Below are 97689 nucleotides of genomic sequence, written 5' to 3' on the forward strand. Positions count from 1 at the left end.
TATTTGCCCAGCGATGAAGAAGACTAAGAGAGTAAAACCCTCTGTCGAACATTGTGAGACTGTAGTCTGGTGTTGTTTCAATCAACTGTTCCGCCAATATCATCTCATTGGTTTTGTAACTCGCGAAAGCACTGGCGACCAGCATGTGACTGGTCAACTCCATCTGGCAAACCATACGCACCTGAGGAAAGCTACCTTCACCATTCTGATTTGATGCAGATTGAAACGCATCACGGTTTTCCTTGGTGTCTGGCGTTCGCCATACCACACCATCGACAGCGAGGAGTTTTAATCCACACCAAGTCGGATGGTCAGCTGTTTTATTCCATAAGCTCTGGCTTTGATGGAATACTTCTTTCATTGCATCAGCCCCGAGCCGTTGTCTCGCTTGAACGATAGCGCTAGGGGCAACCAGACTTCGTTTCCCGGGCAACATTAATTGTGCTTTGGAGACAATTGACCACAAAGGCTCTTGTCGGTAAAGCGACATAGCAACGACCGCCCAAACGGCCATGTCGAGAGGGATACGACGTTTACGAATAGTGGCCACACCGGAAGCTTCTAAGCATTGGTTGATGAAATCAGGACAAAGAATGTCACTGAGTTTTCCAAGTTGTTCAGTATTGGGGGCGTAACGCTTGGCGAGTGTTAGGGCTGTAGTTAATTGCAAAATAAAAGGCTCAAAGTTTTAGGAACTTAGAGCCTTTATAAGCCATCTGTAGGATCGTTCAACCGATCATTTATCTCTTAACTGATCGGCATTACCCTGTGCGGCTTTATTTTTTATTATCTCTATCAAGATATTAGTGATGGTGTATAAATTGTGTAAGTATCCCTCTGATATTGTTGATTAACTCACCACATTACCGTTATTCTTTGTCGACTTGCCTGTATTAAGGATTGTGATATGCGCTTAGCCCATCACGGCTTGCTTATTGTTACGCTTGCGCTCAGCGGCTGTGCGCCGCAAACGCAACATATTTCAGAAACACTCTCAGTGGCTTTATTTGGGGTCAGTGATGAACGCGCTACCGTGGATTACGCCCAAACGCTGCCTTATGCGTCTTTATTTGCTAGCTTAGATAACGCGCCTCATGCTCTGTTAGTGTTAGCTTGGGATGAGCCAGGACAACATAACGCGCTGGCTTTAAAATGGATTTCGGCTCAGCAAGAGCTCATTGTTACTGAAGCGGGACGCATTACCAAAACGGTTAATTTGGTGGTCGGCAACCTTCAACATCTCTATGCCAGCGAACCCGACCCGCTAAGTCAAAATCTGTTGCTCGATAGCACACCGAAAACTTGGCGTTATCAATTAAGTTGGCAAAATACTCAGCGTCATCAGCAACCCGCGGTTTCGACATTTATTATTCATCCGCAACAAGAAAAAGCCTTGCCTAATGGCACTCAGTCTCTGATTTGGGTCGAGGAACAAGTTTCATTACCACTAACCAAGCAACGCTATACCAATCACTATTGGCTAAATCCAACGAGCGGCAAAGTGATTGCCAGTGAACAGCGTTTGGGACCAAACGGGTCTCAACTGGCCTTATCCATTGCTAAACCTTTTGCAGGAGAATAAACCATGCGCTTTGCGTTATTGTTCATGCCATTCTGGCTTCTGGTTAGTCAATCTAGCTTGGCAAACACAACGGTTTCTCATCCTATTTCAGGCTCTCGTAGCAATGATTCAACCTTTAGCGCACAAGTGGCAATTTCAACCGCTCCACCGATGCTTAATTTGGTTGCCGAAGGCCCAGTACGTTTAGAGGCGATGATGATGGAGGCGCTGCACGCCCAGCAACCCATCTTAAGTACCTTACGGGTCGATTGGCAGCGCGCCGCTTTGTTTATGCTCACCACGCCTTTTACCCAACAAACGCAAGTATTAAAACAACTGGCCCTGCAACAAGACAATATCTCTGCGGATCAAGCCCGAGCTTGGGAGCAGTTACGTAACCAATTGCGACGCAGTGAATTTGCTCAGCGTGAGTTTATCCCTCTTGATCCGGATGTGATTCGTGTTGTTGATCGGCACAACCCATTATTGCAAGGACAGTTTGCCCTTCATTTACCACTGCTCAGCGACCAAACGAGTGTCTCAGTATGGGGAGCGGTTAACGAGCCTACCCGTTTTGAATGGCAAGCCAATTTCAGTGCCAAAGATTATGCCCAGCAGGCACAGTGGATAAACCCGAGATTAAGTACCGTGGTGGTGATTCAGCCAAACGGCGATGTGCAATCTCACCCGGTTGGCTATTGGCAATCGCAGTCTCTGCCCATTCAGCCTGGTGCAATTATCTACGTTCCCTTTACACGCAGCCTGCTCGCTTCTCTGTCACGCTCAGAGTTAGATCAAACCAATCAGCAAGTGGTTGAATTGCTTCGCCACCTTTTGCCTACTGAGTAACCATGATGATGTTAACTAACGGTTTATTTAAATATTTAAGCTACACTGGTGTCTTATTGTTGACCCTCCCCGCCACCGCGCATCAGTACACTCAATCGAACTTTGGTGGCACTGGATTAATGCAAATGCCCAGCGCGCGCATGCAGCCAGAAGGGGAATTTAGCGTTGGTTTTAACCATAACGATGTCTATGATTTCTATACCGTTACTGTCCAGCTCTTTCCATGGTTAGAAACCACTGCTCGTTACGCTCAAGCGCACGATCTGTTGTATAGCGAAGACCCCTCTTTTAGCGGCAATACCAAATACACCGACAAATCGTTTGATATGAAGGTACGTTTGTTAGAAGAGAGCTACTGGCTGCCTCAAGTTTCCGTTGGTTTTCAAGATTTTGCAGGTACAGGACTGTTTGATGGTGAATATCTTGCGGCCAGTAAACGCTGGGGACCACTTGATGTTACCCTCGGTATTGGCTGGGGATATGTCGGTAACCGAGCCAATCTACGCGGTGATAAGTCGTTATCGGCTGACTGTGGACGAGATACCAGCTTTAAAACCGGTGGCGGCGATTTTAATATCGATCGTATGTTTAGCGGTTGTATGGCACTGTTTGGCGGCATTGAATATCAAACGCCTTATCAGCCATTGACCTTAAAAATTGAATACGATGGCAATGATTATCGCAGTGATTTTCCGGTCGAAAGGGGTAAAAACTCAATGACCCAATCAACGCCATGGAATGTTGGGCTTAATTATGCGATGACCGATTGGGCCAGCCTTCGTCTCAGTTATGAGCGCGGTAATACGCTTAATCTAGGGGTTAGGCTGCACAGCAATTTCTCTTACATTAAACCATTGTGGCTTGATGAACCCAAACCCGCTTATCAACCCAATGAACCTCGCACTCAGCTCAGCAATGAAGAGTGGCAAGCCTTGACCGAGGAAGTGGCTCAAGTCGCGGGTTATCAATCGGTTCGGCTCTACCAAAGTGATGACGCGGTGACAGTGACGGGCGAACAAAAGCGCTATCGAGATCGTCAAGAAGCTCATGAACGAGTCGCGCGCGTTGTGCTTAATAGCGGCATTGATACCGATGAACTGCGGATCATTGAAACGCGTAATCAACAGCCATTAACCGAAGTCGTTATTAACCGTGAGCAAGCTCATCAGGTTCTGAACCAAGCCTATATTGGTAGTCATATTGGTGATGCCAGCACAATCCAAGAGCCGTCGCCGATTGTCGGTGAACAACATACGCATCAAGATAAAGCGTGGGACTTTGGGCTCGCACCAGTATTGCAACAATCGTTTGGCGGATCTGAAAGTTTTTATCTGTATGCGATTGGCGTACGCGCCGATGCCAGTTGGCGCTTAGATGATCACTGGCTACTGTCTGGTAGTTTGTATGGCAACATTTACGATAACTACGACAAATTTAACTATACCGTACCGCCAGATGGTACCGATTTAAAACGAGTTCGCACCCTCAGCCGAGAGTATTTAGAAGACACGATTCGAGTTAACCATGCTCAGTTAACTTACTTTGATCACTTAGGCCACGGTGTGTATAACCAGTTCTATGGCGGTTACTTAGAGAGTATGTTTGCCGGTGTCGGAACCGAATGGCTCTATCGGCCACTCAATGATAACTGGGCATTTGGGGTTGATATTAACTACGTCGCGCAACGTGAAGCGGGATCCGCTTTTGGTATTTACCGTGATGAAGTCCAGTACGATAAAACCCTTAATCGCAATTATCGAGTACAAACCGGCACCGCCACTGGCCATGCCACGCTGTATTGGCAGCCGCAATTTTGGTCATTACTGGATAACAGCTTATTAAAAGTCAGCGCTGGACGTTATTTGGCAGAAGATATTGGCGTCACTGTCGAGTTTTCTAAGCAATTTGCCAGTGGCGTGATTGTTGGCGCTTTTGCAGCGAAAACCGACCTCTCTGCTGATGAATTTGGTGAAGGTGGTTTTACTAAAGGCTTTTATATTTCAGTCCCACTAGAGATGATGACGGCGAAACATAATACCAACCGCGCGGCGATCAGTTGGATGCCGATTCAACGTGATGGTGGGCAAATGCTCGGTCGTCAACATAGTTTATTTGGTATGACGGACGCAAGAAGCCCATGGTATGAAAAACCGGTGAGTCGATAGAAGGTTCTAGGTTCTAGGTTCTAGGTTCTAGGGTTTGCTTTTCCTAGGACCTGCTTTTCCTAGGACCTAGAGCCTATGCCCTAGGACCTAGGCCCTAAGCTCTTTTCATGGCCCGATTTTTGCTTTATTTTCGTCAATGAGATTCAGCAACGTCAATTGGCGACATTCAGGGACTTCATACTATGCAAAAACAAATTATAACCAGCGCTATCGCCCTTACCCTATTCGGCTGTGGCGGCGGAGAGAGCGGCAACTCTGGCAACCCAACGCCACCGGTAAAAAACTATACGATTGATTTTTTGGGTACTGATTTTCAAGCTACTACGGGTGACTGCCAAATTTTTGGATACGGCCCTGAAAAAGAAAATGGAGAGCGCGATAAAATTATCGCCTTTCCTGTTGAACCCACAAAAGACTACAGTGTGATTATTCACAATCATGACGGAAGCGTACGGAAGATATTTGAAAATACAAATTTATCATCAAATAAGTTGAGTTTTGCCCAAAATGAAATTCCTAACGATGGTTACGTAAGCTTTGCTAAATTTAATACTAACGGTATTAGTCATGTCACAACTTTTGCAAAAGTCCTACTGCCTGATTCATTTTTTGTATATACCGATCAAGCTAAAAGACCAAGCGATCCATGCTTAGGTTCCAGCAATGCTAATCCAGTAAAACGTGAAGTCGCTGGATTTATCACACCAAAATCAGCTGGTATAAAGCATCAATATTCGGGATTTAATACGGTATATCAAGATCTAAACGCAGATTTAGCGGAAAATTATTTACAAGATAAGTCTGGTGAGGACGAAATAGAGTTTGTAAGCCAGCAGCTCCCCTTACTCGCTATCACTTATGAAACAACTGAATCAGGTAACCAACTTCTTCCACCAAGAAGCTTTAAATTTATCGATTTTAATCAAAGAGGTACCAAAGGCAACTCAATACGACTCGATAATCAAGAAAATCTCATAATCGACTATAATAATGATGCAACATTGACTAGTGATTTAGTTATTAAAAATGCCTTATTATTTGTCAACGGCAAGCAGCAATTAGCACGTGCTAATTATGCTTATTTATGGCAGCCACTAATCAAAGATGGCATTGTTATAAATGATAAATTTAGTTATGCAGAGAGAATTGGTGATGACAATTACTATCTCTATTTAGAGGGGAAACAAGATCTCCCTAACGCTTTCACCTACTGGGGGGTAACACACGTTGTTCAAGGCACAGTCAATAAGGGGGCCAGCCTTGATGCAGATAAAGTGTTCGACCGGATACCAGAAGCAAATCGGCCTACACTCAATAAGTGTACTACTGACCCTCAGCGCCAATGCTTAACCATTAATACTGGGAGTTTATCAGCAGCAGCGGGCGCTCAGCGAGCATCATTAAGCGCAACACTTACTATAGACTCAACCAGATCCCTAAGGCAGGTATTTTATACACCCATTCAGTCAACACTACCGATATTGAAGTTTAATAATACGGATATTGATGAGGGTTTAGAGCAAAAAGCTGCAAGCGTCTCCTTTATGGTTAGTGAATCACCTGAAGTAAAAGAAGCCTTTTTATATCAACATCAGAACTTAGCAAAACCAAGTCTGTCAGATCTCTCGGTTGATTTTATCCCACTCCTCAAAAACATCGCTGCCCAGCAAGATCAACAAGACTTGCTTAAACGCCAACCTTATACCTGGGTATGGTTAGAAGAATAAAAGAAATAGAGATCTAGAATCTAGAATCTAGAATCTAGGATCTAGGATCTAGGGCCTATGAACCTAGGTCCTAGATTCCTAAACCTTCCCCACCTCCCCCTTTCCTGCTACTATTTTGTGAGACTTTTTAGCATAAGGTAGAACAGGTTATGATCATCGTCACTGGCGGTGCTGGCATGATTGGCAGCAATATTATCAAGGCCCTGAATGAACGCGGCATTAGCGATATTTTAGTGGTAGACCATTTAAAAAATGGCCGTAAGTTCAAAAATTTAGTCGACTTAAACATTGCCGACTATATGGATCGTGATGATTTTCTGACCCAGATTATGGCCGGGGATGATTTTGGCCCAATTGATGCCGTATTTCATGAAGGCGCGTGCTCTGCGACGACCGAGTGGGATGGCAAATATGTGATGCTCAATAACTACGAATATTCTAAAGAGCTACTGCATTACTGCCTCGACCGTGAAATCCCATTCCTTTATGCTTCCTCGGCGGCAACCTATGGCGATACCGATACCTTTATTGAAGAGCCACACTATGAAGGTGCATTAAACGTTTACGGTTATTCCAAGCAGCAATTTGATAACTATGTCCGCCGCCTATGGCAAGACGCTGCCGAGCATAAAGAAAAGCTCTCGCAAATTACTGGCTTTCGGTACTTTAACGTCTATGGCCCACGTGAGCAGCACAAAGGTTCAATGGCCTCGGTCGCTTTCCACTTAAATAATCAAATGAACGCTGGGGAAAATCCAAAGCTGTTTGCGGGTAGCGAACACTTTAAACGCGATTTTGTTTATGTTGGCGATGTCGCAGCGGTCAACTTATGGTTTATGGACAGTGGCGTATCGGGCATTTTTAACTGCGGTACTGGTAATGCAGAATCGTTTAATGAAGTCGCCAACGCCGTCATTAAGCATCACGGTAAAGGGCAAGTAGAAACGATCCCCTTCCCTGAGCATCTAAAAGGTGCTTACCAAGAATATACGCAAGCGGATTTAACCAAATTACGCGCCGCAGGTTGTGATGTGACATTCAAAACCGTTGCTGAAGGTGTCGCTGAATACATGGCGATCATCAATCATTAATTTGTTGAGAGAGGATGATACTGTGAAAATAGCCGTTGCAGGAACAGGCTACGTGGGCTTATCAAACGCCATGTTGCTCGCTCAACACAATCAGGTGGTTGCCGTTGATATCATTGAAGAAAAAGTTGCGATGCTTAACCAAAAGCAATCGCCGATTGTTGACCACGACATTGAGGATTTTCTGCGTAACAAAAATCTTAATTTTGTTGCCACTCTTGATAAAATCCAAGCTTATCAAGACGCGGATTTTGTGATTATTGCCACGCCAACAGATTATGATCCAACGACCAACTACTTCAATACCGCCTCTGTTGAAGCGGTGATTCGTGATGTGATGGCGATAAATCCTAATGCGGTGATGGTCATTAAATCTACCGTTCCGGTTGGTTATACAGAGCAAGCTAAACAGCAGTTCCAGTGTGAGAACATTCTCTTTTCGCCTGAATTTTTGCGTGAAGGAAAAGCCTTATACGATAATTTGTATCCCTCTCGCATTATTGTCGGTGAGCAGAGTGAGCGGGCGCAGGTGTTTGCCAATCTATTATTGGCAGGAGCGATCAAAGATCAGGTTCCTGTACTGTTGACCAATTCCACTGAAGCCGAAGCGGTAAAATTGTTCTCCAATACCTATCTGGCGATGCGTGTGGCTTATTTTAATGAGCTCGATACTTATGCTGAAGTGCATGGCTTAGATAGCCGACAAATTATTGAAGGGGTTGGATTGGATCCGCGAATTGGTAACCACTACAACAACCCTTCATTTGGCTATGGCGGCTATTGTCTACCCAAAGATACCAAACAGCTCTTAGCCAATTATCAAGCGGTGCCGAATAATATTATTGGCGCGATTGTCGATGCCAACCGTACTCGCAAAGACTTTATTGCTGATTCAATACTAAAACGTAATCCCAAGGTGGTTGGTATCTATCGGCTGATCATGAAAACAGGATCGGATAATTTCCGCGCTTCAAGTATTCAAGGGATCATGAAACGCTTAAAAGCCAAAGGAATTGAAGTGATTGTCTATGAGCCGGCACTCAAAGAGAGTCACTTCTTCCATTCACAAGTGATCAACGATTTAAATGCGTTTAAGCAAGCGGCTGATGTGATTGTCTCTAACCGTATGACCGATGATCTCAAAGATTGTGCTAGCAAAGTGTATACCCGTGATCTGTTCGGCAGTGATTAGTCTCTAGTGCTATTTAGCCTTTACTCCTACTCTTGCATAGTCGTGGTGCAACAATTGCGCCGCGACCATCACGGCGCCTTTTATATCGTAACCTTATAGAGAGCACTGCCTATCACTTTGTCAGATTGTTTCTATTACGCTCTGTAGGAAGCTGCTATACTTCGCTGATAATTCAAACAATATTTTCGCTTTTATATTGGGTAGTTTATGTCTTTACCACGCAATGACTTTGATCAATACGCCTATAATCCAAGGTTTCAATGGCGTTTTTTTCACCCTCGTTACTGGGGAACGTGGCTAGCGATTCTCATCGCTTGTCTGATCAGTTTTCTACCTACCAGCTTTAAACGCACCATCGCCCATGGACTTGCTCGTTTAGCCGTTAATGTGAAAAGTAAAGCCAATAACCGCGCCAGAGTGAATTTGGCGATGTGCTTTCCAGATAAAACTGAGTCTGAACGAGAAGCTATTCTGAGCAAAATGTACGTCACTTCAACGATGTTTTTGATGAGTTTTCCTTCAATTACATTAAGAAGTAAACAATGGCTCGAAAAGCAAACGACGGTCAGAGGGTTTGAACATCTCGATCAGGTACTCAAGCGTGGAGACAACGTTATTCTTTTATTACCACATACTTGGTCGATTGATATTCCTGCGATTTTTTTAGCCTCTCAAGGTTTACCGATAACGGCTATTATCAAACAACAACAAAACCTACTTTCTGACTGGTTGATGCATAGACAACGTGTACAGTATGGTGGACGTATCAATCAACGAGAGGCGGGTATAAAGCGCTTTATTCATGCTATTCGTAAAGATGGTTATTTAGGCTATTACTTACCCGATGAAGATTTAGGTCGTGAGCACAGTGTGTTTGTTGATTTTTTTGCAACCCAAAAAGCGACTATGGCAGGATTAGGACGTTTAACCACGTTGAGTAAAGCAAAAGTTGTCCCTCTGTTCACGATGTTTAACACTGACACAGGGGGTTATGAACTGGATTTTTATCCCCCCTTACCCTTTCCAACTGGCGATGAACAACAAGATGCGCGAATGATGAATGAGTGTATTGAAGCGTATGTCACCGAGCGTCCAGAGCAATATATGTGGATTTTACGTTTGTTAAAAACCCGCCCTAACTCAGAGGTGAATCCTTATAATGCAAATCAATAAATACACATCTTTTGCTATGATAGACAATGGCTATCCTGCATCACAGATATGCAGCAACAAAAATCACTCATATACTATCGTTGAAAGTGAAAAAAGCATAACTTACATAAGTGAACGCCGATGATAAAGCCATATAATACGCGCTATAATAATCTAATTTCTCTAGTCCTATGCAGCTTCCCAGTATTTTGTTTAGCGCTGGGTAAAGGCTACAATTACCCAGCTATTTTGCTTCTGATTACTTCACTGCTAACGTTCTCTTATTGGGTAAAAAAAGCCACCTTTACTCGTCCTGTTATCATTATTAGTATTACATTTATTGCTTACTTTTCTTCTTATCTTCTATCTTGGTTTGTTTATGGTGGAAAGCCATCAGATTTAGATCAGGCGAGTCGATTTATTCTTGTTCTACCCATTTTATTTATGCTAATTCACTTTCGAATTCGATCTCAATGGTTTTTTTATTCATTATGTATCGGGGCGATAATCGCTGGAATTATCTCTATCATTCATGTTTACCATATGGACTTCTCACGGGCATTTACTGGGCAAAATAGTCATTGGTGGCTGAGAGGTTATATGCCGATTCAATCTGGCAATATGGCAATGACGTTAGGTTTTCTTGCCCTAGCAATCAGTTTTTATGCTTTAAAAACACGTCAATTCACTTTGCTCATCGTCAGTTTACTAGGTAGTTTTGGTGGGGTGCTGGCGAGTTTTCTATCAGGAAGTAGAGGAGCATGGATTGCGGTACCTTTTGTCTTACTTTATTTACTCTGGGCTAATAAGTCATTGTTGAGTAAAAAGATAATTGTGATCATCTCAGTAATCACTATTGGCATTGCCTTAACTATTTCATCGATTGACCGCGTACAAGACCGTGTCGCTACGGCAGTGCATGAGATTCAACAGTATGAGCAAGATAATCGATACTCGTCATTAGGCATACGATTCGAGCTGTGGAAAAACGCCCTACTGACGTTTAAAACTTCTCCGCTCATTGGCGTTGGTGAAGTAGAACGTTACACGCTACAAAAAATACATGGCGATCAGGGTCTTATTGACTACAAGGTTGCTCACAACTTTTTTTCTCATGCACATAACCAATATTTAGAAGATCTTTCAATTCGTGGTTTAGTGGGCTTGATAGCTTTATTAGCCCTATTTTTGATACCATTAAAATTAAGTACTTCTCGTTACGTCAACCCGCGAAATCCTAAGCATCAATTAGTTTCCCAATTGGTGACTGTGCATATTCTGTTATTTATTTTTTATCAGCTGACTCAAGCAATGTTTAGCCACAACTCTGGAACCATTTTTTTCTCGGTCATGACGGTAGCACTGTTAAGTTTAGTTTACACTATAGAACCATTAGAAAATGAGCAAAATTAAAGCGATGTCTCATCGTACATTTAATAACAGAAACAACATGAAAATTCTAATCATTGGCCCATCTTGGGTGGGCGATATGGTGATGTCGCAATGTTTATATATCACCCTTAAACAGCAGTATCCGAATGCTTTGATTGATGTTATGGCTCCCGCGTGGTGTAAACCGATTTTAGAACGTATGCCTGAAGTCCATCGCGCATTAGAACTGCCTTTTGGCCATGGCGAATTTAATTTTTTTGCTCGTCGAGCTCTTGGGCTATCCCTACGTGGTCAATATGATCACGCCTACGTTCTACCTAATTCGGCTAAATCAGCTCTGATCGCTTGGTTTGCGCGTATCCCTGTACGTACAGGCTGGAAGGGAGAGATGCGCTATGCTCTTTTAAACGATCTTCGGAGCAATAAGAAGCAGTTCCAATATATGACCGAGCGTTACGTCGCACTGGCTTACGATAAATCAACCATGACTGGCTCTGATGCTTTAGGGGGCTTAGATAAGCTACCAAAGCCTAAATTGACCATTACACCAGAGCAACAGCAAACTACCGCTAGAAAGTTTTCTTTATCGCAAGGTGATACCGTTGGCCTTTGCCCTGGCGCCGAATTTGGCCCCGCCAAACAGTGGCCAACCGCTCATTACGCCCAAGTTGCCACCTATTTGCTGCAGCAAGGTAAGCAGGTATGGTTATTTGGTTCAGCAAAAGACAGCGTGACGACTCAAGCGATTATTGAACAGGTTCCGGAAATACTTAGAGCCAACTTGGTTGATTTAGCTGGAAAGACCAGCTTAATTGAAGCCGTTGACTTACTCTCTTGCTGCCAAACCGTGATTAGTAACGACTCGGGGTTAATGCACGTGGCTGGGGCTGCCGGCTGTCAGGTTATCGGTGTTTATGGCTCAACCTCCCCGCATTACACGCCTCCTTTAGCGAAGAAAAGTGCTATTGTCCATACAGACATAGAGTGTCGTCCTTGCTTTAAACGTGAATGCCCTTATGGCCATTTAAAGTGCCTAACTGAGTTAGCACCACAACAAGTGATTATGGCCTTGCAGACCTTTGAGTCGTCAAGTGTGGAGCTATAACGTGTTGATTCGCTGGCTATACAGTACACTGCTATTACTCGCAGCGCCTTTTATACTTCGTTCATTGTATAAAAGTAAGCCAGGTAAACCACCTTTTGGTTCTCGTTGGCCAGAACATTTTGGGCGAACCCCAAAACTCAATAGCTCAGAAAGTCCGATTTGGATTCATGCTGTATCCGTCGGTGAATCAATAGCCGCCACACCAATTATCCATGCGATTAAACAACATAATCCACAGCAATCGATCATTGTTACCACAACTACCAGTACCGGTGCGCAACAAATTGCCAAATTAGGCAATCTGGTTGAACATCGCTATATGCCGTTGGATTTTTCCTATTGTGTGCGTCGATTTTTAAACGTGGTCCAACCAAGTCAGCTGCTGATCATCGAAACGGAATTATGGCCGAATACCCTACGCTGTGTTGCTCAACACTCGATTCCGATCACCGTAATTAATGCTCGTCTTTCTGAACGATCTTGTCAGCGATATCAACGATTTCAAGTGGTTTTTGATCAACTAGCGTCTCATATTACTAAGCTGTTATGCCAGTATCCAAGTGACGCTGAACGCTTTTTACGATTAGGCGTTGCAAAAGAAAAAGTCATGGTCACGGGTTCAATAAAGTTTGATCTAAATATCAATCATGAGGTAATCCAAGCCGGTCAGCAGCTTCGTCAACAGTTGGGTCCACATCGCCCAATATGGATCGCCGCAAGTACCCACAAAGGTGAAGATGAACTTTGCTTGGTCGCTCATCGGCAAGTATTGACTATTTACCCAGACGCTTTGCTGATCCTTGTACCACGCCACCCAGAACGTTTTGATACGGTCGCACAACTTTGTAGAGCTGAAGGTTTTACTTTAAGTCGACGAACAGAGCCAACAACCGTAAAGACTCAGATTTATCTTGGAGATACCATGGGTGAGATGCTGACCTTGATTGGTAGTGCGGATATTTGCTTTATGGCTGGGAGCTTATTGGGTAATAAAGTCGGAGGGCACAACCCGCTAGAACCAGCAGCGTTAGCAAAGCCGATACTTAACGGTCCCAGTTATTATAATTTCAGTGAGGTGACAGAGGCTTTATTAACGGCGAATGCGCTACGCCTTTGCGCTTCCCCTCAAGAGATCGCTCACACCCTGATTGAGCTATTCAATCACCCTGATGCGGCACAGGCGCAGGGGCAAAAAGCCGCGCAAGTAGTCGCGGCCAATCGTGGCGCGCTAGAAAAAACCGTAGCGGTTATTTTCTCTACAAATTAAGAGACATATCCCGCTAATAGTGATTGCCATTGCTGCGTTTGCCAGTGAATACCATATCGCAGCTGCTCTTTGTGAAAAGAGCGCAGCAAACGCTGTAAATTCGCTTCTTTCCAATGTTCACCGGGTTGCTGATAGCATTTATCAAAATCGATAATCCATACCTTGTCTTGATCATCGATTAAAATATTGTGAATGTTAAGATCGGTATGATTGACTTGGGCGCGATGTAACTTGGCAATCTGTTGACCTATTAAAAAATAATGTCGCTCATCGAGCGGGTTTTCCTGCAAAATCGCCACCAGATCACGGGCATTGGTGATTTTTTCACTCAATAAATCGGCTTGATAAACCAGTCCGCGCTTAACCGCTCGCGCAGCTATCGGACGAGGTACATTCACTCCTTGTTGACGTAAATGTACCAACAGATGAAATTCAGCATAGCTGCGCGTTTTATGCCATCCTTGAAACCAATATTGATCGCTAACTACCTTGCCAAATAATCCACCACGACGGTAATGACGCAACGCCGCCTCTATATGCTGCATAGCAACAAACCACGTCGTTCCCCGTCCCTTAGCACTGCCAATGATTTTTTGTTCAGCTTGCCAATAGTCGGTATCAAAAAGATGGTGAAGAGGCTCACTGACCCATTGGTCGTCATACCAAATCATTTGCTGCTTGAGCGAGCATTGTTTAATCATTACGACTGATCCTTAACGCCTGTTATAGATAATGAACATAAAGTAATACACTCCAGATAAGCCCTGCGAGTAATAATGTCACCATTACCGCCGCAGAGCCGATATCTTTCGCACGTCCACTCAACTCATGACGCTCAGAACCGACCCTATCCACCACAGCTTCTATCGCTGAGTTAAGTAATTCGACGATCAATACCAGCACGACGCTGGAGAACATGACTAATCGTTCCAACACAGGCAAATCGAGCAAGCACAGAATCGCTCCAGCAATCACCAACAGTAGCAACTCTTGACGAATAGCCGCTTCATGTTGAAAAGCTGCTTTTAACCCTTGCCATGAATAACCGGTCGCGTTGATGACGCGGCGTAATCCTGTCGCGCCAGGTTTTCCGCTAAAGGGAGGTTGCATAATGAATATCTCTCATTTTATGGTGGATTCAAAAAGGCTTATTTTACATTTATCGGCAGACTCTGCATAATTTAGGCTCATTAATGAGTGAGCTTTTTCCATGCCCCTGTTTTCTTCACCACCTCAGTCTGTCTGTTTTTTACGCCTTTCGGCGATAGGTGATGTCTGTCATGCCGTTGCCGCCGTTCAAGCTCTGCAAAAACACTGGCCAGACACCAAAGTGACTTGGATCATTGACAAAGTTGAAGCCCAGTTATTGCAAGGCTTAAACAATGTCGAGCTGATCATCTTCGATAAAAAAGCGGGCTTCGCCGGCATGAAAGCGGTTTGGCGACAGTTAAAAGGTCGACGATTTGATGCCCTTATCCATATGCAGCTTGCGCTGCGAGCCAGCTTACTGACGTTAGGGATTCACGCTCAATACAAAGTCGGCTTTCATCGCCAACGAGCGAAAGAAGGTCAGTGGTTATTTACGAACCGTAAAATCGCTGATCATCAATCTACTCACGTCTTAGACAGTTTTTTAGCCTTTGTTGAGTATCTCGGTGTACCTCGCACAGCCCCAACGTGGTCAATGCCGATTGGCGAGCCAGAACGAGCTTTTGCTCGTCAACAATTACACGATAAGCCAAGTGTGGTGATTTGTCCTGCTGCCAGTAAAGATGAACGAAATTGGTTAACCGAGCGTTATGCCCAATTTGCCGATTATGTCACCACTCAAGGTTATCAAGTGGTGCTATGCGGTTCGCCTGCACCACGAGAAGTTCAATTAGCAGCAACAATCTCAGAATTAATGACTCAGCCGGTCATCAATTTGGTAGGCAAAACCAGCTTAAAACAATTAACTGCTGTACTGGGTGAAGCTAAGTTAGTACTTGCTCCTGATTCAGGGCCGGCTCATATTGCAACAACCCAAGGCACGCCTGTGTTAGGCTTGTATGCGCACAGTAACCCCAAACGCACAGGTCCTTATTTTAATATTGGGGATGTCGTCAGCGTCTATGAGGATAACGTGACCAAGCAACAGGCAAAACCTCTCAGTGAGCTGGCTTGGAGCACGCGGGCCAAAGGCACGGATTTGATGCAACAGATCACTGTATCCGTAGTGATTGAAAGATTTGAACATATGATGAAAGGTGTAGTACTTAATGACTAAATCCACTCCGACGTTGGCTGTCGCCTTAATCGTCAAAAATGAAGCAAAACATTTACAAGCTTGCCTCGAGACAGTCGCTGATTGGGTTGATGAGATTGTTATTCTTGATTCTGGTAGTAATGACGCAACAGAATCGATTGCTCGTCGCTTTACTGACAAGTTCTTTGTGAACAAAGACTGGCAAGGCTTCGGATCTCAGCGCCGTTTAGCCCAATCCTATATAACTGCAGATTATGTACTATGGCTAGATGCCGATGAGCGAGTCACTCCAGAATTGAAAGCGAGTATTTTACAAGCCGTAAAACATGATAAACCCAACACTGTGTATCAGATCGATCGCTTAACTACGGCCTTTGGTAAACAAATTCATTATTCTGGCTGGTCACCTGATTGGGTTACTCGCCTTTATCGGACTTGTGAAACACAATATAACACGGCTTTAGTGCACGAAAGCGTTGAAATTCCCTCTCATCTAACACTCAAGTCTCTATCTGGTTATTTACAGCACTACACTTTTGAGTATCTACCACAATACACAGCAAAAACTCAGCATTATATGAAAGCGTGGGTTGATCAACGAGAAGGTAAAAAATCCGCAACCTTAACTGATGCAGTATTACATGGCTTTTTCCGTTTTTTTAAAATGTATATTCTAAAACGTGGTTTTTTAGATGGGCGGCATGGACTATTACTGGCGATTTTAAGTGCTAACACCACATTTACTCGTTATGCAGACCTTTGGTTGCGTGATTATGTCCGCCAGCAAAAAAGAGAGCGCTCATGAAAATTTGTCATGTTAATCTCGCCTCTGGTTATCATGGTGGTGAGAATCAAACACTACTACTGATTCAACAGCAGATTAAGTTAGGTTACCAACTTACCGTTGTTGCTAACCCCAAAAGTCTTTTTTACTCACGAGTAAAAGAACTACCTTGTCGATTAATTGCTTGTAAACACTTTTTAACTCAGCACGGAAAAGCTATTACACAAGATTCAGATTTAATTCATGTACACGAAGGACGAGCGATTTATTGGGCTTGGTTACAATATCAGTTGTATAAAATACCCTATATCATCACTCGTCGAATTGATAATCCTCTCAGTGAACGATGGTTTGCAGCTCAAGCTTACTGCTCGGCTAGCGCATTAGTCGGGTTAAGTCAGGAAATTTGTCGACAAATTTTATTACGCTACCCGCTGAAAAAGGTGGTCACCATCCCAAGCTCACCAGTTCGTTATCCCATTAATCAGCAACAAGTCTCTCGGATTCGTGAACAATTTTCTCATCCATTCTTAGTTATTCATGCGGCGAATATGCTTCATCACAAAGGTTTTGATGTTACGCTTGCAGCCGCTCGCCTATTAATGGACTCAGAATCGGACATTCATTTCGCTTTGTTGGGAGATGGAAAAGAGCGTCCAGCATTAGAACAGCAAGCCAAAGGTTTAACAAATGTTCATTTCATGGGTAAGCAGAACAATATGGGTGATTGGTTTGCTGCTGCTGATATGCTTATCCATCCCTCTTACAGTGAAGGGTTAGGCTCTGTGATTTTAGAGGCAATGGGTAGTGGGTTACCTGTCGTGGGTAGTCGAGCCGGAGGGATCCCAGACATTATTGAAGACCGTGTTTCTGGCTTATTAATTACCCCCGGAGATGCCCAAGAATTAGCGCAGGCTATTTTGCAAGTTCGTCATGATCCAAATCTTGTTGACATATTAACCATCGGACGAGAGAAAAAGTTACGCGATTTTCAGATTGAACAAACTGCACAGCGTTATCACACGCTCTACTCAGAAATAATGAAAAGCAATGCTTGCTGTTCATAAAAACTGAAAGTTAACGAAAATAAAGCGGACACCATAAAGGTAAGATATACATGAGAATTTTAATTTTTAGCTCTTACAAAGATGCATGGAATAGCGTTCGTCCAGAAGCTGAAATGTTCATTGAAATGGTTAAATTAGGCCATCAACTTACGATAATGACTCAAGGCAATGCACCGTATGTAGCCCGTTTTCGTGACAGCGGTATCAAGGTGATTGATGCTTATCCCAGTAAAAAAATCTGCTGGAAGACCATCAAAAGGCTGCGTACAGAGTTACACGCTCATCACTATGATATTGTCTATGCCATGAATTCAAAAACCATTCCCAATGCTGCCTTTGCTTGTATCGGCTTTAAACAGACCAAATTGGTGACGTATCGAGGAACGGTCGGTGGATTATATCGTCATGACCCCAGTGCCTATTTAACCCATTTACACCCCAGAGTTGATGGTATCAGCTGTGTGGCACAAGCCGTTACTGATGACGTAAAAAAACGAGTGTGGAAGCATCAAGACTGCGTGGTCACAATTTACAAAGGGCATGATATTGCTTGGTATCAAGCTCAGCCTGCTTCATTGAAAGAATTAGGATTACCTAACGATGCATTTTGCATCATTTGTATTGCCAATGCTCGGCCGAGTAAGGGTGTCCATATCTTGCTTGAAAGTGCAAAACAACTGGCTGATTTAGTGAATCTGCATATACTGCTTGTAGGACGTGATATGCAAACTGAACAACATTTAGCCTTAGCTGAGCAAAGTGGGATGTCTGAACGTATTCATTTTCTCGGCTACCGAAGCGATGTTCCCGAGCTGTTAGCTTCTAGCTCTGTACAAATTCAACCTTCGATTAGTGGTGAAGGGCTACCTAAAACTATTATTGAAGCTATGGCGATGGGTATTCCTTCCATTGTAACCACAACGGGCGGCGGTAAAGAATTATTGGTTGATGGTGAAAGTGGTTTTATTGTTCCAGTACAAAAACCAACCGCCATTGCAGATAAAGTTCGCGTTCTCTATCAAGCACCACAACAACGTCTACAAATGGGGATGCGCGCACAACAACGCATGATTAATGATTTCTCTTGCCAAGCCAGCGCTAAACAACATCTGGCTTTTTTTCATTCATTATTAGGCAGATAACTCCGCTTTCACAGATGAGAACACGACCGTGAGCCAAAAACGTATTTCTCGGGTTATTTATCCCGGCACTTTCGATCCTATCACCAATGGACACCTTGATATTGTTGAGCGTGCAGCCAGCATGTTCGATGAGGTGATCATTGCTGTCGCGGCAAGTCCAAGTAAAAATACCATGTTCACCCTTGATGAAAGAGTAACCTTTACTCAAGCAGTGACTCAGCACTTACCGAACGTAACCAGCAAAGGCTTTAGCGGCTTGATGGTCGATTTTGCTCGCGCAGAGCAAGCTAACGTTTTGATCCGCGGTCTACGAACCACAGTAGATTTTGAATACGAATTTGGCCTGACCAATATGTATCGTCGTTTAATGCCGGGATTAGAGAGCGTCTTTTTAACGCCATCTGAACAATACGCTTTTATTTCATCGACTATCGTCCGTGAAGTTGCGATTCATGGCGGCAATGTGGATGGCTTTGTCCCTACCGTCGTCGCACAGGCACTAAGTGCCAAAAAAGTCATTTAGATTACTCTGTGGGTTAAGCCGAGATTAACCCACAGAGTTCTTTCGTCGATTATGGTGTCATCGGTAATACTTGAGAACGCAAAAAGTATTCTTGTAATCGGTGATATTCTAATCCCCATTGGCGATCAAAGGTTTGCTCATCACTGGCTTGCGGTTCAGTCAGTAATGACTCATCACCTTGCCAAGGATGGAAGATAAACGGTGGATGGTTACTCACAGCACCATAGGCATTAATACTCATACCACTATTGAAACCGATATTACTTACCTCCCCTATAGTAAGTAAGTTTTCTCCACCTAAAGAAACATAAGCTTGATCAGACAAACTAAAATGATACAAGGTTGGAAAAATATCTCGATGGGAACCGATACGCTCTGGCTGATAGTTAAATTCGGTGTGCGCCAAAATCGATGGTGGCACATAAAGATAAAAGGGAACCGCGTGAGTTAACCCTGCTTCCCCAGGCCGAGCAATATCCGTATAGCGTACGCGATGATCGCCAGTAACCGCCAAGATCACCTGCTCACTTAATGGGGATTGTTTTATATGACTAATAAATTTACCGACTGCATCACTAGCATACTGAAACGTTTTTAATAACTCTTGAGCGTCTCGATTACCTTTATAGCCCAGCATCTCTTGCAAACGAGGAGTAAGGGCGGTTGGTTTAGGTTGATAATACGCTGGAACCCGATACGGTGAGTGATTGGTGACTGTCATCACGTAAATAAGAGTTGGCCGCTCAGCCTTATCTAATAACTGCTGAGTAAATTTAAACGTAAACTCATCGGGTACACCCCAAGTCCCTGCGTATTGGGCAGCAAGGGGGAAAGCACCAACAATGTCATTTTCATCATAGACGCGATCAAAACCTTGAGTGGGTAAATAGTTCGCTAAGTTGCGCCACATACCGTTACCACCATAGACAAAAACCACATCATAGCCAGCCCGCTGATATGGCAATACCGCCGAGCTTGGAAGGGGAATTTTTTGCCAATTAGAATGACTGATCGTCGCCAATGGGCTATGCACTAGCATCATTACGATACTGTCTATTGTAGCGGAAGTGCCCGCCAAAAAACGCTCGAACAGAAAATCGTGTCGATAATGCTCCCGAAAACGACCTAATAAATCGTTTGTGGTTGGATCATCTTCAATTAAAACGCTCAACCCCATACTTTCCATCATCGCGATAACCACATGAGGCGGATGATCAGCGAGATAATCATTGTGAGGGGTTTTATAATTCGCGTCAGGCTGCCCCAACAACTTTTGCATTTGCTGCTGCAATACTTGCTGAGATATCGGTTCTAAGTGAGCACGTGATGTATAATCACTGCGCGCCCAATCAAGCGCCATAAAGGCATTAGGGGTGATCATATTTAATGGCTGATAAGCCGAGACACTAGCATGATAACGTTTCAGAGGTAAACTGCCCGTCGAGCCCCTTGCCAGTAAAAACACACCGACCATCATGAAGACGACGGATAAGCTAGTAATACTCCAATGCCAGTGCTGTTGCGAGGACCATAAGTTAAGACGTGTCAGGTAACGGGCAAAGTAGTAACCAATCCCAGCCATAACTAACGCTAAACTCACCCCGTATATAACCGGATAATCAACCCATAAGTTAGTCAGTACCGCGACTGAGTCATCATCCATCAAGCCAAAAATAAATAAATCAATATGGCTACCATAGGTTAAGTAGTAGTAATAATTACCAACTCCACCAATGATATACAATAAAACAATTACTGCATGGTAGTAAGTCGATAAGCTTAACCAGCGTAAATAGGCTTGGGAAAATGCCGCGCATACAAGGCCAACTAACAGTAATGGGGCATAAGCAATAGCGGTGACTTTTGCATCAAATCGAGCGCCGACCATAAAAGCACGTTGAATATCATTCACTATATCATTAACAGGCAAACCAGGCTCAATATGCAAATAAAGAGCGTAGCGAGAAGCAAACAACAGTAAAAATGAAAAAACAAAGTAGCCAATGAATAACTGGCATATATGTCGAAAATGGCGCTGATAATACATATTAAGAAGGTGCTTAAGAAAACAGGAGGCTAATGTTACGCCAAGTGATTTTCATGTCCATCATTAGATAATAAAAATATTAGTCAATCTTGGCAGTGGTTACAGAACATGCTGTTACGCTGAGCAATTTTCTGTTCAAGAATCGGTTCCGCGCAAATAGGACAAGGTTTACCGCCTTTGCCATACACTTGCAGCTCTTGGGCAAAATAGCCTGGCTTGCCATCGGCTTGCGAGAAATCTTTCAACGTAGTGCCACCTTGCGCAATGGCCGTCGCCAGTACGGCTTTTATCTCACTGACCAAACATTGCCACTCGGTGTCCGATAAACTTTGCGCCGGTCTTAAAGGGTGAATTTTGGCTTTAAACAGCGATTCATTAGCGTAGATATTGCCCACCCCAACCACGTTTTTATTATCCATAATAAACGCTTTTATCGCTAAGCGTTTATTGTTCGCACGTTTAGCAATCGTCTCGGCATTAAACGCATCGGTCAGTGGCTCTGGCCCCATATGACTGAGTACCGAGTGATGTTCTCCTGGCGCGACATACAACCAAGCACCAAAACGGCGCGGATCGTGATAACGCAGTAACGTGCCATTCACAAGTACCAGATCAACATGATCGTGCTTCCCTGGTGGAAAATTCGCATCTAACACCCTCAAGGCTCCCGACATACCGAGATGAATAATCGCATTGCCCGCTTCGGTTTCGATGAATAGATATTTGGCGCGTCGTGAAATGGCCGTTATCTGCTGGCCTTCCAGCCGAGTTAATTCATGGGGGATCGGCCAGCGTAGTTTTTCACAGCGCCAAGTGATCGCGGCGATGGTTTGACCAATTAAATGCGGCGAAATACCTAAGCGACTGACTTCGACTTCGGGTAACTCAGGCATCATAGCTCCAAGATGGTTGACGAATTAAGATCTTAACGACTGGATGAAGGGAAAAGATAATCGGCTTCCACTGAGATAGCAATCCACTTATCTTGCCAGTTTTTAAATAACCAAAACTGCGGTGATTGATAATAAGTGATCCGCTGTGGCTCTTCCTGATCGCGATACCAGACTTCAATGGTTTGCGGCCCGATCAAACTTGGCTGTAATGAACGTACGGTTTGTTCATCAACCTCGGTACCGACTAAAGCTTGCCAGCGCTGGGCTAATTGCAGCGCAGAAACCTCACCAGTCGGAGTCAACTGCCATTGATCTTGCTCTAACGTCAGCTCAAACGATCGTGTATACACCGCCTGTAATGGTGCATTGGGATTAAGTAAACTAGGGTAAGCATGCGCTGCGCTCTTATCTGAGGTCAGATAAGATTTGAGTAATGGCGGTAAGTTCAACACCCCAATAAACAGCAATACTAAGATGATCAGAATATTGTTCCATCGCCGACGACGATGAGGAGCAATGCGCATGCAGCAGTCCTTAGCTAATAGATAAGATTCGCTAAGAATAGCAAAGTAGCTAGCTAGGTTCTAGGTTCTAGGTTCTAGGTTCTAGGTTCTAGGTTCTAGGGCCGATTTTTCCACATAAAGAAAAACCCAACCAAATTGGCTGGGTTTTCGCTACTTGTACAACAGAGTGCGCAATCAATTACTTGATTTTGCCTTCTTTGTAAACAACGTGCTGGCGAACTACTGGATCAAACTTTTTGATCTCAAATTTGCCTGGCATGTTGCGTTTGTTCTTGTCAGTTGTGTAGAAGTGACCAGTACCTGCAGAAGATATTAGTCGAATTTTCTCACGAATGCCTTTAGCCATTGCTCAATTCCTCTTAAACGTTTTCGCCACGTGCACGGATATCAACAAGAACAGCATCGATGCCTTTCTTATCAATGATACGCATGCCTTTAGCAGTTAGACGTAGTTTAACAAAACGTTTTTCGCTCTCTACCCAGAAACGATGAGTTTGTAGGTTCGGCAGAAAACGACGCTTAGTAGCATTTCGTGCGTGTGAACGGTTGTTACCCGTTATTGGACGCTTACCAGTTACTTGGCATACTCGGGACATGAATGTCTTCTCCAAATCGTTTCAGCTCGATATCAACCTTGGTGGCCGAACCTCGTTCTCGATGTATTAAGAAGTTTGAGGTTAAAAACCGTTATGGAAAATCCATACAAGGCTATCAAAGGTCGCGTATTATACTAACTTGACATGCATTGCTCAAGACCCGAACAGATCCTTTTTACGGATTTGGTGATCTTTTTTAAGCAGAGCTGAGTTTAGGTTGATAATTTAGTGCGCGAATCATACCAGAATAATCTTAAGTCACAACATAAAATATCCGTCAAATCCATCCTCGTTCCGCAAAAGAAACCACTTCACCATCACCAATCACAAAGTGGTCAAGGACACGAATGTCGACTAACTGCAAAGCATCGACTAAACGCTGAGTAATTCGGCGATCAGCCTGACTGGGTTCTGCAATGCCAGAAGGATGATTATGCGCCAAAATTAATGCCGCCGCATTGAGTTGTAACGCTCGCTTAACGACTTCCCGAGGATAGACACTGGCCGCATCGATCGTCCCTTCAAACAAGACTTCACCTTGAATAACACGATGTTGATTATCGAGAAAGAGAATATAAAAGGCTTCACGATGACGATCGCGTAGCACGCTGGTTAAATATAACTTGGTTTGTTGAGGGCTGGTTAACGCGTCACCACGCTTTAAAGTTTCAGCCAAGTAACGCTGAGTCATTTCTAAGACAGCTTGTAATTGAACAAATTTTGCTTCTCCCAGTCCTTTATGTGCACAAAACTGCTCTTTACTGGCAGAAAACAAAGCGCGCAATGAACCAGATTGACGCAATAAACAATCCGCCAGTTCTAAGACATTCATCCCTGGTGTGCCGGTGCGTAAAAAAATCGCTAGCAGTTCAGCATCGGATAACGCTTGCGGCCCTCTGGCAAGTAGCTTCTCTCGTGGCATTGATTCTACAGGGAGATCTTTGAGACCCATGACTACGCTCCAAGTCTACTAAATAGAGAATAACGACGCGGTGCCCCCTTACCAACAAAGCAACCCGTTTTTTCAAACTGGGTTAATATCAGCACACGGGGCTCTCTTTTATAAGCGAAGAATGACTCAGGCCCAAATGGGCCTGAGTGAAGATGGGAATAAGATCAATCTCGGTGGTAACTCATTTGTTGATTAAAGCTTAAAGTGACTGACGAGATTCCCCATTTGTTGTCCAGAAGCCGCCAAGCGTGAGCTGATCGATTCTGAGTGCTGCAAGTTATCACTCAACTGGTTAACGATGTGCTGAATCGCGACCAAGTTCTGATTAATGTCTTCGGCTACCGCACTTTGCTGCTCTGCCGCCGATGCGGTTTGGATCCCCATATCTTGAATTAAACCGACGGCTTGTGAAATCCCAGCCAAACTTTGTTTGATATGCATCGATTCTTCAGCGGTTTTTTCGCCCCGCTTTTGGCTAGTATTCATGCTTTCAACCGCTTTGCTTACCCCTTGGTGAAGAGACTGAAGCATCTCACTGATCTCTTGCGTACTATTTTGTGTCCGACTCGCCAAAGAACGGACCTCATCAGCGACAACAGCAAAACCTCGTCCTTGTTCTCCAGCTCGCGCCGCTTCGATAGCCGCATTCAATGCTAGTAGGTTTGTCTGCCCCGCGATTTCACCAATCACATTTAACACTTGAGTGATTTTATCGGTACGCTGACTCAGATCTTGAATCGCGTCTGAGGTGAGGTTAACCTCACGCACCAATTCGCTGATCCCTTCAATTGCACTATTCACTTCATGCTGGGCATCTCGGATTTGACCATTAGCAGATTCAATCGCTTGTGAAGTCGCATTGGTATTATTCGCCACTTCCCGTGCCGTAGCGCTCATTTCGGTTACCGCTGTCACGACTTTATCCGTTTCAAGACAGTGGCTGTTCATTTTCTGATTAGATTGCGTGGTTTGTATATCTAACTCTCCGGCAGCCAATTGCACTTCTTGCGCCGACTCTCGCAACTGTTTGATCATCGGATGAAGTTTATCCATAAAGGCATTAAACGCTTTGGCAACCTCACCGATTTCATCTTGGCTTTCTACCTTCAGTCGAGCGGTTAAATCCCCTTCACCTGCGGCCACATCTTGCAGTGAAGCAACCACGTGCTGTAATGGCGCAACTCCTTTAGCCACCAACACACTGACCACCATACTGGTGATCAATAGCCCAACCAACGATAAACCAATCGTTGACCACATTTGCTCTTTCGCTTGGTCTTGACGTAATACTTGAAATTGGGCGACTTGCGCATCGATATCATCAATATAAATTCCGGTTCCCAATACCCAATCCCATTTAGGTAAATATTCGGCATAACCCAATTTAGGTGCTTGCGCGTTAATCGTCGGTTTATGCCAAGAAAAGTACAAAAAGCCATCACCGGATTTCGCCGCGCGGATAAGTCCAGCAATCACTGGCACGCCATTTTCATCTTGCAAGCCATAGAGATTCTTTCCTTCCAGAGAAGGATTGATGGCATGCAAGGTATTCACACCTTGTGAATCATAGGCAAAAAAGTAACCGTCACTTTCAAAACGCATCGCTTTGAGTAAGGTTTTGGCTGCGGCTTGATTCTCACCATTACGATCACTCTCATATAATGATTGAACCGCGGTCACGCCCATCATTAAATACGCTTGTAGCTCAGCTTTACGAGTCTCGACCAATTGCTCGCGATATTGGGTTAATTCTTCTTCGAGTGCACGCGCATTACTCCAATAATTCACCATGGTCATTAACCCGGTGATCAGCACCAATGGAATCAGCGTCAGTAATAGCAATTTGGTTCTGCTCTTTAACGAGATCATTCTGTCATCCTAATTAACTTTTTGTTGTTTTTATGATGCATAAAAAATCGCAATATATCTGTGAGTCCCCGTGAAATTTGACGATATTTAGGCCAACCAGTTGGTTTTTTGCTCTGCGTAAAGTGAGAAAATCCTCATAACTATTGATAAGCCATATAATGCAGAGAGAAAATGCAGCTAACACAGCAGCCACATATTTCGGGAGTTGTGCTAACATAACTCGCAGAATTTTCGAGGAATCCAGATGCAAACATTAGCAGGAAAACATATTCTGCTTGGCATTAGTGGCGGCATTGCGGCCTATAAATGTGCAGAATTAACGCGCCGATTGCGTGAACGAGGCGCGGAAGTTCGCGTGGTGATGACCCATGCGGCAAAAGAATTTATTACCCCTTTAACCATGCAAGCTGTCTCGGGGCATCCTGTTGCCGATAGCTTACTTGACCCTGCAGCCGAAGCCTCAATGGGGCATATCGAGTTAGCTAAATGGGCAGATTTGGTATTGTTAGCACCGGCAACGGCGGATCTTATCGCTCGCTTAGCCGCGGGAATGGGCAATGATTTATTAACCACCGTCGTACTCGCAACGGATGCTCCTGTGGTGATTTCACCCGCGATGAATCAGCAGATGTACCGTAATCAAGCAACACAAGATAATATCGCGACCCTTGTACGACGCGGCGTTTCGGTATGGGGGCCTGCCGCCGGAGAACAAGCCTGTGGCGATGTCGGGCCGGGACGTATGCTTGAACCACTTGAATTGGTTGAGCGCTGCGACGCTTTTTTTGCGCCTAAACCTTTGCTTGGGAAAAAACTGTTGCTTACAGCAGGACCGACTCGCGAAGCGTTAGATCCCGTTCGCTATATTACTAATCACAGTTCAGGCAAAATGGGCTTTGCCATTGCCGACGCTGCGGCTACTCTAGGCGCTGAAGTGACGTTAATCAGTGGGCCGGTCACCTTAACAACGCCCGCCAAAGTGAAACGGATTAATGTCCAGAGTGCACTAGAGATGCACACAGCGGTGATGGCCCATGCTCAACAGCATGATATCTTTATTGGATGCGCTGCGGTCGCGGATTATCGACCTGATGTCGTCGCTGAACAAAAAATCAAAAAAACCGAACAGAGCGATACGTTGTGTATCACCATGGTCAAGAACCCGGATATCGTTGCTTCGGTAGCGGCATTAATCGAACGCCGTCCTTTCACGGTAGGATTTGCCGCAGAAACACAGGATGTGGAAAAGTACGCTCTCGGAAAACTGACCAAGAAAAAGCTGGATATGATTTGCGCCAATGATGTTTCTATCTCTGGCCAAGGTTTTGATAGCAATGACAATGCACTCATGGTGTATTGGTCTAATGGTCAACACGCTTTGCCACTGAGCAGCAAACGTGAGTTAGCCCAAGCGTTAATGTTGTTCATTCATCGCCATCTATAGTCGATACACCTGAGTACTCGGTTTGCCAGCAAGTGCATCATCGCATAGCCATTCGTTAGCGAGGAATCCACTCAGTGAACTCGGCAAATCTTGCTGTTTATTGCGTCGCTATTAATGGTCATCAAAGGAAGTCGGGTTATGGCTGGTAACAAAAAAATCAATCGCCGTGAAGAAATACTCCAAGCACTGGCACAAATGCTGGAATCCCATGAAGGAGCTTCTCGCATCACAACGGCTAAACTCGCCAAACAAGTCGGTGTATCAGAAGCGGCTTTATATCGTCATTTTCCCAGTAAAGCGCGAATGTTTGAGGGCTTGATTGAATTTATTGAAGAATCACTCATGTCACGTATCAATCGTATTTTGGATGAAGAAAAAGATACGTTAAATCGCATTCGTCTCGTTGTGCAGCTGATTTTGGCTTTTTCTGAACGCAACCCCGGCCTGACGCGAATTTTATCGGGCCATGCGTTGATGTTTGAAAATGAACGGCTGCGGGAGCGAATTAATCAGTTGTATGAACGAATCGAAACGTCTTTGCGGCAGATTTTACGCGAGCGAAAACTGCGTGAAGGTAAATCGTTTCCGGTCGATGAGAGTATTTTAGCGGCGCAATTGCTCGGCCAAGTCGAAGGCAGTTTAAACCGTTTTGTTCGTTCTGATTTTAAATACCTGCCCACTGCTAATTTCGATGCGTATTGGGCATTACTGAGTGCACAGATTAAGTAGTAATCACCATGACAAATCCCAAAAAATACGGCAAACCAGAATTTTCAGTGGCATTACTGCACCCTAAATATTGGGGTGTATGGCTGGGCTTTGGTTTTCTCGCACTGATGGTTAATCTCCTTCCTTATTCATGGCTATTAAATATTGGTCGTGGCCTAGGTCGGTTTGCTATGCGCTTTGGCAAAAAACGGGTAAAGATTGCCGAGCGTAATCTTGAGCTGGCTTTTCCAGAGATGACCGCCACCGAGCGCCAGCAGTTTGTCGTTGAGAACTTTAAAAATACCGGCGCAGCACTGATTGAAACGGGTATCACTTGGTTTTGGCCAACGTGGCGTTTTAAAACCTTATTGGTCGAGAAAGATCTCTCCGCGCTGCGAACACATCACCAAAACAGCCGCGGTGTATTATTATGCTGCGTGCATGCGTTAAATTTAGAAATAACCGCACGAGGCTTCGCGGTATTAGGTTTACCCGGTTATGGCGCATATCGACCACATAACAATCCAGCCTATGATTTTATTCAATACCGAGGTAGAACACGTAATGGCAACCAGTTAATTGATCGTAAAGATCTTAAAGCCATGATCCGTGTTTTACGTCAAGGTGGTCGTCTCTTCTATCTACCCGATCATGATTATGGTCGTAAAAAGTCGGTATTTGTGCCGTTCTTTGCGGTGCAAGATGCCTGTACCACGACAGGTACCAGCATTTTAGCTTACACCAGCCACAGTGCGATTGTCATGGGGTCTGGTTTTCGTAACATGCAAGGTCGTTATGAACTGATGGCCGATCTGTCTGTTGAAGTAGACTATCCACAAAAGGATGAAACGGCCGCAGCCGCTTATACGAATAAGTACGTGGAGCAAGTGATCTTACGTGCTCCAGAACAATGGATGTGGTTACATAAACGCTTTAAAACTTTACCGGATCCTGAACTAAGGGACAGTCGCTACGCCTGAACGATTTACTAGCGCTATTCATTTTCCGGCACGACTTACTGCGACCAAAAGCGCTTTATCAGCGTATGATCTGAATCATAGGTATTAAAAAGGGAAGTCCGTTACACTGGCTTCCCTTTTTCATTTCTTGCTCTTGCCATGATGTATAACGACCAATTTGTGATGTTACTGGCGGTGTTTGAACGCGCAGCCTTACTGCTGATGGTGCTGTTTTGGTTAACACGCTTGCACCTGATTCAAACCATAGTACAAAAGACCGAACGCCGCCCTGCTGAAACCACCTTGCTGGCAGCGCTGTTTATCGGTTTTGCCCTATTTAGCACTTATACTGGAGTCAATGTGGGTGGCTCTTTGGTCAACGTACGGATCATTGCCATTGTCGCGGGTGGTATTTTGTTTGGCCCTTGGGTTGGGGTCAGTGCAGGAGTCGTTTCTGGGCTGCACCGCTACTTAATTGATATTGATGGCCCCACTTCGCAAGCCTGCTTGATTGCCAGTATCGTCGCGGGTTTGTTATCGGCGTTGATCCATTATCGAGCCGACAAAACCCACTATGCCCGCTACGGTATTTTGGTCGGTATGGTGTGCGAAGCGCTGACCATGGGACTCATTTTACTGCTTGCTGAGGATAATCAGCTAGCCTACAGCATTGTCAGCCACATCAGTTTTCCGATGATTACCGGCACCCTATGCATCGGCTTAATTATTCAGTTGGTACAACACCTTGATGATGAAAAAGAGCGCCTAGCTGCCCAGCAAGCCAAACAAGCGTTGCATATTGCCACGCAAACTTTGCCTTATTTTCGCCAAGGTGGCCGAGCGGCTTTAACGAAAGGCTGCCAAGTGATTTTGCAAAACACACAAGCCGATGCGGTAGCGATCACCGATACGCAAGATGTGCTGGCTTATGTGGGGATAGGTGAAGAAGAGTACTTTGATGCTCATCATCAAATCAGTGAACTGACCCAACAAGCGGTCAAACTCGGCCAACAAATCATTAGTAATAACTTAAATCTGCATAACTTTCGCTCCTTGTTGATCATCCCTTTGTGGGAGAATCAACAAGTCGCTGGCACCTTAAAGATTTTTTATCGCCAACCGAACCGTATTCGCCGTCCACTTAAAGAGATGGCGATTGGTTTATCACAGTTGATCTCCACGCAATTAGAAGTCTCGCGGGTGGAACAATTGAAAGAAATGGCCAGCCAAGCCGAATTTTCTGCTCTACAAAGCAAGATCAATCCCCATTTTCTGTTTAATGCGTTAAATGCGATATCCAGCTTGATTCGTCTGCGCCCCGATGAGGCGCGCAGCTTAATTGGTAATTTGGCCGACTTCTTACGCTATAATCTCCAGCGCACGCAAATTCTGATTCCGCTGGATGATGCGTTAAAACAAGTGCGCGACTATGTGGCGATTGAACAAGCTCGCTTTGGGCGTAAGCTGCAGGTGCATTTTGATGTTGAGCCGGTGGCGATTTCGATTGCACCACTGTTGATCCAACCTTTGGTGGAAAACGCCATTCAACATGGCTTTCAGCCCTCTGCTCATACTTGTCAAGTCACGATCAAAGTACGCAAAACCGCGCAAGGTGCGCAAATTACTATCACAGATACAGGGGTTGGCATTGCCCCAGAGTTGATTGATAAGCTCTATCAAGGTGACATAGACAGTCAGCACATTGGCTTGATGAACGTTCATCAGCGATTGCATTTATTGTACGGTCAAGGGCTGCACATTGAACGGTTAAACCCTGGAACACAAATTCGCTTTGATATTCTCACTAAGGGGAAAGCATGTTACGCGCAATAGTGGTTGAGGATGAATATTTGGCTCAAGAGGAGCTACGTTATTTAATTGAAAAACATAGTGATATCGATATTATCGCCAGTTTTGACGATGGTTTATCAGCCCTGAAATATCTACAAAACCATCCGGTAGGGGTGCTGTTTTTAGATATTAATATGCCCGCGATGGATGGCATGTTATTAGCTCGTAGTCTGCCAGCGGCCATTCGCCCCCCTTATATTATTTTCACCACCGCTTACAAAGAGCACGCCGCAGAAGCCTTTGAGCTCGACGCGTTTGATTATTTGTTAAAACCGCTCAATGAGCAGCGGGTGCAAAACGTACTCGATAAATTACAACAGGCACAGTCGATCAATCAGCCGCCGCCAAGCAGTGCGCCGCTGCATCTTATGCGTGAGAACCGGATTCGGATTACCGAGCCTGAACAGGTCATTTACGCCATGGCGAAAGAGAAAATTACTCTGGTGTACTGTGAAGATGGTGAGTTTTATGTGCCGTATCCGATCAGTGAGCTTTGTGACCAGTTGCCGGCGCAGCACTTTTTTCGCTGCCATCGCTCTTATTGTGTCAATCTCACTCGCGTGCAGGAGATCATCCCTTGGGTTAACAGTACTTACCTTCTGCACTTACAAGGGACGCAAACCGAGATCCCGGTCAGCCGGAGTAACTTAAAAGCCTTCCGCGAGCGAATGCAATTGTAATTCATGCCAAATAATTGCATTTGATGCGCGAGTAATGCAGCTCATTTTATCTTGTTTTAACCCTATTGCAGCTAGGGGATTTAGGCTCGTATCTTAACGGTAGTTCTTACCCATTTTGTTATGGAGTACCGTTTATGTTAGGCATGATATCCCCACGATTACGGACCTTAATTGGTACCATTATTGCGCAATTTGCCCTTGGCTCTGTGTATACCTGGAGCTTATTTAATGCCCCGCTGGCGGAAAAATTATCCGCTCCCGTCAACCAGATTGCCTTCTCTTTTGGGCTATTAACCTTGGCGCTTGCCTTGGCCTCTTCCGTGTCCGGATTACTGCAAAAGCGTTTTGGCGTACGCCGGGTGACGATTGCAGCAGGGATAGTCTTAAGTTTAGGTTTACTTTGGGCAGGGCAAGTGACCCAAGTGTGGTTGCTGTATGTCAGTGCGGGGTTAATCCTTGGCTTTGCCGATGGCACTGGTTACTTAATGACCTTATCCAACTGCGTGCGGTTTTTTCCGGAACGTAAAGGCCTCGCTTCGGCTTGTGCGATTGGCGCTTATGGCCTCGGCAGCTTAGGGTTTAAGTACATCAATTTATATTTCCTTGAACACAGTGGCGTGAGCATGACCTTCACCATGTGGGCTCTGATCGCGGGCAGTTTGGTGGTATTGGGTGGATTACTGATGTATGACGCGCCATTGCAAGCGCCAAGCTCATCAAGCAGCAGTAGCAGTAGCAGCCAAGATTACTCGCTACAGCAAAGTACCAAAACACCTCAGTTTTGGTTATTGGCAACAGTGTTTTTTACCATTTGTATGAGCGGATTATACGTGATTGGCGTTGCCAAAGATGTTGGCGAGCTGCAAGTACATCTCTCCACCGCGGCGGCCGCTTCTTCAGTGGCGATCCTCGCGATGGCGAACCTTGCCGGACGGTTAGTATTAGGCATTTTGTCTGATAAAATGGAGCGCCGCAAAGTGGTTGGAATGGCGTTACTGATCTGTACCTTAGGCGTGAGCACCTTACTGTTTGTCCCTCTCAACGAAATGCGCTTTTTTATGGCGATTTCTTGTGTTGCCTTTAGCTTTGGCGGCGCGATTACCGTATTTCCAACCTTGGTCAGCGATTATTTTGGGCTAAATTCTCTGACTCAAAACTATGGGGTGATTTACTTAGGCTTTGGGTTGGGGAGCTTTTTCGGTTCGATAGTCGCATCGTTATTTGGCGGCTTCCAAGCGGCGTTCAGTGTCATGCTCATACTGCTTGGCGTGTCATTGTGCATCGCCCTTTGGCTACGTGCGCCAAAAGAGAAAGCATCCGCCGCGCTGACTTGGCAGCCATCGCTTCATTCAAGCAGTCGTTAATCACGCCGCACTTAGACTGATTAGCGTTGCCGCCAACACCACGGCATCTTTCAATAAGCAAAGATCAACAGCAATAAGCAACGGCTCGGTTATCAACCCTGAGCCGTTGTTTTCTCTAACAGGCTTTATCTAACAGACTTCCTGTTACGGAGTCGTTAAGCGACAACACCATATTGAGCTCGGTAAGCCTCTACTGCGGCTAACTGCACCGGATCGCCGCCTTGCTCTTTTAGATAAGTCACCAGATCGCCCAAGCTAACGATAGAAATAATCTGGCAATCAAAATCGCGCTCAACTTCTTGAATCGCCGATAATTCGCCTTGGCCTTTTTCTTGGCGGTCAATCGCCACCAAGACACCGGCCAGCTGTGCGCCATTGGCTTGAATGATTTCCATTGACTCGCGAATCGCGGTGCCTGCGGTGATCACATCGTCCACCAGCATAATGCGCCCTTTTAATGCGCTACCCACTAAGTTACCGCCCTCACCGTGATCTTTGGCTTCTTTACGGTTAAAGCAATACGGCGTATCAATATCATGGTGATCCGCTAGAGCCACCGCGGTGGTGGTCGCAATTGGAATGCCTTTATAAGCGGGGCCAAATAGCACATCAAATGTAATCCCAGCATCCACCAAGGCGGCGGCATAAAAACGGCCTAAACGGGCCAGATCTCGACCGGTATTAAACAGCCCAGCGTTAAAAAAGTAAGGGCTTTTACGACCGGACTTCAAAGTAAACTCACCAAATTTCAATACTTCCTTTTCTAAGGCAAACTCAATAAATTCACGCTGGTAGGCTTTCATGAATACTCTCTCGATGTTGGTTTTGGGTTCAAAGTTCTGGGTCCTAGGTTCTAGGTTCTAGGTGCTAGGACCTGCTCTTCCTAGGACCTTCTTTTCCTAGTTCTAAAAACAGATAAAAAAATAGCCCCCTCAACGGGAGCTACTGACTCAATCATTCCGCTAACGCGGCTTTCTGGGCGGCGACAATATCAACAATGCCTTTTTGCGCCGAGGCAAGTAACGCCAGCAACTGATCATGGCTGAACGGTTCGCCTTCTGCGGTGCCTTGGATCTCGATCATCTTGCCTTCTTCGGTCATCACCACATTCATATCGGTATCGGCGGCAGAATCTTCCACATACTCTAAATCGCACAGGATGTTTTCACCTAAGATACCCACTGATACCGCGGCAACATGGCTTTTCATCGGATTCGCTTTCAGTTTGCCTTTAGCGACTAAATGCGCGAAAGCATCAGCCATGGCCACACTGGCGCCACTGATCGCTGCCGTGCGTGTCCCGCCATCCGCTTGAATCACATCACAATCAACAGTGATCATGATTTCGCCCATGGCTTTTAAATCAACTACTGCACGTAAACTGCGCGCAATTAGGCGCTGAATTTCCATCGTACGGCCACCTTGCTTACCATTGGCCGCTTCGCGACGGGTGCGCGAATGGGTGGCTCGTGGCAACATACCGTACTCAGCCGTCACCCAGCCTTTACCTTGACCTTTCAGCCAACGCGGTACGGTTTCTTCCACGGTTGCGTTACACAACACTTTGGTATTACCAAATTCAACGAGTACCGAACCTTCAGCGTAAGCCGTATAGTTACGAGTGATTTTAATTGGGCGAACTTGATCTGCAGCGCGGTCATTTGGACGCATGGATGAATGCCTTTTGTGAAGGGAACAACAAGATTGGGGCGAGATTATACTGGAAGTGGCGGTAAAATCCTAGGTGCTAGGCCCATCCCCTTCCTACTTGACGCCGCAGCAGTGCTGGTTACATTCGTTCGTGCTGATCTAACCTAGGATCTCGTCAGTCTTTGCCGTATTATTGAATTATTGCGCTAAAAGCAGATCGACTAACAAAGGATACCGTAATGATTTACAGCATGACCGCTTACGCACGTAAAGAAGTCAAAGGCGACTGGGGCACGGCAGTATGGGAAATTCGCTCCGTTAACCAACGTTATTTAGAAACCTACTTTCGCCTTCCTGAGCAGTTTCGTGGTTTAGAGCCGGTGCTGCGTGAGCGTTTTCGTCAACGTCTTGCCCGCGGTAAAGTCGAATGCCATTTGCGTTATGAAGCCAATCCAGCGGCCAAAAGTGAGCTGAATATTAATGAAGCACTGGCTAATCAAGTGATCAAAGCCGCTAATCAAATCATACATATGACCGGTGAGCTCAGCCGCATCAATCCGTTCCAAATTATGCAATGGCCTGGTGTGATGGAAACCCCTGAGCAAGATATGGACAGCATTAATAAAGCGTTATTGGCCGGTTTTGATGACGCGATTGTGGAATTTATTGATGCTCGTGGTCGTGAAGGCGACAACATGAAAGCGTTAATCGAACAACGTTTGACAGCGATTAGCGAAGAAGTGGTCAAGGTGCGCGCGCGGATGCCAGAAATTTTGCAATGGCAACGTGAACGCCTATTGAACAAGTTTGAAGAAGCAAAAATTGAACTTGATGCCACCCGTGTCGAGCAGGAACTGATACTACTGGCGCAAAAATCGGACGTGGCAGAAGAGCTGGACCGTTTAGATTCTCACATCAAAGAAGCGCGCAATGTCCTCAAAAAAGGCGGCGCTTGTGGCCGTAAGCTTGATTTCATGATGCAAGAGTTTAACCGCGAGTCCAACACACTGGCTTCAAAATCGATCTCGACCGATATCACGGCTTCAGGGGTAGAGCTGAAAGTGCTGATTGAACAAATGCGTGAGCAGATCCAAAACATCGAATAAGGGTTTTTGAGTCTCTTTGAGCTTACTTAATCTTACCAAGCCCCTGTAAATAGGGGCTTTTTTCATCGGCTTTCAAAACCTTTCAGGTGTTTTTAACCAAGTAGTGGGCAACGTTTAATCCCCCTCATTCTGATCAAACAGCGCACTAACCACAAGCTTTTTGGCCGGCATGCATGCGAGCCTTCTTATCTAGCGGACAATCTGCGCACATTTGGGTGCAAGGCAGTTTGTGGCGCAGACAACACACGATACGCGCGCTTTGCTGCTCCTTAAGTCTTAATTTACGCCAAAAGGGGTTGATTGTCGGCTGATCATTTACCCTTAATGATAACTCTGGACGAGAGAATATCTCGTTTATCCGTTGATCACGCCAGCTATCAGGGAGTGACAGCTCCCCCAGATACCAATGCACAATATAAGCTTGATGACTAAAATGAAGCTTTGCAGCCACAGGGCTAAGGCAAGTTAAACGCTCGACGATCGGGATGAGCAGTCGTTCGAGTAGCTGCTCCCAACTGGCAAGCTGACTGACGGAAGCAAGATAATTCGTCTCTGGACTAAGCAATAAATAAAAAGTTTCTACTCGACCACTTTCGTGCGCTTCAAAGTACCAATTATCCCAACTGGATGCCGCAGCAATGGCACGCTGAAGCTCACTACCGGGCGGACAACAAAACAGCCACAATAATAAAGGTGGCAGTTGCAGACCAAAAAACCACTGACTCCACATTGAATGTAATGCCCTTGCATCGACTTCTCGCGTTGCCTCTCCAACAACGCTCCCTTTTACTCGATAGCTAAAAGCAAACTGTTCCAGCCATGGTCTGTAATGTGTCGCACTGAGCACCGAGTTTAAACAATGGGCATTTGGAGGTAACTGCTGCAAATTATCGATGGCTTTGAAATGCTGAGCATAAAATGCCGCTTTTTGGCTGAGCAAATGGTTGAGCTGGTTAGCTAGGGTGATTATTCCCATGATGGTAGTCCCCCATTGGCTTCATTATGTTCATCACTTCGGTGATAACTTTTCGCCATTCGCACCCGAGGGATAATCATTGGGCACAGCGCTTCAGGGTCGGTAATGATGCTGGCATTAATGCCAAATACTTGTTCAAGCAAAGCTTCAGTGAGCAAGGTTTGAGGAGAACCATGTGCAATTAGCTTTCCATCACGCATTAATAGTAAATGTTCGCCGTAACGCAAAGCCTGATTAATATCGTGTAATACCAGCACCAAGGTTCGCCCCTGCGCCACCAGCGCTTGACAAAAGTCGAGTACCGCCAGTTGGGCACGAATATCGAGAAATGAGGTTGGCTCATCCAGTAACAGTACCTCCGTTTGCTGCGCCAGAACCATTGCCAACCAAACTCGCTGTTGCTGACCACCAGAAAGTTCAGCGACTGGCCTTTGTGCCAGATGGGTCAGCCCCGTTGCATTCAGCGCTTGGTTAACTGCTTTTTCATCTTGTTCTGACCATTGACGCCATAAGCTCTGATGAGGATAACGGCCGCGACTAACCAGCTCTTGTACATCAATACCTTCCGGCAGTTCAGGCTTTTGGATCAGCAGCGCTAACTCTCTGGCTCTCGCCTTGTTACTCAAGGTTACCAATGGGGTTTCACCAAGCATAACGTGACCATGAGTAGGCGGCAGCACGAGACTTAAGCATTTAAGCAAGGTGGATTTACCGCAACCGTTAGGCCCCAAAATTACACTTAACTTGCCCTTCGGGATCGTCAGATCCATGGCATTAATGATGGTTCTCTGCCCATACTTTAGAGCAAGATCATGCCCACTAAGCGCAATATCATCATCCGTGTATAAGCTCATCATCGCTCTCCTGTTCGGTTTTTTATCAATGGTGCTTGTGCCCATAATTCACGAGTCAAAAGCAGTGCTAGATAGAGACCACCAATCAGGGCGGTCAATACTCCAACGGGCAACCTTTGGTTACTGGGCAATAGTAAGGTCAAAGTATCAGCGCCAAGTAGCAAGAGGGCACCAATCAACGCTGAACGTAACAGGGCCAGTTGACGATGACCAAAACGAGCCAAATGTGGGGCGACCAAAGCAACAAAGGCGACAGGGCCTGCGCAAAGTACAGCCCCTAAAGCGAGCAAGGTGGCAAGCAGTAATGCCACTGTCTGCGTTTGGCGTACAGGGTTACCCAAAGCTTGCGCTAACTCTCGACCCAAAGACAAGATCGCCAAACGACGAGAGAGCAATAGAAGACTTGGAAGTACCAGTAATAACACGCTGCTGATTAACAACACGTCATACCAAGTACGGTGTGCCAAACTACCCGAAAGATACCCCAACATTTGCTGAGCCTGCTCTCTTTGTACTAGTGTCAGCGCAAACTGCACCAAGGCTATAGCAAAAGCATTAATAGCAATCCCCATCAATATCAAATTGCGTGAAAACTGCCATTGACGTCCAAGTCCAGCAAAAAATAAGAACAGCACAACAACGACACCTAAAAGAGCGCCGAATAATAGCGGTAATGCGGGTAGCCATAATAGCCACAGAACGGCACCAGCACTGGCCCCAGCGTTAATACCGAGAATGTCTGGGCTGCCTAAAGGGTTACGAGTCAGACTCTGAAACACCGCACCAGAAAGCCCCAAAGCCATTCCGGCGCCGACAGCACATAGCGCTCTTGGTAATCGTGATTGCCAAAGTAACCAATGCTCATAATCTGACGCCCTACCGAATAAAGCCTTAACAAGGCTCATGGGTGCCAGCCCTTGGTGTCCTAACAGTAAACTCAGCAAAAGTGCAGTAATCAGTAGAATAATGGCGAATAAAGTCCCCTTAATCGTACGGGATGTTGGCGCTCGTAAGGTGATCAATCTCCATTGCCAAATGGGGAAACGAGTGGGATTCATAAGGTCTCCTTCACATGTTGCCCTCGAGCGATAACATAGAGAAAAGGAGCGCCTAGTATGGCCACCATGATCCCAGTCAGCAGCTCAGTGGGAGGCATCAAGACCCGAGCCAAGAGATCGGCAAGCAACACCATAATCCCTCCGATTAACGCCGAAGCCGGTAATAATAGTCTCAAGTTCAGTGTTAAATAACGTCTAGCGAGATGGGCACTGGCCAAACCGACAAAAGCCAATGGCCCGACAATCGCGGTCGTAGCGGCGCACAATAAAGTGGCAGACAACCAAGCCAGCAAGTTTTGCCAACGTTGAGATGAACCTAACGCTTTAGCGGTATGATTATCCAATAGCATGAGATTCAGCGCCGGAGCCAATAGCCACAACAAGACACTGGCGGACACCACGTAAGGCCAGAACAGATGAACATCTTGCCAAGTCAGTCCAGACAAAGAGCCGGCCATCCAATATCGAAAGCCCTCAAATAGCTGCGGATTCAGTAATACTCGAGCTTGGACATAAGCCCCAAGAACCGCGCTAATGGCAGCACCAGCTAAAATCAGCCGAATTGGAGAAGACTGAGCCAAAGATTGTTGAGCACGAGATAATAAATAAATGAGGCTACTCGCCAGTAGTGCTCCGGGTAAAGCTTGCCATAACAGACTTAAGCCAGCGGTCGCTGGTAAAAGACTCAACGTGACTAGAGAGGCACTCGCACCAGCATTAACCCCGAGTAGACCGGGATCGGCTAGAGGATTACGACACAGAACCTGAATAACACAACCCGCCATCGCTAAAGCCATACCGGCCAACATACCGCATAGTAGTCTAGGTAATCTTGCTTGTAGCACCAAAGAGAGATGGTCAGCAGCCGTCGGTTGCCAAAGTTTGTCTAACATCGACAATGGCAGTATTCGAGCCCCGAAAAGTAAGTTCGCTAAAATGAGCACTATCAACGTCGATAACAAGCCAACAAACATCATTATGTTACGCTTAAATCGGTGATGAGTTCTTGTGCTTGTATTGGCCCAGCCGATCTCTGGTTCCATCATCCTGACCTCCCCTTTCTATCCCACCTCAGGTCTTGTGCCGTGGTGGTGGTTTGTGAGGGCAGTGCTTTTTGTAGAGACAGTACTTTTTGTGAAGATAGTGCCTGTTGCAACTTAGGCACCAGCTTAGGAATCGTCCATTCCAGACTGAGTAATGAGCCGTATGAGCTCGCCATGATCAAAGTAGGATCAGTGATCGCCAAATATTGACCACGCTGCATCGCAGGTAAACGGTGGATAATCGGCATAGCCTCCACGTCTTCTCTCGCTTTTTCTGAGCTGTACCAACTGAGCAACAGCTCAGCATCATCGAGCATATCTGCACTCTCTAGACCAATATGAGCGGTAAAATGACCACGACTGGCATTGAGATTGGCAATATTTGGCGGTAAAACAAAGCCTAACTCTAAAAATAAATCGACTCTGGGATCGCCAGAGACATAAACCGAAAGATTCCCTACTCGACTCGCGGCATTGATATAGGCGAGACTGACCCCTTTAAATTCAGGATGGAGAGAAGCCACTTGTTCGAGATAAGCCTGCTTTTTTCTCAGCAATTCCTTGCCCTTTGCCTCTTTACCGAGAGCCTTAGCGATAAGTTCCACCTGCTGTTGTACCGGTGTTAACCACGGTTCACCTGGATAGCCGATAACTGGAGCTAACGCGCTCAGTTGCAAAAAACTTTCACGAGTAATCCCTGATTGTGGAGCTAAGATGAGATCGGGTTTAAGCGCAAGTAACCGCTCCACATCCAATTCTGGATAGCTACTAATCATGCTCGGTAACGGCAGGTTTTGTGCCTCAATCGCTTCACGAAACCAAGGGAGATAACCTTGCTCATCTCCACCCCAATAGTGTGGTTCAATCGCGATAGGCACAACACCAAGCGATAAAACCCAGTCTTCAGCCCCAGCGCCAAGCGTTACTACACGTTTGGGGGGAGCCTTAATACAACTTGTCCCGTGCGCGGTAGTAATACAAACTGGAAATCCGTCTTGCTGAGTGGTCTCAAATTCTGGTTGCTGAAAATCATAACAGCCGATTAAACCAATGATTAGAAACACGACCCACGGAAATCGCTGCCTTGCTTCATAGAACATAAATGTTGTTCGCTCCGCACTGCGGAGCGCTCCTAATAATGGATAGTTTCCCCATGTCACTGCGTTCAAAAACGATAATCTAAAGTGACACTAAAGTTACGTGGCGCGCCATACTGAAACTGGTTATAAAAACCGAGTTGGCTGTAATAACTTTTGTCTAACGCATTATCCAAATTGGCCTGTAAAGTCAGCTGCTTGTTCAGACTGTATTTCGCCATCAACCGCACTAAAGCGTAACTGTCCTGTTCTACCTCAACTTTAGTTTTATCCGGCTTGGAAACTTGACTATAAATTCGGCTCTGCCAATTAACTCCCGCCCCCAGTTGGAGACCGTTAATCCAATCGTTGAGCGCATAGGTAGTAAAGAGTTTAAGTTGCTGCTTAGGGTTATTGGTATTGACCTTGTTACCTTCAGGATCTTTCGTTTCAAACTGGGTATAACCTAGATAAATATCCCAGTTGGCGTTAATGGAACCATTAACTTCAAACTCAAAACCACGAGTCTTAGTACCATCCACACCTCGATAAATAGCAATAGTACTGTTAGGCAGAGTTTCACCAGTGGACTCACCGACATTATCCTGACGAATCTCAAATGCCGAGAGTGATAAGTCCAGCGACTCATTAAATAAACTTGCTTTTACTCCCGCCTCGTAGTTAATACCTTTGACCGGGTCAAGATAGCGACCATCACTTTTCACCTTACTTTGCGGAGTAAAGACATCCGTGTAGTTAGCATAAAGGGAGTATTCGTCGGTCAACGCATAGGTCAGACCCAAGTAACCGGTAAATTCACCATTCACTTTGTAGTTATGTTTAGCGCCAAAGTTATCCTGATCCGTCTCCCAGTTATCTAAACGGCCACCGAGCACCATCGACAAATCATCGGTTAACTCAAGTTGAGAAGCGATGTAAATGGCCTGCTGCTTAGTTGTTCCCCAAGAACCATAAAGCACATTATCGCTCCATTGAGGCCGTGGATAATCATAGTTCGGTTGCTGAAAGTCGCCCAAAGGTGGTTGAGAGCCTATTGCCCCGTAATAGGGATTAGCAAAGTCCTGTTTCTGTTGATTAGCACCAGCGACGAGCTGGTGGCTGCGCCCGAAAGCTTCAAAGCGTCCATTCAGTTTTAAATCAAAAGTATGTTGAGTACGATTACCATCGATAAAAGCCAGAGAGCCAGGGACCATCCCCTCATTGCTAATCGGGTCAGGGTTCCCTGTTGGCCAGAGCACATCAAACTCTAAGCGGTTATCGCCATAGATATAACTCCCTTTAAGACTCCAATCTGGATTGAAATGATGCTCTAGCGTTACAAAGCTATTCAGGGCTTCTGTTTTGGCTGACGCCCAACTTGGAGCGGTGGAGACATGCCGATCGTAATCCGTACGATTGCCGTCGCTATCAAACAACGGTAAACCACCAGACATCGTTCCTTTAGGCTTAGTATGCTGAAAATCACTCCCTAAAGTGAGCAGCGTATTATCACTCAAATCAGCTTCAAAAATGCCATAAAGCGTTTGTTTTTGTTGTTCATATCGATCCTGCCAGTTCTCTCTATCTTGATAAACGACTATCATCCGGCCACGCAGAGTCGCATCCTGATTAAGGCCTCCGGAAAGGTCGACCACCCCACGTCGCATATCCCAAGATCCGCTGCTCAAACTGACTCGCCCTTGAAAATCTGCCGTAGGGCGCTTTCGTACCAAATTGATAGCAGCCGAAGGGCTGCCAGCACCTAACATTAATCCCGTAGCGCCACGAACCACTTCGATACGCTCATAAAGAGCAGTATCCATTAGATTATCGCCATAGTTAAAGCGAGTATCGTAGGTCGTTACTACACCGTCATAGAGGATACTGTTGACCGGGATCCCACGGGCACTGACCGAATATCTATCATTATCAGAGGGACGAGCGTTGATCCCAACAACACTGGTCATCACATCAATAACCGAGTTGAGTTGCTGATCTTCGATGGCTTTTTCAGTAACCGTAGTGACCGATTGTGGCGTTTCAAGAAACGAGAGCTGCATTCCAGTAGCGGTATTCATGTCGCTGACTTTATAACTCACCTGGTTACCTTTCTCTCCAACGACGGTCAGCACTTCGGTCTCTTTCTCCAGCGCTTCACTATTCGCGCTAGCCAGTACTGGATTACCCAGTAACATGGCACAAAATAGAGCGATAGGGGTCGGTCTAACAAGATTAATCGGGGGGGTACTTATGTCCATTTTTTGGTTAATTCCTCGAGGGTTTACAAGGCTGAAGTGGCATAACGTCACGCAGGGAAAAACAATAATATCTTCTCCACAAGTGATTCTTTCTCATAGCAGCAACAACAAATTAACACAAACAATAATGCGAATACAAACAATTATCAATCAAACATATGAGAGGTATAACTGGTCTGATTAGAAGATGGACGATAAAGAAGGGGGAAGTGTCACCGAGTAATGATGATATTTTGATGGTAATACTCAGCGATAAAGCACCTTAAATGATAGTAATTACCTGTTTTTATAAACTATTTTCCCACACAGTTTGGATTACAAAGAAGAGAAAAGCCGTTGAGCATCCGAACTTAAGTACTCCAGCGATAGCAATTATTGGCCCAATCTGTCGCCAAGGCTTCGTGAGTACAACATCACCATAACCTAGAGTACTGATTGAGGTACCAACAAAGTATAATCCCTCTGTGACCGAAGACACTAATCCAGCCCAACGCAAAAATATCCCCCACCCGATAACCTCAAGTAAATGGGCAAAAAATAGGATCATAAAACAGCACAGGATAATTATCTTTCCTGCGTAGCTCGGGCTAAAGTGCTCAATAAACCAAGGATGAGCTCGTAGAAAATCTCCAGCGACATCAAATATTAACCATGCATGCACATAGAAGAGACTAAAGACCAGCAAAACGGCTAATAAATATATTTTAGCGATAGAAAAGGCTTAAAACTTTTAATATTGCTCATGTTATTTCTTTACCTATTGTCAAAAATTAATGCGTAAAGCCCTGAATGCTAGAAAGCGATATATTTCAGTAGTAGTTATATTGCCATCTCAATTATCTAAGCGGATGAATAATCTGACTTAAGAAAAAACAGAGATAATCCAATAACAATGGCTATCGTCTTAGAGGCTGCATTTTTAACTTCAGAGCAAGCTCTCGCGCGAAGTCAGTTTACCCATAATAAAAGCTAAGTTAACTGAGCTAATAAGTGTCGCCACATGAGCATCCCCTTGCGCTTGTCGGGCATCAAGTAATGCCGTATCTGCGACTGTGATTGCATCAATCGTACCGATATCATTACGATAAGCGGCAATGGCGGCTTCGTAAGTAATTGACGCAGCTGCAACCAGCTCGGTTGCTGCATGATAGGCTTCATGTGCCGTGCGTAAAGCGTTATGTGCAGCAATAATTTCTGCTACGGCAGCATTTTGTACCCGCTGAAACTCATCCTCAGCAGCCTCAGATCGAGACTTAGCCTCTGTAACCCGCGCACTTCTTAAACCGCCATCATAAATAGGTACGGTTATTCCCAAGAGAACACTGTTCCCAGATCCCTGCTGACTGATTGAGGGAAGACCAGAAATATCGAAATTTCCAGATCCCCAGCTAGCACTTGCACCCAAATAAACCTTGGGTAAGTAACCCGCCTGAGCCGCATCAACACCAGCTTTACTCGCCTGTAAAGCGGCGTAACTTGCTGCAACATCAGGACGTTGTGATAAGGCTTGCTGTATTAGCCTATCCATAGGAGTATTAATGGGTTTAGGAAGGGGGTTTTGCGTTATATTAGCAGCATCAACGTTCAATTCGCTATTAACACCGACAATGGAAAGCAGATGATAATAAGCCGTACGCTCATCACCAATAGCCTGAATACGACGAAATTTAGCCTGAGCGACGGCCTGCCGTGCTTGAGCGACATCCATGGTCGTAGCGAGCCCTTGATCCGCTCTTGCTGCAACCGCCGCTTGAATATCTTGAGCGTTGTGTAAGGCCTCCTCAGCAAAACTTCGCCGTTGAATGGCTGCACCATAACCGTAATAAGCTTGAGAGACATCGAAAATCAATTTTTGATGTGTGCCATTGAATAAAATATTTGCTGCTACCGCAACCTGCTGACCTTCCATTGTAAGCGCTTTTCGCTGTCCAAAATCAAACAGAAGCCATTGAAGTGACAGTATTTGTGCGCTGCCTTGTTCTGTATTATCGATATGACGCTGGCCGAAAATTTCCGGTAATGGAACGGTGACTGTCTGAGATCCTCCCACAACACTTGCTGCAATGAAAGGTAAGTAAGTACTTTCGACCATGCCAACCGCAATTGCCGCTTGTCTCGCGCGTTGCCAAGCCGCTCGTGTTTCTGGATTCGTTCGTTGTGCCAAATCAATCAATTCAGGGAGCCCATAGCGTTGTTCAGAATCAATAAACTCATTTTGCCTAAATTGCGCACGAGCAGGGTTTTCGGGAATACTGAAGTCTGGAATAACATGAGTTGGAGTGGGCTGACTATCATCGGAACCAGCCAGACTCCATAATGCGGTTTTATCCTCATCACGTGGTACCCATGGCTGATCCGGAGCTGGAGACACCCTGTGATCCACATTAGATACGCAGCCAGAGACTATCAAAACCATCATTAATACGATGAATGAAGAACAAACACGACATCGCAAATAATATCGACCGTTATTTATCATGCTGCCTCCATAACGTGATCCAGTGAATCAATAAATGATGCGGAAAGATCAGAACGCTCTTTCAATTCCATATTATAAGAACCGGGCTCTCCGGACTTATCTTGAAATCGTAGTGCAAGATCATCAAGTAAATCAGCAAGTGGTCCAAGGTCCGTTTCATCGCTCAACCAAATGGCTCTATTGAGCGATTCTATTTCATCCATCGCTTTTTTAAGAGCCGCTTCACGTTTTGGTGGCGGACGTAACCATTTTGGCTCAAACGGCAATAGACACAACGCTTCATCACATTTTCCGACTAACGATTCTACGGCAGCAGTATGCCCCAAAGCCTGTATGCGTTGATGGGAAGGTAACCTAGCCATCCGAGCCAACTCCGATAGAGCACGAGAAAATAATGTACGGACCTCGCCCTCTAAAGGCGCGGGCCAAAGACGAGAAAAAATCAGATAAACCACAACATTACCGAGCAATATACCAAAAATTCGACCTTGCGCGGTTTCCAAACTCAGATTCGGACCAAAACCCTGCAATACGGTGAGAAGAAAGGCGAGCGCTACCTGAACACCAGCATAAGAACTACGCTCTGGCCCAGTTGAAATCCAAGCGCTAATTAAGCAGCCTAAAAATATCAATACCATTAACGAAGCAATATCATCGATATAAGGTATCACCCAAAAGATAGAGGCAATGCCAAGTGATGCTCCTATCAAACACCCAACAATGCGCAGCGCCAACTTGTGTAAAGTCTCTCCTGTCGTTCCTAATGCTGCTACATAGCAAGTAATCATCGCCGTATGAATGCCTTGCCAATCGATAGCGGTATAGATAAGAAAACAAATCATCGCAGCTAAGGTCGTTTTGAACGCAAAACGAGTGTAGGCAGGATTAGTGAAAGCGTCTGGGGCAACAAATGCGGGCTTGCTTGTCGACACGATTTCAGGCTCACTCGCTCCCGCAAGTAAACGGAGCGCATCCCAGGCCTGCTTCTCTGCTTCTCCCATTTCAGTGTCAAGATCTTGAGTACGAGCAATTGAACATTGGGGAGCCTTCCCCTGAGCAAGTGAATCATCAATATCACGAATAGCATCCACTAGAGCGATCCGGCGATCAGCATCCATAGAGGCGGGTAAGGCGGAAACAGCAAGCATGAGTTTAAAACCTGCACGAATATCGGTAGCTATCTGTTGCGCGGCAGAAAGATTAACTAAACGAAGTGCTTTTACCGTAAGCGCTTGCGGCTCAAAGGCACTATTTCCTTCGCGTAGATATTGAAGTAACGCGGCTGAGTCACCGGTTTCTAATGCCTTAATAGTCACGGCCAATCGAGAGCGCAATTTATCCCGTAATAGCTGTACTGGTGAAAATCCGAGTAGAAAATTAAAGCCGATCATTAATATCATCGGCATAGCAGCCATTAACCAAGCTTCACGCAGTGCAAAGCTCGCCGCTTCGCCAAACGGTGCCTTAACGATCAAAGTAAGTAAAAAAGCAATGATCAACGCCGCTACGCTACCTTGCTCCCCTAGCTGTGTTGCCGCGCCAAGATAAACCAGCAAAACAGAAGTGACGACAATAGCCGCCATGATATGCATCGTCGAACCATTCGTTAGGTTGATAAGCCAAACCAAAAATGCAATAAGTCCGGGCAATAAGATGAGAAAGCCAAAACCCGTGACAATATTGACTACCGCATCAGGCTTCATTAGAAAGATGACTAGGTAGCAGCTGATCGCAGCTTCAGGGATCTGAAACATCATACCGACCGCGGTTACCAAAGCGCATAACAGTGCAATTCGCCAAGCTAAACCCGCTCGCCCTGGCGCTGACTGTAAATCCTCCAGAGATTGAGACCATAAATACGACATCAACTCGCGAGTATTACTCTTTTGAACGGTCATCACAATTTTCGCTATGCTTGACTACCGCAACCGCTGAAGCCCCTACACGCATCAAAGATGCTGGAGGATTATCGATAATGATTCGTACAGGAAAGCGTTGAACAATCCGTACCCAATTTAATGATTTGGGTACGTAAGGAACATTGCGAGGTAAATTGATCAGCTCTTCAGATATCACTCCCCAACCGATACTATCAACCCGACCGTAAACGGGAATAGAACGATCTGCCAGTATATAAACCTGTGCACAATTGCCCACAGCAATATGAGCCAGCTCTGTTTCGGGAAAAGTCGCCAAAGCGTACCATTTACGAGTATCAATGAGCGTAAACAGAGACTGCCCGGGAGCAACAATCTCTCCCGTTGAAACCGTGAGACCGACGACAAGACCTTCATGTGGGGCACGTACTTGAGTTGCCGCTAATTCATGCTCAGCAATCGCTAACGCTGCTTGCCGAGCACCAACCAATGCCTCTGACTCATCAAGACTGGTGATCAAGGCTTGAGCCGCAGCCTCTTGATGTATGGCTTGTTCGAGCGTGGTTTGAGCATCATCTCTAGCCGTTCTCGCGTCATCCACTTGCTGCACGGTAACGTACCCCTTAGCCACTAATGGTAATAGCCGGGCAAGTGCGCTCTCTGCAAGAGAGAGATTGGTACGAGCACGATGAACCTGTTCTGAAGCGATAGCAGCATTGGATGACTCAGCCGTAATTGTTCTACGCTGAGCATCACGCAATGCTTTAGCAAGCTGTAATTCTGATCTGGCTTTATTGACTATTATTTCATAGGGTTTGGGATCAATTTCAAATAACAACTGTCCCTCGTCGACACGCTGATTATCGGTTACAGCAATAGTGATTACTCGTCCTGCAACGATAGAAGCAACGTTAACAACATTTGCACTCAGTACCGCATCCTCAGAAAGAGCTTTATCTGCGCTGTGTTGAAAGTAATACCATCCCGATACAAGTGCGCCAAGTACAACCGCTATCGCCAAGGCAGTACCCACAACACTATATCGACGTGTATAAGCAGAGTTAGACATCACTAAACTCCAAAAACAGTGATCGCTAGCGTCAAAGTAATCATACTCGCAAGCGCGATATAAACGATCGTTCGTAACGGGATGCCTTCATCAACACCAAGTCGGATTAAGACAATACGTATTAATACCGTGCTAATTATCCCAATCATGGCGCATATAAGCCAAGACGGAAAATAAGCGCCATAAAAGGGTAACAAAGGGCTCACCGATATGCCCCTTATTGATGAGATAAGAGCGTTTGCGTTCCATCCCATGTTCCACCAGAGAACTGACTGAGAGGAACGACCATTGGACTTGATTGTTTGCGTAATGCTCCTAGGTCAAAAGTGACGTAATTTAAGCTTTCATATAAACGAACACTTAATCGCAGCCGTTTAAGATCAGATAACGAAGTCCAAGTCGAATATTCTGATGTGTACATACGGTGGCCAACCACTCCAGGAGCTACCTTATCTTGAAGAGCCTCGGTCATACGACTATCAATAGTGATACCTCGAGGTCGGTCGAAATTATTCATAATATGCGCCAAGGTCGTGACGGCTTCATCGGGTGTTTTCGCTTTTTCAGTAAACTGAGCATAATAAACCGCACGAACAAAGCGGCCTACCGATGTATTTGATGCTGGCAATCCTGCCGTTGCGATCCCTGAATCCGGTTGTTTAAACGTTACCCCGCCGAGTTTTATCTCTGATTGGTCGATATTACTTAAAAACGTGTAATTATTAAGATTAGTTAAGTGCCAAGTAAACTCAGGACCATTGGTCATAACACCTAAAGGATTTTCATAGATATGCTGTTTACCATTCGAAAACTCAATAACGATAGAGTGACCATTAGCATCGTGTAGAGTGTAGTGGAAAGGGGTTTTCAATAATCCCATGGGTAATAGAGCGGTGACCAATACAGGCTGTTTCTCTAACGCGGTCTTGACGTCATTCACCGTTTTAAATTGTGATAATGCCCAACTTCCTAAATCGATCGCAGATAACATTTTTTGAGTTTTGTCTGACATATCTTCTGGGCCTTCAGTACTTGCAAAAGCTAAGACACTGAAACTCAACCCTTGATCATTAATGCCCTCGACTACTTTAAGATCTTTAGTAATAGGATCTGGCATGGCAATCGATAAAAAAGCGTGTTTTGCTTCATAATTTAAAGAGGCATGCTTATCGGCATGGGAAGAAAATCTCGAGCCTTGGGGAAAGAAAGCGACCTTATAATCTAGCTGGACCGGTAATTCCATGGTCCTACCCGCATAAGGCGCACCGTTGGCATCAGTATACAAAAGTGACGTACAAGCTTGGCTAATTGCTGGAAGCATAAACGTTGCCGCAAGTACTGTTGAAATGAGTGTTCGTTTGAGTGTAGATGATGCGTGCATGACAGCTCCTTGAAATAATTCTGTACCAAGTCACATGAATCCCCATTTAATAGGAGGTGTATCGACAAAGTATTCGTAAAAAAAATATAGTTCAATCAATGGCTTTGTCAATGAATTCACCTCTCTCATTAGTTCATCTCAAAAAATAGAGTTTTTCCGCACCATCAATGTTGTAAATTCATTGCTAATCATCAGTTTTTACTGACAACTAAATAACGATAAAAAATAAATACATTTAAAAAGGAGATGGATTGTTTTAAAAATGTATTTAAAAATCGTGATCCTCGTGCTTGAAAAAAAATGCCACCCGAATTAAACGAGTAGCATTCTTATATTTACAAAGTCAGTTGGCTTTCTTTGCAACCAATATTCAGTAAATTAATCCACGGACTCGCCAAACGAGGTAATCACTTTTAAGCACTTGTCTTTACTTAAATAGCGTTGGGCACTTGTTTGTACTGACTGAATATCAGCGGCGGCAATATGATCATAAATTTGCTGCACGCGCTGATAATACTCTGGTTGAGTTCGGCCCATTGCCGTAGCCTCTAACCAAAATCCATTGCTATTACTGACATGAGCGATGGATTGTAATAAAGGCTGCTTAGCTCTCGCCAATAAATCAGCGTCTATTCGCTGCCCTGAACCCAGTTGCTCGATGAGCGTGTCAACTTTACCTTCAATAGACAATACATGCTGTCTATCAACCAGCGCAAATAAGCCGATATAACCTAACTCTGACGGTTCTTTCGCACTAGAATGGAAAGTATAAGGTGAATAACTCATCCCCGCTTGTACTCGTAGCTCTTCAGTGATCAGCAGTTGCAAAACGCGATCTAATAACAAGATTTTCGCCGCTTGCTCAACGGAGTAACTATCAAGATTAGGCCAAATCCAAGCCAGAGCTGTTGAATCAACCGCTCCTTGATGGCTCAACTGGCGGCTCGCTGGTAACTCAGGCAGGCGAGCTACGACTGGACGCTTGGTGATTGGCAACGGATGACGCTCTATCGCACCCAATGTTTCGGCTACCGCTTGAATCGCCTGAGATTCATCAATATCGCCGACAATCGTGACCTCAAGTAAGCCACGATCGACGGCCGATGCGAGCACGAGGGCGATTTCAGAAAAATCTCGCTTCAATAGCTCTTGATCGCGGCCAAGGGCGTAGTTTATGTCCTCTGGATGTAATAGCTCAGCGAATCGCTGCCAAAATAACGTTTCAGCGTTGGTATGGCGGCTAAATGCATGCTCTCGCACTTGTTGCCGAAACTGGTGTAACGCTTCAGGTCTAAACCCTGGCGCAATCAAAAAAGCGGTATGTAACCCTAGCTGCGCTCTTAATCGCTCGGTTCGCACAGAGACGGCATCATTAAACCCTTGCTCCGATAGTTTCCATCCCACAGCTAAACCTTGCCCTGCTAATATTTGTCCCAGCTCAGCATAACTATGCTCAGCTAATCCTCCAAGAACAAAGCTACGTTGAAATAACGTGGTTAGCCCTTCGCTTTTAGGCAGGGCTACATCACCAAAACCGACTTTGAGCTGCACTATCGCTTGTCCCAATTCAAATTGAGTGGGTCTCAAACTAAGTCGTACGCCATTAGCAAAAACCAGTTGGCGGATTCCTGCCTGTTCATCACGCTTATCGGCAATGAATTTTCCCGGCTTACCGAAATTTGCATAAGCAAACGGAGTCAATTTTTGCTCTTGATGAGCGCTAATCGGCTGCTGCTGGCTTTGCTGATAGACGCTCAGAAGCTGCTTTGCCACCTGTTCTTCTGGTTGAGAGTGAGTCAGATAAATCCATGGTTCCCCTTGCCAACGCTGCTTCAGGGCTTCATGCAGTGCTGATGCAGTCAAACTAGGCTTCAATCGTTGAAACAACGCCCATTCCTGCTTGGGATCTAAAAAATATAAGCCGCGAGCGTTAAAATCGACCAATTGCTCAGCTAAACCAAAGCTATTCACACTTAGTGGTTGAGCTAGATCATGCTGTATATCTTGTTCGATCAAGTCTAATGCTCGATTAACTTCTTGTTCAGTAAAACCACCCACCAAAGCTTGACGCATGGTCTGCTCTAGCAGGGTAAGGCTTTCTCGCCATTGTTGAGGTGCTGAATTGAGTGATAATTGAAAACGTAAGCCATGTTTAAACTCTTCAAATAAGGCCACATTGACTCGACGCCCCATATCCTCCTCTGGCAGATGGGCGGTTAAGCGGCGATACAACAGATGACGAATTAGCCAGTCGTTAAGCATTCTATGCCGTCTTGCGATACCATCAACAAGTACATCTTGAGGCTGTAACATACCCAAAGTCACCGTCGTCGGTAAACGTGGGTCAAAAAAGCTATCCGCTCTAAGCTCTTGCTGGACTGTCAAGGTTGGCAGTGGATCATCACTAACTAAAACCGCCTGTGGATGTGGTTGCCAGTTGGCAAAACGTTGCTGAATCTGACGCTCTGTGGCGGCAATATCAATATCACCGATAACAATTATGGTCGTGCGCTCTGGTGTATAAAAGCGCTGATAGAGATCACGTAATTGTGCTACTGTCGCTTGAATAACTACGCTTTCCAAGCCGATTGGCAGACGACTCGCCAATGGGCTGTCTGGGTACAAAAATGCTTGCTGATATTGATAATCATCTAGCTCCATCGATTGTTTTTCGCGTATTTCCGCCATTACGATCGGCTTTTCTTGTGCTAGAGCTTCGGGTGTTAAAGTCAGTTGATCACCAATCTCACGCATTAACATCAGCCCAGTTGTAAGCTTATCTTGAGTGCCTTCCGTGATATTAAATTGATACACCGTTTGATGATACTCAGTAATTGCATTGGTATCCGAACCAAAACTAAGACCAAGCTTTTCTAGCTGAGCAATCATATCCCCTTGTGGAACGGATCGAGAGCCCTTAAACGCCATATGCTCTAATAGATGCATCAATCCCTGCTGCTGTTCAGACTCCACCAGCGAGCCACCGGCAATTTGCATGCGCATGATGATGGCTTTTTCTGGGTATGGATTAACCATCAACTGATAAGTTAAGCCATTAGCTAAACGACCTTGGTGGATTCGTGGATCAGGGGTTAATTCATTGGCAACCGAGTGTAGAGACATGATGATGTAGCAAGCGCCAAAGAATGGCATTAACCGAGTAAAGAGAGACAAGAGACAACCTCGAATAACATCAGTAAAAAAGAATCGTTATTATTCATGTTTTATCTCGCTTTAGAATGGTTACATACAAAAGCATACAAAAACATCAAGCAACTCAACGAGTAAACCGCTGAGGTTTATTCAACAAAGTTGGCATTTTTGCTCTTAAAATCGGATAGTTTCGCCAAATATCGCTACACTTTTATCTGTTTGTGCACCAAGGTGTCATGCCGCTAGTTGATTGGAGTGATAAAATGAATAAACCGCTTTGGCTACTGCTAGGTGTAAGCCTAATCGCTTGGCCTACTTTTGCCGCCCAGTATGTATTTAAAAATGTGCAAGTATTTGATGGACGACAAGCAACACTCAGCGCAGCAAAAAATGTCTATGTGCAAGATAACCTGATCAGCAAAATCGAAGATTACCAAGCTCTTAACATCACTGACTCCAATACTATAGTGATTGATGGGCAAGGCAAAACCTTAATGCCGGGATTGATTGATGCTCATACTCATTTAATGCTCGCCGCCCTGCCTCAACAAACCTTAATGCTTGCTGATCAAGGTTTTATTAATATTGTTGCCGCTAAAACCGCTGCCGATATGCTGCAACGGGGTTATACCAGTGTGCGCGATTTGGGTGGGCCAGTATTCGGCTTAAAAATGGCGATCGATAAGCAGATCACCACCGGACCTCGTATTTGGCCAGCCGGGGCTTTCATCTCTCAAACTGGCGGCCACGGTGATTTTCGTCTACCCAATGAGTTAATAACCCCTGATAGTAAAAAACAGACCATCTCTGTTAGGACAGGCACTTCAGCGATTGCTGATAGTCCGGACGAAGTTCGCCAGCATGTACGAGAGCAGTTAGCCCTCGGGGCATCGCAGATTAAACTCATGGCAGGTGGTGGCGTCTCATCATTTTATGACCCGCTTGATGTGACTCAATACAGCCTGGCAGAAATTCGCGCCGCGACGGAAGCGGCAGAAAATTGGGGCACCTATGTGACGGTGCACGCTTATACTCCTCGCTCGATTAATCAAGCGATTGATGGTGGGGTTAAATCGATTGAACACGGTCAATTGATTGATGAAAAAACCGCAAAACGAATGGCCAAAGAAGGCATTTGGTGGAGCTTACAACCGTTTACTTCTGAGCGAAAATCCAGCTTTGCCGAAGGCTCGCCGCAACGTCTGAAACAAAAAATGGTCGAACAAGGCACAGACAGGGCCTATCGTTTAGCGAAAAAACATCAAGTAAAAGTCGCATGGGGAACCGACATTTTGTTCAGTGCGGAAAAACTCAAAGGGCAAACGCAACTGTTGAGTATTATGACTCGCTGGTACACCCCTGCTGAAGTACTGAAAATGGCTACCTACGACAATGCGCAGCTACTGATGCTCTCAGGAGAGCGTGCGCCTTATCAAGGTAAGTTAGGGGTTATTGAGGCCGGAGCTTTGGCCGATCTGCTGATCGTCAATGGCAATCCGCTACAAGATTTAACCATTTTAGAAGCAACGGATAACCTACAACTGATCATGAAAGACGGTCGCATTTATAAAAATACGCTCTAATCAATACGTCTGCTGAGGGGATCTTATCCCCTCAATTTTCACTACACCTTAAGTATAAAAACAAAGTAATATCAGCCTCATTCTGCCCTATTGGGCTTTGTTGATGGTTACTTTAAATGGAACGTATTATCGAAAAACTGCTGTACTCTGCTCGCTGGATCATGGCACCTATTTATCTCGGTTTGAGTTTTATCCTCCTCGCCTTAGGGATTAAATTTTTTCAAGAAGTGATTCACCTACTCCCAAATATCTTTGCTATTCAAGAAGCTGACCTGATTCTAATCGCGTTATCATTGATTGATATCACCTTAGTTGGCGGGCTGATTGTGATGGTGATGTTTTCTGGCTATGAGAATTTTGTTTCTAAAATCGACGTTGAGGAACATAACGATAAATTGGGCTGGTTGGGTAAACTCGATGCCGGTTCACTGAAAAATAAAGTTGCTGCTTCGATTGTCGCGATCTCTTCAATTCATTTGCTGAAAGTGTTTATGAATACCGAAAATATCGCCAATGAGAAAATACAATGGTATTTGATGCTTCACATTACCTTTGTCATCTCTGCTTTTATGATGGGTTATTTAGATAAAATCACCAAAAAATAATCCGCCGCTAGAGCCAAACATAAAAAAGCCCTGAACCTATCGGATCAGGGCAAAATCATTCACCAATAGGGGGAAGGTGAACTAACTTAAGTCAACATCTTTGCAGCCAAACCAAAGCGTTGCAAAAAAACCAACCACATAAGAAATGAGTAGACCGCAGATAAATACCAACATCCCTGGGAAAATACCCTGCGCTGATGTCATTAACGGAATCGCGACAATACCCGATGGCCCAAATACCGTATTCAGTCCGACAGGTAAGCCAAGATAAGAGACTAAACCAATAAAGAAACCACCAGCCGCACCGCCAATACATGCCGTGACAAACGGTTTCACTCTGGGTAGGGTGACGCCATAAATCAGCGGCTCACCAATGCCTAAAATACCCGGAATGATCGCGCCCTTCACTTGAGTACGCAGCACGGCATCTTTTTGGGCTTTAAAGTACAATGCTAGCGACGCGCCAACTTGGCCGCCTCCAGCCATCGCCAAAATAGGAAACAGCGAGTTAAAACCCTGCACATCCATCAAAGCAAAGTAGACCGGAACAAACCCTTGATGAATGCCAAATACTACCGAAATCAAAAATAAACCGGAGAGCAACGCAGCCCCTAGTGGATTATCATTCAGGTTGAGAAATAACCATGACATGCCTTTAAATAACTCACCACCAATCGGCATTATCACCAAAAAAGTCACCGCCCCCATGATCAATAACGTGACGCAAGAGGTTAAGATCATATCTAAATCATCAGGCATGTATTGGCGAACTTTTCTTTCGACCTGAGCACCCAAAATCGCCGCTAACAGTACGCCGATAATATTGCCTCGAGGGTCAATCGCAAAACCGAAAAATTCACTCATGCCAGAATAAACGCCCGTTGTCGCATCTGGGTTATAACCCAGCACAAACAAGGAAGCTAAAATAGCGCCATTGACCCCAGAACCGCCAAATGCCTGCTGCGCGTTATACCCAATTAAGATGCTCAGAAAGGCGAATAATCCCTTGCCAAACACCTTCATATAGGCGATCAGATCCAGCGTAAATTGACTTGGCGATTGACCAAGGACTAGCATCTGCTCTAATAAAGTGGCAAAACCAAGTAATAAACCAGCGGCAATAAAGCCCGGAATTAATGGCGTAAAAATGGTCGCAAACTTACTGAGGAAACGCTGCACGGCACTGGTTTGTTTACTCTTCATCTGCTGTTTTTGCGCCGCAGCAATTGTCGATAAATCCGGCGTATCTGACGTTGATGTAGCGGTAAGCCCAAGATTGGCGATCATCTCATTCATCATTTCAGCCGCAGTTTGCGCTTTACCAGGACCGAGAATAATCTGCAGTTGTTGATCGCTTTCTACCACCCCCATAACCCCAGCAATGGCTTTAATCCCAGCTTGATCGGCGAGGAGGTTATCATTCAATGTTAAGCGTAAGCGGGTCATACAGTTACCACACTTACTAATGTTATCACTGCCGCCGACCGCGCGAAGCAGTTGAGCTATCATGCTCGATGTTATTTTAGCCATTTACCTTACCTCAACACGATTGGATTATTGATCGTTCAGTGCCGCACGAATAAAGCCATGATGCTTTGCCAACCGCTCCGCGGCTTGCTGTGCATTGAGATCGGCAAGAATCATCAAAATCGCCGTTTTACAATGTCGCTGACAGGCCGCGAGCGCTTGTTCCGCTTGATCTGTACTGCAGCCCGTTGCTTCACGAACAATGTGCGTTTGACGCTGAATAAGCTTGGCATTGGTGGCTTCAACATCGACCATTAAATTGCCAAAGACCTTACCGCTGCGAATCATCGCTCCTGTGGTTAACATATTGAGAATCAGCTTCTGCGCCGTGCCTGCCTTCATTCTTGAAGAGCCAGTGACAATTTCAGGGCCAACCACGGGCGTAATAGCAATATCCGCGGCTTGTTCCATTAAACAATTAGGGTTGCAGGCCAGAGAGATCACCATCGCACCAACGGATTTAGCGTAAGCCATGCCGCCCAGTACATACGGCGTTCGGCCACTAGCGGCGATGCCCACTAAAACATCTTGTTTACCAAAGTGAAAACGCTGCAGATCTTGCTCACCAAGTTCTACATTATCTTCTGCATTTTCCACCGCTTTTAAAATCGCTTGATGACCACCAGCAATCAGGCCAATCACCAAGTCGGGTGAGGTACCATAAGTGGGAGGACATTCGCTAGCATCCAGAATGCCCAATCGACCAGAGGTTCCCGCTCCCATGTAGAACAAACGCCCCCCAGATTGCAGGGCAAAAGTAATCACATCGACCGCTTGCGCCACTTGAGGCAAGGTTTTTTCAACCGCTAAAGCGACTTTCTTATCCTCCTGATTGATGATTTGTAACATCTCAAACGTGGATAAGGTATCAATCGCCGCACTCGCTGGATTACGACTCTCCGTTACCCATTGGGTTAAATCTATTTTCATGCACAAGCCTATATGTCTAATAACAACTGGTGGCGATTCTATAGAATAAAAAATTCCAATCGAGTGATAAGGATCACAGCTATGGTTATTCATTGACCAGCTAAAGCATGGAATAATCGCTAAAAATAAAGCCAGACAAACCCAAAGATACGCCAAGTCACTGAATACTATTCACCGTCAAAGCAGATTTAATTCCCAGAAAGGAATAAAAAATTCCAAAAACTGCACCATAAATCGTCTTTTAAATTGCAGATTCGTGGTAAAACCGCTTTTAGCATATGGAGAAATCATCATGTCTATAGTTAATCGAATGATCAGTCGACGTACTCAGCTCTCAGCAAATGAGTTAAAAATTGCCGACTGGATCCTTGCTCATCCTCAGCAAGCGGCCTTAATGACCAGTTTACAATTGGCCGATCAAGTGAGTGCCAGCCAATCCAGTATCATTAAGTTTGCTCAAAAAATGGGCTTTAAAGGTTACAGTGCTTTTAAGCTATTGCTGGTAGAAGAACTCAGCCGCAAACAAGCGCTCGAATCAACGCCTGTACAGCACAATATTTTTATTAATGATCCACTGGCGGTGATTGCACAAAAGTTAGTCCAAGCAAAAACGGATGCCATGTTTCATACCACTAACGCGCTCTGTTTTGAACAATTTCACCATGCGGTGAATTGGATTAATCAAGCGCATCGAGTGCAAATCGTCGGCATTGGCGGGTCGGCACTGACCGGGAAGGATTTAGCTTTCAAGCTATTGAAATTAGGCATTACCGCACTCGCTGAGCAAGACAGTCACGTACAAATTGCTACCGCGCGAACGCTCACGCCTCAAGATGTCCAAATCGCGATTTCTTTTTCTGGGGATAGAAAAGAAGTCTTTATTGCCGCCGAAGCGGCCAAGCAACAAGGGGCCAAAGTGATTGCTCTGACCGCACCAAAGAAAAGTAAACTGCGTCAGCTGGCGGATATCGCTTTAGATACCATCGCCGATGAAACGCAACATCGCAGCTCGTCTATCGCTTCTCGTACTGCGCAAAATGTCTTAACCGATTTACTGTTTATCAGTTTGGTTCAGCGGCGAGAAGATTCAGCGCGACAATTGATAGAGACCATTTCGTCGGACATTCGGCAAATTTTATAAGCCGAAGACTCAATCAGCGGCGGATGGGTGACCAGAGAGTAACTGGGCGATAAAGGCCAGCTCTTCTCGACCTTGCTCATCACTCAATGTTTCAAGCCAAATACTGGCGCTGTAATGTTCGGCTTTGAGTAGTAGCTGACAACCTTCAAAATCTATTAGCCAAGTATGCAAATCGGCATCAAGCTGCTTATCGATAAGCGAAGCGGATAACCACTGCAGAAAATGCTCGCCAAGAGCGGGGAAACTATCCATATCCCATTCTGGCGTGCTCAGGATAAGTCGCCCCTGATCGGCGAGATAATCTTGTAAAGCGAACTCAGCCATGACCGGTTAAATGCTCCTGAATGACATCCAAAAATGGATCGGCGTATTTCTCTAATTTGCGTTGACCAACACCGTTAACAGCCAACATCTCACCATACGAGGTCGGTAAAATATCCGCCATATCAATTAGAGTCGCATCACTAAAGACCACATACGGTGGTAAGCCTTCTTCATCGGCCAGCGATTTACGCAGTTTGCGTAATTTCGCAAACAGTTTTTTGTCGTAGTTTTTATTCGACAATTTATCCGATTTCACCGCCCGCGCTGCGGTATCTAAACGTGGCACGGCTAATTCAACCGCTTTGTCGCCACGCAGAATCGGCCGGGCCTCTTCAGTCAACTGCAAGGTGGAATTGCGAGTAATATTTTGCTGTAGCAAGCCCTTATGAATCAACTGACGGAAAATGCTCACCCAGTAATCATGGCTGTGATCGCGCCCTAAACCATAGGTAGAGAGTTTATCGTGACCATTTTCACGAATCCGGATATTTTGCATCCCACGCAGCACTTCCACCACGTAACCAATTCCAAAACTCTGCTGAACACGATAAACACAAGACAGCGCTTTGCGCACTTGCTCCGTGGCATCAAAACGTTTCGGTGGGTCAAGGCAGACATCACAGTTACCGCAAGGCGTGTCACGGTATTCGCCAAAGTAGTTGAGCAATACTTGTCGGCGGCAGGTTTGCGCCTCAGCAAAATGACTCATCGCCGTCAGTTTATGGCTTTCGACCTGCTTTTGAGGCCCCTCTTCCTTTTCATCTAGCATGCGGCGCAGCCAAACGATATCGGCAGGGTCGTAAAGCATGATCGCTTCAGCAGGCAAACCATCTCGTCCCGCACGTCCGGTTTCTTGATAGTAAGATTCAATATTGCGTGGAATATCAAAATGGACCACAAAACGCACATTGGACTTATTTATCCCCATCCCAAAGGCAACGGTAGCGACAACAATTTGCACGTCATCACGCTGAAACGCCTCTTGAACATAAGCACGCTCATCAACCTCCATCCCAGCATGATAACTGGCCGCTCGAATGCCGTTATTGCACAACTTTTCCGTCAGCATTTCGACTTTTTTACGACTGCCACAATAGATGATCCCACATTGGCCGCGTTGCGTTTCTAAATAACGGATCACTTGCGATACGGGTTTGTGCTTTTCGACTAGGGTGTAACGAATATTGGGTCGATCAAAGCTGCCCAAATAAGTGTGCGGGTTAGCCAATTGCAGGCGATGTAAAATATCAATGCGTGTCGCATCATCCGCCGTTGCCGTTAAGGCCATAAAGGGAACGTGAGGAAATATCTGTTTAAGCTGACCAAGTGAGGCGTACTCTCGGCGAAAATCATGCCCCCACTGAGAAATACAGTGCGCCTCATCCACGGCGATCATCGCTAATGGTAGCTGTTGTAAACGTTCGATAAAATCGGTCATTAACACTCGCTCTGGCGAGACATAGAGCAATTTTATCTGTCCACGATTAATTCGGTTGTAAATCGCAATCAGCGTCTCACGTGAGAGACTAGAGTTGACACACTCCGCGGCAACACCATTAGCTTTGAGCTGATCAACCTGATCTTTCATCAAAGAGATCAGCGGTGAAATCACCACCGTGAGCCCAGGCAAAACTAATGCGGGGATCTGGTAGCAAAGCGATTTACCGCCCCCTGTGGGCATAATCACCAAACTGTCTTGTCCAGCAATCGCCGCCTCTATCACCTCTTGCTGTCCAACCCGAAACGTCTGATAGCCAAACACCTCACGTAACACGTGCTGTGGCGATAAGTTAAGTTCCGGTTGTTCAACGAGTACAGTGGCGGTCATGCAAGCTCTCAATCATGAGTGGGGATGCTGATACTTCAAGCATCAGAACAGTCGGTTATTGTAGTGCCGTTTGCCGGTGAATAAAACCGCAAAGTAGTCGATGAATTCGATTTACAGGTTATACTCTCAGCGGTTAACCTTTAGTTACGTTTTTACGTATTAGTTAACACGCCCTGACCAGCATTTCTCCTCTTTATCCCTTGCGACTGCAGAGAATTCGACATCATGACATTAGAACAACAACAAGAAGCTAAAAAAGGCATTTTTTTAGCGATCAGTGCTTACACCATGTGGGGCGTAGCACCGATTTATTTTAAATTACTGGGCCACGTTTCTCCGCTAGAAATTCTCAGTCATCGGATTATTTGGTCTTTCTTCTTACTAGCAGGCTTACTTCACTTCAGTCACCAGTGGCGTCATGTAGTGGATATTTTCCAATCCAAAATCAAGCTCGGTTATTTATTAATCACCGCCCTCCTGATTGGTGGTAATTGGTTGATTTTTATTTGGGCGATTAATGCTAACCATATGCTCGATGCGAGCCTAGGCTATTATATTAACCCGATCCTGAATGTCTTTCTTGGCATGCTATTTTTAGGTGAGCGACTACGCAAATTACAATGGTTTGCCGTGCTACTGGCGATGATTGGCGTTGCCATTCAGTTGGTGGTATTTGGATCGCTGCCAGTGGTAGCGCTAGTGCTCGCCACTACATTTGGTTTATACGGTTTGCTGCGCAAAAAAGTCGGCGTGGGGGCGCAAAGTGGCCTATTTATCGAAACCTTATTTTTACTGCCTGTCGCCGCGTTATATCTGTTTATGCTGGCCGATACGCCAACCAGCCACCTATCGAACAATGACTGGTCATTGAATCTACTGCTGATCAGCGCAGGAATCATCACCACTTTACCTTTGCTCTGTTTCACTGGTGCGGCAACGCGCCTTAAGTTATCGACGCTCGGTTTCTTCCAATATATCGGCCCCAGCTTGATGTTCTTACTCGCCGTTTTGGTATACGGCGAAGCATTCAGCGCCGATAAAGCGATCACTTTCGTCTTTATTTGGGGCGCATTAATCGCCTTTAGTTATGATGGTTTAACTTATAAACGCTATACCACACGTATTGTTACCGAGTAAAATAATCATCTAAATTGAGCCAATAACCATGAATGAAATCAGCTTATTAATCACCTTAGCCAGTGTCCATTTCATTGCTTTGATGAGTCCGGGACCAGATATGGCGCTGGTGATTCAAAACGCCACTCGCTATGGTCGCCACACTGGGCTTTATATTGCCCTCGGGCTCTCCTGCGGCATCTTGCTTCACTCGTTATTAAGCTTAACGGGAGTCAGCTATCTTGTTCATCAACAGCCCTTGCTGTTTGCACTTGTCCAAGTCGCTGGTGGCAGTTACTTACTCTATCTGGGCAGCAATGCATTACGCCATACCATGCAACACTGGAAAGCAGACAGTGGGGTTATCTCCCAGCGCACAGAATTGCTACTGAATAATAAGCGACAAGCGTTTTCTCGTGGCTTAATTACCAATCTGTTTAATCCTAAGGCCTTGGTTTTTTTCATCAGTTTGATGTCAACGTTAGTGCCAGCCAGTATGTCACTACAAGGTAAAGGGATGGCGTTACTGATTCTATGGGCTATCTCACTGCTGTGGTTTGCCGCACTAGCGTGGATGCTGTCAACCGAGCGCTTGCAGCGTAAATTGCAACGAGCAAGCCGCTATATTGATTTATTGTGTGGGATTATTTTCAGCCTAATTGGCTTAATGATTCTCTCTCAAGCACTGATCGGCTTGTTTTATCAATCCTAATCGATCTTCGAGCTCAGCGAGCAAAGAGGAAGATTGGCTTGCCCTTTTGTAAGCGATCTCGCACAAATAAGTAAGCCAACATCGTTTTATCTCTAGAGTAACGCTACTAAAAAAACCATAACTAGCTGAATTTAAAAACTTTAAAACAAAATCTATAGCATGGGATTTATTGTGCATTTATTTTTAGTCTCTTGTTGAAGCCGCTTAAAAGCGTAATATGAGTGGTGTCGGAAGGATGCTGACACGGAACAGAAATTACTACGGACAGTAAACGTCAGGATGACGAGTGATGGTTAAGGATTAATCATCAGCAAGGACTGCACAGGGACATTGAAAGGATGCACTCGTTACTAGGATGGTAACGACAACGGAATGACAATGGACTCCTCTGGATGAGGCAAGGATTGAACATCAGGATGATGTCAAGGACACTGCTCAGGGAACAAGTAAGCGAACTAACAGGATGGTTAGTCGATCAGGATGATAAAGGACACCGCTAGGAAGGCGATGGACGGATTACGCTAAAGGATATGGCATACTATCAAGGAATTGATGCAGGGAGCACCGATTGAGTAGCTGGATTGCTGCAAGTAAGACCCTAACCCCGCAGGCTTTGCCCGCGGGGTTTTCTTTTATCGGTAATTAGCGTTACCCACTTGTTTGGTAACGCTGAAAAACGTTAGGCTTTTTCTAGTCGAGCATAAGCGGTGACCAGCCATTTAATGCCTTCACCATTAAACGCAACTTGCACTCTGCTCTGTGGGCCACTGCCTTCAAAGTTGATGATCGTACCTTCACCGAATTTCGGATGCCGCACTCGCGCCCCTAAACTAAAGCCCGTTTCATTAAAATTCTCTTTCACCGCGCTAGTGCTAAACCGGCCACTGCTAGTGGGTCTGCTGACTTGCGCTTTCATACGCACTTCATCTAAACACTGCTCAGGTAGTTCGCGAATAAAACGTGATGGCTTGTGGTACTTATCTTGGCCATACAAACGGCGAATTTCTGCATGGGTGATGTATAACTTTTGCATCGCTCGCGTCATGCCGACATAACACAGACGGCGCTCTTCTTCTAAACGCCCCGCTTCTTCAGCGGACATTTTGCTCGGGAACATACCTTCTTCGACGCCAACCATAAACACCAAAGGAAATTCGAGTCCTTTCGCGCTATGTAATGTCATCAATTGCACCGCATCATCAAACTCATCCGCTTGCCCTTCTCCAGCTTCCAGTGCCGCATGGGTTAAAAATGCGGTTAGCATGCTCATCTCATCGGCTTCTTCCGGTTTTTCAAACTGACGTGTGGCGGTGACCAATTCCTCCAAGTTTTCGATTCGCGCCTTAGATTTTTCGCCTTTCTCTTGTTCATACATGGCGTATAAACCTGACGTTTTGATCACGTGGTCCGTTTGTACGTAAAGAGGCATCTCAGCGCTATCATCTTCCAAGGCATTAATCAGCTCAACAAAGCGGCTCAAAGCTCCCGCAGCGCGCCCGGTTAGCACTTGCTCATTCAATAACGCGATACTGGCATCCCACAAAGTACAGCCGCGATCACGGGCGGCAAAACGAATGGTTTCCAGCGTTTTATCACCCAGACCTCGCACCGGAGTATTGATCACTCGTTCAAAAGCCGAATCATCATGACGATTCGCGATTAAACGTAAATAGCTCAGCGAATCTTTGATCTCTTGGCGTTCAAAAAAGCGCATCCCGCCATAGATACGATAAGGTAGACCAGCTTGAATTAACGCTTCTTCCAATACCCGTGACTGAGCGTTATTGCGATAAAGCATCGCACAATCATTGAGTAAACCGCCGTTATCTCGCCACTCTTTAATTTTGGTCACCGTAAAGCGGGCTTCATCCAAATCGTTATAAGCAGAGTACACCGAGATCCGTTCGCCTTCATTGCCATCGGTCCATAACTCTTTACCCATCCGCTCAGTGTTATTGGCAATTAAGGCATTCGAGGCTTGTAAAATGGTTTTGGTAGAACGGTAGTTTTGCTCAAGACGAATGGTGTTAACACTCGGAAATTCCAAGGTGAATTTTTCAATATTGGCGATATTCGCTCCGCGCCAGCCATAAATCGATTGATCGTCATCACCCACAATCATCACATGACATTCAGGTCCGGCTAACATGCGTAGCCAAGCGTACTGAATATTATTGGTATCTTGAAATTCGTCGACCAGAATATGTTTGAAACGCGCTTGATAGTGTTCGCGAATATGCTGTTTATCACGCAAAAGCTCGTGAGTACGCAATAAAATTTCGGCAAAATCGACCAGCCCCGCTCGGTCGCACGCTTCTTGATAAGCGCTGTACAACTGCAGATAGGTTTGCGTCACCGGATCGCGGTAGACATCAATATGTCGCGGACGTAATCCTTCGTCTTTTTTGCCATTGATCCACCAACAAACCTGTTTAGCGGGCCACTGTTTCTCATCAAGATTTTGCGCTTTGATTAAACGGCGTAATAAACGCAGTTGATCTTCAGAATCTAAGATTTGAAAATCTTCCGGCAAATTGGCATCTAAATAGTGAGCACGTAAAATACGATGACAAATGCCGTGGAAGGTACCATTCCACATACCCGATGCGCTGCCTTGCATTAGCTCTTCAATGCGTCCACGCATTTCTGCAGCGGCTTTATTGGTAAACGTCACCGACATGACCGAAAACGGCGACGCTTGTTCAACCGAGATTAGCCAAGCAATACGATGCACTAGTACCCGTGTTTTACCACTGCCCGCTCCTGCCAACACCAATAGATTTTCTAAAGGGGCGGCAACGGCTTCGCGCTGTTTATCGTTGAGACCATCGAGCAAAAGAGAGGGATCCATCATGGCTAATCTACTGTTTATTTATACATAATTTGTACGATTATACTCTTAAACGATGGGATAACCAAATGACGTCATAAGTCTCCGTTTCATCGTGATCGTCGAGTGATGGCATAGAAAAGGGCTGCATGTGCAGCCCTTCTAAGTGATGTTCACTTGACGTGTATTTAAGCGGGTATCCCAGCATGGCGCAGCATGGCGTCAATTTGTGGTTCACGACCACGAAAACGCTTGAATAGCTCCATAGGCTCTTCACTGCCGCCCATTTCAAGAATGTTTTCTAGGAAGCTTTGTCCGGTTTGAGTATTAAAAATGCCCTCTTCTTCAAAGCGTGAGAACGCATCGGCAGACAACACCTCAGCCCATAAATAGCTGTAGTAACCGGCGCTATAACCACCAGCAAAAATATGGCTAAAGCTGTGAGAGAAACGGTTCCACTCTAAGCTTGGTAATACTGAGATCTTTTTCTTCACCTCAGCTAAGGTTTCTAGCACTTTTGGCCCTACTTCTGGGTCGTAGGTGGTATGAAGCGTAAAGTCGAACAGACCGAATTCCAATTGACGCAGAATAAACATCGCCGATTGGAAGTTCTTCGCAGCGAGCATTTTATCCAGCATGGCTTTTGGCAGCGGTTCACCGGTTTGGTAATGACCTGAAATAAAGGTCAATGCCTCTTCTTCCCAGCACCAGTTTTCTAAAAATTGACTCGGTAACTCAACCGCATCCCAAGGCACACCATTGATACCAGACACTGAACCCACTTCAACTTGAGTCAGCATATGATGAATACCGTGACCAAATTCGTGGAATAAAGTCACCACTTCGTCATGAGTAAATAAGGCTGGTTTATCGCCGACTGGACGGTTGAAATTACAGGTTAAATAAGCCACTGGCGTTTGCAATTCACCATTTTGCGTCACACGACGGCCACGGCAATCGTCCATCCAAGCGCCGCCCCGTTTATGCTCACGAGCGTATAGATCAAGATAGAAGCTACCACGTAAGGTATGGTTGGAATCAAAAATATCAAAGAAACGTACCGAAGGATGCCAAGTATCCACCCCTGCACGCTCTTTAACCGACATACCGAACACACGGTGAAGCACTTCAAATAAGCCTTTGACTACCGTTGTTTCAGGGAAATAAGGACGCAATTCTTCATCGGAAATGTTAAACAAGTGCTGTTTTTGCTTCTCACTGTAGTAAGCCACATCCCATAATTGCAGCTCAGACACGCCATATTCTTGCTCAGCAAATTGGCGTAAGGCTTCTACTTCACGCTCGCCTTGAGGCTTGGCTTTAGCCGCCAAATCATTCAGGAAGCCCAACACTTGATCTGGGGTTTCCGCCATTTTGGTCGCTAATGATTTTTCACTGTAGGAGTTAAACCCTAACATCCGAGCAATTTCATGGCGTAGCTTGAGTTTCTCAGCGATGATTTCGCTGTTGTCCCATTGACCAGCGTTAGGGCCGCGATCCGATGCTCGCGTCACGTACGCTTCGTACAACTCTTGACGCAGAGCTTGGTTATCACAATAGGTCATCACAGGTAGATAAGAAGGCATCTCTAGAGTCAATAAATACCCTTCTAACCCTTTCGCTTCTGCGGCCGCTTTCGCTGCAGCAAGGGCCGATTCTGGCATACCCGCTAACTGCTCAACATCGGAGATCTGTTTACTCCAGCCCATGGTGGCGTCAAGGACATTATTGGAAAACTTTGAACCTAACTCGGACATGCGCTTACTGATCTCACCATAGCGTTTCTGCTCCGCGGCAGGTAAGCCAATCCCTGAAAGCTCAAAATCACGCAGGCCATCGTCGATGGTTTTTTGCTGAGCTCGAGTTAAGGTTGCAAACTCTGGACTGGCTTTAATGGCTTTATAGGCGTCAAACAGCCCTTTGTGTTGTCCAACCCAAGTGCTGTACTCAGACAGCAGAGGCAGACAGCTTTCATAAGCGTCACGTAGCTCATCACTATTAACAACGGAATTCATGTGACTAACAGGCGACCATACTCGGCTTAAGCGATCATCGACTTCTTCAATCGGCGCAATCACACTCGCCCATGAAGGTTGAGTGTTACCCTCAAGAACTTGGTTAATTTTAGTGCGGCAAGCTTCAATCACCTGTTCAACCGCAGGTTTTACATGCTCAGGTTTAATGGCAGAAAACGGCGGTAAGTCCGTGAACGTGAGAAGAGGGTTTGACATATAACATTCCTTTTGAGTTAAGACGTGTCGCTCTCCTTCCTATTTGGATTAGCAAAGTAAGAAGGTTCTTGTTATGAGAAAGTAAATCGGGGTGGTGAAGCGAAATTTCAATAGCGACTTAAGTATTATGACTTAAAATCACCACAAGATTGACGATCTTAAGCTAACTTTCACCCCACTGTCCCAAACGACTTGGAGTTACAAGTAAGCGGCCAGTGAATCAATCCCCCATGAGCATAGACAAACGATATGACTGAGGTGAATGAACGTCGCCAACACCGCAGCAGCTTTAAGTACGAAGGAGATATCATCAACTCACCTCGCTCAGACTGACGTATCACCAATCTGCACCTGAAACGCTTTTGAGTATATAATCAGGCGATATTATTTGATTCACTAGCCACACTCGCTCAGGGTGTTTTGAGAGCTCATTTTGCTAAGTTATCGTCACAGTTTTCATGCTGGCAACCACGCTGATGTATTAAAGCATATCGTACAAAGTCTTATTCTCAATGCGTTACAGCAAAAAGAGACGCCATTTGTTTATCACGATACTCATTCTGGCGTTGGGCGCTACGATTTAACCCACGAGTGGTCAGAAAAAACCGGAGAATACAAACAAGGGATTGGCCGATTATGGCAGCAGACAGACACTCCCGCGGCAATAGACAGTTATCTGGATGCGGTTAAAGCACTCAACCAAGGAGAGGAGCTACGCTATTACCCAGGTTCACCACGCATCGCTCGCGCTCACCTTCGTGCCCAAGACCGCATGGTACTCAGCGAACTGCATCCCAGTGATTACCCATTACTGGAGCAAGAATTTGCTCGTGATCGCCAAGTGGCGATTTACAAACAAGACGGCTTTGCACGCTTAAAAGCCAGCTTACCGCCAAAAGAACGCCGCGGTTTGGTGCTGATTGATCCGCCTTATGAGCTGGCCAAAGAGTATCGCGATGTAGTGCAAGCCATCGCGCAAAGCCATAAACGTTGGTCAACGGGCATTTATGCGATTTGGTATCCCGTGGTTAACCGCTGCGATATTGAGGATATGTTAGATGGGCTAGCTAACCTTGGCATTCGTAAAATATTACAAATTGAGCTTGGCGTAGCACCCGATACCAACCAACGCGGTATGACCGCGTCAGGGATGATTGTAATTAACCCGCCGTGGAAACTGGAGAGTGAAATGCAAACCATTCTGCCGTTTCTCAAGCAAGCCATCGCTCCGGCAACGGGTCATTTTAAAGTCGAATGGGTTGTTCCAGAATAAACTGACCCAATCTACTTAATAAAGCACTGAAAAGAATAACGGAGAAAGGAATGACAACACATTTTGATTATATCTGTATTGGCGGCGGCAGCGGTGGCATCGCCTCGGCGAACCGTGCGGCAATGTATGGCGCAAAAGTCGCGTTGATTGAAGCAAAAGATCTCGGTGGCACTTGTGTGAATGTCGGTTGTGTGCCGAAAAAAGTCATGTGGCATGGCGCTCAAATTGCCGAAGCAATGCAGCTTTACGCGAAAGACTACGGCTTTGATGTCAAGGTTAATGGTCTAGATTGGTCAAAACTGATTGAAAGCCGCCAAGCCTATATTGGTCGTATTCATCAATCTTACGATCGCGTGCTCGGTAATAACAAAGTGCATGTTATTCGTGGTTTTGCCCGTTTTATTGATGCCAAAACCATCGAAGTCGAAGGTCAGCAATATACTGCCGATCATATTTTGATTGCCGTGGGTGGCCGACCAACCATTCCAAACATTCCTGGCGCAGAATACGGTATTGATTCCAACGGTTTCTTTGAGTTAACCGAGCAACCGAAACGCGTAGCCGTGGTCGGCGCTGGTTATATTGCGGTTGAGATAGCTGGGGTACTGCATGCCCTTGGCACAGAGACCCACTTGTTTGTACGCAAAGAATCGCCACTGCGCAGCTTTGATCCGATGATCATCGATACTTTAACCGAAGTAATGAAAACGGAAGGGCCAACGCTGCACACCCATAGCGTGCCAAAACAAGTAATTAAAGAGGCCGATGGCAGCCTGACACTGCATCTTGAAAATGGCCAAAGCTGCAATGTCGATACCCTTATCTGGGCGATTGGCCGTCATCCCGCGACTGATGCGATTAATCTTGCTGCCACTGGCGTAGCGACTAATGAGCAAGGCTACATTAAAGTCGATCAATACCAAAATACCAATGTTGAAGGCATTTACTGTGTCGGCGATATTATGGAAGGTGGTATTGAGTTGACCCCCGTGGCCGTCAAAGCGGGTCGTCAGTTGTCTGAGCGTTTGTTCAACAACAAACCTGAAGCGAAAATGGATTATGACTTAGTGCCTACCGTGGTCTTTAGTCACCCACCGATTGGCACCATTGGCTTAACCGAACCTGATGCGATCGCTAAGTATGGCGCCGATCAGGTCAAAGTCTATACATCGAGCTTTACTGCTATGTATACCGCAGTCACCTCTCATCGCCAGCCATGCAAAATGAAATTAGTCTGCGCGGGCCCAGAAGAAACCGTGGTCGGTTTACATGGTATTGGCTTTACGGTGGATGAAATGATTCAAGGTTTTGCGGTTGCAATGAAGATGGGCGCGACCAAAGCTGACTTTGATTCGGTAGTGGCTATTCACCCAACGGGCAGTGAAGAATTTGTTACCATGCGGTAACGTCTTCCCCTAATAAAACTGCGAGCTCACGTTTTGGCTCGCAGTTTTTGTTTATACGCTTATCTTAACGTAATCACTCTTGTTGAATCGGCGCTTCTAAACCATAAGACTCAAATATCCGGGTGATTTCCCCAGAACGGCGCATTTCAGTCAATGCCGCCTCTAATTGATTAATGTATTGGTAGTTTGCTGAGCGTTTAGGCACACTGAAAAAGCGTCCATTGAGCGAAACATCCGTATAACTGATTTTTCTCAGTTCGGGATCACTTTCAAATACGTCAAGTCCATGCTGCTCCGAAGTGATAGCCAAATCAAATCGTCCCGCCTTGAGCATATTAATAATTTGATCGCCACTAGTGACAAAAATGGTCCGTAGCCGATCGGTATTTTGATTAAATTGCAAACTATAAAAACTGCCATTTAATGCACCAACCACATACCCTTTACTGACGATTTCATCAAAATCTTTAGCATCGATATCAGAGTTTTTACGGGTAAAGTAAAAGACCTCTCTTTGACCATAACCCATGAGTAGTGGATGTAAATAGACCTCACGCTCCTCATCCATGGAGTGTAAGGGGATTAAGTCAACACCGCCTTGTGGTGCAACACCAATGGTTCTCGCCCAAGGCACTTGCGTCCACTGAACTTGATGGCCTAATTTACCAATGACTTGAGTGATCACATCCCCACCCGGTCCTTTACACTGACCATTTTCAAAATAAAGATAGGGGATTCGGTCTCGACAATGGCCTTGCCACGTCACATTAGCCCACAGTGGTGCAGAAAAAAACAAACTTAACCAGCTGATAATTAATAATTTAATACCTTTACCCATGCTAACGCCTCCAGTTAGTAATAGCGCATGCCCCATAACAGAGCGGCTACCAATGAGCAAAGTATAGACAGTGATTACGGCTATTGCTGAATGGAATGACGCCGATAAGGGCACTCTTCATTAAGTCACTGCAATATGATGTATTTCTTTATGTAACTAAGTTGGTTAAACTAATTCAAATTCATAATAATAAAAACCAAACTTCGTGCCCGACCCAGCCTCCATTACTCAGTGCTTTTATGATTACCTCGATCTATCAGAATCGGATCAAAATCAGTGGCTTGAATCATTACAACGGCAGAATTCCGCTCTCTATCAACAATTAGTGACTTTGTTGGCTTCAAAAACAACGTCGACCTTTTCTTTGAGCCAACTATTAACTGATCATGCCCAGACTTGGTCTAGCTCAAGACAAGACTATTCCAATTTGCGCATCGATAAATATCAGTTAACCGAGGAGATTGGTCGAGGTGGCGTGGGCGTTGTCTATGCCGCCCATCGAGCGGATGATTCTTTCGAACAACAGTTGGCGATTAAATTTATTCAACCGACCATGAACCAAGTATTGGGTTCTCGAATGTTATTTAACGAGGCGCAGTTACTGGCTAAACTGAATCATCCTGCTATCGCTAAGGTATTTGATGGCGGCATTTATAATGATCAGGTTTATATGGTGATGGAGCGCATTGATGGCCTAGCGTTCAACGCTCACCTCCAACATTATCAGCTTAACCTGCACCAGCGATTACAATTATTTAGTCAGTTATGTCGTGCCATTGAGCATGCGCATGATCATCATATCCTGCATGCCGATCTTAAACCCGAAAATATTCTCGTCACCGAACAGCATCAATTAAAACTAATTGATTTTAACCTCACGCAAAAATTGCGTGAGGGCCATGGTGATAAACCACAATTTGAATTTAAAGCTTACAGTGCCGACTATGCCAGCCCTGAACAAAAACGGGGCGATTATTTAACTCAACAAAGTGACGTGTATTCATTAGGCAAAGTGCTGGCGAGCATAATTCCTGTGGGGTCACTGACTGCAACTTTAACCCTGATCATAAACCAAGCGACAGCAGAGCATACTACCGAAAGATATCAAACTGTTGGCGAGCTGCGACAAGACATTGATGCGCTGCTTGCACATCGTCCGATTAAACAACAGTCTGAGCAACCGTGGCACGTACTAAGTTGCTTTATTCGACGTCGCCCCATGCTTAGTGCACTCAGTTTACTTCTCGTTTGCTTGGTGATGATGTTCACTTATACGCTGATCGAAAAAAACCGACAATTACAGCAAGAACAACAAATCACAGAAAAGATATTGTTGCAATTAACCACCCTGATGCATCACGCACAGTACGCACAGGGAGAGTCACTCACTCTCGAAGGAATGCTAGATATGACTCGGCGATCACTACTGTCTAGCCAAGAGATACCACAACACATTAAACAAAAACTACTGGCAGCCTTAGTGGCTCCGAACGTACCTAAACAAAAACTCATACTCAATTGCTCTGATAACCAATGTCAATGATCATCACTATCCTCTGCTCGCGGCTTAAATTTACTCAATTTTTGATGGGCTTATTGTGCTTGGTAAGCCTATCTTGCTTAGCTAGTGGTACTCAAAATGGTACAGCTACGGTTCAAGATGTCGCAGAGGTTATTTTTCATCCTCAAGGTCAGCGATTAATCAATACCATGATTCAAAAACGCGACTGGCATGGCAGAGTCTGTTTGCATGATCTGGATCGTCAATTTCACCCAGACTACCAACCTCCCATTGGCCGTATTATCTTTTCGATTGACAACGATGGCGTCACTGAATACCCCTCGCCCGGCGACTATTTTCAAAATTGTCATCTCGATATCAAGGGGGCTATTACCTCGCAATCAACCGAGCCTTTGCAACCTTTTGTTGATCGCCAAGGGCTACTTGGCTGTGCCCTTACCGGTTGCACTAACAATGATTTAAGTGGCTTTTATGTCGAAGATCACGACGATGAAGGAGACTGGAAATATCGTACCATTGCTCTGAGTTTTCACCCTGAGAGCCAGTTATTGATCGAAAAAGTACAAGGCTTAGGCCCAAATCAGCATATTAGTCATCATAATTTAGGGCAAACTTTAGCCTTCACTTACCCACAACAGAAAGGTGACCGAATCAACCTATCGGGTATTTGGCGACAAACCTTCTATCAACAAAATGGTATCGAATATCGTTGTCTGCTTATCTCACCGAATGCGATTAAGCTCGGCCCACAGCATCAACCAAACTGCCCAGCGCAGATCAACGACTATCGCGAAGATATCTCCGCTCAGTTTCCTGCCATGTGGTGGCGTAATAATCCAGAGCCTTATGTCCAGCTTGCCCAGCTCAACACCAGCGTCACTTGGTATGATGCGGAACAAGGTAGACAGATTGTCAGTTGGGAGTATCTGCCTGCTGGAGAGCGCTGGGATCAAGGAATTTTGTATCGCTTACAACAGCAAAAAATTCGAGCCCAAGATGGCAGTGAAACCTTACAACTACTTCACGCCAGCGAGTTCACCAAACAACACCATGAGATAAAAACTAAATGAATCACTTTACCCAGATCTTACACCAGTGGCAGCAAGGGGATAAAGAGGCCGAAGCGCAGTTATATCAGTTGGCCTATCAACAACTTCGCCGTTTAGCCGAACAAGAACGGCGTAAAAACATCGCTAAATATGGTCAAGATAATCCGGTATTAAGTGAGGAGTTATACAATACCACCGTACTGGTTCATGAAGCCTACATCAAATTAGCGCAAGCCGATTTACAACAGATTCGCCATCAACGTGAATTTTTACTGCTCGCCGCTAAAGTCATGGGGCAAATATTGATTGATCATGCCAGAACAGTGCAAGCTCAGAAGCGCCAGGCGACAGTATCGCTCCCTACCCCAACAGAAGCGAATGTTGAACAGCTGATTTTGCTCGATCAAACCTTAGATAGCTTTACGGTTCGCTACCCAAGGCAATCTAACGCGTTAAAGTTAAAATATTTTCTTGGCTTAAAAATCAACGAAATAAGTCAACTGTTGGAGTGCAGCACCAGCTTAATCGAAAAAGATCTTAAATTTGCTCAATCGTGGTTACAACTGCGGATGCATCAATAATGAGATACCTAGTTGGATTGATTGGCCTTGGTTGTTTAACTCTTATCTACTGGCAATGGTCAAGTCAACCATCCGCTGCCGAATCTACCACACTTGTCAGTCAAAAAATTGAACCATCAACAATGGCCGTAACGCTGGGTTTATCACCGCGCTCACGCCAAGAAGAGATGATTGAACTTCAACTAAGCCATGAGCTCAACATGGTGATTAATCTGGATCCTAAGCAACCAGTCTTGGAGGCAACGCCATCAGAGAGCGTTACGCAGCCAGTTAACGATGAGAATCTGACGATTGAAGAATTTCATTCACTAACAGATCGCCAGAGAAGAGATATTACCAAGACGGCCCCAGACACGACCAAAAATCGTCCTCCTCATATTAACCAAACCTACTATGAGCAGCTTCAGCAACAGATCGCTGGTTGGGTATTACCACACGGCAGCGCGATCCATTATTCCGTTGCTATTGAACCTTTATTTATTGATCCAGATGGCGATTTACTTAGCTATCGGGTTGAACTTAATAGTCGCGCACTACAAGTACGTAGTTTAACACCCTTAACCCTGACAGGTATCGCTGACAGTCAAGAAAGCGAGCTAAGGCTCAGTATCTCAGCTAATGATAATCAACATGGATTAGAGTCTGAAAATTGGGTGACGGCACATTTTTCGTTGCCTGCAATCAAACCACAGCCACCGCTAAGCGATATGTTAATCGATCAACCCTTATATCGAATTAATACCACTAGAACCCTTGGCAGCCAGCGTTACCCATTTCATGTTTTACAGTGTGAGTTATTCGAACTCAAAGAAGGTAACGTCTGGTACGCGGCAGCTAACCATCGACGACGCTGCCCGCAGCTAGATGAGATGAGAATCGTGGCCACCTATCAGCAGCAAGATGAACAAATTCACTTACACTTTCCAGCCGGAAAAACCGCCAGTTGGCAGCTGCGTCATCATTATCCCTCTCATTTTTATTCCGATTTGATGATTTATCACATTACCAGTAACGAAAATGGCCAAGAGATGGCGTTCAGTTTATTTGATCAACGAGTTGGCGCAGAATCACGCTTGAACGTAGATACCGGTGAATATCAGTATCAAAGCTTAAATTTCGATTATCTGATGCTCAATGCCCAGCAAGAGTTTTATCCCATCGGCCTATTTAACTATATTTTTGACGTACGCCACATCCAACCAAATTACTACCAACCTGCAGATTCAGATCTGAATGTTTTCCATCCAACTCATAGTCTGTTTTGTCGAGATATCGAGCCTTATTGGGCCTATTCGAGCTTAATTGGTTCTAGCCACTATCAAATCCCCTTAATTAGTGAAAGTGGTGATCGCGCTGGCAACTATCCTCCTTTATGTGGTGAATATGCACGAACCAAAACCCGTATCGCCGTCTATTTAGACCATGAGTTTTTAGCTCAAGATGTGCCGGTTGCGGGTGAAATTTATACCTATTTACTTTATCCGCGTCCTGAATACGCGCACTTATTGGAGAAATTTGCGATTAATCTGATTTACCATTCACCTAAGTAAGTCACCTAAAATCGCCATAATGCCTGTAGACCAAGGCTAAATGTCACGGTATCCGCCTCAGGAACTAAAGCGTTGGCGGATCGTGGTTGATATTCACTGCAATAGCCTTGTTCCATGGTCAGACAATGATTCAACTCAACTCGCTTATTTTGGGAAGCAAAGCGCTTTTCATAGCTAAACAGCATAAAGCCACCCACATTCAGTCCCGGCATAATTTGATAACTCAGTGAGCCCTCAAGCCCAGTGCGAAAACCAAAGCTATCAAAACTCAGATCGGCAAACTGTGAATTGGTGGTTCGATTCCATAGAGGTAGGCCGAACATTAGCTTACCTTTCCACTGCCACCCTTCAGCACCACTGAGATAACCAGAGTCATAGCCAAGCCCAGCATCAAGATAAACTTGAGTCATGGTTTCCTTCCAAGTACCCAGATTTTGTAAATGGCCTTGTCCTAAATAAGTGTTGGCGGCATAACGGGTGTAAGTCTGATAAGTAAATGAAGGTCCAGCCACTATCCGCCAATGATCTTGCCATTTATAGTGCAGTTGTACATGGGTTGCCGTTTTAAAATATTCGGTCTGATTATCTTGCAAGCGCTGGCCTTGCCACTGCCACTGCTCTTGTGCATTGCGAGGAGAAAATGTACCCAAAGCATCAATTGAAAAATCCCAATTCGTATTGATGCGATATAAACCACCGCTATTGAGCACCGGATTAAGCATAGTGACTGAAGATTGAGTCGCGCTATGTTGCTCTTGGTAATGAACATTCTCAACCCCCAATGTGAAATATGAATAACCATATTCTGCTGTATTAGCGGCCAAACAAGAAAATGAGCAAAATACACAGCTAGCGATGGTGAGAGATTGTCTCATGTTCCACTCCTTATGATGAGAGGCGCAGATACTACCCATTTGGCGCTAAATGCCAACGCTCGACAAACAAAAAAAATAAAATAAATTTTACGGATTTTCCGCTGATTTCCGTTCCTTGATATTGATATCAAAAGCCAGTAAAACCACGCCTATTACTAGGGTCTGTTTATCTTTCGAGCTGATTTTTGCAGCAGTTTGTGGCTTCTTTATACAAGACTGCGGCTTTAAATAGCAAAAGGATAAACCTTAACTATAGGCTTAATAGTTAAGGTGTTCGGTGCAATAAATTTGCAAGGAAATTCAACATAATGAACAAAATTAGTTTACTAACTCTGTCAGTAGCAATCGCATTGAGCGGCTGTGGTTCCGATAGCGCGGATAATAGCGAGCAGCCACCCATTGCAGCGGGGGTGTTAATCACCGCCCTTGATGGTCACTTTTATCAAGCGGTGATCTTTGACGATGCGAATAAAAACGGTAAATTCGATAATAATGAGCATGTATTGGGCTTAACTAACCAAAGTGGTCAATTGGAATTACCGGCTGACTATCAACTCAAAGGTCACTTAGCAGTACAAACCTTGACCCCTGGTGGAGCGGTGCAGCGCCGTTTGGCGAGCCAAAATGCCGCTTATGCCGGTAAATACACCATTGATATGGACCATCCCGCTCAAGCCATGGCTCATGAAGTGGTATTGCGCGCCCCTACCCTTGAGGCACAGCAGCAGGTGATTTCGCCAATCACCGATTTGATTGTGCTAGCAATGGAAAACGATCCGACCAGCGACCTCACTCAAGCGAAACAAACCGTTGCTAACACTTTAGGGCTGGATAACCAAGCTGAACTATTAAGCGATTTTACCAAAACAAATCCTAAACTACATAAAAAAGCCCAGATCCTCACTGACTCGAAAGCCGCTAACCCAGAAAGTTATGGCCAAAATGCGGCGCAGTTTGCCGAACAAGCAGCAGAACTCGTCGGTAACATGGGCGACACAGAGATCAAGGATGTCAATCAACGTCCAGTGATTATCAATGATAATAAGAATGAGAATACCGAGAGTGGTTTCATCCCTAGCGTAGTCACCAACCATAAACTGCAGGTGAGCAAAGAGGTTAAGGGTAAACTTGAGGCCGATTTTGCCAAGCTAAATCTCAAACAAGGCGACACCTTTGCTGACCAAGCGTTTTCTATCGCGGACTTATTTAGCGATAAAGACCAACCTACTGTTGAGATTACATTAGAGCATAATTTAGAGGCTTCAGGACTGAGCGCAAAAATTGACCATCAGCAATTGGTTGTCAGCTCAAATGGCTCTGAGCTCAAGGCGCAAGATAATCTTTATTTGATCTTAGTCGCCACCGATAAAGACAACGGAGGCTTCAAACATGGTGAAGTACGGGTACAACTAAACTTAAAAGTGACCGCGCTTAATCAAGCCCCCGTTATTAACCAGGCTGAAAAAGAGAGATTACAGCAACAGATCGATGCTTGGTATCTCCAACAAGGGGAAGCGTTTGATCAATCGATTAATATCAGCGCGCTATTTAACGATACCTATGGCCAAGTCGTTAGCTATTGGGGCGGTGAGGTACAAGTTGCAGGATTAACCATCGCTGATGTTGATAGCCCAATGATCACACTCAGTGGCACCCCAAGCCAAGCTTCTCCAGCTGGAAAAACCTTTACCGTTAAGGTCAAAGATGACCAAGGGGCAGAAAGCTCGACAACCTTTATTCTACCAGAGGTAAAAGAAGGGATTGCCCCGCCATCACTCAAGCATCCTTTAGAAGCCACCACTTGGTATCGTCTTGAACACGGACGTGGTACGGCAACAACTAAACTACCGTATGATAGGATTTGGTGCGATACGCTGCATTTTGAAAACGGCAAAATATCGGGTAACTACCGCACTATGGACAACTTAACCCAGTGTGGCAATCTCGACAATCGTTCTTGGTATAACGGCACCTATCAAGTTCAAGGCGAGAAATTGATAGCCTCTTTCGGTCAAGAAAAAGCCACACTAACGATTACAGACGCTGATGATATCGCCCCAGGCGCAAAAACTTTAACTTGGTCATCTGAAGAAGGAACCGAGCGTTACACATTGTTTCATCGTAAGTCAGACGCTGAAGCGCGAATTCAAATAAAATCGAATGACGGCCCAGAAAAGCGCTTTTTTCCTATGATGTTACCGACACAACAAAAAGGCGTAGAAGCGTTAGGTAGGGTCTCTTTATCGTTACGGAAAAATACCAATCCTGACGATAGAAATGCGATGGATGCGAACTTAATTTTAGAGTTCCCAGACCAAAATTTCACTTGCCAGAATGCAGAAGAGTTTTATAAGTACTTTATCATTCACGGACCACAGCTAGTCACTGAAACCACCGATTATAATACAGGCGAAATTTATAAGTCTTACGGTGTTTATTCGGGTAACGAATGGGGTACCTCACTTGAGTGCTATCGAAATACAGAAAATCACATTGTGCACGCAGCGATTGATTTCGACCTACCGGAATTAAGCAAAGGCGGCATTTATAGCTTTATCGGTAAGGTAAAAGACCATCAAGGGCAATATATTGAAGCCATTAAGTTCAATGTCACCTGGACAGGGACAGGCGATAACGAGTAATTATTAGCCTCGAAAAATATCAAGCCCCGCGATACGGGGCTTTTTCACTGACTCACCGACTCACCGACTTTACACACAATACATTCAGCTTCGAATTACCTTGCAGTTGAGTCACTTTACCGCTGGCAAATAAACCTTTACGGCCTTCTCCCCAATAGGGAATGTACAATGGCCACTGATCTCGCTCGGCAATTTGACTGGTTAATAGCTGCTGCCACTCTTGCTGATTCACCAAACGCATCGTTTGTTGCTGACAGAGCGTTCTTGCTTCGTCATAACTGAGTCGATTCCATGGCTGGTTGTGCTCCATATAAAACGACTTATTTGTCGCAAAGCTATAGGGAACGACATAAGTCGTGCCATTAATCGTCGCTTGATGACGGATCTCAACATCTTCAGAAACACTTACAGGCCGAGCAGAGCGTAGCGGTTGAATTGCCGCTACACCACTTTCTGCCACTTTTCGTTCCGCCTGTTTTGCCGGACTGTCCGTGGTTGGAGTAGTTACCGTTGAGGAAGGCGGTGCTGATGGGCGAATTTCTCGAATAAACGCATCACGATAAGCGGCAAGGTTATTAACCAGCATCAACTCACTGCGTGCTTGGGTAAAACTATCGTAGGGGCCGATCAAACAGCGTGTGGCTCGCCCTTCTGGCTTCATCCATACATGGGTTGAAATCTGTTGATAGATAAGCTTCGCTTGTTCAAGCGATAAGGGTTTATCAAGTAGACCACATTGAATCCAGAACTGAGATTGACTTGAACGTGGCTGACTATTGCCCCATAACCCATCACCGATCGGGCAATGACTGGCCAGAACCGGTAACTGTTCGCTAGAGGCTTGCGTCGCTTCGCAAAGTACCTCTTGCGCAAATAATGGGCCGTTGAAGAATAAAGCTCCGCCCAATAGTAGGTAAACGAGCCCTCGTGGTGCAGTGTTGATTGTGCTGATTCTCATATCTATCGTTATCCCAACTTTAGTGACAACCGTGATTTGATTCGCTACTAACTCAATGACCTAAAAACCACTGCGAAAATCACGCCAACCTCTATGTCTAGAAAAAGAGAGTCGTCTTCAATGACGACTCTCAGTGTAAGTGGCATATCGATATAAAATCAATCAGCTAGACCTTAACCTTTATAAATTTTAGGATTAAAGACATCACGCAGCCAATCTCCTAGTAAGTTAATCACCAAAACTAAGCTGATCAAAATGATGCCGGGGAATACGGTTATCCACCACGCGCCAGAGAAAATATACTTAAATCCGGTACTAATTAACGCTCCTAAAGACGGTTGATCAACGGGCAATCCTAGACCAAGAAACGACAACGCTGCTTCAGACATGATCGCATTGGCAATTTGAACTGTTGAAATGACTAAGATTGGTGATAAACAGTTAGGCAAAATATGGCGAAACATAATCCGTAACGACTTGAACCCCATCACGCGCGCCGCTTCAACGTACTCTTTTTGCTTTTCAGCTAACACGGATGCGCGAATGGTTCGAGCATACTGAGGCCATTCCGCAATACCGATGATCACCACCAGCATGATCACCGCATATTGGCTATAAAACTCGCCGCCAAAACTGGCTTTAAAAATCGCCGAAACAATGATGGCTACCATCATGGTCGAAAAAGAGAGTTGAATGTCGGCAAAACGCATTAAAAAACTGTCGATACGCCCACCAAAATAGCCCGCAGAAAGGCCAATAATGATCCCCAAGATAAGCTGTAACCCAACGGCGAGAAAGCCTATCGTCAGCGATAAGCGCGAGCCATACAAAATGGTTGAGAGAATATCTCGTCCTTGCCCATCGGTACCCAATACAAATTGCCCATCACCGCCCTCAATCCACATAGGAGGCAGCTCAGAATCCATAATGTCGATACTGGCGAGATCGTAAGGATTACTCGGCGCGATCACAGGCGCTAACAAGGCTAACAGTAAAAAAACACTAAATAGCGCAAAGCTGACCATCGCCACTTTATCGCGTAAAAAATAATACAAAAAATCCGACTGTTTAAAACGCTGCCAAGCGGAGGGCATGGTTGTTATTGCCGTCATGATTAGGCTCCTTTTCCGGTGAGATTCACCGTCGGATTAATTAATCCATACAGTAAGTCAACGATCGTATTGGTGACGACAAAAATTAACCCAACAAAAATTACGTAGGCCGTGATCAGCGGTGTATCGACACGATTAATCGCTTCCAAAAAGAGCAATCCAGTCCCCGGCCACTGAAAGACCGTTTCGGTCAAAATGGTATAAGCCACCATAGTACCAATTTGCACGCCGCCTACCGTCAACACCGGTAATAGGGTGTTTTTTAAAGCATGTTGAAAATAGATTTTATTCATCGCTAAGCCTTTGGCTTTAGCGAACTTAATGTATTCAGAGTTTAAAACTTCTAACATCTCTGCTCGGACTAAACGAATAAACAGAGGTAGCATAATCGAAGACAAAGCGACACTTGGTAACACTAAATGACTTAACCCATTGAGGTTAAATAATCCCGACTGCCAGCCGAAAACGTTGGTGGTTTGACCGCGGCCATAAGAAGGCAGCCAACCCAGTTCAATCGAAAACACATACATCAACATAATGGCGGTCAAAAAGACTGGGATCGAAATACCAATGCTGCTGCCTGCCATAATAAGTTTCGAAAACAGCCGTTTAGGGTGGATAGCCGAATAGACGCCTAATGGAATCGATAAGGTAATGATGATCACGGTCGCGGCAAAAACTAGCTCAAGAGTCGCAACCAGTTTATCTAAAATCACCTCAGCCGCTGGACGTTTAAAAAAGTAGGAAGTCCCTAAATCACCTTTGATCGCCGCGCCCAAGAAACGACTATATTTGACTAAAAATGGGTCATTAAGCCCCAACTCATCACGCATCGCTTGACGCTGTGCTTCTGACACCGATTGCCCAACCAGTTCACGCAACGGATCGCCTAAATTATCTTGAATGGCAAACGCCACCAAGCTAATCACAAACATGACGATCAGTGCCTGATATAGACGTTTGATCAAAAAAGAAAACATTCCCTGCCCCTTACACTATCCATAACTCTTGTCGGGTTGATGACCACATCAACCACAATAAAACGACCGCTTTAAAGAAGAAAAAAGGTTGCCGTCTGAGAGGGCAACCTTTCCTCAACTTCAAACATTTCAGAAAGGTTATCTAAACGCTACTTGTTAACCACCAAATCGCCAAAGTAAGGGAAGTCCATACCATTGATGATCGGCGCTAACTCTAGGTTTTTCTTCGCCGCCCAAGAAGGATCTTGCCAATGCAATGGTACGAATGCCGCTTCGTTGTATAAGATCTCTTCTACCTTTTTCAACATCTCACTGCGTTTGGCTAAATCAGTCTCAACGTTAGACGCATTGACCAAAGCATCCACTTCTGGATTAGAGTAGTGACCACAGTTGTATTGCCCTTTACCCGTTTGCTCATTACGCGTCATGGTCAAAAACTCGGTAAAGTTAGCTGAATCTTCTGTATCTGGGTGCCAACCAATCAGCAACATATCCGCCGCACATTTATCAAATTCTGGCCAATATTGCGCTTTAGGCATGGTTTTCAAATCAACTTTAATATTGATACGAGCAAGCATTGCAGAAGCGGCTTGAGCAATTTTATCGTCATTAACATAGCGGTTATTCGGCGAAATCATCGACAAATTAAAGCCTTGTTCATAACCAGCGTCTTTCATCAATTGTCTGGCTTTTTCAAGATCAAAACGCGGTTTGAGATTCTCGTTATAACCGGCATAACCGACTGGGCTTTGCTGACCTGCAGCTGTCGCGGCACCACGCATAACACGATCGACAATCCCTTGATTATTAATCGCATAGACAATCGCTTGACGAACACGTACATCACGTAGGGCTTCATGACTATTTTGGTTTAATTGAAAGGTGATCACGCGTGTACCCGGCATGGTGTACAGCTCAACATCACGCGCATTACGAATGCGCTGGTAATCATTAGGCGAGACAGGTGCAATCATATCAACACCACCAGATAATAATGCCGCCACACGGGTTGCATCTTCTTTGATTGGCACGAGAGTCAGTTTCTCAACGTTACCTTTGCTGGCTGTATCCCAGTAATCCGCAAAGCGAGCAAACTCCATACGAATACCCTGCTCACGGTGAGTAATAATGAAAGGGCCGGTGCCCGAAGCATTTAAAGAAGCAAAGGAAGATCCGTGTTTGACAATTTCCGCTTTATCTTTGCCATCAGCGGTCTTACCAGAGTAGAACTGGCTGTCCATCGGGAAAATATAGGTCGCAACGTTTTCGATCAGGGGATAAACACCATTAGTTTTGATATCCACCGTGTAATCATCCACTTTGTTGATCGATGCTAGCGGTTCAAAAATACCTTTAAAATCGGCGGACTCTTTCAAGCGATTGAACGTCCATATCACATCATCGGCAGTGAAAGGATTACCAGAGTGAAACTTGACGCCTTCGCGTAAATGAAAGCGCATGGTTTCATCATCCAAACGCTGCCAAGATTTCGCTAAACGAGCTTCAAATTGCATGTCTTGAGTGAAACGAATCAGCGGGTCAAATACCATGTGCGATAACTGAAGTGTACCGCCAGAGAGCTGCTCATGAGGATCCATCGACACGGGGTCTGAATCGTAAGCGATTTTGATTTGTGCAGCGTTGAGCGAAAAACTCAGTCCAGCAGCAATTAAGGCTAGGGCTAGCTTGCTTTTAATGATTTTCATTGCATAACTCCTTATGCGGGAATCGATATCCCTATGGGTTGTTTTGGTTATTGGGTACAACGTCGATGACCTATCGTCAACCTTTAACGCTCATCGCGCATTAAGCCGAGACTCGTTGTTCTCTTAAGCCTGTGAATTCCGGCATTAACGAGATCAATTGTTGACTGTATTCATGTTGTGGATGGGTAAACAATTGCTCTGTTGGGGCAACTTCCAATAAGGTCCCCATCTTCATCACCCCGACTCGGTCACACATTTGGCGAATAACCGGCAAATCATGACTGATGAATAACATGGTTAAATTGAGCTCTTGCTGTAAGTCTTTTAATAAATTCAAGATTTGTGCTTGCACAGAAACATCCAAGGCAGAAGTCGGTTCATCACAAATCAATAGACGAGGACGAGTCGCGAGAGCTCGAGCAATCGAAATACGTTGACGCTGACCACCAGAAAACTCATGAGGATACTTAACGCCAGCCATTCGGCCCAAGCCAACATACTCTAAAAGATCGTGCACGATTTGCCGCGTTTGCGATTCATTGTCGGTCAAATGGTGGAAGCGAATTGGTTCAGCAATAATGTCCATCACCTTCATGCGAGGATTCATTGACGTATACGGATTTTGAAACACCATTTGCATTTGACGGCGGATAGGACGACGCTGTTTTTCCGATTTGAAAGCGGTAAGATCGATTCCCTCAAACGTCACTCGACCTTCATTAGGTTGATATAAGCCCGCGATCACTCGCGCGATGGTTGATTTACCCGATCCCGACTCACCGACCAGTCCAAACGTTTCCCCTTCATGGACTTGGAAACTGACATTGTTCGATGCTTGAACATATTCACGACGACTGGCAAACAATGAGTCTTTGGTTACAAAGCGCAAGTTAACCTGCTCAACATTCAATAGTGGGCCAGTATAGGCACGCTGATCTTGGCTTTGTCCTAACCAATGGGTTTTGATATCCAGTGGCGCCAGTTCACTGGCTTGCTCGATGTAGCTAACCAGCGGAAATCGGTCTAATTTGATGTCCGAACGCGGGACGGCAGAGATCAAACTACGTGTGTAAGGATGATCAGGGTCGCCAAGCACTTTCGCCGTCGGGCCAAATTCGACGAGATCACCGCGATACATAACCGCAACACGGTCGGTAACATTCGAAACAACGCCCATATCGTGGGTCACCAGCATACAGCCAACATTATTTTTCTTACACAAATCACGAATCAAACTCAAGATCTGATCTTGAATAGACACGTCTAGCGCAGTGGTTGGCTCATCGGCAATGATCAGGTCCGGCTCTCCGGCCAAGGCGATAGCGATAACCACTCTTTGACGCATACCACCTGAAAATTGATGAGGATACTGCTTAAGACGATTTTCAGGCTGCGGAATACCTACTTGATTCATCAACGCTAATGCGCGTTGGTAAGCCTGTTCATTACTCACCTTCATATTGGCATGAATGGTTTCCGTTAACTGCTGTTCAACGGTGAATAATGGATTTAAAGACGTCATCGGATCTTGAAAAATAAAGCCGATTTTTGAACCACGCACTTGGCGCATTTTTTCTATTGATAGGCCAGAAATTTTCTCGCCATTTAAAAACACCTCACCACCAGCAACGGTGCCAGGAGGACTCAATAGATCAATAATTGCATTACCGACGGTCGATTTGCCAGCCCCCGATTCACCGACGACACCGACAATTTCACCGCGCTGAATATCCAGTGTGAGTGATTTTACCGCAACATGAACCCCATGACGTGAGGGATATTCTATGCGTAAGTTATTAACTTCTAAAAGTGACATGCAAACCAGACCTCAACCGCTATGGCGTAATTATCCGTGTCTGAGACTGACTGATTCAGACCATAAAATGGCTGATTATTCAGTCAGTACCAATCAATCCTTTTGACCAGTCCATTGTTCTGGTTATTTACAAGTTGAACAATTTGGCAAAATTTTCACATAAAAGCAACAAGCAAACTCGAAAAGATAAATTTATCGCTGAGTTATCGAAAAGCTCAACTCAGCGCTGACTCACCACTTATCTCTACCATGATCACAAAAAGCCCCAGTCTTTCGACTAGGGCTTCTTATAGTGGTCGGTGAAGAGGGATTCGAACCCCCGACCCTCTGGTCCCAAACCAGATGCGCTACCAAGCTGCGCTATTCACCGAAACAATTTTTTGCTTTAAGAACAACTACCGAGGGTCGCCCTTTAGTCCGCTGCTCATAAAATCGGGATACGCTACCAAGTTGCGCTGCTCACCGATATCTTTTTATACTGCTTAAATAATGGGGTGACTAACGAGGCTCGAACTCGCGACAACCGGAATCACAATCCGGGGCTCTACCAACTGAGCTATAGCCACCATCAATCTTTGTAATAGCTAATTAATTATAGCTATTTGTCAGTTAAGCTAATTGCTTAACTTATTGAAAATGGTCGGTGAAGAGGGATTCGAACCCCCGACCCTCTGGTCCCAAACCAGATGCGCTACCAAGCTGCGCTATTCACCGAAACAATTTTTACTTTAAGAATAACTACCGAGGGTCGCCCTCTGGTCCACTATTCCTAAACTCGGGATGCGCTACTAAACTGCGCTGCTCACCGATATAATTTTTTATCTCGAAAAATCAAGAATGGAAGCCATTGCTACCAAAATAATGGGGTGACTAACGAGGCTCGAACTCGCGACAACCGGAATCACAATCCGGGGCTCTACCAACTGAGCTATAGCCACCACTGATGTTGCCAATACACACCCTAATCAACCAACCGGATGGCGCGCCCGAAAGGATTCGAACCTTCGACCTTTGGCTCCGGAGGCCAACGCTCTATCCAGCTGAGCTACGGGCGCATGCCCTATCGGCGGAGTGGAATAATACGGATATCCCCTGAGGGCGTCTAGTACTTTTTCAACTTTTTTTCTTGTTTGGCGTCTTTTTCAACAAACCTTGCCGATAAAAGCCAATTTTACCGCTAACTCTTGCCTCTAAAGCGCGTTATCAGTGATAGACAATACGCCATCACCCAAAATAATCCGTTAATGGCTAAAGTCGATATTGGCTATTTTTTAGTAAACATGGCTTTTAAATTAGCGATATGTGCTTGGCCTTTATTCATTCGCTCTTCTTGAGAAAGCACTTTTTTCTTCGTTTCCCATTCAACATCGTCGTAAGGTAATTCATCCAAAAAGCGACTTTGGGTCGGTTTAATCAGTTCACCAAACTGACGGCGTTCTTTACAAACGGTAAACGTTAATTCTCGCTGCGCTCGTGTAATGCCAACGTACATCAAACGACGCTCCTCTTCGACATTCTCTTCATCAATACTGGTTTGATGGGGCAAAATGCCTTCTTCAGCGCCTATCAGATAAACGTAAGGAAACTCCAATCCTTTCGAGGCATGCAACGTCATTAGCTGAACAGCATCACTATCGTCATCTTGCTCGCCACGCTCCATTATGTCACGTAGGGTCAAGCGTTGAACCACTTCTTTAAGCGTTTTCTCTTCTTGATCATAATTGTCACCCTCTAAATCAGCAACAATCCACGCATAAAGCTCGGAAACATTTTTCATACGCATTTCCGCCGCTTTCGCGCTTGAAGATGTCTCATACAACCAATCTTCGTAGTGAATATCACGCACCAGCGAGCGTAAGGCTTCGACAGTATTGCCACGTTCCGCATTATCGGTGATTTCAACTAACCACTGCGTAAAACGTCGTACATTATCCAGGCCTCGCCCCGCTAAATGTTGTTCCAATCCCAGTTCAAAACTCGCCGCAAACAGACTTTTACCTCGCATGTTGGCGTAACTACCTAGTTTTTCTAAGGTCGCAGGCCCTATTTCTCGCTTAGGAGTATTCACGATCCGTAAAAAGGCATTATCGTCATCCGGATTCACCAAAACTCGCAAATAAGCCATGATGTCTTTAATTTCTGCCCGAGCAAAAAATGACGTTCCCCCAGATAACTTATAAGGCACTCGGTTCTGCATCAGTGACTTTTCAATCAGACGCGACTGATGATTACCCCGATATAAAATCGCGTAATCACGGTATTCGGTACGATTAAGAAATTTATGGGCGATCAGCTCTGCAGTGACTCGCTCAGCTTCATGATCTTCATTATTAGCAATAATGACTTTGAGTTTTTCTCCATCAGGAATATCGGAAAACAGTACTTTTTCATACACATGAGGATTGTTAGCTATCAAAATGTTCGCGGCACGTAAAATTCGACTGGTTGAACGATAGTTCTGCTCTAATTTAATCAATTTTAAATGACTAAAATCTTGACCTAGCTGGACCAAATTTTGTGGTCGAGCGCCTCGCCAAGAGTAGATCGATTGATCATCATCACCCACGACAGTTAAACGCCCACGCTCACCGACCAATAGTTTAACTAATTCATACTGACTGGTGTTGGTGTCTTGATATTCATCAACGAGTAAATATCGGATACGACTTTGCCAGCGCGTTCTCACCTCTTGATGATCACGCAAGAGCCGAACGGGTAGTGAGATCAAATCGTCGAAGTCTAAGGCGTTATACGCTTGCATCTGCTTCTGATAACACTCATAACAAAAAGCAAAAAGTTGTTGCTGCTCACCCTTTGCGATGGCTTTGGCTTGTTGCGGCGATACCATGTCATTCTTCCAATTAGAAATGGTACTTAATAGCTGACGCAACAAATCTTTATCGCCCTCTAGCTGAGATTCCGTAAGCTCTTTCAATAATGCTAATTGATCTTGATCGTCGAATAATGAGAAACCGGGTTTTAACCCTAACGCTTTGTACTCTCTTCGAATAATAGTTAAACCAAGGGTATGAAACGTTGATACGATGAGACCACGCGACTCCGCTTTACCTAATGTTTGACCAACGCGATCTTTCATTTCTCGAGCGGCTTTATTAGTAAAGGTCACCGCTGCAATATTACGTGCCTTATATCCACACTGCTGAACTAAATAGGCAATTTTATTGGTAATCACGCGGGTTTTTCCCGACCCAGCTCCCGCGAGGACGAGACAAGGACCCGATACATACTTTACCGCTTCATCTTGTCGTGAGTTCAGCTTCATCTTCTTCTCTGTGTGGATTATTCAAGACGCTAATCATAATGCCGCTGATGGCTCAATACTATGTTGAACTCAAAAAACCGTCGCAAAGTAAAATTTTTTCTCATTTACTGCACAACTGTATTGCAAACATGGTTAGGTTGTAGGCTATAATGTGACCTCAGTTCATCAGATATGATGGCAAGCTTATTATTCAGTCAGAAGAAAAATATGAATGCCAAACCATAACAACTGATTGCAAATAAAATGAATTGAGCAAAAAATAGCTATTGGACTCTCTCTTTACTGGTAATCATCGGTACAACCACCTACGTTTTATAAACGTTGCTACCGGTTTATTTAGCTATTGAGCATGAGGTGTATCCAGCGCACTTAGTCCCAAACTCAAGAAAACCTAACCCCTATCATCGATTGTGATAGGGAAACATTTCAACCATGTGGCACATTTCAAGTCGTTATCGAGCCGATTGAGATACCGTCATTCAACATTAACTTGGAGTTCTCACCAGAATGAAAAAGTGGACATTATTTATGTTACTTATCGTGGTGCTGCTATTTGGTAGCGTGATAGGTTTCAATCTGTTTAAACAGCAAAAAATCGCTGAATTTATGGCCAACCGACCTGAAGCAGAATTTCCGGTAACGGTCACTGAGGTCAATGCCGTTGATTGGGTACCCGTGATTGAAGCCATTGGTTTTATTGAGCCGAATCAAGGCGTCACTCTAACGACAGAAACCAGTGGCGTGATTGATCGCATCTTGTTTGAATCAGGCGCTCAAGTAGAAGAAGATCAACCATTGGTAATGCTTGACTCTGCCGTCGAACAAGCCAATTTAAAGAGCTCAAAAGCTCGACTCCCTGCCGCAAAAGCCAAATATGAGCGCTATAAAGGTTTGTTCAGTAAAGGGTCAATATCTAAAGAAGCTCTTGATGACGCAGAAGCCAGTTACTACTCGCTCGCTGCCGATATCGAAAGCTTAAAAGCCGCTATCGCTCGCCGCGAAATTAAGGCCCCTTTTGCTGGCGTGGTAGGTATTCGTAATGTCAATCTCGGTCAATATTTACAACCCGGCACTGACATCGTACGCCTAGAAGACACCACCGTCATGCGTCTACGTTTTACCGTGCCACAAACTGATATTTCCCGCATTTTCATCGGACAAAATGTTGATATTTTTGTCGACGCTTATCCTGACGATTCGTTTAAAGGCTCGATCACGGCGATTGAACCTGCCGTTAGCGTGCAAAGTGGTTTGATTCAAGTTCAAGCGGATATCCCTAATAGCGATGGTAAATTACGCAGTGGTATGTTTGCTCGCTCGCACATCATCTTACCAACACTAGAGAATCAGGTGACTCTGCCTCAAACCGCCATCACCTTTACACTCTATGGCGATAGTGTATTTGTGTTGACTAAAGATAAAGGTGAACAGCGTGTCGAACAAAGAGTCATCAAAGTTGGTGAACGTACTCGTGACATTGCTCATATCCTCGAAGGCATAAATCCTGGGGATGTCGTCGTCACTACAGGGCAAGTTCGTTTAAGCAATGGCGTGAAAGTACGTATCGTAGAAAGCGATGCGACGACTCCACCAGCCAAAACACCGATGCTGTAACCGGAGGAATTATGCGCTTTACTGATGTTTTTATTAAACGTCCAGTTTTAGCGGTATCGATCAGCTTTTTGATTGCATTGCTTGGTTTGCAAGCGATGTTCAAAATGCAAGTGAGCGAATACCCTGAAATGACCAATACGGTGATTACGGTCTCTACCAGTTATTACGGTGCCAGTGCCGACTTGATTCAAGGCTTTATCACTCAGCCATTAGAACAAGCGGTGGCTCAAGCCGATAATATTGACTATATGACGTCTCAATCGGTGTTAGGTAGCTCCAAAATCACCGTTTACATGAAACTCAATACTGACCCTAACGCAGCATTGGCAGATATTTTAGCCAAAACCAACTCGGTTCGCTCTCAGCTGCCAAAAGAGGCCGAAGATCCATCGGTCAGTATGTCGACAGGTTCAACAACCGCCGTGTTGTATCTGGGTTTCACTAGTAATGAACTTGATTCCAGTCAGATCACCGATTATTTACAACGGGTGATTAACCCTCAACTGTACGCAATTAATGGTATTTCCAGTATCGATCTGTACGGGGGTATGAAATATGCCCTACGTGTGTGGTTAGATCCGGCAAAAATGGCGGCGTTTAATCTAACCGCGAAAGATGTTATGGGCGTATTGAGCGCAAATAACTATCAATCGGCGACCGGTCAAATCACCGGTGAGTTTGTGCTGTTTAATGGTAGCGCTGACACTCAAGTCTCTAGTGTTGAAGAGCTCAAAAACCTTGTCGTAAGGACCGATGCTAGCAACATTATTCGTCTGGCTGACATTGCCAAAGTCAGTTTAGCGAAGAGTCATGACAGCTACCGTGCGAGTGCTAATGGGCAAGAAGCGGTTGTGGCAGCAATTAACGCCGCCCCAAGCGCTAACCCTATCAATATTGCCAAAGATGTTCTTGATGTCCTGCCTGAGCTTGAGCGCAATATGCCAAGCACGATAAAAATGAATGTCATGTATGACTCAACCGTTGCGATTAATGAATCCATTCATGAGGTTATCAAAACCATCATTGAAGCGGCGTTAATTGTACTGGTGGTGATCACGCTATTCTTAGGATCGTTGCGAGCGGTGATTATTCCCATTATTACCATTCCACTATCACTGATTGGTGTCGCTATGGTGATGCAAGCGATGGGATTCTCATGGAACCTGATGACACTACTTGCGATGGTGTTGGCGATCGGTCTGGTGGTTGATGATGCGATTGTCGTACTAGAAAACATTGACCGGCATATTAAAGAAGGAGAGTCACCGTTTCGAGCGGCAATTATCGGTACTCGGGAAATCGCGGTTCCAGTCATTTCGATGACTTTAACGCTAGGTGCGGTATATGCTCCGATCGCTTTAATGGGCGGGATCACGGGTGCATTGTTTAAAGAGTTTGCGCTAACCTTAGCTGGCGCAGTGTTTGTCTCTGGTATTATCGCCTTAACCTTATCACCGATGATGTGCTCGAAGATGCTCAAAGCCAATGAAATACCGAGCAAATTTGAACAAACCGTGCATCATCTACTCGATAAGTTAACTCAGCGCTATGATCGCATGTTGCAAGCGGTGATGTTGCATCGCCCAGTCGTGATTGCCTTTGCGATCATCGTGTTTGCGAGTCTACCCGTTTTATTTAAATTCATTCCTAGTGAACTGGCCCCATCGGAAGATAAAGGGGTAATCATGCTACTCGGTACTGGACAATCTAACGCTAACTTAGATTACCTATCGAATACGATGCATGAAGTGAATAAAATTCTCTCTGATCAGCCAGAGGTACAATTTGCTCAAGTGTTTACCGGGGTTCCAAATTCTAACCAAGCGTTTGGTATTGCTTCAATGTTCCCTTGGAGCGAACGTCAAGCCAGTCAAGCAGAGGTGACGAAACGTGTTGGCCACTTAGTACAAGATATTCCCGGCATGGCGGTAACAGCTTTCCAAATGCCTGAGTTACCCGGCGCGGGTTCTGGGTTACCGATTCAGTTTGTCATCACTACACCTAACGCATTTGAGAGCTTATTCACCATTGCCAGTGATGTATTAACACAAGTCAAAGCTAGCCCACTCTTTATCTATTCGGATTTGGATCTGAACTACGATTCCGCGACGATGAAAATCAACATCGACAAGGACAAGGCGGGCGCTTACGGTGTGACCATGCAGGATATTGGTATGACGTTAGGGACCATGATGGCCGATGGCTATGTTAACCGTATTGACTTAGATGGCCGCTCTTACGAGGTCATTCCGCAGGTCGAGCGTAAATATCGCCTTAACCCTGAATCAATGAAAAACTACTTTGTACGGGCTTCCGATGGCAACATGATCCCATTGGGCAGCTTGATCACCATTGATGTGGTCGCCGAGCCGCGCTCACTGCCTCACTTTAATCAGTTAAATTCAGCAACGGTTGGTGCGGTACCTGCACCAGGTACCGCAATGGGTGATGCCATCGCTTGGTTTGAAAACATTGCTGAAACTCAACTGCCTAAAGGCTATAGCCATGATTATATGGGCGAAGCAAGACAATACGTGACAGAGGGAAGCGCACTCTACGTGACCTTTGGCTTAGCATTAGCGATTATCTTCCTAGTTTTGGCGATTCAATTTGAATCCATTCGCGATCCATTAGTGATCATGGTATCTGTACCTTTAGCTATCTGCGGCGCGCTGATCGCCCTGGCGTGGGGAGCATCAACCATGAATATCTACTCGCAAGTCGGGTTAATCACTCTGGTCGGTTTGATTACTAAACACGGGATTTTGATTTGTGAGGTGGCCAAAGAAGAGCAGTTACATAATAAGCTCAGCCGTATTGATGCCGTGATGGCAGCAGCCAAGGTTCGTCTACGTCCAATATTGATGACTACAGCGGCGATGATTGCAGGCTTGATACCACTGATGTACGCAACGGGTGCAGGAGCCGCACAGCGCTTTAGTATTGGCATCGTGATTGTCGCGGGTCTCTCGATTGGTACTCTGTTTACGCTATTTGTACTTCCGGTAATTTATAGCTATTTAGCGGAGAAACACAAACCGCTTCCTATCTTCGTTGAAGATAAAGATCTAGAGAAACTCGCACGGATTGATGAAGCGAAAGCCGCTCAACGACAACTAGCCGAAAATCGCTCGTAAGCTTCTTCCTCTGTTATCGCAAAGGCCACAAACGTGGCCTTTTTTATTGGCTAAGTAACGACTTTTAACCATGAATTGCATAGAATAGCGGCAATAAATAAGGAGAGACCACCCAATGTTTGATCCCAAAAAACTAGAACAAATTGCTAAACAAATCCACGACTCAATGCCTCAACCCGTCAAAGACCTCGGCTCTGATGTCGAACAAAAAGTGCGCCAAGTTATCCAAGGACAATTAAATAAACTCGATGTGGTTAGCCGAGAAGAATTTGATGTACAAACGCAAGTCTTACTACGTACGCGTCAAAAACTCAGCGATATGGAGCAGAAACTTAACGAGCTGGAAGCGAAACTTAACGAAAAATAAGTAGCGTTAACTGGGAAATGTGAACCGGAAGGAAAAAAGTGGGGCTTCGTGTATCACTCAGCCCCTTTATTATATTTTTATGTTGTTGTGTTTGTTGTGTTTGCTGTGTTGCTCTTTAGTGTGACTAGCGGTTAATCACCAACCGCGATACGCTTCATATCTTGCATATAGCCACGAAGTTCTTCACCAATATATTCAACTGGGTGGTTGCGAATCGCACTATTAACTTCAATTAACGTTGCGTTATCGACTTGATTGGAAACCGCACCAAGTCCCTTGCCAATCACATCGGTACTTACTGAAGGCATAAATTGCTCACGCAGCAATGGTATGGCGACGTTGGCAAATAAGTAATTACCATACTCAGCAGTATCCGAAATCACTACGTTCATTTCATACAAACGCTTACGGGCAATGGTATTGGCTATCAATGGTAACTCGTGTAGTGATTCATAGTAGGCCGATTCGTCGATAATTCCTGATGCGGTCATCGCCTCAAAGGCTAGCTCAACCCCAGCACGAACCATCGCAATCATCAGAATGCCATTATCAAAATACTCTTGTTCAGCAATTTTGATGTTCGAATCAGGATAATTTTCAAACGCAGTTTGTGCCGTTTCGGCGCGCCACCCCAGTAGCTCAGCATCATCATTCGCCCAGTCAGCCATCATAGTCCGAGAGAAGTGACCAGCAATAATGTCATCCATGTGTTTGTTATACAGTGGGCGTAATAAATCTTTAAGTTGCTCTGATAACTCAAAAGCTTTTACTTTAGCTGGATTTGATAGGCGATCCATCATATGAGTGATACCGCCAAACTTGAGTGCTTCTGTGATGGTTTCCCAACCATATTGGAGTAGTTTTCCGGCATAACTTGGGTCAACGCCTTCAGCAACCATCTTTTCATAACAGACAATTGAGCCCGCTTGTAACATCCCACAAAGAATGGTTTGTTCACCCATTAAGTCAGATTTTACTTCCGCAATAAACGAAGATTCCAAGCACCCAGCACGATGCCCTCCCGTTGCCGCCGCCCACGCTTTAGCAATTTCCCAGCCTTCACCTTGAGGATCATTTTCCGGATGGACCGCAATTAAGGTCGGAACGCCAAAGCCACGCTTATACTCTTCACGAACTTCCGTTCCAGGGCACTTAGGGGCGACCATCACGACCGTAATATCTTTGCGGATCTGCATGCCTTCTTCGACAATATTGAAACCATGAGAATAACCAAGTGCTGCCCCTTGTTTCATTAGTGGCATAATACTTTCTACCACATTAGTGTGTTGCTTATCTGGGGTTAGGTTAATCACTAGATCCGCCTGCGGAATCAGTGTTTCATAGCTACCGACTGGAAAGCCGTTAGACTGTGCATTCTTATAAGATTGACGTTGTTCATCAATCGCCACTTGACGCAAAGCATAAGCAATATCAAGTCCAGAATCACGCATATTTAGGCCTTGGTTCAGGCCCTGAGCGCCACACCCTACAATGACTATTTTCTTACCTTTCAGATAATCGGCTTCTGACGCAAATTCTTCTCGGGCCATAAATCGGCAACGACCCAACTGATCGAGCTGTTCGCGTAAATTTAATGTGTTGAAATAGTTAGCCATTGTGCGCTCCTTGATGATGATCCATACGGTCGGTGGTCATACACCGAATAGCTTTCATAGTAGTGCATGAACATCATTGCTTAAAGTGATATATTCACAAGTAGTAATTGCAATAAATGCAACAATGGTAAGATTAATGAACATAAAAACCCTACAGCTATTCGTACACCTTTGTGAGCATAAAAATTTTAGCAGCACAGCAAAAGCACTGCATGTCAGTCCGTCAGCACTGAGTCGACAAATTCAAAAATTAGAGGACGAAATAGGTCATAGTTTATTTGTCCGCGATAATCGAAGTGTAGAGATCACCCCATCTGGCTATAAACTCTTACCCGTCGCCCAGCGTATGCTTAATGACTGGCGACAACTACAGTTACAACTTAATGAACAGCACAGTGAACTGAAAGGTGAAATTCGTTTATTTTGCTCGGTCACTGCCAGTTACAGCCACTTACCTGATTTACTCAATGCTTTTCGCCTCCAACATCCTTATATTGAATTCAAATTACTCACGGGCGATCCAGCTCAAGCGATTGAAATTATTCTTGAAGATGAGGCGGATATTGCCATTGCAGCCATCCCTGACAATGTGCCTTCAAGGCTTGAATTCGCTACGATCAGTGAAATACCGCTGTCAGTGATCGCCCCTACAGGGATCAGTCACTTTTTAGAAGAGCTGCAAAAAGAGTTTCCCGATTGGAACCAAATACCCTTTATTGTTCCCGAGGCAGGGACAGCACGAGAGAGAGCCAACAGTTGGTTTAAGAAAATGAAGATTAAACCCAATATCTATGCACAAATCGCCGGACATGAAGCTATCGTGAGTTTAGTAGCATTAGGTTGTGGTGTTGGCGTGGCCCCAGATGTCGTGATCAACAATAGTCCGCTCAGAGATAAGGTGCAAAAACTCTCTGTATTACCGATTAAGCCCTTTAAATTAGGAGTCTGTTGCAAACGTTCTCAGCTCGATGATCCATTGGTGAGGGCATTATGGCGAGTGATCAGCGACTTCCAAAGCGGTTGACGGGTCAAGAACGTCCAAATTCTAGTAGTTTGCCTATTTGCCCCATGCAAAAAATCCCCAGCATTGCTGCTAGGGATCCTTTATCAGTGGCGGAGCGGACGGGACTCTCTGCTATTAAAAACAGGCGCGCCCTCCGGCGTGACAGGCCGGTATGCTATTCAATTAAACTTATCCGCTGTCTGCTTTTCTTTCGTATTAATAACGAACAACAAAAAAATCCCCAGCATTGCTGCTAGGGACTCTTATCGGTGGCGGAGCGGACGGGACTCGAACCCGCGACCCCCGGCGTGACAGGCCGGTATTCTAACCAACTGAACTACCGCTCCACATTGTCTTGTTACTCGATAAAGTCTGATTGGCTGCTTTATTGAGTTTCTGTCTTCAGAC

At 45.2% G+C, this 97689-nt stretch carries 77 protein-coding genes, 6 tRNA genes and 1 pseudogene; 38 read left to right on the forward strand and 46 right to left on the reverse strand.

Annotated features, from left to right (window positions below; all coding sequences use genetic code 11):
* Positions 1–670: pseudogene (locus CAG58_RS09205) on the reverse strand (IS4-like element ISVvu2 family transposase); the annotation flags it as partial.
* 237 nt (positions 671–907) lie between these two features.
* Here CAG58_RS09205 and CAG58_RS09210 point away from each other — a divergent pair.
* The 10 genes from CAG58_RS09210 to waaA all read left to right on the forward strand — a co-directional run bounded on the left by CAG58_RS09210 (position 908) and on the right by waaA (position 13498).
* Complete coding sequence (locus CAG58_RS09210) at positions 908–1582, forward strand: YjbF family lipoprotein (protein ID WP_161425023.1); 675 nt, start codon at positions 908–910, stop codon at positions 1580–1582.
* Positions 1583–1585: 3 nt separating this feature from the next.
* Positions 1586–2410, forward strand: a complete 825-nt coding sequence (locus CAG58_RS09215; protein WP_161425022.1) for a capsule biosynthesis GfcC D2 domain-containing protein — start codon at positions 1586–1588, stop codon at positions 2408–2410.
* 2 nt (positions 2411–2412) lie between these two features.
* Positions 2413–4575: a YjbH domain-containing protein gene (locus CAG58_RS09220; protein ID WP_161425021.1), complete on the forward strand. Its 2163-nt coding sequence runs from the start codon at positions 2413–2415 to the stop codon at positions 4573–4575.
* A 182-nt stretch (positions 4576–4757) separates the two neighbouring features.
* A complete protein-coding gene (locus CAG58_RS09225; RefSeq protein WP_161425020.1) occupies positions 4758–6302 on the forward strand; it encodes a hypothetical protein in 1545 nt (514 codons plus the stop codon).
* 149 nt (positions 6303–6451) lie between these two features.
* A complete protein-coding gene (rfaD, locus tag CAG58_RS09230) occupies positions 6452–7393 on the forward strand; it encodes an ADP-glyceromanno-heptose 6-epimerase (protein ID WP_161425019.1) in 942 nt (313 codons plus the stop codon).
* Positions 7394–7415: 22 nt separating this feature from the next.
* Positions 7416–8582 (forward strand): nucleotide sugar dehydrogenase, encoded by a 1167-nt coding sequence (locus CAG58_RS09235; protein ID WP_161425018.1) that lies wholly within the window; start codon positions 7416–7418, stop codon positions 8580–8582.
* 207 nt (positions 8583–8789) lie between these two features.
* Positions 8790–9755, forward strand: a complete 966-nt coding sequence (gene lpxM / locus CAG58_RS09240; protein ID WP_161425017.1) for a lauroyl-Kdo(2)-lipid IV(A) myristoyltransferase — start codon at positions 8790–8792, stop codon at positions 9753–9755.
* A gap of 120 nt (positions 9756–9875) precedes the next feature.
* Entirely contained in the window at positions 9876–11147 is a 1272-nt protein-coding gene (locus CAG58_RS09245; protein ID WP_161429647.1) for an O-antigen ligase family protein, read from the forward strand.
* A 37-nt stretch (positions 11148–11184) separates the two neighbouring features.
* Positions 11185–12231 carry a lipopolysaccharide heptosyltransferase II gene (gene waaF, locus CAG58_RS09250; RefSeq protein ID WP_161425638.1) on the forward strand — a complete coding sequence of 349 codons (1047 nt, stop codon included), beginning with the start codon at positions 11185–11187 and terminating at the stop codon, positions 12229–12231.
* A 1-nt stretch (position 12232) separates the two neighbouring features.
* Positions 12233–13498 (forward strand): lipid IV(A) 3-deoxy-D-manno-octulosonic acid transferase, encoded by a 1266-nt coding sequence (gene waaA / locus CAG58_RS09255; RefSeq protein ID WP_161425639.1) that lies wholly within the window; start codon positions 12233–12235, stop codon positions 13496–13498.
* On the opposite strand, the gene CAG58_RS09260 is transcribed toward waaA, so the two are convergent.
* Both CAG58_RS09260 and CAG58_RS09265 read right to left on the reverse strand, forming a co-directional pair.
* Positions 13495–14199, reverse strand: coding sequence for a 3-deoxy-D-manno-octulosonic acid kinase (locus tag CAG58_RS09260; RefSeq protein WP_161425640.1), 705 nt, complete (start codon positions 14197–14199; stop codon positions 13495–13497). The genes waaA and CAG58_RS09260 overlap by 4 nt on opposite strands.
* A 22-nt stretch (positions 14200–14221) precedes the next feature.
* The gene (locus tag CAG58_RS09265; protein WP_040905696.1) at positions 14222–14608 is read right to left on the reverse strand and encodes a diacylglycerol kinase; all 387 of its coding nucleotides are present in this window, start codon (positions 14606–14608) and stop codon (positions 14222–14224) included.
* 100 nt (positions 14609–14708) lie between these two features.
* Between CAG58_RS09265 and CAG58_RS09270 the strand changes: the two genes are divergently transcribed.
* Genes CAG58_RS09270 through coaD form a run of 5 tightly spaced genes read left to right on the forward strand, consistent with a single transcriptional unit; the run spans position 14709 to position 19259 of the window.
* Positions 14709–15764: a glycosyltransferase family 9 protein gene (locus CAG58_RS09270; RefSeq protein ID WP_161425641.1), complete on the forward strand. Its 1056-nt coding sequence runs from the start codon at positions 14709–14711 to the stop codon at positions 15762–15764.
* On the forward strand, positions 15757–16548 hold the full coding sequence (locus CAG58_RS09275; protein WP_161425642.1) for a glycosyltransferase family 2 protein: 792 nt from the start codon (positions 15757–15759) through the stop codon (positions 16546–16548). The genes CAG58_RS09270 and CAG58_RS09275 overlap by 8 nt, the downstream gene beginning before the upstream one ends.
* Entirely contained in the window at positions 16545–17594 is a 1050-nt protein-coding gene (locus tag CAG58_RS09280) for a glycosyltransferase family 4 protein (protein WP_004397464.1), read from the forward strand. The genes CAG58_RS09275 and CAG58_RS09280 overlap by 4 nt, the downstream gene beginning before the upstream one ends.
* A 50-nt stretch (positions 17595–17644) precedes the next feature.
* On the forward strand, positions 17645–18736 hold the full coding sequence (locus CAG58_RS09285; protein WP_161425643.1) for a glycosyltransferase family 4 protein: 1092 nt from the start codon (positions 17645–17647) through the stop codon (positions 18734–18736).
* Positions 18737–18764: 28 nt separating this feature from the next.
* Entirely contained in the window at positions 18765–19259 is a 495-nt protein-coding gene (gene coaD / locus CAG58_RS09290; RefSeq protein WP_004397467.1) for a pantetheine-phosphate adenylyltransferase, read from the forward strand.
* A gap of 49 nt (positions 19260–19308) precedes the next feature.
* Here the strand turns inward: coaD and CAG58_RS09295 are convergent, their stop codons facing one another.
* The 7 genes from CAG58_RS09295 to CAG58_RS09325 all read right to left on the reverse strand — a co-directional run bounded on the left by CAG58_RS09295 (position 19309) and on the right by CAG58_RS09325 (position 26140).
* The gene (locus CAG58_RS09295; protein ID WP_161425644.1) at positions 19309–21306 is read right to left on the reverse strand and encodes an LTA synthase family protein; all 1998 of its coding nucleotides are present in this window, start codon (positions 21304–21306) and stop codon (positions 19309–19311) included.
* Between the two features lie 83 nt (positions 21307–21389).
* Positions 21390–22199 carry a bifunctional DNA-formamidopyrimidine glycosylase/DNA-(apurinic or apyrimidinic site) lyase gene (gene mutM, locus CAG58_RS09300; RefSeq protein WP_161425495.1) on the reverse strand — a complete coding sequence of 270 codons (810 nt, stop codon included), beginning with the start codon at positions 22197–22199 and terminating at the stop codon, positions 21390–21392.
* A gap of 32 nt (positions 22200–22231) precedes the next feature.
* Positions 22232–22723: a hypothetical protein gene (locus CAG58_RS09305; protein WP_158137615.1), complete on the reverse strand. Its 492-nt coding sequence runs from the start codon at positions 22721–22723 to the stop codon at positions 22232–22234.
* 178 nt (positions 22724–22901) lie between these two features.
* Positions 22902–23069 (reverse strand): 50S ribosomal protein L33, encoded by a 168-nt coding sequence (rpmG, locus tag CAG58_RS09310; RefSeq protein WP_004397475.1) that lies wholly within the window; start codon positions 23067–23069, stop codon positions 22902–22904.
* A 13-nt stretch (positions 23070–23082) separates the two neighbouring features.
* Positions 23083–23319 carry a 50S ribosomal protein L28 gene (gene rpmB / locus CAG58_RS09315; protein ID WP_004397476.1) on the reverse strand — a complete coding sequence of 79 codons (237 nt, stop codon included), beginning with the start codon at positions 23317–23319 and terminating at the stop codon, positions 23083–23085.
* Between the two features lie 277 nt (positions 23320–23596).
* Positions 23597–24271, reverse strand: coding sequence for a RadC family protein (gene radC, locus CAG58_RS09320; RefSeq protein WP_161425496.1), 675 nt, complete (start codon positions 24269–24271; stop codon positions 23597–23599).
* 192 nt (positions 24272–24463) lie between these two features.
* The gene (locus tag CAG58_RS09325) at positions 24464–26140 is read right to left on the reverse strand and encodes a methyl-accepting chemotaxis protein (RefSeq protein WP_161425497.1); all 1677 of its coding nucleotides are present in this window, start codon (positions 26138–26140) and stop codon (positions 24464–24466) included.
* A 244-nt stretch (positions 26141–26384) separates the two neighbouring features.
* Between CAG58_RS09325 and coaBC the strand changes: the two genes are divergently transcribed.
* The 6 genes from coaBC to CAG58_RS09355 all read left to right on the forward strand — a co-directional run bounded on the left by coaBC (position 26385) and on the right by CAG58_RS09355 (position 33146).
* Positions 26385–27584 (forward strand): bifunctional phosphopantothenoylcysteine decarboxylase/phosphopantothenate--cysteine ligase CoaBC, encoded by a 1200-nt coding sequence (gene coaBC / locus CAG58_RS09330; RefSeq protein ID WP_161425498.1) that lies wholly within the window; start codon positions 26385–26387, stop codon positions 27582–27584.
* A 138-nt stretch (positions 27585–27722) separates the two neighbouring features.
* On the forward strand, positions 27723–28313 hold the full coding sequence (gene slmA, locus CAG58_RS09335; RefSeq protein WP_004397480.1) for a nucleoid occlusion factor SlmA: 591 nt from the start codon (positions 27723–27725) through the stop codon (positions 28311–28313).
* Positions 28314–28321: 8 nt separating this feature from the next.
* Positions 28322–29272 (forward strand): Kdo(2)-lipid IV(A) acyltransferase, encoded by a 951-nt coding sequence (locus CAG58_RS09340; protein WP_161425499.1) that lies wholly within the window; start codon positions 28322–28324, stop codon positions 29270–29272.
* 141 nt (positions 29273–29413) lie between these two features.
* Positions 29414–31084 carry a LytS/YhcK type 5TM receptor domain-containing protein gene (locus CAG58_RS09345; RefSeq protein ID WP_161425514.1) on the forward strand — a complete coding sequence of 557 codons (1671 nt, stop codon included), beginning with the start codon at positions 29414–29416 and terminating at the stop codon, positions 31082–31084.
* On the forward strand, positions 31069–31782 hold the full coding sequence (locus CAG58_RS09350; RefSeq protein ID WP_161425500.1) for a LytR/AlgR family response regulator transcription factor: 714 nt from the start codon (positions 31069–31071) through the stop codon (positions 31780–31782). The genes CAG58_RS09345 and CAG58_RS09350 overlap by 16 nt, the downstream gene beginning before the upstream one ends.
* A 134-nt stretch (positions 31783–31916) precedes the next feature.
* Positions 31917–33146 carry an OFA family MFS transporter gene (locus CAG58_RS09355; protein ID WP_161425501.1) on the forward strand — a complete coding sequence of 410 codons (1230 nt, stop codon included), beginning with the start codon at positions 31917–31919 and terminating at the stop codon, positions 33144–33146.
* A gap of 155 nt (positions 33147–33301) precedes the next feature.
* Here the strand turns inward: CAG58_RS09355 and pyrE are convergent, their stop codons facing one another.
* Entirely contained in the window at positions 33302–33949 is a 648-nt protein-coding gene (pyrE, locus tag CAG58_RS09360; RefSeq protein WP_161425502.1) for an orotate phosphoribosyltransferase, read from the reverse strand.
* Between the two features lie 151 nt (positions 33950–34100).
* The gene (gene rph, locus CAG58_RS09365; RefSeq protein ID WP_154169526.1) at positions 34101–34817 is read right to left on the reverse strand and encodes a ribonuclease PH; all 717 of its coding nucleotides are present in this window, start codon (positions 34815–34817) and stop codon (positions 34101–34103) included.
* A 218-nt stretch (positions 34818–35035) separates the two neighbouring features.
* Here rph and CAG58_RS09370 point away from each other — a divergent pair, with 218 nt between their 5' ends.
* Positions 35036–35902, forward strand: coding sequence for a YicC/YloC family endoribonuclease (locus tag CAG58_RS09370; RefSeq protein ID WP_161425503.1), 867 nt, complete (start codon positions 35036–35038; stop codon positions 35900–35902).
* A gap of 145 nt (positions 35903–36047) precedes the next feature.
* Here CAG58_RS09370 and fhuF read toward each other — a convergent pair whose 3' ends face one another.
* From fhuF to CAG58_RS09435, 13 genes are all read right to left on the reverse strand, one after another.
* A complete protein-coding gene (fhuF, locus tag CAG58_RS09375) occupies positions 36048–36878 on the reverse strand; it encodes a siderophore-iron reductase FhuF (protein ID WP_161425504.1) in 831 nt (276 codons plus the stop codon).
* On the reverse strand, positions 36869–37735 hold the full coding sequence (locus CAG58_RS09380; protein WP_237665996.1) for an ABC transporter ATP-binding protein: 867 nt from the start codon (positions 37733–37735) through the stop codon (positions 36869–36871). Before CAG58_RS09380 ends, fhuF begins: the two co-directional genes overlap by 10 nt.
* The gene (locus tag CAG58_RS09385; protein WP_161425506.1) at positions 37732–38790 is read right to left on the reverse strand and encodes a FecCD family ABC transporter permease; all 1059 of its coding nucleotides are present in this window, start codon (positions 38788–38790) and stop codon (positions 37732–37734) included. The genes CAG58_RS09380 and CAG58_RS09385 overlap by 4 nt, the downstream gene beginning before the upstream one ends.
* Positions 38787–39836, reverse strand: coding sequence for a FecCD family ABC transporter permease (locus CAG58_RS09390; protein ID WP_161425507.1), 1050 nt, complete (start codon positions 39834–39836; stop codon positions 38787–38789). The genes CAG58_RS09385 and CAG58_RS09390 overlap by 4 nt, the downstream gene beginning before the upstream one ends.
* Positions 39833–40897 (reverse strand): iron-siderophore ABC transporter substrate-binding protein, encoded by a 1065-nt coding sequence (locus tag CAG58_RS09395; RefSeq protein ID WP_337247082.1) that lies wholly within the window; start codon positions 40895–40897, stop codon positions 39833–39835. The genes CAG58_RS09390 and CAG58_RS09395 overlap by 4 nt, the downstream gene beginning before the upstream one ends.
* Positions 40898–40998: 101 nt before the next feature.
* Entirely contained in the window at positions 40999–43167 is a 2169-nt protein-coding gene (locus tag CAG58_RS09400) for a TonB-dependent siderophore receptor (protein WP_161425509.1), read from the reverse strand.
* A 286-nt stretch (positions 43168–43453) separates the two neighbouring features.
* On the reverse strand, positions 43454–43714 hold the full coding sequence (locus CAG58_RS17155; RefSeq protein WP_202598252.1) for an ion channel: 261 nt from the start codon (positions 43712–43714) through the stop codon (positions 43454–43456).
* A 378-nt stretch (positions 43715–44092) separates the two neighbouring features.
* Positions 44093–45538 (reverse strand): TolC family protein, encoded by a 1446-nt coding sequence (locus tag CAG58_RS09410; protein WP_202598253.1) that lies wholly within the window; start codon positions 45536–45538, stop codon positions 44093–44095.
* Positions 45539–45642: 104 nt separating this feature from the next.
* On the reverse strand, positions 45643–47544 hold the full coding sequence (locus CAG58_RS09415) for an FUSC family protein (RefSeq protein WP_161425510.1): 1902 nt from the start codon (positions 47542–47544) through the stop codon (positions 45643–45645).
* A complete protein-coding gene (gene mdtN / locus CAG58_RS09420) occupies positions 47525–48592 on the reverse strand; it encodes a multidrug transporter subunit MdtN (RefSeq protein ID WP_161425511.1) in 1068 nt (355 codons plus the stop codon). The genes CAG58_RS09415 and mdtN overlap by 20 nt, the downstream gene beginning before the upstream one ends.
* Positions 48593–48594: 2 nt before the next feature.
* Positions 48595–48846, reverse strand: a complete 252-nt coding sequence (locus CAG58_RS17160) for a YtcA family lipoprotein (protein WP_161425512.1) — start codon at positions 48844–48846, stop codon at positions 48595–48597.
* A complete protein-coding gene (locus tag CAG58_RS09430; protein WP_202597946.1) occupies positions 48810–49973 on the reverse strand; it encodes a linear amide C-N hydrolase in 1164 nt (387 codons plus the stop codon). The genes CAG58_RS17160 and CAG58_RS09430 overlap by 37 nt, the downstream gene beginning before the upstream one ends.
* Before the next feature lie 378 nt (positions 49974–50351).
* The gene (locus tag CAG58_RS09435) at positions 50352–53147 is read right to left on the reverse strand and encodes a M16 family metallopeptidase (protein WP_161425000.1); all 2796 of its coding nucleotides are present in this window, start codon (positions 53145–53147) and stop codon (positions 50352–50354) included.
* Between the two features lie 242 nt (positions 53148–53389).
* On the opposite strand from CAG58_RS09435, the gene CAG58_RS09440 reads away from it, so the two are divergent.
* Both CAG58_RS09440 and CAG58_RS09445 read left to right on the forward strand, forming a co-directional pair.
* Positions 53390–54709: a metal-dependent hydrolase family protein gene (locus CAG58_RS09440; RefSeq protein ID WP_161425001.1), complete on the forward strand. Its 1320-nt coding sequence runs from the start codon at positions 53390–53392 to the stop codon at positions 54707–54709.
* Positions 54710–54825: 116 nt separating this feature from the next.
* Positions 54826–55314, forward strand: coding sequence for a TIGR00645 family protein (locus CAG58_RS09445; protein WP_004397492.1), 489 nt, complete (start codon positions 54826–54828; stop codon positions 55312–55314).
* 81 nt (positions 55315–55395) lie between these two features.
* On the opposite strand, the gene murP is transcribed toward CAG58_RS09445, so the two are convergent.
* Positions 55396–56844, reverse strand: coding sequence for a PTS N-acetylmuramic acid transporter subunit IIBC (murP, locus tag CAG58_RS09450; protein ID WP_161425002.1), 1449 nt, complete (start codon positions 56842–56844; stop codon positions 55396–55398).
* Positions 56845–56868: 24 nt separating this feature from the next.
* Positions 56869–57771: an N-acetylmuramic acid 6-phosphate etherase gene (gene murQ / locus CAG58_RS09455; RefSeq protein ID WP_161425003.1), complete on the reverse strand. Its 903-nt coding sequence runs from the start codon at positions 57769–57771 to the stop codon at positions 56869–56871.
* 292 nt (positions 57772–58063) lie between these two features.
* Between murQ and CAG58_RS09460 the strand changes: the two genes are divergently transcribed.
* The gene (locus CAG58_RS09460; protein WP_154169571.1) at positions 58064–58912 is read left to right on the forward strand and encodes a MurR/RpiR family transcriptional regulator; all 849 of its coding nucleotides are present in this window, start codon (positions 58064–58066) and stop codon (positions 58910–58912) included.
* A 9-nt stretch (positions 58913–58921) separates the two neighbouring features.
* Here the strand turns inward: CAG58_RS09460 and CAG58_RS09465 are convergent, their stop codons facing one another.
* A complete protein-coding gene (locus CAG58_RS09465) occupies positions 58922–59236 on the reverse strand; it encodes a DUF3630 family protein (protein WP_161425004.1) in 315 nt (104 codons plus the stop codon).
* Positions 59229–61064: an ATP-dependent DNA helicase RecQ gene (gene recQ, locus CAG58_RS09470; protein ID WP_161425005.1), complete on the reverse strand. Its 1836-nt coding sequence runs from the start codon at positions 61062–61064 to the stop codon at positions 59229–59231. The genes CAG58_RS09465 and recQ overlap by 8 nt, the downstream gene beginning before the upstream one ends.
* A 225-nt stretch (positions 61065–61289) precedes the next feature.
* On the opposite strand from recQ, the gene rarD reads away from it, so the two are divergent.
* Positions 61290–62201, forward strand: a complete 912-nt coding sequence (gene rarD / locus CAG58_RS09475) for an EamA family transporter RarD (RefSeq protein WP_161425006.1) — start codon at positions 61290–61292, stop codon at positions 62199–62201.
* Positions 62202–62229: 28 nt separating this feature from the next.
* The gene (locus CAG58_RS09480; protein WP_161425007.1) at positions 62230–62892 is read left to right on the forward strand and encodes a LysE family translocator; all 663 of its coding nucleotides are present in this window, start codon (positions 62230–62232) and stop codon (positions 62890–62892) included.
* Between the two features lie 679 nt (positions 62893–63571).
* Here the strand turns inward: CAG58_RS09480 and uvrD are convergent.
* Together uvrD and prlC are read right to left on the reverse strand one after the other, a co-directional pair.
* Positions 63572–65746, reverse strand: coding sequence for a DNA helicase II (gene uvrD, locus CAG58_RS09485; protein WP_161425008.1), 2175 nt, complete (start codon positions 65744–65746; stop codon positions 63572–63574).
* A 164-nt stretch (positions 65747–65910) separates the two neighbouring features.
* Positions 65911–67953 (reverse strand): oligopeptidase A, encoded by a 2043-nt coding sequence (prlC, locus tag CAG58_RS09490; protein WP_154169584.1) that lies wholly within the window; start codon positions 67951–67953, stop codon positions 65911–65913.
* Positions 67954–68386: 433 nt separating this feature from the next.
* Here prlC and CAG58_RS09495 point away from each other — a divergent pair, with 433 nt between their 5' ends.
* Both CAG58_RS09495 and gorA read left to right on the forward strand, forming a co-directional pair.
* Positions 68387–69226 (forward strand): 23S rRNA (adenine(2030)-N(6))-methyltransferase RlmJ, encoded by an 840-nt coding sequence (locus CAG58_RS09495; RefSeq protein WP_004397502.1) that lies wholly within the window; start codon positions 68387–68389, stop codon positions 69224–69226.
* Positions 69227–69276: 50 nt separating this feature from the next.
* Positions 69277–70632 (forward strand): glutathione-disulfide reductase, encoded by a 1356-nt coding sequence (gene gorA, locus CAG58_RS09500; protein ID WP_004397503.1) that lies wholly within the window; start codon positions 69277–69279, stop codon positions 70630–70632.
* A 73-nt stretch (positions 70633–70705) separates the two neighbouring features.
* Here the strand turns inward: gorA and CAG58_RS09505 are convergent, their stop codons facing one another.
* A complete protein-coding gene (locus CAG58_RS09505) occupies positions 70706–71470 on the reverse strand; it encodes a substrate-binding periplasmic protein (protein ID WP_161425009.1) in 765 nt (254 codons plus the stop codon).
* Between the two features lie 205 nt (positions 71471–71675).
* Between CAG58_RS09505 and CAG58_RS09510 the strand changes: the two genes are divergently transcribed.
* From CAG58_RS09510 to CAG58_RS09525, 4 genes are read left to right on the forward strand one after another with little or no spacing between them, the layout of a single operon-like run.
* Positions 71676–73013 (forward strand): serine/threonine protein kinase, encoded by a 1338-nt coding sequence (locus CAG58_RS09510; protein ID WP_154169613.1) that lies wholly within the window; start codon positions 71676–71678, stop codon positions 73011–73013.
* Positions 73004–74062 (forward strand): hypothetical protein, encoded by a 1059-nt coding sequence (locus CAG58_RS09515; protein ID WP_161425010.1) that lies wholly within the window; start codon positions 73004–73006, stop codon positions 74060–74062. Before CAG58_RS09510 ends, CAG58_RS09515 begins: the two co-directional genes overlap by 10 nt.
* The gene (locus CAG58_RS09520) at positions 74059–74622 is read left to right on the forward strand and encodes an ECF-type sigma factor (protein ID WP_161425011.1); all 564 of its coding nucleotides are present in this window, start codon (positions 74059–74061) and stop codon (positions 74620–74622) included. The genes CAG58_RS09515 and CAG58_RS09520 overlap by 4 nt, the downstream gene beginning before the upstream one ends.
* A complete protein-coding gene (locus tag CAG58_RS09525; protein WP_161425012.1) occupies positions 74622–76172 on the forward strand; it encodes a hypothetical protein in 1551 nt (516 codons plus the stop codon). The genes CAG58_RS09520 and CAG58_RS09525 overlap by 1 nt, the downstream gene beginning before the upstream one ends.
* A 5-nt stretch (positions 76173–76177) precedes the next feature.
* On the opposite strand, the gene CAG58_RS09530 is transcribed toward CAG58_RS09525, so the two are convergent.
* The gene (locus tag CAG58_RS09530) at positions 76178–77047 is read right to left on the reverse strand and encodes a hypothetical protein (protein WP_161425013.1); all 870 of its coding nucleotides are present in this window, start codon (positions 77045–77047) and stop codon (positions 76178–76180) included.
* A gap of 308 nt (positions 77048–77355) precedes the next feature.
* Here CAG58_RS09530 and CAG58_RS09535 point away from each other — a divergent pair, with 308 nt between their 5' ends.
* Positions 77356–79689: an Ig domain-containing protein gene (locus CAG58_RS09535; protein ID WP_161429648.1), complete on the forward strand. Its 2334-nt coding sequence runs from the start codon at positions 77356–77358 to the stop codon at positions 79687–79689.
* A 52-nt stretch (positions 79690–79741) separates the two neighbouring features.
* Here the strand turns inward: CAG58_RS09535 and CAG58_RS09540 are convergent, their stop codons facing one another.
* The 11 genes from CAG58_RS09540 to rep form a co-directional block, all read right to left on the reverse strand.
* Positions 79742–80647 carry an SPOR domain-containing protein gene (locus tag CAG58_RS09540; protein ID WP_161426543.1) on the reverse strand — a complete coding sequence of 302 codons (906 nt, stop codon included), beginning with the start codon at positions 80645–80647 and terminating at the stop codon, positions 79742–79744.
* Positions 80648–80820: 173 nt separating this feature from the next.
* Positions 80821–81759 carry an ABC transporter permease gene (locus tag CAG58_RS09545; RefSeq protein WP_161426544.1) on the reverse strand — a complete coding sequence of 313 codons (939 nt, stop codon included), beginning with the start codon at positions 81757–81759 and terminating at the stop codon, positions 80821–80823.
* A 2-nt stretch (positions 81760–81761) separates the two neighbouring features.
* A complete protein-coding gene (locus CAG58_RS09550) occupies positions 81762–82739 on the reverse strand; it encodes an ABC transporter permease (protein WP_154169629.1) in 978 nt (325 codons plus the stop codon).
* A gap of 149 nt (positions 82740–82888) precedes the next feature.
* Positions 82889–84445, reverse strand: coding sequence for an ABC transporter substrate-binding protein (locus CAG58_RS09555; protein WP_161426545.1), 1557 nt, complete (start codon positions 84443–84445; stop codon positions 82889–82891).
* A gap of 100 nt (positions 84446–84545) precedes the next feature.
* Positions 84546–86261, reverse strand: coding sequence for a dipeptide ABC transporter ATP-binding protein (locus tag CAG58_RS09560; protein ID WP_161426546.1), 1716 nt, complete (start codon positions 86259–86261; stop codon positions 84546–84548).
* Between the two features lie 293 nt (positions 86262–86554).
* A tRNA-Pro gene (locus CAG58_RS09565) sits at positions 86555–86631 on the reverse strand.
* Positions 86632–86751: 120 nt separating this feature from the next.
* Positions 86752–86827: transfer RNA gene (locus tag CAG58_RS09570), tRNA-His, on the reverse strand.
* Positions 86828–86898: 71 nt separating this feature from the next.
* Positions 86899–86975: transfer RNA gene (locus CAG58_RS09575), tRNA-Pro, on the reverse strand.
* Between the two features lie 148 nt (positions 86976–87123).
* Positions 87124–87199: transfer RNA gene (locus CAG58_RS09580), tRNA-His, on the reverse strand.
* A gap of 40 nt (positions 87200–87239) precedes the next feature.
* A tRNA-Arg gene (locus CAG58_RS09585) sits at positions 87240–87316 on the reverse strand.
* A 209-nt stretch (positions 87317–87525) separates the two neighbouring features.
* On the reverse strand, positions 87526–89544 hold the full coding sequence (gene rep, locus CAG58_RS09590) for a DNA helicase Rep (protein WP_161426547.1): 2019 nt from the start codon (positions 89542–89544) through the stop codon (positions 87526–87528).
* 507 nt (positions 89545–90051) lie between these two features.
* On the opposite strand from rep, the gene CAG58_RS09595 reads away from it, so the two are divergent.
* The 3 genes from CAG58_RS09595 to ubiK all read left to right on the forward strand — a co-directional run bounded on the left by CAG58_RS09595 (position 90052) and on the right by ubiK (position 94662).
* Positions 90052–91158 carry an efflux RND transporter periplasmic adaptor subunit gene (locus CAG58_RS09595; protein WP_040905713.1) on the forward strand — a complete coding sequence of 369 codons (1107 nt, stop codon included), beginning with the start codon at positions 90052–90054 and terminating at the stop codon, positions 91156–91158.
* Between the two features lie 11 nt (positions 91159–91169).
* Positions 91170–94295 carry a multidrug efflux RND transporter permease subunit gene (locus CAG58_RS09600; RefSeq protein WP_161426548.1) on the forward strand — a complete coding sequence of 1042 codons (3126 nt, stop codon included), beginning with the start codon at positions 91170–91172 and terminating at the stop codon, positions 94293–94295.
* A 115-nt stretch (positions 94296–94410) separates the two neighbouring features.
* A complete protein-coding gene (gene ubiK / locus CAG58_RS09605) occupies positions 94411–94662 on the forward strand; it encodes a ubiquinone biosynthesis accessory factor UbiK (protein WP_154169639.1) in 252 nt (83 codons plus the stop codon).
* A gap of 131 nt (positions 94663–94793) precedes the next feature.
* On the opposite strand, the gene ilvC is transcribed toward ubiK, so the two are convergent.
* On the reverse strand, positions 94794–96278 hold the full coding sequence (gene ilvC, locus CAG58_RS09610) for a ketol-acid reductoisomerase (RefSeq protein WP_161426549.1): 1485 nt from the start codon (positions 96276–96278) through the stop codon (positions 94794–94796).
* A 136-nt stretch (positions 96279–96414) separates the two neighbouring features.
* Between ilvC and ilvY the strand changes: the two genes are divergently transcribed.
* Positions 96415–97302, forward strand: coding sequence for an HTH-type transcriptional activator IlvY (gene ilvY, locus CAG58_RS09615; protein WP_004397521.1), 888 nt, complete (start codon positions 96415–96417; stop codon positions 97300–97302).
* A 249-nt stretch (positions 97303–97551) separates the two neighbouring features.
* Here the strand turns inward: ilvY and CAG58_RS09620 are convergent.
* Positions 97552–97628, reverse strand: a tRNA-Asp gene (locus tag CAG58_RS09620).
* Positions 97629–97689 lie beyond the last annotated feature (61 nt).

This window comes from Vibrio sp. V31_P5A7T61 (assembly GCF_009904895.1).
Taxonomy (GTDB): Bacteria; Pseudomonadota; Gammaproteobacteria; order Enterobacterales; family Vibrionaceae; genus Vibrio; species Vibrio metschnikovii.

Bases quoted from the DNA above. Each gene is read 5' to 3' on its own strand.
- CAG58_RS09210 (WP_161425023.1), top strand. From the start codon at position 908: ATGCGCTTAGCCCATCACGGCTTGCTTATTGTTACGCTTGCGCTCAGC.
- CAG58_RS09215 (WP_161425022.1), top strand. From the start codon at position 1,586: ATGCGCTTTGCGTTATTGTTCATGCCATTCTGGCTTCTGGTTAGTCAA.
- CAG58_RS09220 (WP_161425021.1), top strand. From the start codon at position 2,413: ATGATGATGTTAACTAACGGTTTATTTAAATATTTAAGCTACACTGGT.
- CAG58_RS09225 (WP_161425020.1), top strand. From the start codon at position 4,758: ATGCAAAAACAAATTATAACCAGCGCTATCGCCCTTACCCTATTCGGC.
- rfaD (WP_161425019.1), top strand. From the start codon at position 6,452: ATGATCATCGTCACTGGCGGTGCTGGCATGATTGGCAGCAATATTATC.
- lpxM (WP_161425017.1), top strand. From the start codon at position 8,790: ATGTCTTTACCACGCAATGACTTTGATCAATACGCCTATAATCCAAGG.
- CAG58_RS09245 (WP_161429647.1), top strand. From the start codon at position 9,876: ATGATAAAGCCATATAATACGCGCTATAATAATCTAATTTCTCTAGTC.
- waaF (WP_161425638.1), top strand. From the start codon at position 11,185: ATGAAAATTCTAATCATTGGCCCATCTTGGGTGGGCGATATGGTGATG.
- CAG58_RS09260 (WP_161425640.1), bottom strand. From the start codon at position 14,199: ATGATTAAACAATGCTCGCTCAAGCAGCAAATGATTTGGTATGACGAC.
- CAG58_RS09265 (WP_040905696.1), bottom strand. From the start codon at position 14,608: ATGCAACCTCCCTTTAGCGGAAAACCTGGCGCGACAGGATTACGCCGC.
- CAG58_RS09270 (WP_161425641.1), top strand. From the start codon at position 14,709: ATGCCCCTGTTTTCTTCACCACCTCAGTCTGTCTGTTTTTTACGCCTT.
- CAG58_RS09275 (WP_161425642.1), top strand. From the start codon at position 15,757: ATGACTAAATCCACTCCGACGTTGGCTGTCGCCTTAATCGTCAAAAAT.
- CAG58_RS09280 (WP_004397464.1), top strand. From the start codon at position 16,545: ATGAAAATTTGTCATGTTAATCTCGCCTCTGGTTATCATGGTGGTGAG.
- CAG58_RS09285 (WP_161425643.1), top strand. From the start codon at position 17,645: ATGAGAATTTTAATTTTTAGCTCTTACAAAGATGCATGGAATAGCGTT.
- CAG58_RS09295 (WP_161425644.1), bottom strand. From the start codon at position 21,306: ATGTATTATCAGCGCCATTTTCGACATATATGCCAGTTATTCATTGGC.
- mutM (WP_161425495.1), bottom strand. From the start codon at position 22,199: ATGCCTGAGTTACCCGAAGTCGAAGTCAGTCGCTTAGGTATTTCGCCG.
- CAG58_RS09305 (WP_158137615.1), bottom strand. From the start codon at position 22,723: ATGCGCATTGCTCCTCATCGTCGTCGGCGATGGAACAATATTCTGATC.
- rpmG (WP_004397475.1), bottom strand. From the start codon at position 23,069: ATGGCTAAAGGCATTCGTGAGAAAATTCGACTAATATCTTCTGCAGGT.
- rpmB (WP_004397476.1), bottom strand. From the start codon at position 23,319: ATGTCCCGAGTATGCCAAGTAACTGGTAAGCGTCCAATAACGGGTAAC.
- radC (WP_161425496.1), bottom strand. From the start codon at position 24,271: ATGGGTCTCAAAGATCTCCCTGTAGAATCAATGCCACGAGAGAAGCTA.
- CAG58_RS09325 (WP_161425497.1), bottom strand. From the start codon at position 26,140: ATGATCTCGTTAAAGAGCAGAACCAAATTGCTATTACTGACGCTGATT.
- coaBC (WP_161425498.1), top strand. From the start codon at position 26,385: ATGCAAACATTAGCAGGAAAACATATTCTGCTTGGCATTAGTGGCGGC.
- slmA (WP_004397480.1), top strand. From the start codon at position 27,723: ATGGCTGGTAACAAAAAAATCAATCGCCGTGAAGAAATACTCCAAGCA.
- CAG58_RS09340 (WP_161425499.1), top strand. From the start codon at position 28,322: ATGACAAATCCCAAAAAATACGGCAAACCAGAATTTTCAGTGGCATTA.
- CAG58_RS09345 (WP_161425514.1), top strand. From the start codon at position 29,414: ATGTATAACGACCAATTTGTGATGTTACTGGCGGTGTTTGAACGCGCA.
- CAG58_RS09350 (WP_161425500.1), top strand. From the start codon at position 31,069: ATGTTACGCGCAATAGTGGTTGAGGATGAATATTTGGCTCAAGAGGAG.
- CAG58_RS09355 (WP_161425501.1), top strand. From the start codon at position 31,917: ATGTTAGGCATGATATCCCCACGATTACGGACCTTAATTGGTACCATT.
- pyrE (WP_161425502.1), bottom strand. From the start codon at position 33,949: ATGAAAGCCTACCAGCGTGAATTTATTGAGTTTGCCTTAGAAAAGGAA.
- rph (WP_154169526.1), bottom strand. From the start codon at position 34,817: ATGCGTCCAAATGACCGCGCTGCAGATCAAGTTCGCCCAATTAAAATC.
- CAG58_RS09370 (WP_161425503.1), top strand. From the start codon at position 35,036: ATGATTTACAGCATGACCGCTTACGCACGTAAAGAAGTCAAAGGCGAC.
- fhuF (WP_161425504.1), bottom strand. From the start codon at position 36,878: ATGGGAATAATCACCCTAGCTAACCAGCTCAACCATTTGCTCAGCCAA.
- CAG58_RS09380 (WP_237665996.1), bottom strand. From the start codon at position 37,735: ATGATGAGCTTATACACGGATGATGATATTGCGCTTAGTGGGCATGAT.
- CAG58_RS09385 (WP_161425506.1), bottom strand. From the start codon at position 38,790: ATGAATCCCACTCGTTTCCCCATTTGGCAATGGAGATTGATCACCTTA.
- CAG58_RS09390 (WP_161425507.1), bottom strand. From the start codon at position 39,836: ATGATGGAACCAGAGATCGGCTGGGCCAATACAAGCACAAGAACTCAT.
- CAG58_RS09400 (WP_161425509.1), bottom strand. From the start codon at position 43,167: ATGGACATAAGTACCCCCCCGATTAATCTTGTTAGACCGACCCCTATC.
- CAG58_RS17155 (WP_202598252.1), bottom strand. From the start codon at position 43,714: ATGATCCTATTTTTTGCCCATTTACTTGAGGTTATCGGGTGGGGGATA.
- CAG58_RS09415 (WP_161425510.1), bottom strand. From the start codon at position 47,544: ATGACCGTTCAAAAGAGTAATACTCGCGAGTTGATGTCGTATTTATGG.
- mdtN (WP_161425511.1), bottom strand. From the start codon at position 48,592: ATGTCTAACTCTGCTTATACACGTCGATATAGTGTTGTGGGTACTGCC.
- CAG58_RS17160 (WP_161425512.1), bottom strand. From the start codon at position 48,846: ATGGGATGGAACGCAAACGCTCTTATCTCATCAATAAGGGGCATATCG.
- CAG58_RS09430 (WP_202597946.1), bottom strand. From the start codon at position 49,973: ATGCACGCATCATCTACACTCAAACGAACACTCATTTCAACAGTACTT.
- CAG58_RS09440 (WP_161425001.1), top strand. From the start codon at position 53,390: ATGAATAAACCGCTTTGGCTACTGCTAGGTGTAAGCCTAATCGCTTGG.
- CAG58_RS09445 (WP_004397492.1), top strand. From the start codon at position 54,826: ATGGAACGTATTATCGAAAAACTGCTGTACTCTGCTCGCTGGATCATG.
- murP (WP_161425002.1), bottom strand. From the start codon at position 56,844: ATGGCTAAAATAACATCGAGCATGATAGCTCAACTGCTTCGCGCGGTC.
- murQ (WP_161425003.1), bottom strand. From the start codon at position 57,771: ATGAAAATAGATTTAACCCAATGGGTAACGGAGAGTCGTAATCCAGCG.
- CAG58_RS09460 (WP_154169571.1), top strand. From the start codon at position 58,064: ATGTCTATAGTTAATCGAATGATCAGTCGACGTACTCAGCTCTCAGCA.
- CAG58_RS09465 (WP_161425004.1), bottom strand. From the start codon at position 59,236: ATGGCTGAGTTCGCTTTACAAGATTATCTCGCCGATCAGGGGCGACTT.
- recQ (WP_161425005.1), bottom strand. From the start codon at position 61,064: ATGACCGCCACTGTACTCGTTGAACAACCGGAACTTAACTTATCGCCA.
- rarD (WP_161425006.1), top strand. From the start codon at position 61,290: ATGACATTAGAACAACAACAAGAAGCTAAAAAAGGCATTTTTTTAGCG.
- CAG58_RS09480 (WP_161425007.1), top strand. From the start codon at position 62,230: ATGAATGAAATCAGCTTATTAATCACCTTAGCCAGTGTCCATTTCATT.
- uvrD (WP_161425008.1), bottom strand. From the start codon at position 65,746: ATGATGGATCCCTCTCTTTTGCTCGATGGTCTCAACGATAAACAGCGC.
- prlC (WP_154169584.1), bottom strand. From the start codon at position 67,953: ATGTCAAACCCTCTTCTCACGTTCACGGACTTACCGCCGTTTTCTGCC.
- gorA (WP_004397503.1), top strand. From the start codon at position 69,277: ATGACAACACATTTTGATTATATCTGTATTGGCGGCGGCAGCGGTGGC.
- CAG58_RS09505 (WP_161425009.1), bottom strand. From the start codon at position 71,470: ATGGGTAAAGGTATTAAATTATTAATTATCAGCTGGTTAAGTTTGTTT.
- CAG58_RS09515 (WP_161425010.1), top strand. From the start codon at position 73,004: ATGTCAATGATCATCACTATCCTCTGCTCGCGGCTTAAATTTACTCAA.
- CAG58_RS09520 (WP_161425011.1), top strand. From the start codon at position 74,059: ATGAATCACTTTACCCAGATCTTACACCAGTGGCAGCAAGGGGATAAA.
- CAG58_RS09525 (WP_161425012.1), top strand. From the start codon at position 74,622: ATGAGATACCTAGTTGGATTGATTGGCCTTGGTTGTTTAACTCTTATC.
- CAG58_RS09530 (WP_161425013.1), bottom strand. From the start codon at position 77,047: ATGAGACAATCTCTCACCATCGCTAGCTGTGTATTTTGCTCATTTTCT.
- CAG58_RS09535 (WP_161429648.1), top strand. From the start codon at position 77,356: ATGAACAAAATTAGTTTACTAACTCTGTCAGTAGCAATCGCATTGAGC.
- CAG58_RS09540 (WP_161426543.1), bottom strand. From the start codon at position 80,647: ATGAGAATCAGCACAATCAACACTGCACCACGAGGGCTCGTTTACCTA.
- CAG58_RS09545 (WP_161426544.1), bottom strand. From the start codon at position 81,759: ATGACGGCAATAACAACCATGCCCTCCGCTTGGCAGCGTTTTAAACAG.
- CAG58_RS09550 (WP_154169629.1), bottom strand. From the start codon at position 82,739: ATGTTTTCTTTTTTGATCAAACGTCTATATCAGGCACTGATCGTCATG.
- CAG58_RS09555 (WP_161426545.1), bottom strand. From the start codon at position 84,445: ATGAAAATCATTAAAAGCAAGCTAGCCCTAGCCTTAATTGCTGCTGGA.
- CAG58_RS09560 (WP_161426546.1), bottom strand. From the start codon at position 86,261: ATGTCACTTTTAGAAGTTAATAACTTACGCATAGAATATCCCTCACGT.
- rep (WP_161426547.1), bottom strand. From the start codon at position 89,544: ATGAAGCTGAACTCACGACAAGATGAAGCGGTAAAGTATGTATCGGGT.
- CAG58_RS09595 (WP_040905713.1), top strand. From the start codon at position 90,052: ATGAAAAAGTGGACATTATTTATGTTACTTATCGTGGTGCTGCTATTT.
- CAG58_RS09600 (WP_161426548.1), top strand. From the start codon at position 91,170: ATGCGCTTTACTGATGTTTTTATTAAACGTCCAGTTTTAGCGGTATCG.
- ubiK (WP_154169639.1), top strand. From the start codon at position 94,411: ATGTTTGATCCCAAAAAACTAGAACAAATTGCTAAACAAATCCACGAC.
- ilvC (WP_161426549.1), bottom strand. From the start codon at position 96,278: ATGGCTAACTATTTCAACACATTAAATTTACGCGAACAGCTCGATCAG.
- ilvY (WP_004397521.1), top strand. From the start codon at position 96,415: ATGAACATAAAAACCCTACAGCTATTCGTACACCTTTGTGAGCATAAA.